We start from the raw sequence: 110,754 nt of genomic DNA on the forward strand, positions 1-110,754 counted from the left end.
CCGGCGGTTGCCGGGGCACCTGCGGCACCGGCAGCGCCCGCCGCTGAGGCTCCAGCCGTCGTCGCGGCGGCAACGCCCGACGTGCCCGAGACGGTGGCGCCAAAGCTCGAACATGCAGACGGCGCGGTCATCATCCGCAGGCACGACACGCTGTGGCGGATCTCACGGCGCGTCTACGGTCACGGTGTGCGCTTCTCGACCATTTATCTCGCCAACCAGGACCAGATCAGCGATCCCGACCGCATCTGGCCGGGGCAGGTGTTCAAGGTTCCGGAAAAGTCCAAGGAAGGCGAAGCCGCCGACCTCAAGGCGATGGGCGAGCAGGTGACACGGCGCCGGTGAAGACGCAGTAGCGGCCGAGCGCTTGATCTCCTCCCTTGAGGGGGAGATGGCCGGCAGGCCAGAGAGGGTCGCCGCGCATAGAACGCCGACCTTCTCTTTGCTGCAAACGACGTTGCGTCAGGACGTACCGACCCCCTCTGTCGCCTTCGGCGACATCTCCCCCTCGAGGGGGGAGATTAGGTCGCTCTACCCATCGGGTTAGCTTGCCACGCACCCGTTCATCGTCTATCGCCGATGAACGATGGCAGACTCGCTCACTGAACCAGACCACGCAAACTGCGCACCGCCCCAAAGCCGCGCCGTTGCCGCTCGCTTCGCCGCACTCTCGCACCCGGCGCGCATCGAGATCCTTAGACATCTCTCGGCCAGCAATTCCTGCTGCTGCCGCGAGGTGGTCGATCATCTCGATCTGGCGCAGTCCACCGTGTCCCAGCATCTGAAGATCCTGGTCGAAGCCGGGCTGGTCCGCTTCCAATCCGACCGTCAGCGCTCGCGCTACGAAGTCGACCGCGCCGCGCTCGCCGACGTTTCCGCATCGCTGACCGCACTCGTCAACTCCTGCTGCTCCGGCCGCTGACCTCTCACCCCAAAGGCAAGACAAGTGGCAGAAAAAACCGTTTCCGATAGCTCGACCTTCGGCACCTTGCGCAATCTGTGGCCCTATATGTGGCCGGCCGACCGCCCCGATCTCAGGGCACGCGTCACCTGGGCGACGCTGCTTCTGGTCGTTGCCAAGCTGACGCTGGTTGCCGGGCCCTATTTCTTCAAATGGGCGACGGATGCCCTGGCCGGCGACGCCAAATCGCCGCCGCCGCTGCCATCTTTCCTGCTGGCGCCAGTGATGCTGGTCGTCGCCTACAATGTCGTGCGGCTGGTGCAGCTTGGCTTCAACCAGCTGCGCGACGCGCTGTTTGCCCGCGTTGGCCAATATGCGGTGCGCCAGCTCGCGTTCCGCACCTTCGTTCACATGCACCAGCTGTCGCTGCGCTTTCACCTCGAGCGCCGCACCGGCGGCCTGTCGCGCATCATAGAGCGCGGCACCAAGGGCATCGAGACGATCGTGCGCTTCATCATGCTGAACACGGCGCCGACCATCCTCGAATTCGCGCTGACCACCGGCATCTTCGCCTACACCTATGGCTGGAAATATGTGGTCGTGGTGGCGGCCACGGTGTGGCTCTACGTCTGGTTCACGGTTCGCGCCAGCGACTGGCGCATTTCGATCCGCCGCGACATGAACGACAGCGACACCGACGCCAACACCAAGGCGATCGACTCGCTGCTCAACTACGAGACCGTCAAATACTTCAACAACGAGGGTATGGAGGCTGAGCGCTTCGACCGTTCGATGGCGCGCTATGAAATGGCGGCGACCAGAATATGGACCTCGCTCGGTTGGCTGAATTTCGGCCAGGGCATCATCTTCGGTCTCGGCACCGTCATCGTCATGTGCATGTCGGCGCTGGAGGTGCAGGCCGGCACGCAGACGGTCGGCGATTTCGTCTTCATCAACGCCATGCTGATGCAGCTTGCGGTGCCGCTCAATTTCATCGGCTTCATCTACCGCGAAATCCGCCAGGGGCTGACCGACATCGAGCAAATGTTCGACCTGCTCGATGTGCCGCAGGAAATCACCGACAAGCCGGATGCCAAGCCACTGGCTGTTACAGCCGGCAAGGTCGAGTTCCGCGACGTGCACTTCGCCTACGACCCCAGCCGCAAGATTCTGAAGGGCGTCTCCTTCGAGGTTCCGGCCGGCAAGACGGTGGCCATTGTCGGTCCGTCCGGCGCCGGCAAGTCGACGATTTCGCGGCTCTTGTTCCGCTTCTACGACGTCCAGGGCGGTCAGGTGCTGATCGACGGCCAGGATGTCCGTGATGTGACGCAGGCGAGCCTGCGCGGCGCCATCGGCATGGTGCCGCAGGACACCGTGCTGTTCAACGACACCATCGCCTACAACATCCGTTACGGTCGCATCGGTGCCAGCGAAGAGGATATGCAGAAAGCCGCCGAGCTTGCCCAGATCGGCCCGTTTATCGAACGGCTGCCGGAAGGTTATCGCTCGATGGTCGGTGAGCGCGGGCTAAAGCTGTCGGGCGGCGAAAAGCAGCGCGTGGCGATTGCCCGCACGATTTTGAAGGCGCCGCCGATCCTGATGCTCGACGAGGCGACCTCGGCGCTGGACAGCCACACCGAACAGGAAATCCAGGCCGCCCTCGACCTGGTCAGCAAGGGCCGCACCACCATCGTCATTGCGCATAGGTTGTCGACGGTGATCACCGCCGACGAGATCATCGTGCTCAAGGACGGCGAGATCGCCGAGCGCGGCACCCATGCCGAGCTGATGCAAAAGCATGGCCTCTACGCGTCGATGTGGGACCGCCAGCGCGAAGCGACAGAAGCCGAAGAGAGGCTTCGAGTTGCACGCGAGAGCGATGAGCTGGGTGTGGTTGTGCGCAGGCGGACTTCGGAGGTGAGCTAGGCGGCGGAGCGCCGATCTCCCCCCTTGAGGGGGAGATGTCGCCGAAGGCGACAGAGGGGGTCGCAGCGCGTGGAGCGCTAACCTTCATCGGTCGCAAGGGGGGCGCATCCAGTCGAACCGACCCCCTCTGGCCTGCCGGCCATCTCCCCCTCAAGGGGGGTGATATGCAGCGTCGTTGCCATCATCACCACCGAAAATTTCCCCTTGACCTCAACCTAAGTTGAGATCGCAAACCCGTTCCTGAGCCACCGAACCCAAGTCGTTCAAGAACGGAGACAGATTCAAATGGATAAACTTGCCGAGGCAGCCGTGTTCAGGGTCGACAAATTCGTCGTTCCTGCCGAGGCCCGTGAAGAAATCCTTCGCAAGGTCAGGGCAACGCATGAACTGCTGCGCCTGCAGCAAGGCTTCGTCCAGGATTTCGTGCTCGAGCAATTTTCGGGTCCGGGTGAGTTCAACCTGGTCACCATTGTCGAATGGGAAAACCAGGCGGCCGTCGACAATGTCGTGCCGATCGTCAAGGCGGCCCACGAGCGGGCGGGCTTCAACCCGCAGGAGACCATTGCCCGGCTGGGTGTGAAGGCCGATATCGCCAACTATCAGCGTCTGCCTGAGATGTAGGAGGGCCAGCCCGTGCCAGGTGCTGGCGCCTCGACGCTCAGCACCTGGCCGGTGCGGGCATCGCTGATCATGTTCTCGAAACCACGCCATTCGGCGGCGACGATGAACAGTGTCGTGCCATCCGGCCCGCCCAGCATGCAGGCAAAGCAGCCGCGATCGGCATCGACTGTCTGCAACACCTCGCCACCTTCGCGCACCCGCACACAGCGTTTGTTGGGAACATCCGCATACCAGGCAGTTCCTTCGGCATCGAGGCAGACGCCGTCGGGAAAGCCATCGAGATCGGCCCAGACCCGGCGGTTGGAAAGCCCGCCATCCTCCGCGATATCGAAGGCGGTCAGCCGGTTGGCATGCGACTCCGCCACGATCAGTGTCCTGTTGTCCGGCGTCACCGCCATGCCGTTGGCGAAAGCGATGTTCTCGGCCACTTGTCGAACCGAGCCGTCCGGCGTGATCAGCACGATGGTGCCGGGCCCGAAATGCTCGCCCGGTGCAGGCGCCGACCCGCCGCCATTGACATAGATGTTGCCGCGCCCGTCGACGACGATCTCGTTCCACGGGCTGTTTGACAGCGACCGAAGATCGGAATGGGTGGCCAGCGTTCCATCCGCCTCCTGCCGCAGCAACAAGCCATCCCGACCCGAGATGACCAGCAGCCGCCCGTCCGGCAGCCAGTCGATGGAATAGGGCAGGGTGGCTGGTATCTTGAGCAGGATCTCGCTGTCGCCGTCTGCATCGACGGCGACGATCTCGCCGGTGCCCCAATTGCAGAGCCACAGCCGTCCGTCATGCCAGCGCGGCGACTCCCCGAACGCGAGGCCGGCGGCAACGAGACGCGTCTGGTTCAGCATTTTGGGGTAACTCCTTGTTGGGTGCGCAATCATGGCAAGGAACCATGATCGCCGTCTCACCAAGGACGGGTGAGGGGTGGTTTTGCCGACAGCAGGTTTACTGTTTTTCGCTCAGGAAGAACGTGCCATCGGCATGGCCGTTGGCACCGCATGACAGGGGATCCGATCTGCCATCCTTGCCGGCGCCGCTCTGCTCGACGACAAGCGCATCGCCGTCGCGTCGGAAGGTAAAGACAAAACCGGTTGGGTTGTCGTTGTCGTCGGTGTCCTCAAGTCGAAGCGTATTGCGCTCCTCGACCGTGCCGTCGATCTCGCATGACCCACTTCCCGAGACTGGATTGGAAACGACCTCTTCCGAGATCTCGACCTTGCCTCCGCCAACAGCCTTGATGTCGACGCTGCCGCGCACGCTGCTCCATGTGCCGATCAAGCCGCCATCAGCCGGCTTGCGTATGCCGGACAGGAAGGTTGCGCGGTCGCGCAGGAATTCGCCGAGATCGAAAGCCTGTTGGTTCTTGGGCGAACTTTCGTTGAAACCGGCGATCTGATCGCGATAGGCGATGAAATCGCTTTGGTCGTCCCGCAGCGCCTTGCCGGCATGAGCATCGAGCCTCTTCAGCAGCGCGGCATAATTCTTCGCGACCTCGGCATCGGCCTGCGCCAGGGTCGGATCGGCGCATATGGCCTTTTCCGCCACGCTGGCGGCCTTGGCGCAATCGAAGGATGGCTTGCCTTGCGCCGCTGCGTGGTCGCTCGCTGCCAGGAATACGGTCAAAACGGCACCCATGGCTGCCAGTCGTATGGCAACAAGGTACGCTTTGCCTGTGTTTGGCATCATGGGCGGTCGGCCTTTTCGCCGCGCACTGAGCCAGCGGCGGTATGAACTCTGGCGGCAAAGCCGCCGGCAGGCAAGCACGTGACCGTTCCTGCCGGCTGCGGCCGATGCGGCCTTGCCCAATGTTGCGTTGCGGCCGCGGAGCCTTTCCGGTATTGAGGCCGGACCTGAAACAGGGACCGCCCCCAGCCCATGAGCTCCAGCCAATGAGCCTCGTCGACTCGATCAAGAATGCCTTCGTTCCGATCCATCGCGAGGGCTATCCGTTCATTGCCGCCTTTGGTGCGGGCACGCTGTTCCTCGGCTATTTCTCCTCGGTGCTGTTCTGGATCGGCCTGATCCTGACCGCCTGGTGCGTCTATTTCTTCCGTGACCCCGAGCGTGTCACCCCGGTCGATGACAGGCTGGTGGTCAGTCCCGCCGACGGCGTCATCTCGGCGGTCGGCCCGGCCGTGCCACCGCGCGAGCTCGGCCTCGGCAACACCGAAATGACCCGCATCTCGGTGTTCATGAATGTCTTCTCCTGCCATGTGAACCGTGCTCCCGTGCGCGGCCGCATCACCAAAATCGAGCACCGGCCGGGCAAGTTCCTGAATGCCGAACTCGACAAGGCAAGCTCGGAGAACGAGCGCAACGGGCTGGTCATAGACAGTCCCAACGGCATCGTTGTCGCCGTGCAGATTGCCGGCCTGGTGGCGCGCCGCATCGTCTGCTGGGCCGAGACCGGCGGCTCCATTGCCGTCGGCGAACGCTTCGGCTTGATCCGCTTCGGCTCGCGCGTCGATGTCTTCCTGCCTTCGACCGCGGTGCCGCGCGTCGCCGTCGGCCAGACGGCGGTCGGCGGCGAAACCGTGCTCGCCGAATTCGGCGGCGTCGCCGCAACCCCGCTCGTCAGGATTTCGTAAGCGGTGGGCGCGCCGTTCAAAAAGTTCGAGGCCCATGGCAGCGGCGGCCCGCGCATCCGCGAAATTCCGATGCGCATGGTGCTGCCCAATCTGGTCACCGTGCTTGCCATCTGCGCCGGCCTGTCCGGCATCCGCTTCGGCTTCGAGGGCCGTTTCGAGCCGGCCGTGGTGATGGTGCTGCTCGCCGCCTTCCTGGACGGCATAGACGGGCGCCTGGCGCGCATGTTGAAGGCGACATCCAAATTCGGCGCGCAGATGGATTCGCTGGCCGACATCGTCAATTTCGGCGTCGCGCCGGCACTGGTGCTCTACGCCTTCCTGCTCGACCGCGCCGGCTCCTTCGGCTGGATCGCAGCTCTTCTGTTCACCATCGCCTGTGGCCTGCGGCTGGCGCGCTTCAACGTGCTCGACGAAGACCATGACCGGCCGATCTGGCAGAGCGAATACTTCGTCGGCGTGCCGGCGCCGGCCGGCGCCGTGCTGGTTATGCTGCCGCTCTATCTGTCCTTCCTGCGGCTCGGTCTCGAGCCGGACCGCCTGACGGCATTCGTCGCCACCGGCTTCACTGTGCTGGTCGCTTTCCTGCTGGTCAGCCGGCTGCCGGTCTATTCCGGCAAAAGCCTGAAAGTGCCGGGCGACAAGGTGCTGCCGATCATCCTGGCGGTCGTTCTATACGTCCTGCTGTTGATGACCTATCCCTGGTACACGCTGACCGCCTCTGTCGCAGGCTATCTCATCTTCCTGCCTTTCAGCGTGCGGGCGTATTCGAAGCGCGCCAAGCGCGAGGGCGAAAAAGTGCCGCCGTCGGATATTGGGTAGTTGTTATCTCCCCCCTTGAGGGGGAGATGTCGCCGAAAGCGACAGAGGGGGTCGGTACGCCCCGGACGCGACCTCGTTTGAGCGAAGAGGACGTCGGCGCTTCACGCGAGGCGACCCCCTCTGGCCTGCCGGCGATCTCCCCCTCGAGGAGGAAGATACGCTAAGCCGCCAGGCCCAGCCCCAGCTTCTCGATCGCCAGGTTCCGCGTCGAGACATAATCCGTCTTGCCGGAACCCAGCACCGGGATCTCCTCGACCTTGACGATGTCGTTGGGCACCATCAGCTCGGCCGCCCCTGCTTTCTTGCCGAAGGCGCGCAGTTCTTCCGGATCGGCGTCGTCGGCGGTGGTGACCAGCACGATGCGCTCGCCGCGCCTCTTGTCCGGCACCGCCACCGCGGCGTGGCGCTCTTCCGGCCACAGCGACTGCACCAGCATCTCGACGGCACCCAAAGACACCATCTCGCCAGCGATCTTGGCGAAGCGTTTTGCCCGGCCGCGAATGGTGATGAAGCCTTCGCGGTCTACCGAGACGATGTCGCCGGTGTCGTGCCAGCCGTCCAGCGGCTGCAATTCGCCGGGCCGGTCAGCGGTCATGTAGCCCATCATCAAATTCGGCCCGTCGAGCCACAGGCGGCCGGCACCCTCGATACCCTGGACCGGTTCGAGCTTCATGCGCATCGCCGGCAACAACCGTCCGACCGTGCCGTCGCGACCATGGATGGCGGTGTTGACGGCGACGACCGGAGCGGCCTCCGTCAGCCCGAACCCCTCGATGATCGAGGCATCGAAGCGCTCACGATAAACGCGCCGCGTCTCCGGCTTCACCGCTTCCGCGCCGGCGACGACGAAGCGCAGGGTGGAGAAATCGCCATCCTTGGCGGTGCGGGCATAGTTGGCAAGGAAAGTGTCGGTGCCGAACATGATGGTCGGCTTCACCTTGCGGGCGATCTCCGGGATGATCTTGTAGTGCAGCGGTGACGGGTAGAGGAACAGTTTCACCCCGGTCACCAGCGGCAGGATGGTGCCGCCGGTCAGGCCGAAAGAGTGAAAAACCGGCAGTACGTTGAGCAGGATGTCGGAGGGCGAAATGGTAATGCGCGCCTCAGCCTGCATGGCGTTGGCGTGGAGATTGCGATGCGACAGCACCACGGCCTTGGGCGTGCCTTCCGAGCCTGAGGTGAACAGGATTGCGGCGGGCTTGGCCGCAGCCTGCCGCTGCAGCGGGAACCGCCAGAGCACCGCTGCTGCGAGCCTTTCCAGTGTGGTGACGCTTGCGCGCACATCCTCCAGCCACAGCATCTTGGCGCCGCCGGCCTCGACCGCGGCGATGATGTCGGCAAGCGCCGCCTTCTCGACGAACGCGCGCGAGGAAACCACTGTTCGGATGACTGCCGTGCGCACCGCGGCGGTTACGCTGGCCGGCCCTGCCGTGTAGTTGATCATCGCCGCTACCCGGCCGGCCGAGAGCAGGCCGACGAAGGACAGCACCACGCCATTGGCGTTGGGCAGCAAAACCCCGACCGCTTCGCCGGGCGCCGCCACCGCCTCGAAACGGCGGCCGAGCACGCGCGCGCCGATGAACATTTTTCGATAGCTGAGCGAGCCGCTGATCACATCCTCGATGATCGGGTGCGAGGCGCCGGTGCGATCCGCGGCATCGCGCATGGCCAGGAACAGGCCGCGATCGAGGTTGCTGCCATAAAGCCGCGCCTCGGCGATGCGGTCGAACAACGCATTTGTGTTGGAAGCCTGGTCGGGGTTGCGCGCCACCAGTTCGGCAATCGTCATTGGTTCCAGCACGCTGATCGAGAGTTTTGGGAACCAGTGGCGCGGCGCCCGGTTCTTTGGCGTCAAGGAAACCGGCAGGTCGCGCGCGCCGGTGACGAAGATCGGCACGATGCGGGCGTCGGCCTGCATGGCGATGCGGGTGACGGCGCGGAACAGGCGAAACGTCTTCACATCGGGCTCGACGTCATCGGGCAGATAGACGGCAAGCCGGCCTTTACCCTTCAGCACCCTGACCAGCCGCCGGCTGACGAAGAGATGCTCGGCGTTGAAGGCGATGGTGCGGCCAAGCTCGCGCCAAGGCTCCATCCAGGGCGAGCGCGCCGAGGCCTCGTCGAGAATGTGCAGCGTGTCGTCGGGCAGCAGCGACAGCATCAGCGCCGGCTCGAAGCGTGACTGGTGCGAGACCACATAGATCACCGGCGTCGGCGCGTTGCGGGCAATGCGGATGCGCCGGTCATCGATCCGGTAGGCGAGCTTGAACGGCACATAGAGTAGCGCCTGGGTAAAGCGCAGGTCGAGACGAAACGTCTCGATCGCGCCAATCAGCAGCCAGGCCAGCACGAGGCCTGCAAGCAGCGCCAGTGTCAGGATCATGCCGCGTCTCTCCCAACGGTCCGGTATGCGGCTCTTCGTCCGCTTCGAGAGCAGAGGGTAGCGCAATGGGGAGCAAGGTCAATGCGCGGGTGCGAGGGAGCGGTGTTCCACCTGACCTCACCAGGCAATGACCCAAACGCAGGCCTTGAAATGTTGCGACACGTGTCGTAAATAAAGCGACACGTGACGGAGAGGTAATATGGCCAGTTCCCCGCTGGGTTTTGCCGAGGCACCACATATGGAGCCGGAGTTCGAACGAATGGTCGACCTGTTTGGTGGACGGAAGGTTCTTGGATTCTCGGTAGCCAGTCCTCTTGAGGCACATGAAATGATCCTGCATGGAATTCCGGGCCAGGCGCTCGAAAGCCTCGTCAGGCATCTGATGGTCATTGATCCCGCCGATGCGTTTGAGACCGCATTCGGCATGAGCGAGCGGACATTTCAGCGGCACAAATCGGATCACTCCAAGACCCTCAGTCGGGAGCAAGGTTCCAGAACCTGGAACTTCGCCAAGCTCCTGACAAAGGCCACGTCCGTGCTCGGGACTCAGGAAGACGCGGAAAAATGGATGATCGAGTCTGCCATGGGTTTGGACAATCGCCGGCCGATCGATCTGCTGGCCACGGCGGCGGGCACTGCGCTTGTGCAGGAGTTTCTTGAGCGGCTCGACTATGGTATCTACGCGTGACGCCTTTGCCGGGCTCCCTCGGAACAGGGCAGTTGTTGGGCTGGAGGCTTGATCACAGACGCTTCAAGGCGAGCTGGGACAGTGGCGAAGGAGCCTTCAAGCTTGGGGGAAGGTGGAACAGCAAAGGGATCAGAGCCGTATATGCGTCCATCGACCCATCGACCGCCATCTTGGAGGTGGCGGTCCACAAGGGGTTTCGCACGCTGGATACTGTCCCTCACGTGCTGACGGCATTCGACATCGTCGATCCATCAGAGATTTATGTGGTCCAAACCGACGATATTCCGAACGCGAACTGGCTGCGTCCCGGCATCCCGGGCGCGGGACAGCAGCAGTTCGGCGATGGTCTGCTGGCAAAGCATCCGTTCTTTCTGATCCCCAGCGCGGTATCCCAGCACAGCTGGAACCTGGTGTTCGATCCCAACCGGGCGGCAGGCCTTTATAGCTTGCATCTCCGGGAGGATTTCGCGCTTGATACAAGGCTTCATCCTCCCGCTGGGTAGCAATCAGGCCGTGGCCTTCAGCCGCCCACTGATGAACCGGAACTCCTGGCTCTTGCCGCCATAGCCATAAGCTGCGGCCGGAACCTCGTGCACGAAGGCATAGCTCTCCTCGTGCACGCCACCGAGCAACTTACCGAAGGCCTCAAAGATCGCCTTCAGATAGGCTTCCAGCTCCAGCTTGGTGTTGGTGCCGTCGACCACCTTGATGTCGAGCCAGAAAGTATTGGCGCCATGCTCTGCCAGCGACTTGCCGCCGGCGAACCAGTGCTGCGGGTCGATATAGGTGACAGCGACGGCGGTGATCGTCGGGTCCTTGCGCAGATGGGTTGCGGTCAGGCCGGTGATTTCCTTGGCGATTGTGGCGGACAGCTTGGCGTCGGGCTTACCGGTGACGCTGATGTTGATGATGGGCATTTTTCTCTCCTTCGTTTGAGCGGCGTCTGTTTGCCGTTGGAGAGACAATGCCATCATCTTGGAATCAAAAAAATCGAATTGTTTCGAACAAAAGGTTCTGTATTATCGAATTATGCAGGCGCTCGATCCCGATCTGCTCAAAACCTTCCTTGCCTTTGTCGATGGCGGCTCGCTGGCTCAGGCTGCGTCTGCTGTCGGCCGCTCGCCCTCGGCGGTGACCGCGCAGATGCAGCGTCTGGAGGAGATCGTCGGCGAACCGCTGCTGGTGGCGCAGGGGCGCGGGCGCGGGCTGACGCCGGCCGGCGAGGATCTTGTCGGTCATGCCCGCCGCATTCTTGCCGTGCACAGCGAGGCCTGGCTGGCGCTCAAGGGCGCGCGTGCCGCTGGTCGCGTCGCCATCGGCACGACACAGGATTTCGCCGATAGCGGCCTGCCGGAGCTGCTGCGCGCCTTCGCGACCAGCCATCCGCGCGTCAGGGTCGAACTCCGCGTTGGCCGTTCGGCCGAGCTTGGCGAGGCGCTGCAGGCCGGGCAGCTCGATCTGGCCATTGTCATGCCCAAGACGCCGGCCAATGACGAAGTCGGGCTGTTCAGTGAGCCGATGCTGTGGCTGTGCTCGCAAAAAGGGCTTGCCGTGCGGGAAGAGGAATTGCCGCTGGCGCTGCTCGACCCCTATTGCGGCTTTCGCGAAGCAGCACTCGCGGCCCTCGATGCTGCCGGCCGCCGCTACCGCATTGCCGCCGGCAGCGCCAGCCTTGCCGGCTTGCGCACGGCGGTCAATGCCGGCATCGCGCTGACCTTGCGCACCGCCCGCTTTGCCCATTCAGGCATTGCCGAAGCACCGCGCGAATTCGCCCTGCCGCCGGTGCCGACAGCGCAATTCGCGATAAAACTCGGCCAGGGCGCTGAGCGGCCGGCACGCGATCTTGCCATCCTGCTCAGCGACAACCTCGCCTTGCCCGGCTTTGCCGGCTGATGTCCAAAGAAAAAGCCGACCTTTACGGTCGGCTTTGAGGAGGACGGGTCGAGGGGTTTGGGGGGACTTGGGGGGTGACCCGTCGCACATAAAACTGCCTGATCCGCATGATGGTTCCATGACTTGGAAAATAATTATTGGGTTGCCGCACTTTTTCTCGCAGCCAGCCAGTCGCGCCCCGCATGGGCGAAAACCGCGCAGAGTACTATGGCGCCGCCGATCAGGCTGGCGGCCGGCGCGATCTCGCCGAGGAACAGGAAGGCGAACAGGATCGCAAACGGCACTTCGGCGGCACCGAGAAGGCCGGACTCAGGCGCCGGGATCAGCCGCGAGCCTTCCGTCCACAGGATCGACGCCGCTGCGAACGATCCTCCGAAGGCGACGAGCAGCACGGCGTCGCGAGCAGAAATCGCCAGGGGGTCGGTGACGAACCAGCCGAGCACGAACAGCAGAAGCGCCGAGACTGCGCCCGCCCACACCACCGGCGTGTCGCGGAAGGCGCGCACCATGATCATGTAGAGCGCACTGCCGGCGGTCATCAGCAGCGCGAGCCCATCGCCAAACAGATGACCGCTGCCGAAGCCGGAGCCGACCATGATCGCTACGCCGCACAGCGAAACGGCGGCGGCGGCAAGCGTCTGCGCCCGGAACGGCTCGCGCACCAGCACGAAGGCGAGCAGCGCGGTGATGAAAGGCGCGGTGGCGTAGATGACCGCGACATTGGCGACATAGGTGAATTTGAACGCCGAGATGAAGGCGATGCTGGCCGCGGCGCCCTCGAGGGCCAGCAGCCAGCCGCGCCAGCCAAGCCGCAAGCTTTCCGGCCCGCCGGAGCGGCGCCGGCGCCACAGCACATAGAAGGTGATCAGGATCGCGCCGACAAAGCCGCGCCAGCAGGTGATGGTCAGCGGGTCGGCGTGGATCGATTTGGTCAGCACGCCGGTGAGGGCGAAGAAAGCCGCCGAGGCCGCCACCAGCATAATGCCGAGCGTACGCTCGGCAGCGGTATCTGTGGTGCCTGGGCCGTCGAGCGCTTCCGTCATCTCAGCAGCCTATCCGTCTTCTCCTGCCACCATGCTGTCAGTACGGGGGTACTCATAGCCGCTTGCGGAAATGCTCGTTGCCGATGATCAGCAGGCCGGCGCCGACGATCAACGCCGCCCCCAGAAACACCTCGCGACGCGGCACGTCGCCCCAGATCGCAAAGCCGAGCCCGAAGGCCCAGACCAATGAGGTGTATTCGAACGGCGCCACGATCGACACCGGCGCCCGCTTCATGCCTTCGAACAGCATAAATTGCGCCACGCCGCCGAGCGCGCCGACGCTGATCAAAAGCAGCAACTGGCGCCAGTCCGGCATCTGCCAGACAAACAGCGCCGGCACCGCGGAAAACACCAGGAAGTAGAAATTGTTGAGCACAAGCTGGATCAGCGTGCGCTCGGCCAGCGCCGTCTTGCGCAACAGCACCACGGCAATGCCCCACAGCACTGCCGCAGCCAGTACCAAGAGCATCGGCACGGACAAGCCGAGACGAGTGGGATCACAGGCGATGAAGACGCCGACGAAGCCGATGAACACCGCCAGCCAGCGCAACAGCGGCACCTTTTCGCCAAGCATCACCACCGACAGCACGGTGACGATGATCGGGGCGGCGTAATAGATGGTGGTGAGTTCGGCCAGCTGCAGGGAGCGGGCCGCGTTGTAGTAGCAGAGCCAGGCGCCGAGCGTGAAGGCGCTGCGCACCAGCATCGGCCGCACGATGGGCGAGCGCATTGTGTCGGCAAAGATGGGCGGTCCGCCGATTGCAGCACAGCCGATAAGCACAGCGATCGAGCGGAAGAACATGATCTGCCAGACGCTGATGCCGACGACCAGAAGCTTGATCGCGGCGTCCTGCGTCGAAAACAGGAAATAGGCGCAGCCGGTGAACAGGATGCCGGCAAGCACCCTTTCGCGGGTTTCCAGAATGGCAATATCGGCCATGCGGCGTGTCCGGCGCTGTCAAGAGGACGAAGAAGAAGCCTGCCCCAACAGGCTCCCATTGCAGGCTATACGGGCGAAAGCCTGCGGGGCGCTACGCCAGTGGCAAGCTTGCGTTGGCGCAGCCTGGCCGACAGCGTGGGCACGCCGTTCACTGTGTTGCCTGGTAGAGCTCCGAAGCGGCCTCCTTCAGGGCGCGCCGGCCGCCCGGCCTGAGATACATCATGTGGCCGCCCTCGATGACGTCGAGACGGATAGGTTTTGCCCCGCCGAGCGTCGGGATTTGGCTCACCAGATAGCGTGAGGCCAGATAGGGAGTGACCAGATCGGTGTCGCCGTTGACGATCACCACGCCGAGCCCCGGGTTGAGCGAGCGCGCCCGCTGCAGATCGTCCATCACCCCGGCATAGCCTTGCCGCGAGCCGCCATAGTCCCAGGCGTGGGTCACATCGCCATTGAGCAACCTGTAGCTGACATCGGTGCGAAAATTCAGCTCGTCGCGCGCATAACCGACAAAGGCCGAGGTCAGCGCCGGCACGCTGCGGTCGAGCACCGGATCTGGGCCGGCGCTGCGGGCGCTCTCCGGGGCGATGTCGCTGGTGGCGATGGTGCCGTCATACGGGCTGAGCACTTTTCCACTGGGGCGCTGGAATTCGCGCGCGAACAGGGCGGTCGGGATGCGGGCGAAATTGCGTTGCACGAGGTCGAGCGGCAGGCCGGTGATCTCGGCCACGCGCTGGCTGGCCAGCCGCCCACCCTGTTCCAGCCCGCCGGCCAGAGCGGTGAGGTAGTCACCCATAGCATAGTGTTCGACCTCGGCGAGCTTTTCGCGCAGCGCCTCGCCGCTGAGGCCTTCGCTGCGCAGGCGCACCGCCGCCAGCGAGGGCAGTTCCAGCGCCCAATGCAGTGGCTGGAATTCGTCGGGCAGCACCAGCGTGAACTCCAGTGCAGGCGAGATCAGCACGATGCCGTTGGGGCTCAGGCCGACATCTTCCTGCAGGGTCCTGGCGAGAAGTGCCGCGCGGAACCCGCCATAGCTTTCGCCGGCAAGGAAGAGCGGCGATCCGGTGCGGCCGTTCTGGGCGAGATAGAGCCGGATGAAAGCGCCGATCGAACTGGCGTCCTGGCTGACGCCCCAAAAATCTTTCGTGTCCTGGCCGGGGGCCTCGCGGCTGTAGCCGGTGCCGACCGGATCGACGAAGACGAGGTCGGTCATGTCGAGCCAGCTGTCGGGATTGTCGATCAGCTTTTGCGGCGGCGGCAGGAATTGGCCATCGGCGCCGGTCGCGACGACACGCGGGCCGAGTGCGCCGAGATGCAGATAGGCGGATGCCGCGCCCGGGCCGCCATTGAAGACGAAGGTGATGGGGCGAGCCTTCTCCGCGCCCGCCAGTGGCGGCAGCGTGTAGGCGACATAGAAGATTTCCGCGGTGACCTCGCCCTTGCCGGATAGCAGCGACAGCGTGCCGGCCTTTGCCTGATAGTCCAGCTTGCGCCCGGCAATGGTGATTGAATGGCTGGTCGTCTGCGGTGCCGGCAGCAGCGACAGCACGCCGCCTGCCGGTGCGGGGCGCTCGGGCGTTTCGGCGAGGACTGGCTGCGCGAAGGCTGCAAGCACCAACAGGGTAAGCGAGATCAGTTTCAGCTTGAACGGCATGATGTCTCCGCGGGAATGACTCTGCTTAGGTATGGCCGGGGCGGTCGAAGTCAAAGTAACTCTTCGTGAGGTAGCATTCCTTCAGCCCCCTCTGTCCTGCCGGACATCTCCCCCCACAGGGGTGGAGATTGGATGTCGCGACCGCCTTCGCTGATCGCCGGCGTAGAAAGCGCCATCGGCGAAGCTGCAGATCTCCCCCCTGTGGGGAGGTGGCCGGGCCAGAGGGGGGCGCTGTCTCGCCGGCATATCAGTGCTATCAAAGCGCGACGGACTCGAAAAGGAATGCAACATGGACGCCACCGCACTCAAGGCCATGCAGGCACCGATCAAGGAGGCTTATCGCGACGATTCCTCGCGAGCGCTGATCACGCTTCGCGCCAAAGGCTCCATCGACGACCAGTCGATTGCCTGCAAGGTCGAGACGGGCAGGGCGCTGGCGGTCGCCGGCCTGCATCCGGCGACCGGCGGTTCCGGGCTCGAATTGTGTTCGGGCGATATGCTTTTGGAGGCGCTGGTGGCGTGCGCCGGCGTGACGCTGAAGGCAGTGGCGACGGCGCTGGAATTCAGGCTTGGCGCAGCCACCGTCGAGGCCGAAGGCGATCTCGACTTTCGCGGCACGCTGGGCGTGGCCAAGGACGCCCCCGTGGGCTTTCGCGCCATCCGGCTGAATTTCAACCTCGACACGGATGAGCCGCAGGCGCGCATCGATTCGCTCATCAAGCTGACCGAACGCTATTGCGTGGTCTTCCAGACCATCAACAGCAAGCCGGAGCTGACGGTGAGTGCGCGCGCCTGATCTCCCCCCTTGAGGGGGAGATGTCGCCGAAGGCGACAGAGGGGGTCGGGCCGACTGGACGCGACGCCCTTTGTGCGGAAGGAGGTTGGCACTCTACGCGAGGCGACCCCCTCTGGCCTGCCGGCCATCTCCCCCTCGAGGGGGGAGATTGCGCTACTGCGCAGCAGGCTCTTCCGCGTCGCCCTCATCGGTAAACGGCGAGGCGCTCGGCACGCAGTTGACCGCCCAGCCGGCCGGCGTCGGCTGCTTCTGATATTCGGTAATCGCGTTTGTGCACTGTTCGCGGGTGTCGAAGGTGCTGGGCAGCACCACCATGCCGCCTTGCGGGCCGGCGATCACCAGGTACCAGACCAATGCTACGCTGGGAGCAGCCATGGGAATTCCTCGCTTTGCTGAGTGTCGGAGTCGGGTCGACCCTAGCAACTCCCGGCTGATGGCGAAAGCAGGGCGAGGGGGGAGGGACCTGCCGGATCATCACAGACCCGTGAACGAACCGCTCCCAGACGTCTCTCAGTTCGTCGCAAAGCAGTAGAACAGGCCGTCGCCGCCGGTGCCTTTCAGCGCCTCCTGGCTGCAGCCGCCGCGCGAGGCATGCGAGGAGTTCCAGGATTTCGCCGCCGCCGACTCATCAAGGCCGGTGCGGTCGTGATGGCCCATCATCGCCGCGCCCTCCGCGCCGCTCAAGGTCCAGTCGCCGCAGGTCTGGTCGGCGAGCTTGGTGCCGTCAGGCTTCGAGCCGGTCAATATGTCGTGCCGGTTCGGCTTGTCGCCGCGGCCATTGACCACTTGGCCCTTCTCGGTCAGCGCCGTCTGCTTGTTGATGGCGTTGGCGTCGCTGTGCAGCGAGGCGACGTCATCGGCAATCTTCTCGCCCTTGGCGTTGACCCAGGGACCCTTGCCGATACGGTCGCGCGCATCGACATTGGCGCTCGAGAGATAGGCGTGCCATTCCTTGCCGGTAACCCCAGCCGCTTCCGCCAGCGAGGCGCAATGCGCGTCGGCACCCTTGAGACCGCCGAGATCGGCGCCTTTGCCGGAACCGACGCTGGTGACGAAGAAACTCATCTTTGCGTCTTGCGCCAGCGCCACGCCGGCTGTGGCGGCAATCGCGGCGGCGGCAACGAGAAGAAGTCTACGCATGTCGGTCCTCCTGTTTCGAATGTCCTACATTCGAAGAAACGTAACTGGAGGCCTGTTTAATCCCGCTACAACCCGGTTTATTCCGGCTGCCGGTAGGCGACGAAGCGGTTGTTCTTGACCTGGAAGATCAGCCCCGTCTCTTTCATCTCGGGGCTCGCCAGCGGCACGATGCGTTTTGCCACCTCTGACGGGTGCGGCAGCGTTTCCGGATCCTCGCCGGGCGCGGCCTGCGCACGCATGGCGGTGCGGGTGGCGCCGGGGTCGACCGCATTGATGCGGAGCGGCAGGCTCTGCGTCTCATGCGCCCAGGAACGCGTCATGGCTTCCACAGCCGCCTTCGACGCCGCATAGGGCGCCCAGAAGGCGCGCGCCGAATGCGCGGCCCCGGACGACATGAGAATGGCGCGGCCGGCGTCGGACAGCCTGAGCAGCGGGTCGACCGAGCGGATCAGCCGCCAGGTCGAGGTGACATTGATGGTCATAACCTTCTCGAAGGTTTTGGCCTCGACATGGCCGATCGGCGAGATGACGCCGAGCACACCGGCATTGGCCACCAGAATGTCGAGCTTGCCCCAGCGCTCGTGAATGGCGCCGCCCAGCCGGTCGATGCCGGCCATGTCTGAGAGGTCGAGAGGCACCAACGTCGCTTCGCCCTTGCCGGTTTTCGCGCGCTCGGCCTTGATCTGGTCGTCGAGTTCTTCCAGCCCGCCGACGGTCCGGGCTACCGCAATGACATGGGCGCCAGCGGCGGCAAGTTCCTTGGCGATGAAGTAGCCGATGCCGCGCGAGGCGCCGGTAACGACCGCGACGCGGCCGGAGAGGTCGAGGGTCATGCGAGCGCTTTCAAGGATAGCAGTTGGGCTTTACGCCCCGTTGTTCGCCAGCAGCGACAGCGTGCGCACATTGTCGTGACCTTCGAAGTCGAGCAGGCGGGTCGGGTACTGGCCGGTGAAACAGGCGTCGCAGAATTGCGGCTGCTCATTGTCGCGGCTGGCTTCGCCGACGGCGCGGTAGAGCCCGTCAATGGTGAGGAAGCCGAGCGAATCGACACGGATGAACTCGGCCATTTCCTCGATCGACATGCGCGATGCCAAAAGCTTCGACTTCTCCGGCGTGTCGACGCCGTAGAAGCACGACGCGCTGGTCGGCGGCGAGGCGATGCGCATATGCACTTCCTTGGCGCCGGCGTCGCGCACCATCTGCACGATTTTCTGGCTGGTGGTGCCGCGCACGATCGAATCGTCGACCAACACCACGCGCTTGCCCTCGATCATCCGGCGGTTGGCGTTGTGCTTGAGCTTGACGCCCATATGGCGGATCGAATCGCCGGGCTGGATGAAGGTTCGGCCGACATAGTGGTTGCGGATGATACCGAGTTCGAAGGGGATGCCTGCCGCCTGGGAGAAGCCGATTGCCGCCGGCGTGCCGGAATCCGGCACCGGCACGACGATATCGGCCTCGACCGGGCTTTCCTGCGCCAATTCGGCGCCGATACGCTTGCGCACTTCGTAGACATTGCGGCCTTCGACCGAGGAGTCCGGGCGGGCGAAATAGACATATTCGAAGATGCAGAAGCGGGTCTTCTGCGGCTCGAAGGGGAACAGGCTCTCGATGCCCTTCGAGGTCACCACGACCATTTCGCCGGGCTTCAGGTCGCGCACGAAGCGGGCGCCGATAATGTCGAGCGCGCAGGTTTCGGAGGCCAGGATCCAGGCGCCGTCCAGGTCGCCGAGCACCAGCGGGCGGATGCCGAGCGGATCGCGGCAGCCGATCATCTTCTTGGAGGTCATCGCGACCAGCGAGAAAGCGCCTTCGACCTGACGCACGGCGTCGATGAAGCGCGAATTCAAATCGCGTTCCTTACTGGTGGCAACGAGATGCAGCAGCGTCTCGGTGTCGGAGGTCGACGAGAAGATCGCGCCCTGCTTCTGCAGCGCGCGCTGCACGGTCATGGCGTTGGTGAGATTGCCGTTATGGGCGACGGCAAAGCCGCCATCGGCGAGTTCGGCGAAGAAGGGCTGGATGTTGCGCATGCCGGCGCCGCCGGTCGTGGCATAGCGCGTGTGGCCGATGGCACGGTTGCCTTGCAGGCTGTCGATGACGTGCTGCTTGGTGAAGGTGTCGCCGATCAGGCCGACATGGCGTTCGACATGGAACTGCGTGCCGTCATAGGAGACGATGCCGGCCGCTTCCTGGCCGCGATGCTGCAGCGCATGCAGGCCTAGCGTTACGATGGCCGCAGCGTCCTGCCGGCCGAAAATGCCGAACACCCCGCATTCGTCGTGGAAATGATCGTCTGCTTCGGCGGAAAGCACGTCGTCCGCGTCTGCCTTCGAAACTGCCATGGGGCTCAAGCTCCGCTAAAATGGCCATATAGTGCGATAGCGCCGCGAAAGCAACGTAGTCAGGCCGGAACTGCCGGGATGGCGCCTGTCCGGCACCATCCGTCCGTATCAGTTTGCCGGCGCGGCCGGAGCCGGAGCAGCGGGCGCGGGTGCGTTATCGGCCGGAGCGTCGGTCTCGTCGTCGGGCGCCGGCGTATCGTCACCGGTTGCCGGAGCATCCGCCGCCGGTGCATCGGCCGCCGGAGGCGTCTCGGCTGCCGGCTGATTCGGATTGAGCTTCTTCAGGATGGCGTTTTCCGGATCTTCGGGCAGCAGGCTTTCCAGCTTGGCGCCGATGGTCTCGAGCAGCGGCTTCGACTTGGCGTTGGCGATCCAGGCAGGGGCCTTGGCGCCGGCCAGCCAGTTGAAGAACAGTAGCGCCACGGCGACTACGAGGACGCCGCGCGCGGCGCCATAGAGGAAGCCCAGCGTACGGTCGAGCGCGCCGATCCTGGAATCGATGATCCAGTCGGCAAGCTTCATGGTGATGACGGAAACGACGATCAGCGCGATGAGGAAGACGATGCCGGCGGATGCCGCCATGGCGATCTTGTCGCTTTCGACATAGGGCTGAACGTAAGGCAGCACCGGCTTGTAGAAGAAGAATGCCGCCGCGGCGGCAGCCGCCCAGGACACGACGGACAGGATTTCGCGTGACAGGCCGCGAACCATGGCGAGCATCGCCGAGACCAGGGTGAAGCCGACGAGAATTCCGTCCAGCAGCGTAATCGGCATGTCTTTCGCCCCACTCAGATTGTCTTTTCACGGCTCGGGCGAGCCGCGTCAATCTTCCACGTCGACACGGCTGCGCCGTGAGCCGGCTATGCGTGCGACGAGATCGGCAAGTTCGGTCGGCTGGAAAGCGCCGGCCCCGATCCCCCCGACAACCTCCTCGCTGCCCAAGGGCAGAACCGCACTTCCAAAACCCAGCTTTTCGGCCTCTTTAAGGCGCTGCTGCGCATGCGCAACCGGCCTCACTGCGCCCGACAGGCTGATTTCGCCGAAATAGACGCAATCGGCGGGAAGGGCAAGACCGGTGAGCGACGAAACCAGTGCAGCGGCAACCGCCAGATCGGCCGCCGGCTCGGAAATCCGGTAGCCGCCGGCGACGTTGAGGTAGACATCGTGGGTGCCGAAGCGCACGCCGCAATGGGCTTCGAGTACGGCAAGGATCATCGACAGCCGTGCGCCGTCCCAGCCGACGACGGCACGGCGCGGCGTGCCCAATGTGGACGGCGCCACCAGCGCCTGGATCTCGACCAGCACCGGACGTGTCCCTTCCATGCCGGCAAATACCGCGGCACCCGGCGATTTTGCGTGGCGTTCGCCGAGGAACAGCTCCGACGGATTGGCGACCTCGCGCAAGCCCTTGTCCGACATCTCGAAGACGCCGATCTCGTCGGTCGGCCCAAAACGGTTCTTCACCGTGCGCAGGATGCGGTAGTGATGGCCGCCTTCGCCTTCGAAATAGAGAACGGCGTCGACCATGTGCTCGACGACGCGCGGACCGGCGATCTGGCCTTCCTTGGTGACATGGCCGACCAGCACGATGGCAGCACCGGTGGATTTGGCGTAGCGGATCATCGCTTGCGCGGAGGCGCGCACCTGGGTGACGGTGCCGGGCGCCGAGTCGGCCATGTCGGTCCACAGCGTCTGGATGGAATCGAGGATGACGAGGTCCGGCCTTCTGCCGTCGGCTATTGTTGCCAGGATATCCTCGACATTGGTCTCGGCGGCAAGTTCGACCGGCGTGTCGGCGACGCCAAGCCGCTGCGCCCGCAGCCGGATCTGTGCGACCGCCTCCTCGCCCGAGACATAGACGATGCGGTGGCCTTTTGACGCCAATGCTGCTGCGGCCTGGGTAAGCAGCGTCGACTTGCCGATGCCGGGATCGCCGCCGACCAGCAGCGCCGAGCCGCGCACGAAACCGCCGCCGGTGGCGCGGTCGAGTTCGCCAATGCCGGAGATGATCCGCGGCGCATCCTCGATGTCACCGGACAGGCTGGTCAGCACCACGGCGCGGCCCTTGCGCGCATTGCGCGTGTTGGCCGGTCCCGAGCCGATGCCGCCCGAGGTGCCTTCCTCGACCAGCGTGTTCCACTCGCCGCAAGCATCGCATTTACCGGCCCAGCGCTGATGCACCGAGCCGCAATTCTGGCAGATGAACTGGACGCGCGATTTAGCCATCAGGCGCGGCCTGCTTCGAGCGTTGCTAGAAAGGCTGGTGGGGCACCACCCCCCTCTGGCCTGCCGGCCATCTCCCCCTCAAGGGGGGAGATCAGCAGCTTTGGTCTCGGCGCCCACCGTGCCACGTTGATAATTGGCGAAAGCCGACATGACATCCAATCTCCCCCCTTGAGGGGGAGATGTCCGGCAGGACAGAGGGGGGTGCGAAGGAATGAGGCCTTTCTCAACAGACTACTCGAACCTCTCCGCAATATGATGCTCTTCGGCGAGGTCGGAAAACCGTGTGAACTCGCCCTGGAAGGCGAGGCTGACCGAACCTGTCGGGCCGTGGCGCTGCTTGGCGACGATGACTTCGGCCTTGCCGCGCATCTCGTTCATCTCGTGTTCCCACTTGATGTATTCGTCGGTGCCGGGCTTCGGTTCGCGGTTCTTCAGATAATATTCCTCGCGGTAGACGAACATCACCACGTCGGCGTCCTGCTCGATCGAGCCGGATTCGCGAAGATCGGACAGCTGAGGGCGTTTGTCTTCGCGGCTTTCGACCTGACGCGACAGCTGCGACAGCGCGATGATCGGAACGGAGAGTTCCTTGGCCAGCGCCTTGAGGCCGGTGGTGATCTCGGTGATTTCCTGCACCCGGTTCTGCGACGATTTCGCGCTCGACCCCTGCATCAGCTGGATATAGTCGATGACGATGAGGTCGAGGCCGCGCTGACGCTTCAGCCGCCGCGCCCGCGCCGACAGCTGCGCGATCGAGATACCGCCGGTCTGGTCGATGAACAGCGGGATCTTCTGCATGGTCTGCGAGCAGGCGACCAGCTTTTCGAAATCCATCTCTGAAATCTCGCCGCGGCGAATTTTTGACGACGAAATTTCCGTCTGTTCGGAAATGATGCGGGTGGCGAGCTGCTCGGACGACATTTCCAGTGAGAAGAAGCCGACGACGCCGCCATTGGCTGCCTTGAACGAGCCGTCGGCCTGTTGCGCCGGCTCATACATCTCGGCGATGTTGAAGGCGATGTTGGTGGCTAGCGATGTCTTGCCCATGCCCGGACGGCCGGCAATGATGATCAGATCCGACGCCTGCAGGCCACCCATGCGGCGGTCGAGATCGCGCATGCCGGTGGCGAGGCCCGACAAATGGCCGTCGCGCATATAGGCGGCGTTGGCCATGTCGACGGCGGTCTTGACGGCGTCGGTGAAGCTCTCGAAGCCGCCATCGTAACGGCCGGTTTCGGCCAGTTCGAACAGCCGCCGCTCGGCATCCTCGATCTGTTCGGACGGCGCCATGTCGACCGGCGCGTCATAGGCGATGTTGACCATGTCCTCGCCGACGGTGATCAGCGCCCGGCGCGTGGCCAGATCGTAGATGGCGCGGCCATAATCGGTGGCGTTGACGACGGTGACGGCTTCGACCGCCAGACGAACCACATATTGCGCCACCGTCATGTCGCCGACCTTCTCGTCGGCCGGCAGGAAGGTTTTCAGCGTGATCGGCGTCGCCACCTTGCCCATGCGGATGAGCTCGGCCGCGACCTCGAAGATTTTCCGGTGCAGCGGCTCGTAGAAATGGCCGGCCTTGAGGAAGTCGGAGACGCGGTAGAAGGCATCGTTGTTGACGAGGATGGCGCCGAGCAACGCCTGCTCGGCCTCGATGTTGTTCGGCGCTTCACGATAAAGCGGTTGCTGCTCCGCCACGCCGAATTTTCGCGCTGCCTCTGCCATGATGTCCCCGATTTTGATCCCGGCTTCTCGATATCAGAACGAGATAAATCGGTGCTGACCTTTCTGCATCACCGCACGACCAATCAACCTCGATGCCCCGTTGTTCACAGGGGCGGCAAACCGTCCACAGAAGAGTGTTTCCGCGCCCCGATTCCGGTTGACTCAGAAAGGCGCTGACTTCTATCCGAGTCGTTGGAACAGAGCAAGAACAATCTCGGTGATTACCCGCTTCTTCCGTCCAATGTATCGCCCCAGTCCAGCCGCCGCGCTGCCTTGAACAGCTCGCCCTCGCGCTTGGTGAAAAGTGTCTCGCCGGCGCCGCCATCCGGCTGGCACAGTTTGAGCAGCACCTTGCCGGAGCCCGATTTCGGCGGCGCAATCACGCGCGGCTGACGTACAGGCGCGGCTTGCCGCGACGCCGCGACGTAGATGAATTTCTCGTCCTCCCACGGCACGTCGGCGTCCTTGGCCAGGCGGTGCCGGCGCGAGCGGGCGACGCGGCGCGAAAAATGGCACCAGTCGGGCGGCTCAAGCGGGCAGGGCGCCTCATGCGGACAAGGCGCCAGCACGTGCGCCCCGGCCTCCAGCAATTGCCTGCGCACTGCCAGGATGCGCTGCCAGCCGGCCGGTGTGCCGGGCTCGACGATCAGCAGTGTGTCGCCGGTCAACTGCCAGAGCCGGCCGACAAGCTTCGGCAGCGATGCCGGCGCGATCTCGTCCAGCACATAGGCGCAGGTGACCAGATCGGCAGGCTTGAGATCGGCAAGGTCGATGGTCACGTCGCCGGCGCGCCAGTCCATCCTGGTGGCGATGGTATCAAGGGCGAGCGACTGGCCAACCTTGCGCACCGCGGCGCTTGCTTCAACCAGAACCGCCTCTTCGAGGTCGGGCCACAGGTCTGTAGTGGCCCAAAGCACCGTGCCAGGACCGGCGCCGACATCGAGCAAGCTCGTTGGCTGGAAATCGGGCCGCGCATAGGCGAGTTCGTCGAGACCGGCCCGTACCGCCGCGTAGGTCGCCGGCAGCCGCGTCGCCAGATAGGCTTTTACCGCCATCTCTTCGGCCATGTGCAGGCGGCCGTCGCGCAATTCGGCGCGGTAGCGGTCAGACAGCGTCTTCGCCGCCTGGCGCAGCACCGCCAGCGGTATCGTTTCGAGCAGGCGCTCGACGCCTTGTCGCAGCGAGGCGGGGAGTTCCACGCTCAGGCTCCGCGTGGCGCGAGCACCGAGGCGCGGGCGAACTCGACAAGGGTGGTGGCGATGGTGGGCAGGCAGGTCATTAAAAAAGGTCTCGCGAGAACGAGACCTTTTTCAGTGTCAGAGCCGTCAATGGCAAGCGGCAATCGCAATCGAGGCGTTATTCGCGATCCGCCACCTTGCGACGGCGCGCTGGCTTGGCCGCAACGGACCTGACAGCAACGGACCTGGCAGGCACAGACCTGGCGACAGCAGGCTCGGCGGCCGCCGCCTCCTGACGATGCCCCATTTCGCGCATTTCGAGCGCCTTTTCACATTTGGCCATGTAGTCGCGCGTCATCGGCAGCGTGTCGTTCTTCTTGGCGATCTGGATCTGGAAGATCACCAGATCCTGCCAGCGGAAGGCGGCTTCCGAAGCCGCCAGATAGAACTCCCACATCCTGCAGAAGCGCTCGTCATAGATGGCCTTGGCCTTGTCCCGGTTGGCGGCAAAGCGCTGGCCCCAATGCTTCAGCGTATCGGCATAGTGCAGCCGCAGAATCTCGATGTCGGTGACTACAAGGCCCGACTTCTCGATCGCCGGCATCACCTCCGACAGCGAAGGAATGTAGCCGCCCGGAAAAATGTACTTGCGGATGAAGGCGCTGGTCGCCCACGGCACGCCGGAGCGGCCGATCGTGTGCAAGAGCATGACGCCGTCCGGCTTCAACAGCGTCGCCGACTTGTCGAAGAAAGTGCGGAAGTGGTTGACGCCGACATGCTCGAACATGCCGACCGAGACGATGCGGTCGAAGCGTTCGTTGAGTTCGCGGTAGTCCTTGAGGTCGAAATGCACGCGGTCCTGCAAGCCTTGCGCATGCGCCCGGTCGGTGGCGACGCCGTGCTGCTCGGTCGACAGCGTCACGCCTTGCACGTCGACATCGAAAGCCTTGGCGAGATAGAGGCCGAGCCCACCCCAGCCGGAGCCGATATCGAGCACGGTCTGGCCGGCCTTTAGCCTGAGCTTGGCGGCGATATGGCGTTTCTTGGCCATCTGCGCCTCGTCGAGCGTCATGTCCGGCTGTTCGAAATAGGCGCAGGAATACTGCATGTCGTCGTCTAGGAAGAGCCGGTAGAGGTCACCCGACAAATCATAGTGGCGCTGCACGTTGCGGCGCGCCCGTGATGCGGTGTTGATCTGCTGCAGGCGGCGAAAGGCGTGGCGCAGACCCTCGATGGCCTTCGACCAGGTGGCGTCGATACCGCCGCTGCCCATGTTCTGGAAGGCGATGCGCATCATACCCAGTACGCCGCCCTCGATGATGTCGAGTTCGCCGTCCATATAGGCTTCCGGCACGGCCAGCATCGGATCGAAGGTAATGGCGCGCTCGGCATGCGCGGTCTTGATGTGCATATGCACCGGCTCGCCGCTGCCGTCGCCGAAAACCACTGTCGAGCCCTTCGGCCCGGTGACTTTCAGATTGCCCGTACGCACCAGGCGGTCGAGAACGCGCTTCAACAGAATATTCATCACCAAATGTCCCCTCACGGTCAGACTGGCGGACCAATTCTGCAACAATATATAGGGGTTCGAAAAGTTCCATTTGGCACAAAAATGCCCGGGCGAGAGGCCCGGGCATTGGTCCAGAAAGGCTGGATGACGAGGAAGTGATTGGAGCGCTGCTCCCCTCGCTTCCCGATCAGGCCCCGTGCGGGATCAGGCGTTGTCTTCTTCGCCGCCTTCGAACTCGGTGTTCGGGTCGAAGAAGTTCTCCGGCCGTGCGTTGTCGTTGATGTCATCGCCATAGATGGCTTCGGCGGTGGTCAGCGTCTCGCCCTTGGCCTGGCGCTCGGCTTCGTCGGCCGTGCGGGCGATGTTGAGGCTGATGGTGACCTCGACTTCCGGATGCAGCGCAATCGCCACATTGGTGACGCCGATAGTCTTGATCGGCTGGTTGAGCTGGATCTGGTTGCGGTTGACCGAGAACCCTTCGGCGGTCAGCAGGTCGGCGATGTCGCGGGTCGACACCGAACCGTAGAGCTGGCCTGTCTCGCCGGCCGAACGCACGGCGATGAAGCTCTTGCCGTCGAGCTTTTCGGCAACCTGGCTGGCTTCCGACTTGCGCTCGAGGTTGCGCGCTTCGAGCTGCGCGCGCTGCCCTTCGAACTTCTTCTTGTTGGCTTCGTTGGCGCGCAGCGCCTTGCCCTGCGGCAAGAGGAAGTTGCGGGCAAAGCCGTCCTTGACCTTGACGGTATCGCCCATCTGGCCGAGGCGGGAAACGCGTTCGAGAAGAATCACTTGCATGGTCTTATTCCTTCGTCTGGGCACCGACCGCGGGATCGGCGCCGAATTGAATGGAACAGGTCAGGAAGCTCTGAGCGCCTTGGCGCCGGTGTCGCTGTCCTGCCTGTCGCGGCAGTTAGAGGCTTTTCACCTCAACTCGGGATTTCAATGCACGTCGCCAAGAGTGGTCCCGGTTTTGGGACAACGACATGCATCATCAAATTACCCCTGCGGCGCCCGTCGCCGTGGGAGAAGGAAGCAGGCGGCGAACCGCCTGCTCGAAAGTCTTAGCGAACCACGTAGGGCAGCAGGCCGAGGAAGCGGGCGCGCTTGATCGCCTTGGCGAGTTCGCGCTGCTTCTTCTGGCTTACGGCGGTGATGCGCGACGGCACGATCTTGCCACGCTCGGAAATGTAGCGCTGCAGAAGACGCACGTCCTTGTAGTCGATCTTGGGCGCGTTGGCGCCAGAGAACGGGCAGGTCTTGCGGCGGCGATGGAACGGGCGCCGGGTCGGGATCTGATTGATGTCGACCATTATTCTGCACCTCCTTCAACGCCTTCGCGCGGACGGCGCGGACCACGATCACCACCGGCGTCGCCAAATGAGCGCGGCGGACGATCGCCACGGTCGCCGCGGTCACGGTCGCCAAACGAGCGCGGACCACGATCACCACGGTCGCGGTCGCCGAAGCCGCCGCGTTCCGAGCGCTCTTCGCGCTTCTGCATCATGGCCGACGGGCCTTCCTCATGCGCCTCGACCTTGACGGTCAGGAAACGCAGCACGTCCTCGGACAGGCCCATCTGGCGCTCCATCTCGTTGAGCGCTGCCGGCGGGCAGTTGAGGTCCATAAGCGTGTAGTAAGCCTTCCGGTTCTTGTTGACCCGGTAGGTGAGGGACTTCAGTCCCCAGTTCTCGACCCGGCCGACGGACCCGCCATTTGCGGAGATGACGCCCTTGTACTGTTCGACAAGCGCATCGACCTGCTGCTGCGAGAGGTCCTGCCGGGCAAGGAACACATGTTCGTATAAAGCCATAGTGGTTCAGTGCCTTTCTTCGTTTCTCTCCCGGATCCTCGCGGCAAAAGCCTCTGCAACTTCTCTGACCCGCTGATCCCGAAGGGGCGGGGAAGAAAGGAGCATTTCGAGACGGTCGAGAGCGGAGACACGGGAGGCGGAAGCGCTTCTGGCTTCACACGAAGGTTTTGGGTAAAACCTCCGGCCCTCCGTTCAGCCCCCAGCAAGGACCGGCAGATTGCGGGCGTCTATATAGCAAATTGTCTGGAAGGCAAGGGTAACGCATGCTCCGGACAGCGTCCTGGCGTCGCAGGGTTGGAAAAATACCAGGCATCAACTCGTATGCGGGGTACCACCGTTGATCGTTTCGGGGAAGAAATCCGGAGCCGCCTTACGCTTGCCGAACATCATGTCGTATTGCAGCAGGCGGTAATCGTTGATCGCCGGATCAACGTCCTTCTGCCGCGCCCAGTCCGGCGTGGCCTCACCTGACGGTGTCAAAAGCAGATTGCGGTCGACGACGCGATAGCGTTCGCGCAGCGCGCCCAGGAAGCCGGTGTAGTAGGGGTGCGTGATCCCGGCCGTTGTCAGGATGTGGTAGGGCAGGAAGGCCGGGCTCACGGCGCCCATATCCTGCGCCGGACCGGTACGGTTAGACCAGATGACCAGCGGCGTCTGATGATGCTCCAGTGCCGCCGCCGGCGTCGGTTCCTTGCGCGGCGCGACATTGTCCTTCAGGTAACCGGTTTCGACATAGACGGGGCCGAGCGGCGGCAGATGGTCGCCGAAGAAGGCGATGACCGTCGGCCGGTCGCGCTTCTTCGCCCATTCGATCAGCCGCTCGAGGCCGCGATCGGCATCGGCGGAGCCTTCGGCATAGCTGAGCAGCGATTCCCGCGCCCATGTGCTGATCGGCGCCGCGACCTTGTGGGTCGGATTGTAATAGCGGTACGGCTCGTAGGGACCGTGGTTCTGCAGGCTGACGGCGAAGAAGAACACCGGCCGCTCGCTGGCGTCGGCCTCTGCGATGATCTCGTCGGTCATCGAGGCATCGGAAGCCAGCGGCCCGCGCTTTTCCAGTGGCGGCAGCGTCTCTTCCGAGCGGAAATCGTTGAAGCCGAAATCGGCATAGACGGCGCCTCTGTTCCAAAACCAGTTGGTGCCCGGGTGGATGGCGCGCGCCCGGTAGCCCTCGCTTTTCAGGAAGGTCGCCAGCGACGGCGTCGGCGTGCGCACATATTGCTGGTAGGGGATCGAGCCCGCCGGCAGGAAGGCATTGGAAAAGCCGGTCAGCGCCTCGAATTCGATGTTGGCGGTCATGCCGCCGAATTCCGGCGAGAACATATAGCCGGAACGCAGCGCCCGCACATTGGGGATCGGGTCAGGCGTGATTGTGACGCCGGGCAGCTTGGTCGGATCCCAGAAAGATTCGCTCATCACCACGATGATGTCGGGTTTCTCATCCGGTACCGAGGCCGCCACATCAGGCCTGTCGATCGCGTCGATCGCCTTGTCGGAATAGCCCGCCGGCGCCGAGACATGCGCCATCGGCACGTTGAGCGCGAAGGCCAGCGCAAACCCGTTGGAGGCGTAGTTCTCCTTCTGGTCCCACATGATCGGGATGATCTGCAGCCGGTCGCGGGTCCACGAGAAGGTGGCGTAGTCCATGATCGAGACGAAGAAGGCGAGCAGCGGCACTGCCAGCGTCAGCCGCGCCAGCCGCCCTTTGCGGCTGAGGATCGGAACCTTGCGGCGCCACAACCGCCAGCCATAGATCAGCAGCGACAGGCCGGCGACGATGCCGACCGCCATGGCGAGCGCCGTCCAGGGCCGTTCGCGCACCAGGAGCGGCATCAGTGCCATGATCTGGCGCGAATAAAGAAAATCGGTTGGGTAGAGTGGATCGCCGAGATAATGCGACTTCTGATGCCCGACAAAGGCCAGCGCCAGCGTCAGCGGCGCCACGATCATCAGGCTCTGGTGACTGCGGCCAAGCACGGCGTCCAGTCCCATCAGCACCAATGCAAAGACAATGATGGTGGTCCAGCCCGGCTTGAATGGCTGCAGGAAGAAGTCGACCGTGCCGAAGAAGTCGCCGCGCACGATCCATTCGATGGCGAACACCAGGATGGCGGAGGCAAGCAGCGTGACCAGACCGTAGCGGATGACCGGCCATCTGCGCCCCGGCAGGTAGCCGGTGGACGGATCGTCTTCCAAGAATTGTGGCGCGGGTACGGCCGCGCCCTTCCTGATCCTAGCCACGTCTCTTCCCCCGGCCCAAGCAACGCGTATTTCCACTCGCGCCACCGTTCTGTCATAGAACTGTCATGCAAAAGCTAGCGCCTGTGGCGAAAATAAGAAGAGCCAGCAAACGATTCGTGAGCGGTTTTCATCAGGTGTGATCGGCAAAAAGCCTTTGGGAACAGGGACTCGAGGTCAGCTCCGGTTCAAGCGAGAGCCGAAATGCCGCCTCCGGGCTTGACTTGACGGTCCGCCTTGCGTCACAGGCAGGAAAAATCAGCCGCTGGAGAGCGCCCAAATGGCCGTCGCATTCACCTTTCCGGGACAGGGCAGCCAGGCTGTCGGCATGGGCAAGGACCTCGCCGACGCCTTCCCCGAGGCACGCAGGGTGTTCGAGGAAGTCGATGATGCGTTGGGCGAAGAGCTGTCGAAACTGATCTGGGAAGGCCCGGAAGAGGCGCTGACCCTGACTGCCAATGCCCAGCCGGCGCTGATGGCGGTCTCGCTGGCGGCGATCCGCTCGCTGGAAGCGCGCGGCTTTTCGCTGAAGGACAAGGTTGCCTACGTTGCCGGTCATTCGCTCGGCGAATATTCCGCCCTTGCCGCGGCCGGTTTCGTTTCGGTCGCCGATGCTGCCCGGCTGCTGCGCATCCGCGGCAACGCCATGCAGGCGGCGGTGCCGGCCGGCGAGGGCGCCATGGCGGCGATCATCGGACTGGAACAGCCCGACGTCGAAGCCGCTTGCACCGAGGCCGCAACGGGATCCGGCAAAGTCTGCCAGATCGCCAACGACAATGGCGGCGGCCAGCTGGTGATCTCCGGCGCCAGGGCGGCGGTGGAACTCGCCGCGAAACTGTGCACAGAAAAGGGCGCCAAGCGGGCGCTGATGCTGCAGGTCTCCGCACCCTTCCATTCGGCGCTGATGGCGCCGGCGGCCGATGTCATGCGCGAGGCGCTGGCCGACGTGACCAAGAATGCACCGGTCGTGCCCGTCGTCTCCAACGTCACTGTAGCCCCGACCAGCGACCCCGACGAGATCGCGCGCCGCCTGGTCGAGCAGATCACCGGCCGCGTGCGCTGGCGCGAAACGGTGGAGTGGTTCGGCGCCAACGGCGTCGCCACGCTGTTTGAGATCGGCGCCGGCAAGGTGCTTTCCGGCCTGGCGCGGCGGATCAACCGCGACATCGCCACATCCGCCGTCGGCACGCCGCCAGATGTCGAGGCGGCGCTGGCCGCGCTTGCATAATCCACTGGCGATTCAACCCCTCCCGTGGGAAGGGTGTTCCCTTAAGATCAGGAGAAGAAAATGTTCGAACTGACCGGCCGCAAGGCGCTCGTCACCGGCGCATCGGGCGGCATTGGCGAGGCGATTGCCCGGGTGCTGCATGCGCAAGGCGCCATTGTCGGCCTGCACGGCACCCGCATCGAGAAACTGGAGACCCTGGCCGGCGAACTCGGCGACCGGGTAAAGCTGTTCCCGGCCAATCTAGCCGACCGTGACGAGGTCAAGGCGCTTGGCCAGAAGGCCGAAGCCGAACTCGAAGGCGTCGACATACTGGTCAACAATGCCGGCATCACCAAGGACGGCCTGTTCGTGCGCATGGCGGACGCGGATTGGGACAGCGTGCTGGAGGTGAACCTCACCGCCGTGTTCCGGCTCACCCGCGAGCTGACCCATCCGATGATGCGCCGCCGCCATGGCCGCATCATCAACATCACCTCGGTGGTCGGCGTCACCGGCAATCCTGGCCAGACCAATTATTGCGCCTCCAAGGCCGGCATGATCGGCTTTTCCAAGTCGCTGGCGCAGGAGATCGCCACCCGCAACATCACCGTCAACTGCGTCGCCCCGGGCTTTATCGAATCGGCCATGACCGACAAGCTCAACGACAAGCAGAAAGACGCGATAATGGCCGCGATCCCGACGCGCCGCATGGGCACGAGTGTTGAAGTGGCGTCGGCCGTCGCCTATCTCGCCTCCAACGAGGCAGCCTACGTCACCGGCCAGACCATCCATGTCAACGGTGGCATGGCCATGATCTGACAGGATATTGCCGGGTGATAAGAAGACATGGCCGGCTTGTGAAAAGAGACCATTTCGCCTTGGACCTCGGCCATTTTTCGTGTAATGCGGCCCGCAACCCGGCGGTTCGGGCAAAAACCGGTCCGGCATCGTTGCGTTTCCGGCAGGACCATCTTTCAGCTTGATTAGCGGCATTCTGCCCGTTAACGAAGACAGACAAACAAAAGACGAGGATGCCCCAAATGAGTGACACCGCAGAGCGCGTCAAGAAGATCGTCATCGAACATCTTGGCGTCGATGCCGACAAGGTGACGGAGCAGGCGAGCTTCATCGATGATCTGGGCGCGGACAGCCTCGACACGGTCGAACTCGTCATGGCCTTCGAAGAAGAGTTCGGCGTCGAGATTCCGGACGATGCGGCCGAGACCATCCTGACCGTCGGCGATGCCGTGAAGTACATCGACAAGGCTTCGGCCTGACACTATCCGCAGTCATCACCGGGGAGGACCTGCGATGAGGCGTGTCGTCGTCACGGGCCTTGGCCTGGTTTCGCCGTTCGGCATGGGCTTCGAGCACAGCTGGAAGGAACTTCTGACCGGCCGCAGCGCCGCCAAGCGCGTCACCGAGTTCGAAGTGGAAGATCTTGCCTGCAAGATCGCCCACGTCATTCCTCGCGGTGACGGCACCAACGGCACGCTCAATCCCGAAGCCGTGCTCGAGCCCAAGGAACTGCGCAAGATCGGCGACTTCATCCTTTACGGGATTGCGGCCGCCGACGAAGCGCTGAAGGATTCCGGCTGGGAGCCCAGCACCGAAGCCGAGCGCTGCGCCACCGGCGTCATGATCGGCTCCGGCATCGGCGGCCTCGAGGGCATCGCCGAGAACGCTATCATCCTGAAAGAGCGCGGACCGCGCCGTATCAGTCCATTCTTCATTCCCGGCAACATTATCAACCTGGTATCTGGCCAGGTATCGATCCGGCATGGGCTGAAAGGCCCCAACCACGCCGTCGTCACCGCCTGCTCGACCGGCGCGCACGCCATTGGCGATGCCGCCCGGCTGATCATCTTCGGCGATGCCGACGTGATGCTGGCCGGCGGCGCGGAATCGCCGGTGACCAGACTATCGCTTGCCGGCTTCGCTGCTTGCCGGGCACTGTCCACCGACCGCAACGACACGCCTGAGAAGGCCTCGCGTCCCTATGACCGCGACCGTGACGGCTTCGTCATGGGCGAGGGCGCCGGGGTCGTCGTGCTGGAAGAACTCGAACACGCCAAGGCGCGCGGCGCCAAGATCTATGCCGAGGTCACCGGCTACGGCCTGACCGGCGATGCCTATCACATCACTGCACCGGCCGAAGACGGCGACGGCGCCTTCCGCTGCATGACGGCGGCGCTGAACCGGGCCAAGCTGACGCCCGCCGACGTCGACTACATCAACGCGCACGGCACCTCGACCATGGCCGACACGATCGAACTCGGCGCCGTCGAGCGGCTGGTCGGCAACGCCGCCTCGAAAATCTCGATGTCGTCGACCAAGTCGTCGATCGGCCATCTCCTGGGTGCGGCGGGTGCCGCCGAGGCGATCTTTTCGATCCTCGCTATCAGAGACAACATCGCGCCAGCCACCATCAATCTTGACAACCCGGAACGCGAAACCGCGATCGATCTTGTTCCGAACACGCCACGGCATCGCCAGGTCGACGTGGCGCTGTCCAACTCCTTCGGCTTCGGCGGCACCAACGCTTCGCTGGTATTCCAGCGTTATACAGGCTGATTGCGGTATCGACCGGCGCGCCAGCGGTCTGTCGTCAATTTTGCCATATTCAAGCCTACTCTGCCGCTGGGGATTCGTCGCATCGGCCTGAAACCGAAGGCGCTTTTTTAAAAGCACGATGCGTAGGCTTGAAATGTTAGGGCACGCTGTGAGTCCAATCGGGCGCATGGTCGCTCTAAGAGATCAGATGGTAGGGCGCTAATGAACACCAATCCGGGCGGCAGCGGACAATTCGGACAAAACCAGCAGACCGGCCCGATCGTGCCGAAGACCGCGGCCGAAGCTTTGCGCCCGGAAGCCGGCACACCACCACCAAAGCGCTCGCGCGCCTCGCGCAGCCAAGTCGTCGTGTTCATGAACTTCGTCATCTCCGCGGTGATGTTGATGATCCTCGCCGCCGGCGTTTCGCTCTATTTCGGCAAGCAGGCATTCAACGAACCGGGCCCGTCGGTGGCCGGCGACACCTTCCTGGTCAAGCCGAGCACCGGCGTCCAGGATATTGCCGACCAGCTCGAACGGCGTGGGCTGATCAGCGATGCCCGCATCTTCCGCATCGCCGTGCGGGTCTATGGCAATGATTCAGCGCTGAAGGCAGGCGAATACGAGATAAAGCCGCGCGCCTCCATGCGCGACATCATGGAGCTTCTGAAGAGCGGCAAGTCGGTGATGTACTCGCTGACCATTCCCGAGGGCCTGACGGTCGAGCAGGCGCTGCAGCGCATCGCCGAGCAGGATGCGCTGACCGGCGACATGCCGGCCGCCAAGCCGGCTGAGGGCAGCCTCGCCACCGACACGCTGCGCTTTACCCGCGGCGCCACGCGCCAACAGATGGTCGACAAGCTGCTCGCCGACCAGAAGAAGCTGGTCGACGAGGTCTGGCAGCGGCGCGCGCCCGACCTGCCTCTGGCCAATGTCGACGACTTCGTCACCTTGGCCTCGATCGTCGAAAAGGAAACCGGCCGGGGCGACGAGCGCTCGCGCGTTGCCGCCGTCTTCCTCAACCGTCTGGCCAAGGGCATGCGGCTGCAATCCGATCCGACCATCATTTACGGCCTGTTCGGCGGCAAGGGCAAACCCGCCGACCGGCCGATTTATCAATCTGACATCCAGAAACAGACGCCTTACAACACCTATCTTATCAATGGCCTGCCGCCGACGCCGATCGCCAATCCCGGCCGCGCCGCGCTCGAAGCCGTCGCCAACCCGTCGAAGACCGATGATCTCTATTTCGTCGCCGACGGCACCGGCGGCCACGTCTTTGCCACCACGCTTGCCGAGCACAATGAGAACGTTGCCCGCTACCGGGCACTGCAGAAGAAGCAGGCTGAAGCCGCCGCCAAGGGCGCCAAGACTCCGGGCCAGACCGATGCGCCGGCGGATGGCGACGACAACGGTGACGCAAGTGGCGATGCCGCCGGTGACAGCGGTGATGCCGGCGATACGGGTGCCGCCCAGTAGCAGGCCGGCGCTTTCAGACGGATCGACCTTAAGCGATGCGGACAGAGGCGGACGCGCTGCTGCTTTGAACGAGTAGCGGGGTTCGAAGCGTTTTCGGTCTTGCTCGGGTGCCTCTGAATCTCGATTTCAGCCCTGCGAGATCGAAACGACAGCGGAAATCAACATCTTGCCGGTATTGCGATTCTGACATTCGCGCTGCCCGTGATATCGAACGCATGCGCAATTGTTAGAATCGGACCATCAGGGAGACACGAGCCGCATCATGAATTTGCAGAGCATGACCGGATTTGCACGCACTGTTGCCGAACATGACGGCGCCTCGATCGCCTGGGAGGTCAAGTCGGTCAACGGCAAGAGCGTCGAGGTCAGGTTGCGGCTGCCGCAAGGTTTCGAGCGGCTCGAACCGACTGTGCGGCAGACGCTGCAGAAGCGCTTTTCGCGTGGCAATTTCCAGGCGACGCTGACCGTCGGTCGCGCCGCCGGCCAGCAGGCGCAGCCAGTGGTCAACGAAGCCTTCCTCAGGGATCTGGCGGGCTTGGCCAAGCGGCTGCAGGACCAGTTCGGTGTTGGTCCGGCAACTGCCGACGGTCTGCTTTCCCTGCGCGGCGTGCTCGATATCCCTGAAACCAGCGAAACCGAGGAGGTGCGGGCAGCACTCGACGCGTCAATCCTGTCCGCGCTGGAAACGGCGCTTACAGGTCTCGAGCAGGCACGCCAGAACGAGGGCGAAGCGCTGCGTTCGCTGCTTTCCGGCCATATCGACGCCATTGAGGCGCTGACGCTTCAAGCCGAGGCCGACCCGTCGCGCGAACCGGCGGCGATCCGCGAGCGGATCGCCGAACAGGTGCGGCTGCTGATGGATGCGTCGGCCAATCTCGATGCCGGCCGGCTGCACATGGAAGCGGCGTTCCTGGCCACCAAGGCCGATATCCGTGAAGAGATCGATCGGCTGAAGACGCATGTGGCGTCGGGCAGAGCGCTGCTGGCAAATGGCGGCGCCATCGGCCGCAAGCTCGATTTTCTGGCGCAGGAATTCAACCGCGAATCGAATACGCTGTGTTCCAAGTCGAACGCCGCCACTGTCACCGCCATCGGGCTGGAACTGAAGGCGGTGGTCGACCAGTTTCGCGAACAGGTCCAGAATCTGGAGTAAACCCGAATGGGTGGCAAGAAGCCGATGGTTGCCAGGGATCTCGGATCCCGCATTCGCCGCCGCGGGCTGATGCTGGTCCTGTCGTCGCCGTCGGGCGCCGGCAAGTCGACGATCGCGCGCAACCTGCTGGAAAGCGACGGCAGCCTGGAATTATCGGTCTCGGTCACCACCAGGCCACGCCGCGGCTCGGAGATCGAGGGCGTCCACTATCACTTCCGCACCACGCGCGAGTTCGAGCGGCTGCGCGATTCCGACGCGTTGCTCGAATGGGCCGAGGTGCACGGCAATTGCTACGCGACGCCGCGCGAGCCGGCCGAACTGGCGCTGGCGCAGGGCCGTGACATGCTCTTCGACATCGACTGGCAAGGCGCCCAGCAGCTCAAGGAGAAGATGCGCGCCGACATCGTCTCGATCTTCATCCTGCCGCCGTCGATGAAGGAATTGAAGTCGCGCCTCAAGCGCCGCGCCGAGGACCAGGAGCACGTGATCGAGACCAGGCTGAAGAACGCCCGCAACGAGATCGAGCACTGGAAGGAATATGACTTTGTCATCGTCAACGACGATCTCGACCGCGCCTTCGCCGAAGTGCGTGGCATCGTGACGGCGGAAAGGCTGCGGCGCGACCGCCGGCCCGGGCTGTTCGATTTCGTCTCGGGGTTGCTGGACGAGAAGACGGAATAGGCAGCTGTCGTTCCCCGATGGCCGGCTGTCCCCATGAAGGGCGTCTTTGGCAAACGATCTGGCAATATGACGCTGTGGACATCTGTTACTGGCTGGCGATATCTTTTATGAGTTCTGCCAATGGGGTTTCCTCGCCGGCAAAGCTCTCAATCATCGCATTCAGGACGTTTTCGCGACCGAGCATATCGGCATTGAATGGGAATCCTGCATTCTCCATCAGCATTGCCAGAAAGGTAAGCTGCGTGCGGCCGTTGCCTTCGCGAAACGGGTGGACGGCATTGATTTCGGCCAAAACATGCGCGGCCCGAACGGCGAAGGCGTCGAGGTCGAGTTCGCAGAGATAATCACCGTCGGCGAGTTCGCCGAAAATTCTATGCATTTCCTGGTTGATATACTCAGGATAGCAGAACCAGTTGCCCCCCTTGCCGATGGGGATGGCGCGAACCTCTCCCGCCCATTCATAAACGTCCTGGAACAGGTGATGATCGACGCCTTGTAGTGCTCGAAATCCAGACGGCCTGCGGGGATATGTTCGTCGGCCCTGGTCAGGAAAAGTGCCAACTCGAATTCATCGAGTTGGGCCTGGTCTTTGATATTCAGCCTGTTGCGGAGAACGGTCGTGCCTGGGTAGCACAGCGGATCATGTTCAGCGGCATAGACCACCTGCCGATCCTACTTCTTGCGGGTTACTTGGTCCTTGATAAGCGCCCTGCGCTCATCCCCGCTCAGGCCGCGCTCACGGCTTTCCTTCAGAATGAAGCCCATACGTTGCGATAGCTTCAAGCCTTCAATCGCGCTGATTTTTTCGCCCCTGCCGCTGGTCAGGACAAACTGGCCATTTTGGGTCGGGCGGAGGCTTGAGGTACTCTTTTTCATATGACGACAATATCACGCTCGGCGACTCACCGGCAACTGCATGCCGCTATATGCTGCTTGTCGTCGCTGTCACACAGGATGCGATTTGGGTCCACGGCCGACTAGCGCCGCCGGTCAAACCGCGTTTGTCAGCCGCACGAATTCCTCGACGCTGAGCGTCTCCGCACGCCGGGTCGGATCGATGCCGGCGCGCGTCAGCAGTGCCTCGCCACCCAGGCTCTTCACGCTCTGCCGCAGCATTTTCCGGCGCTGGCCGAAAGCGGCTTCGGTGACGCGACCGAGTTTTTTCACGTCGGTTGACAAAGGGCTGGCGCGCGGCACCAGATGCACCACCGAGGACGTTACCTTGGGTGGCGGCGTGAACGCTTGCGGCGGCACGTCGAAGGCGATCCTCGCCTCGGTCCGCCAGCCCGCCAGCACGCCGAGCCGGCCATAAGCATCGCTGCCGGCACCGGCGACAATGCGCTCGGCCACCTCGCGCTGGAACATCAGCGTCATCGATTGATAGAAGGGTGGCCAGTCCGCCACGGTCAGCCAACGGATCAACAGCTCGGTGCCGATATTGTAGGGCAGGTTGGCGGCAATCCTCACCGGGCCGCCTTGTGACGCGGTCTTGGCAAGAGCGGCAAAATCCGTCTTCAGCGCATCGCCGCTGATCACCTCGAGCCGGCCCGGATAGTGGTTGGAGACCTCGGCCAAGGCCGCAAGGCAGCGTTCGTCGCGCTCGATGGCGACGACGCGGCGGGCACCGGCAGCGAGCAGCGCCCTGGTCAGCCCGCCGGGGCCGGGGCCGACCTCGATTACCGTACTGTCGCTAAGGTCCCCGGCGACGCGCGCGATCTTGCCGGTCAAATTGAGGTCGAGCAGGAAATTCTGGCCAAGCGCCTTCTTTGCCTGCAGTCCATGGCGCTCGATCACCTCGCGCAGCGGCGGCAGCCCGTCAATGCTCATGAATTTTGGGCTCATGATTTGGGCTCATGATTTGTGGCTCATGCAGCTGCGGGCTTTGCGCCGGTATCGGCCAGCCGGCGGGCCAGCATCAGCGCCGCGATCAGGCTGTCGGGACGTGCGATGCCCTTGCCGGCGATGTCGAAGGCTGTGCCGTGATCGGGCGAGGTGCGGATGAACGGCAGGCCAAGCGTGACGTTGACGGCCTCGTCGAAGGCCAGCGCCTTGGCCGGGATCAACGCCTGGTCATGATACATGCAGACCGCCACGTCATAGCCGGCGCGGGCGCGCGCATGAAACATCGTATCGGCCGGCAGCGGCCCGAAGGCATCGATGCCTTGCGCCCGCAACATGTCGACCGCAGGACGAATGATGCGCTCGTCCTCTGTCCCCATGGCGCCGCTTTCGCCGGCATGCGGATTGAGGCCGGCAAGCGCGAGCCTCGGCCTGGCGATGCCGAAACGGCGTGCAAGATCGCCGGCGGTGATGCGCGCGATGGCAACGATCAGCTCCGTCGTCAGCGTCTTCGGCACCTCGGCCAGCGCGATGTGGATGGTGACCGGAACGGTGCGCAATTCGGGGCCGGCGAGCAGCATCACCGGCGTCACCGTGCCGCCGGTGTGGAGCGAGGCCAGATGCGCCAGATATTCGGTGTGACCGGGAAAGCCGAAGCCGGCATCGTAAAGCGGCTTCTTCGCGATCGGGCAGGTGACGACCGCGGCCGCGTGACCGGCAAGGCAGTCGGCGACGGCGCGATCGATGGCCTCGATGATACCGGCGGCATTGGCCGGGTCGGGCCGGCCGGGATCGTCGGTGAAGTGGGCCGCCAGCGGCACCACGGGCAAGGCGTGTTGAAAGACACCAGCTGCTTGGGCCGGCACCGTCTCGGCGATTGCCACCGCCGCGCCGAGCCGGCGCGCCCGCGCGGCAATCAGCGCCGGATCGGCGAGAAGATAGAAGGGTGCGGCACCGGAACCGCGGGCGCTCTGCCACGCGGCAATGGCGATTTCCGGACCGACGCCGGATGGATCGCCGACGCTCAGCGCCAGCGGAAGCTCTGTCTCATGCACGGCTGGGCCGGTTCAGCGCGTAACGATCTTGGCTTTCGCCTTCAGCTCTTCGACATACTTGGCCGAGAGCTCGTCGGCGTTCTTGTCGCCGCTGCCTTCGCTCTGGAACACCATCTGGGCCGCCTTGTCGTCGGAAACCTCTCGCGACGAGCAGATGCCGATGAATTCAATGCCGCGATCGGTCTCGCGCACGGCCGTGGCGCCGCCCAGCTTGGTGGCCTTGATCTGCTCGGCCCAGTCCGGCGGCAGTTGCGGCGCCAGCAATCGGGGGAGGTCGCGAACGGTGACGTCGATCAGACCCTTGGCGAATTCACGCGTGGTGTTGCAGCCATTGAAGCGGGCGCGCATGGCTTCAGCCTCGCGCTTGCGTTTGGCGAGTGTGGCACTGCGTTCGGCCTTCGGCACCACGAAGATCACCTGCTGCAGCATGTACTCGGTGGCGCTTGGCTTGGCGCCGCCTTTTTCGAGCATGCGCTTGACCAGATCCTGTTCGCTCACCTCCCCGCCGCCGCCGCTGTAGCGTGCGCTCAGCGCCTGGTTCCACGCCATCTGGGAGCGGATGAATTCCTTGAAATGCTCCTTGGTCACGCCGGACTGCGCCATGACACCGTCGAGCTGCTTGAGCTGCATCTTGTTGCTCGAGGCAAAGCGCTGATAGGCAGCCTCTACCTGGGCGTCGGAGATGCGGATGCCGAGACGCCTGGCCTCCGCCATACGCAGCGTCTGGTCGATCATTTCCTGACCCGCGTCACCCTTCTTGCGCTGCAGTTTCAGGAAGGCAGCCCGGTGCGCGATGTCGCCGGTGGTGATCGGCATGTTGTTGACGACATACTTGATTTCACTGGCGAAGGCCGGCGGTACTATCATGGTGACGGAGACCGAGGTCGCCGCCAACAGGAGCGCGAATCCTGCCGAAAACAGGTATTTCCTCATCGAAAGCATCCAATTCTAGCCCGGTTTTGGCCGATTCCAGCCCGATATTGGGGAAATCCGTGCCCGCTTTATGCGGCAAAACGATGTCGTCAGCCGGCTCTACTGGATGGAGTCGATCGAGCTTTGGGACGAGCCGAAATCGCCGAGCGTGCGGAACGACAGGTTGAAGCCGACATTCTGCGACACTTCCTTGGTGTTGATGTCGCGTGATTCCGAGTACGTCATCAGGTAGGTGAAGCAGGAATCATTGTAGGCAAAGCCGACGCCGTCCTTGACCAGCACGCTTTGTTGCAGGTCGTAGGTGCCGGTGCCGAAGACGCGCCAGTTTTCGGCCAGGTGTGTCGAGGCGCCGAGCGTGACTTCGTGGCGGTCGGTGGTGAAACCATAGAGCGGCTGCGCCTGGATGAAGGCGTATTTGGCGCTCAGCGAAACCGGCAGCCCGGAATAGGCGGCCTTCACCTCGGCACGGCGAACTTCGAAGGTCTGCTCGTCGAAGCGGCCGCTGAGCGAACCGGAGAAGCCGCTCGGGCTGCTGAAGCCGACAAGGCCGACATAGTCGGAGGTTGAAGTCTCCAGGCCGGAATCGGCGCCCGCATTGACCAGATCCGGTGAATCGAACGAGTTGCGCCCGCCCAGCTGGTAGGATTGGCCAAAGATGGCGTTGGTGCCCCAGCCATTGTCATAGGCGCCCGAATAGCGGAACCCGACATTGGCGCGGCTGCCGCCTTCGACGCGGTCGTAGCCGGAGAACTTGTCGCGCTCGAACAGCGTCGTGGCATCGAAGACGAAGCTCTGTGCGTCCTCGTTGGGAACGGCGAGCCCGCCGACATACTGCTCGTTCGGGCGCATGAAGACCTGCGCCATCGGCTCGACGATATGGCTGGAGCCGGCCATCGAAAACAGCACCGGCCAGCGCATTTCAAGTCCGGCGGTCGCCATGTACCGGGCGAAGGAGGACCGCATGTCGTCGGAGGCACCGACATTCGTTGCCATCTGGTTTACCGCAGTCAGCGAAGCCGAAGAAGCGTTGAGATAGTCGACGTCGCCCTGCAGAGCCAGAAGGGGCGTCAACTGCAATCCGCCGTCCGTGGTGAAGGTACGCTTCCATTCGGCCTCGGCGGTGAGGCGACCGGAGTCGCCCTCGATGCCGCGCACGCGCTGGACGCCTGAGCCCGGCACATAGGGGGTAAAATAGGCCTGATCGAGATCGTCGCGGCGGATGATGCGCGCATTGACGTTGAACGACAGCTGGCCGCCGGCCACCGACATGTCGGGGATGTAGGCATAATCGAGCGACGGCAACACCCAGGGCTGCTTGTCGCTGCGCGATGCGACGTTGCCGTCCGGTGTGTTCTCCTGAACCTGGAAGCGCATGGCGCGCACATCGAAATAGTTGCGGTCGTTTAGGCCGGTCAGGTAGACCGACGATTGATGCACGGCGTCGTTGTAGCCTTCGATCGTATAGGTACGCGAAAAATTCTTGTCGGTCTGAAGCAGGATATCCCAGCCGAAGTCCCAGCGCGGATTGATGGCGAACTGGCCCTTGGTGCCCATCATGCCGCGGAACTTGTTCGGATCGCCTGCTGGCCCCGAATTGACATTGTAGCCGCCGGGGAAAGCCGCGAAATCACGGAAAGCGCCAGGGTCCTGCTGGTTGATTCCGGCAAGCTTCAGCGTGTATTGGCCATTGTTGAAGCGCTGGCGCCACTCGGCCTCGCCGAGGAAACCCTGCTTGGTGTAGCCGCTGCCGGTAACGGTGAGGTCGTAGGTCGGCGACAAAGCGAAGTAGTAGGGGACTTTGACGCCGACGCCGAGACGATTGTTGTAGCCGATGCTGGGGATCAGGAAGCCACTTTTGCGCTTGACCGTCGGGTCGGCGATCTCGAACGCCGGCAGATAAGCCAGCGGGAAACCGAAGAATTCGAAATTCGCGTTCTCGAAGCGAACCGTTTTCTTTTCGCCGTTCCAGATGATCTTCCTGGCTTTGATCCGCCAGGTCGGCGCCTTGTCCGGCTTGTCTTCGCAAGGCTCGCAGGCCGTATAGACGCCGTTGTGGAACGTTGTCAGCACGCCGCCCATGCGCTCGGCGCTTTCGGCGGCGAAATAGGCTTTTTCGGGCGTTTCGACGCGCAGCGCATTGACGAAACCGTCAGCGAAATCGTCGGTAATATCGATATGCTGCGAGTTGATCTTGGTGCCGTCGCTGTTGACGATCTCCACATTGCCGCTGGCAACCAGCCGCTTGGTGTTTCGATCATAGACGACGCGCTGGGCGACGAGCTTGTTGCCGCCATAGTCGATCTGGACGCCGCCGATGGCGGTGACCGTCTGGTTGTCATTGTTATAGACGAGCGTGTCGGCCGCCAGCAGCATCTGGGAGCCGGAGGGAACCTTCGTTGCCACGTCGGTGACGTCCTGCGCCAGCGCAGGGGCCGTCAGCACGCCACAGGCGAGCAGGCATGCCAAGGCGCTCGCCGAATAGAGGCGCGCCAAACCGGCCTGCCTATGGCTGCGCAAAGCCGCCTCCCTCACTAGCCGTCTTCCTTGTATAGCAGGAATGTCACCCCAAAGAACATAGCCACGACAACCGGAACCCATGCAGCCACGGCTGTGGGCACGAATCCCGCCACGCCGAATGCCTTGACCAATACCGAAACGACATAAAGCAGAAAGCCGGCGAGGACGCCACCCAGAATCATCGTTGCCGACTGCCCCATCCTCGCAAATCGCATTGAAACTGTTGCCGCAATCAGCGTCATGGCCACAAGCAGGAACGGTAACGCCACCAGCGAATCGAACTGCATGGCGAAGGCATTTGCCTTGAGGCCGAAGGAGCGGGCAACCTCAATCTTGCCGGGAAGGTCGTAAAACGGGATGGTTTCGGGGCGCGCCAGCCGTTCCTGCACGAATTCCGGCTTGAGGTTGGTCGGCAACTGGTCGGTCGTTTCGGAACGGATGTTGCCGTCCTTGAACACCTTGACGTCCTGCAATTCCCAGTAGCCGTCGCGCAGAAAGGCCCGCGCCGCGTCCTTGCGCTCGACGATATTGCCCTGCGGATCGAGGACGAAGAACACGGTGTCGGCCATTTCCAGGCCCTGGTTCAGGATGGCGCGGGCGCCGATGATGGTATCGCCGGAGTTGGTTTTCTGGCGGATCCACGGCGTGGCATCGGCCGCCACCGCGTTCGAATTGCCGGATCGCAGCTGGTTTTCCATCTGCTCCGACCATGAGAAGCCATGCGCGGCGATCGGATTGAGCACGCCGACCGACAATATGCCGAATAACAGCGCACCGATGCAGCAGGGCAACAGAAACTGCCAGGCCGACACTCCGGCCGAGCGCGCAATCACCAGCTCGTATTTTCGGTTGAGCGACACCAGCGTCGCCATCGCCGAGAACAGGCCGACGAACGGCACCGTCTGCAGCATGATCATCGGCATCCTCAGCGCCGAGATCGCGACCGCCGTGCCGTAGGTGAAGCCCGGCAGGCCGGTGATGCGGCCGGACAGCTCGGTGAAGTCGATCAGGAACACCAGCGCCAGAAGGCCGATGAAGAACCAGATCGTGATCGACACGTAGCGAAAGAAGAAGTAGCGGCCCAGGGTCCAGCCCATCGTCAGGCTCCCTGGCCGGATGTGTAGCGCCGATTGAGGCGCAGCTTGAGCGCCGTCCAGCCATCGCTGACGCGGCCGGCGAAATTCGTCATCCAGTCGGCCCAACTGCCGGGCAGTTCCATGCTTCGCGAGGTGACGATGAACCAGATGGCGACCGCCGAGGCGATGACCGGCACGCCATAGACCATATAGGCGTATTGCGGGATCTTGTCGGCCTTGCCGGCGGCAAAGAAGCCCAGCCAGCGCACGAACAGCGCAATGGCGATGGCTGTGATCAGCGGGTGGATGCGCGCCTCGCGGTGTGAGCGCGCATCGCCTGCCACGGCCAGCGCGATCAGCGCGAACACCAGCGAATAGGACCATTCGGAAAAGCGCTGGTCGAGCTCGGCCTTGTAGGCGCCGGGCCTGCGCTGGAAGATCTTGTCGTTCGGATCCGGGTTGAGCAGGTATTGCGTCGTTCGGTCCTTGGGCAGGAGCATGATATCGTTCGCCGCCGACATGAAGGCGGAAAGGTCGAAGGCGTAGGACGTGAAGCGGATGACCGACAGGTCGCCGGTCAGCGTCTTGCGATGAATGACGCCGTCATTCATCATCAGCACCTTCTCGTCACCCTTTTCGACGACGCTGCCGCTCTTGGCATAATAGATCAGATTGGCGCCTTCCTCGCGCGAATCGGCCACGAAGATGCCGCCGAGCCGGTTGTCCGGCAGCCGCTCGCCTATCTGCAGGAACAGCCCGTCGTCGATCTTGCGGAACGTGCCTTCCTGGATGATCAGCGACAAGAGATCGGCGCGCGAGGATGCGATCAGCTGGCGGTTCTTCTGCCTGGCATAGGGTTCGACGCCATTGTCGACCGCGAAGGAAAAGACGCTGGCCGCCAGCGCGATCAGCAGGACCGGCCGCACAATCGTCCAGCGCGAGGCGCCGGCGGCGTTGATGACGGCCAATTCCGAATCGGAGTTCATGACGCTGAGCGTCTGGGCCACCGCCACCACCAGGGCGAATGGCACCACGATCGGGATGATGGTGGGGATGATGAGGCCCGCGACCTCGAAAAAGGTGAGCGCCGATTGGCCACTGTCGGTGACCAGGTCGATGCGGGCAAGCACCTGCGTCGTCCAGACAATGGCCAGCGTCCAGATCAGCGCAGCGAGAAACACCGCCAGTGCGCGACGCATGATGTAGCGTTCAACGACCTTCATGTAAGGCTTTTCTCGATTTGCCGAACGGCATCATGCCCGCCGACAAGGTAGTCGTCCGGCTGCGGCTGTACAACTGGGTGCGTTTGGCCATTTGTTTCAGGCGGTTCGATCCGATTCTCCGTCCCACATCGCCCGTCCCGCAGGCCGGAGTGTCGGCGGCAATGGATAAGAAAGGGAGAACATCAATGGTTAACAACAGGTTGCGGCAGGAAAGCGGGGCCGTGCCGCGACGAATCGTTATCGATTCCGCTGCGCATATGAGCCCTGATTCTGGCAAAGTCTTGCCAAACCAAGGAAAACGACCAAATGTCGCGCATCTTCCCTGAGAATGCATTTTTCCTGAAAATCTGAGCCGTTTCCCGAAAGCAGGACCTGATGACTTTGAGACCATTGATCGCCTTCGCCAAATTTGCCGCACCCAAAAAGGGCAGCATCTTCGTGCTGGCGGCCGACGATGGTGGCCTTGGCGAACCGGCAAAGGCCTGCGACCCCTCAGGAACGCTGGCGCGGGCGTTTCCGGTGGCGGAGTTTTCCGGAAAATTCGCCGGTGTCGTCGAAGTGCTGGCGCCGCAGGGAACATCGCTCGACCGACTGGTGGCGGTCGGCGCCGGCAAGGTCGCCGGCCTCGATGACTTTGCCTGGCTGAAGCTTGGCGGCACCATCGCCGCGTCCCTGCGCAAGGCAGCGGAGGTGGCCGTCATCCTCGATGTGCCGGGCGCAAAGATTGGCGGCAGGCAAGCGGCGAACCTTGCCGCCGGCATCATTCTGCGCAGCTACTCCTTCGACAAATACAAGACCAGGAAAGACAAGGACGATGCCGAGCCGAAGAAACCGGTCAAGGTGACCATCCACACCGCCGATCCTGCCGCGGCGAAAAAGGCCTTCGCCGACGAGGTTGCGGTCATCGACGGCGTGCTTCTGGCGCGCGACCTTGTCAACGAACCGGCCAATACGCTCGGCCCGATCGAATTCGCCGCCCGCGCCAAGGAACTGGAAGCGCTCGGCGTCGAGGTCGAGATCCTCACCGAAAAGGACATGAAGAAGCTCGGCATGGGCTCGCTCCTCGGTGTCGCGCAAGGCTCGCCACGCGGCGCCCGGATGGCTGTCATGCAATGGAAGGGCGGCAAGGCCAAGGACGCACCGGTCGCCTTCGTCGGCAAGGGCGTCACCTTCGACACCGGCGGCAATTCGATGAAACCGGCTTCCGGCATGGAGGACATGAAGGGCGACATGGGCGGCGCCGCGGCCGTCATCGGGCTCATTCAGGCGCTAGCCACGCGCAAGGCCAAGGCCAATGTCGTCGGCATCGTCGGGCTGGTGGAAAATGCCGTCGACGGCCATGCCCAGCGCCCCGGCGACATCGTCACCTCGATGTCGGGTCAGACCATCGAGGTGCTCAACACCGACGCCGAAGGACGCCTCGTTCTGGCCGACGCGCTGTGGTATTGCAACGACCGCTTCCAGCCGAAATTCATGGTCAATCTGGCGACGCTGACCGGCGCCATCATGGTCGCGCTCGGCCAGCATTATGCCGGCTTGTTCTCCAACAATGACGAACTGTCGGACAGGTTGACGGCGGCCGGCCAGGCGACGCAGGAGCGGCTGTGGCGCATGCCGCTTGGGCCCGAATACGACAAGCTGATCGATTCCAAGAATGCCGACATGAAGAACATCGGCGGCCGCTATGGTGGCGCCATCATCGCCGCGCAGTTCCTGCAGCGGTTCGTCAAGGAAACGCCGTGGGCGCATCTCGACATCGCCGGCACCGCGATGGGCTCGCCGCCGAGCGAGATCAACCAGTCTTGGGGCTCGGGTTTCGGCGTCAGGCTGCTCGACCGGCTGGTGCGCGACAATTACGAGGGATAAGGCAGGGAATGGCCGATGTCCTGTTCTACCACCTGACCGAATCGACGCTGGAGGATGCGCTGCCGGGCCTGCTCGAGCGCAGCATCGATCGCGGCTGGCGAGCCGTGGTGCAGACCGGCACCGAAGAGCGGCGCGACGCGCTCGACCAGCATCTGTGGACGTTCAGGGACGATTCGTTCCTCGCGCACGCGACCGACCGTGAAGCCCATCCGGCCGAACAGCCAATCCTTCTCACCACAAGCGACGCCAACCCCAACCAGGCGCAGATACGCTTCCTCGTCGATGGCGCCGCACCCGCGGATCTCGCCGGCTATGAACGCGCCGTGTTCCTTTTCGACGGTCACGACACGGCCCAGGTAGAAGGTGCGCGGATGCATTGGAAGGTGCTGAAGGAGGCTGGCCACGCGGTCACCTACTGGCAGCAGATGCCGGACCGGCGCTGGGAGCGCAAGGCGTAAGCGCTTTGCCGGCGCGTCTTGAAAACGACGCTGTTATCGCCGAACGATCCGATCTAAGGATTGCGAAAAGCGCAACTCAAGCGGCGGGCTGAGAATGCGGATCAGGATCATCGGAACGGGGCGGGCCGTGCCGGCTCGATGCGTGACGTCGCGCGCCCTCGATGCGCGGCTGGGGTTTGGCGATGGACATTTCGAGGCCGCGACCGGCATCATCGAACGCTATGTCTGCGAGGCCGAATCGCAGGTCGACCTTGCTTGTGCCGCAGCCCGTCTGGCGCTTGCCGATGCCGAACTTGAGGCAGGCAGTGTCGATCTGGTCATCGGCGGTTGCGGCGTGCCTTACCAGCCGTTGCCGTCGACGGCGCCGCTGGTCATGCAGCGCCTCGGCCTTGCCGATGGGTCGGCGGCCGCTTTCGACGTCAACAGCACCTGCCTCGGCTTCCTCACAGCCTTCGAGACCGCGTCGCGCCTGATCGAGGCCGGGCAATGCCGGACGGCGCTGGTGTTCTCGTCTGAAATCGCCTCGCGCGCGCTGCCGTGGCAGGGCCAGCCGGAAATTGCGGCCCTCTTCGGCGATGGCGCGGCGGCCGCCGTGCTGCAACAGGCAGCCCCTGCCGAGGGTCGAGTCGCGGCCAACCTGATGCGCACCTACCCTTCCGCCTATGAGGCCTGCAGCATCGGCTCCGGTGGCACCCGGTTCGACTTTCATCGTGAGCCTGAGGAATTCGCCCGCCACAGCCTGTTCCACATGGAGGGTAAGGAACTGTTTCGCGTCACGTCACGCCATTTCAACGGCTTTGTAGCGGAGTTGCTCGATCGCGCCGGCTGGCGGCACGACGATGTCGACCTCGTCGTGCCGCATCAGGCGAGCCCTTTGGCGCTCGCCCACATGGCGCGCCAGACCGGCTTCGCCAGGGAAAAGCTGGTCGACATCGCGGCGCGCTACGGCAATCAGATCGCCGCTTCCATCCCCTTTGCGCTCGACGTCGCGCGCCGCGAACAACGCATTGTGCCCGGCGCCAAAGTGCTGTTCCTCGGCACCTCGGCCGGCGTGTCGTTCGGCGGCATGGCGCTGGAAGCATGACCGTGGGACGCGTCCTCGTCACCGGCGCCAGCGGCTTCCTCGGCGCGCATGTCATGGCGCGGCTGGCTGCACTGGGCACACCGGCGCTGGGTCTTGGCAGGGACGCCAAACGCTGCGCGGCGCTCGAAGCCGCTGGTCATCGGGTCGTTCGGCTCGATTTGTCTCAACCATTCGATGCAGCTGCCGCGCGCGCTCTCGACGGCGTCGATGCGATCATCCACTGCGCGGCACTTTCCGCGCCCTTCGGCAGGTTGGCGGATTTCCAGACGGCAAATGTCACAGCTACCCGCAACCTCAGCGATTTCGCGCGCGGGCAAGGCGTGCGCCGCTTCGTCCATATCTCCAGCCCGACGGTCTGTTTCGCCTATCGCGACCAGCTCGGAGTTCCCGAGAATGCGGCCTTGCCCCCTCCGGTCAATCACTATGCCCGCACCAAGCGGCAGGCCGAGGAGATCGTGCTGGCGGCGCCTGAGATCAGCCCGGTGGTGCTGCGGCCGCGCGGCCTCTACGGTCCCGGCGATCGCACGCTGCTGCCGCGTCTGCTGCAGGTGGCACGGCAGCGCCCGCTGCCGCTGTTTCGCGACGGCAAGGCGCGCATCGATCTCACTTATATAGAGGATGTCGTCGATGCGGTGCTTGCCGCGCTGTCCGCCGGGAGCGCTGCCGAGGGACAGATATTCAACATCTCCGGCGGCGAAGTGGTGCCGGTCCGCCGCATTGCCGAGGCGGCCTGCGCCCGCGCCGGCGTGCAGCCGCGCTGGCGCAGAATGCCGCTCTGGCCCGCCATGCTGACGGCCGGGATAGCGGAGGCGGTAGCGAATATATTGCCCGGCCGCCCGGAACCGCCGGTGACGCGCTACGGTCTTGGCCTGTTCGCCTATGCGCAGAGCCTCGATCTTTCCAAGGCAGGCCGCATCCTCGGCTGGGCGCCGAAAGTGTCGTTCGAGGAAGGGCTCGATCGCACATTCGGCAAGGCGATGGAAAGCAGGAGGGCAGCGTGAAGATCGTCTTCGCCAACAGCGCCTCTGTCAGCGCAGCCGAGCGCCTGATCCTGCGCGGCGGCAGCTGGGCGAAGGTCAGGCTACGTGTCCGCTACGGCCTGATCATGCATCCACAGGCCGGCCCCGTACTGATCGATACCGGCTACACGCCGCATGTGACACAAGGCAGCGAGCGCAGCACGGCGCTGCGTCTTTACAGTGCGATCCTCCGGCCCCAGCTCAACGAAGCCGAGCAGCCGCTCGCGGTACTGGCGCGCTTCGGCCTCTCGCCGCAGGACGTCCGCACCGTCATTGTCACGCATTTCCATGCCGACCACATGTCGGGCCTGTCGCTGTTTCCCAACGCTCGGCTTATCGCCAATGACACCGCCTGGGCGCGGGCGAAGGCCAAGACTTCCCTGCAGAATCTGCGCCATGGCGTCTTCAAGGAACTGTTCCCGTCTGACTTCGAGGCCCGACTCGACGGGCTGTCGTCGAAGCGGCGGATCGAACCTCGCGGCGGCGTGCCAGGCGGCGCCGATCTGTTCGGCGACGGCAGCGTCGTCGCAGTCGATCTGCCCGGCCATGCCGATGGCCAGTTCGGCCTTTTGTTCCCCAATCTGGAGCGGCCGCTGCTCTACGCCGTCGATGCGCAATGGCTGATCAGAGCATTGGTGGAAAACCGAACTCCCGGTCTGCCTGCAACCCTGCTGGCCGAGGATGCCGCCGCGATCGAGCCGACCAGCGTAATGTTGCGTCGGTTTCTGGCGACCGGCGGCGAGGTTGTTCTTTGTCATGATCCGGCGGTGACGGCCTACGATGTGGCCGGAGAGAGCGCGTGAACGGGCCGGCCGAAGCGATCCGCTCGTTTGCGCTGACGCAATGGGTTTCGCGCAAAAGCCGCGAGAGTTTCGAGCGCTGGCAGGCGCAAGCCTTGCGCCGCTTTCTCGACCGCGACCTGCCGCGCGCGCCGTTCTACGGCAAGGCGCCGCGTCTTCTCGGCGACCTGCCGGTGACCGACAAGGCGACGGTGATGGGCAATTTCGAGCGCTTCAACATTCATGGCGTCTCGGCCGCCGAGGCCTGGAAGGCGCAGGCCGGCGATAGCCGCATTGGCGAGCTGACTGTCGGCTCCAGCACCGGCACGTCGGGCAATCGTGGCCTGTTCGTCATTTCCGAGGCGGAAAAATACCGCTGGCTGGGCACCATCCTGGCCAAAGCCGTGCCCGATCTGCTCTGGCGCCGGCAGCGCGTTGCGGTGATCCTGCCGCAAAACACCGGGCTCTACGATAGCGCGCGCAAATCGCGGCGTATCGACCTGCGCTTCTTCGACCTGACGCGCGGTCCGGAGAGCTGGCGCGGCGCTCTCGAAGATTTCGCGCCGACGGTGATCATCGCGCCACCGAAGATACTGCGGCACTTCGCGGCCGAGGGCTTTCGGCTCAAGCCGCAGCGTGTCTTCAGCGCCGCCGAAACGCTCGACCCGGTTGACCGGCCGGTCATCGAGGCATTCTTTGGTGGTCAGGTCGACCAGATCTACATGGCGACCGAAGGGCTGTTCGCCGTCACCTGCCGCCAGGGCGGGCTGCATCTGGCCGAGGATTCGGTGTTCTTCGAGTTCGAACCGGCCGGCGACGGCCTGGTCATGCCGCTGATCACCGCCTTTCGCCGCCGGACCCAGATCATGGCGCGCTACCGGATGAACGACTTGCTGCGGCTGTCCGAAAAGCCATGCCGCTGCGGCTCGCCGCTGCGCACGCTGGACGAGATCGTCGGCCGCATGGACGACGCTTTCCGGCTCGCCTCGCCCCACGGGCAGCTCCTCGTCACGCCCGACATACTACGCAATGCGGTGCTCAAGGCCGACCGGCGCATCGACGATTTCCGCCTGGTCCAGACCGCTGAAGATGCAATCGAACTCAGCCTGGCCCCCGGGCTTGCCGACGAAGCCGCCACCGCCGCCCATCAGTCCGTGCGAAATTTGCTGGCGGCGCGCCAGGCGACAGCTTCGGTCAGCCTTGTTCGCAGGGACCTGCCGTTGGAGACCGGCCGCAAACTGCGTCGGGTCGAATGCCACCTGGGAGCGGCATCATGAACCGGCTCGCTATGTTGCCACTCGATCAGACGAACCGGGTAGAAAACAACCCGCGTGAGGTCGAAGCCTTCGTTCAGCTTTTCAACGAGGTGCCGGTGCGCGACCTCGTGCGCAATCTGACAGTGGCTGTCGAAACCTTCGAGATCGCCGGCCACTCCTTTCCGCTGACGCTGAACGACAGAAGCGAAGCGCCGAACTGCTACATCTGCTGCCCGTCCAGCGCCTATATCGACTATGCCATCGTCGAGACCCGCAATTTCGTCTCCTCGCCCTTGCTGCAAAAAACGATGCGGATGCTGATCGGCCTGTGCGCGCCGCTGGTCAGGATGAGCGGCCTTGACCATCAGGTTCAGGTCAACAACTGGCTCTATTCGACCAATCCGGTGCCGCTGCTCGATCGCAACGCGGTCGCGGCGATGCGCGACGATCTCACCGCGCGTTTTCCAGATCGCGCTGTTTTCATCCGCTCCCTGAACGAGATCGCCGATCCCTCGACAATCGCAGCGCTGAAGGCGGAGGGTTTTCGAATGCTGGCGGCGCGGCAGATCTACATCTTCGCAGGCGACGGTTCGGCCATGACCAACGACATGAAGCGCGACCGCAAGCGGCTGCCCACGACGCCTTTCGAGCAGGTCGGCAATGGCGACTTCACCGAGGCCGACTATGCGCGCGCCGAAGCGCTCTACCGGATGCTCTATCTCGACAAATACACGCCGCTCAACCCGCACTACACCGCCCGCTATATCGGCGAGACGCACCGTCGCGGCATCCTGCAACTGGCAGGCCTGCGTCGTCCCGGCGGTGAACTGGTCGCCGTCGCCGCTTTGTCTCAGAACGGCAGGACACTGACGCAGCCCATCGTCGGCTACGACACCGGCCTCCCGGTGAGCGAAGGCCTTTACCGCATGATGATGGCGCTGGCGCAGGATCATGCGATGGCGCACAGCCTGTTCTTCAACATGAGCGCCGGTGCCGCCGCCTTCAAACGCTTGCGCGGCGCCGTGGCGACGGTGGAATACAACGCCGTCTATGCTGCCCATCTGCCGCGCCGCCAACGCATGGCGGTGCGGATCATGGAATTTGTGCTCGCGAAGATCGGCATTCCCCTGCTCAGGAGATTTGAACTTTGAGCGACACCCGGCAGCAGAAAGACAAAGACTATTGGCAGGCGGNGATGCGGTCTGCCGACATCAAAGCCAAGCCGAAGCGCATCCTGTTCGACGGCGCGCCACTGGTGCTGTTCCGCTCGGCGAAAGGCATTGCCGCCCTCTTCGACCGCTGCGCTCACCGCCTGGTCGAACTCTCGACCGGCAAGGTCGTCGGTGGCGAGATCGAATGTCCCTATCATGGCTGGCGCTACAATGGGGAAGGGCGCTGCACCGCCATTCCCGGCCATGTCGGCGACGTCCCGCATTACCGTATCCGCCGCTACAGCGCGATCGAGCGCGACGGCGTCGTCTTCGTCTCGGCAGGCACGCCTGAGGGCGAGCCCTATCTCCATTGCATGCAAGGCAAGGATGTCGTCGTGAAGCGGGTGCGAAGCTCGGCGCGATCGACGGTGCTCGACGCCGCCGAGAACATTCTCGACGCCACTCACACCCACTTCACCCACAAGGGTGTCCTGCGCGGCCTGACCGCAAAGCGCCATCTCGTGCGCGTCGAGGTGACCGGCGGCAAGGGCTGGGTCGAAAGCTGCTACACCGGCGAGGACCGCCAACAGGGGCTGGTCAGCCGGCTGCTGGAAGGCGAGCGCGCCAAGACCATCGGCCGCTACCGCCATCCCGGCATCGTCGAACTCGAATATTGGGGCAAGGGCGGCTTGGCGCTGGCGACCACTTTCCATTTGCGTCAGGCGGACGAACGGACCGTCGAAGGCGTCGGCTGGCTGATCGGCCCGCGACAGGGCCTGTTCGGCGAACTCAAGGCGCTTGCTTTCCGGCCGCTCTTTGCCTTTGCCCTGCAGCAGGATCGCCGTGTGCTGAAATCGGCCAGCGACAACGCCCGTATATCGCCGCAGGTTCAGCCGGCGACCGGCCCGCTGGATTTCCTGCGCCGCGACATAGCGGCGATCATCGACGGCAAGATGCCACCGGCGGCGGCAGAGCCGCGGGTGCACCAAATCGAGTTGTAATCTAAAGTTCACGGCACTTGATTCCAGTTCTGCTGTAAATTATAGTTCACGGATGATCGAAGTTCGATCCACTGACGAATTCCGAAAATGGCTCAGGGGGCTCACGGACATTCGCGCCGTAAAGAAGATCACCCAACGGATTGTCCGCGTCCAGGCTGGGCTGTTGGGAGACGCCAAGTTCTTCGATGGCATAGGAGAATTGCGCGTAGATTACGGTCCGGGATACCGCGTGTACTTCGTCCGGCGCGGCAACACGGTCATTATCCTGCTCTGCGGCGGTGACAAAGGCTCGCAGGACAGGGACATCGGAAAAGCCAGGAAAATGGCAAAGGAAGTTTGATATGACCCTCAGAACCACACCATTCGACGCCGCCGAATATCTTGATGATGCTGAGTCTCAAGCCGAACTGCTCGCTGATGCGTTCGAGACCGGGGACGCGACTTATATTGCGCACGCCCTCGGCATTGTCGCGCGCGCCCGCGGCATGACAAGCATAGCGAAGGACGCCGGCGTGACCCGAGAGGCACTCTACAAGGCGCTGAGCGAAAAGGGCGATCCGCGCCTCAGTACATTGCTGGGCGTAACCAAGGCGCTTGGCCTGCAATTGTCCGCAAAGCCAGTTAATCCCGTTTAGGCAACCTTAGCAGGACTTACGCACTCAGCTGAAAACGGGAAGTTCCGCTTCAACTCGACTAGTCCTGCTCCGGCCCGTTCCACTCGATATCGCGCGTCGACGCGGCCTGAAGGCTGATGCGCTGGCTGATCGCCGTCCCGGCGATCTCGGCCAGAGTGCGCCATTGCGCCCGCTTCGGCGCGGGGTCGCCCGGCCAGGCGAGCAACTCATCAGACTCGCGCATCGCCTGACGGAAGCGGCCGAGACCACCGGAGCGCAGTGCCGCCGGCAGCCCGTAGATCCACATCGCCAGCCGCACCGTCTGCGGCGCCGTCACGTCGGGCTTCACCTCGGCGCCATCCTCCAGGATAGCGTCGGCGAAGCGCCGCGGATTGCGAAAGAAGTGCAGGCCGCTCACGGCGCGCGGATTGCACTCCAGTGGCAGCACCGTGCCGTTATTCTCGCGCATCAGGTCGAAGGAGATCTGGCCGGTCCAGCCGGCGCCGGCGACGAAGGTTTCGACGAAGCGCCGGGCAGCCGCATCCCCGACTGGCTCGAAACAGATGCCGGCGCCCTTGCCGGCGCGATAGAGCGAACTGTAGAGCGCCAGCGCTTTGAGTTCACCGTCGATCGCCACCGCATAGGCGCTGATCTCTTCACCGGCGATGTAGCGCTGCGCCACCCAAGGAGCGGCGGGCGAGGGGCGGACGGCGTCGAGTTCGTCCGGCGATGGCCGCAGCAGTACGTCACGGGCAAAACGTGACCACACAGATTTGAACACCAATTCGCGCGATTGGCCACGAACGCCGTCGAGATCGGCCTCGCTTTGCAGCAGTATCGTTTCCGGCACGTCGAGCCCAAGGCTCTGCGCCAGCCGGATGAAGGCATGCTTGTCGTGAACGCGGGCGAGCATCGCCATCTCGGGTGCGAAGAGGCGGGCCGGCATGGCGCGGTGCTGCCAGAGACGACCGAGATAAAAGACTTCCTCGCAGGTCGGGATAACGAGTTCGATGCCTTCCGCGCGGACAAGCGCTTCGACCGCCTTGGCATAGGCGTCGGCGGCAAAGCGCGGCGGCGGCAGGCGATGGTAGGCGGCGCAGGCCGTGCTCGCTGCGGCGATCGGCCGGGCCGGGCTGTCGGCCAGGATCACCCGGCGACCGGCGCCATGCAGCAGCCGCGCCAGGTGCAGCGCCACCGGCGCGCGGGCACCGGTGATCAGCACGGTGCTATTGGGCATGAGCCACCGGCATCGGTTGGAAAAGACGAGTCGATGCTTCTGCGGAAGGCTTCATTCGCCATAAGTGCCACATGGCTTGCGTGCCGCCAACGGACTCCACAAAGGTGGCTCCGCTGCGTCAGCCATCGCTTTTTGGCCTTCAGGGCGTTATTGGCAATCTGTCGAACACCCGGATCTCCTCAATGCGCTTTCTGTTTGTCCTGATACTGCTTGCCGGCGCCGCCATTGGCTTCGTGTATCCCTGGGCCATGAGCAATTTCTCCGGCCACGAGATCGGCGCCTGGCGCGTCTACGACCAGGGACGGTTTAGGCCTGTGACGGTGACGCTGAAAGCTGGCGACGCGCCGGTCAGAGTGCTGGTCGACCTGAGGGCAAAGGCCGAGCGCATTGTCTCGCAGCAGCGCACCGTGCTGACGCTGACTGCCGCCACAGCCGGGCGCACGGTGCTTGCCTCGACGCTGCAATTCAACCACGCCGACAATCCGCGCCAGGTCAGCCCGCAACTGCCCGACAAGATCTTTCGCGACGAGGCCGGCGTGATCGAAACCGTCAGTCCCGGCGCCTATCTCTTCACCGCCGGCCCGGGCGACGCCGACGATATCCCGATACGCGCAGTGGATCTGATACTGCGCTCCGGCGCCGGTGAGATCGATCGACGCGCACGGCCGGTTGGCTATGGGCTGATGGCCGTCGGCCTGATCGGCTTCCTGCTTACTCTGGCTTTCGGCGGTCGCCGGCCGGAGAACCCGAACTCGAAGCCGCCACCGCCGCGTTGGGGCAGAGGCTCCTCGACATGAGCGCGGCATGAACTACCGTCACGCCTATCACGCCGGCAATTTCGCCGACGTCGTCAAGCATGTCGTGCTCAGCCTTCTGCTCGACTATCTGAAGCAGAAGGACAAAGCGTTCCGTGTCGTCGACACTCATGCCGGCATTGGCCGCTACGATCTTTCGTCGGCGGAAGCGCAAAAGACCGGCGAATGGCAAGGCGGCATCGGCCGCCTCATCCACGCCCCGATCGAAAAATCGGCGGCTGCGCTGCTTGCCCCCTATCTTGAAGCGGTGCGTTCGCTCAATCCCGATGGCGGGGTGAAGAAATATCCGGGCTCGCCATTGATCGCCAGGCACCTCATGCGAAAGCAGGACCGGTTGTCGGCGATCGAACTGCACGGCGCAGATGCCGCCAGGCTGAAGACGCTGTTTGCCGGCGATTTCCAGACAAGGGTGATCGAACTCGACGGCTGGCTGGCGCTTGGCGCGCATCTGCCGCCAAAGGAAAAGCGCGGCCTGGTGCTGATCGATCCGCCGTTCGAGGAAGCCGGCGAATTCGACCGCCTGGTCGACGGCATGCAGAAAGCGCACAGGCGCTGGCCGGGTGGCATCTACGCGCTGTGGTATCCGATCAAGGATCGCAAAGCGATCATCGCCTTCCGCAAGGCGCTCAAGCAATCCGGCGTCCCAAAGTTGCTCGACATCGAGTTCGAGATCCGGCCGGCATCGCGTGAACCAAGCCTCGACGGCAGCGGCATGGTGGTGGTCAACCCGCCCTTCACGCTGGAGCGCGAACTGCGCATCGTGCTGCCGGTCCTGCACAGATTGCTGGCGGTCGAAAAGCCGGCGCACTGGTCGCTGGAATGGCTGGCCGGGGAGTAGCGACGCTTCGCAGCGGGCGACGCCCGCGGCAAAGACACAAAGTCGCTAGAGGTTTTGACGGTGGCGCCATCCGCGAATGCTCAGCTGTGTTCAACGAACCGAAACCATGGAGATGCACATCTAATCGGCTCGGCGTTGACGCTAATCCCAGAATCAGATACATAGATATCTAATTATTAGATTTCGAATCTAATGCCAAGATCGACAGAAGAGGAACTGGTCAACGCGATAGGCTTCGCGATGTCGCGCTGGCAGGATGCCGTCGAAACGTTCTATGGGACCGTCGCCGAAATCTATGTGCTGAGCGCTGCCGAGCGCCGCTGTCTCGGTGCGATCAATCACGGCCGGCGGGGCCGGCAAACCTCGTAGCGAGGGAGACAAATCTCACGCCGGCGGCGGTCACGACGTTGATCGACCGGCTGGAAAAGCGCGGCTTCGTCAGCCGTCAGCCGGATCCCGATGACAGGCGCAAGGTCATGGTCGCGGCGGGCAAGAAGACCGAGGAACTCGTCCGGCGCTGCTACCATCCGATCCTCGAGGCGGGCGCCGCATTGCTGGAGAATATTCGGCGGCCGAGATGCAGTTTTTGCTCGGCTTATCAAGAGGTCGAAGCGATGCAGAAGGCGCAGACCGAGAGGGTGCGCGGCAAAGCAAAACCGGTGCGTTGAGAGAAGGCATCGGAGGATGGTCCGGCGAAACGCCGGTCCGGTTTCAAGTGTGTACTGTCAAGGAGACCCTATGCCCCGCATGATCTTCGTCAACCTGCCCGTCGCCGATCTCGCTGCGTCGATGGCATTCTACAAAGCCCTCGGCTTCGACAACAACCCGCACTTCACCGACGACACCGCAGCCTGCATGGTGCTGAGCGAAACGATCAACGTCATGCTGCTCACCCACGCCAAATGGCGTCAGTTCACCGATCGCCCCATCCCGCCGGCCACCTCGAGCGAGGTCATGCTTGCCGTGTCCTGCGACAGCCGCGCGGCGGTCGATGCGATGAACGAGGCGGCGGCGAAAAATGGCGGCGCCGCCGACATTAACGCCCAACAGGATTATGGCTTCATGTACAATCGCAGCCTGGCAAGGCTGAACCGGGTTTCGGCGGCCCGCCGGCCATGGGCAGGCCGCTTTTCCTAATGGGCAAGGCGAGCTTTTTCGAAGGTCAGGACGTGGTTTCGCAGCTTCGCACCGGCAAAACCGGTTGCGGAGCGGGAAACCATCGTCAGGGCGACCGCTTGACCGCGCGCCGCCGAATCCGCAAAGTGGGCGCAGTCGACCTTTGAGAGGCTGCCATGACTCGCTTTGCCAAATCCGCTGTTGCTGCCCTGATTTCGCTTTGCACGCCGCTGGCCGCACCCTTTGGCCAGCCAGCGCAGGCCGCCGATCTTTCCGTCTATTCCGACGAGGACAGCGGCGTTTGCGGCGAGGCCTGGGTGCTAAGCAAAATCTCCAGCCGCTTCTCCTACCAGGTGCATCACGTGCCGCATCTGCCGGATGTTTCGATCACCGATTTCCAACGCATCCACCAGCATCGCTATCTCCCGGCCAGCGAAGAATGGCCAATCGGCCGCCGCTATTGCGGCGCCACCGTCAGCCTTTCCGACGGCCGCGCCCGCACCATCTGGTACTTGATCGAGGAAGGCCAGGGTTTTGCCTCGATCGGCGACAATGTCGAATTCTGCGTCTCGGGCTTCGACCGCTGGATGGTCTACAACGGCCGCTGCCGCGTCCTGCGCTAAGGTCGGATAAGAACCGCCGTTGCACCTGCCATCTCCTGCAAGGGGGAGATCTGATGTCGCTCCGGTTTCGCCAATCTCCGAACTGCTGCCGCTGCCTCACATCGCCTTCCCACCAGATACGTAAGCGCAGATCAGCTCGACCAACTGCTTCTGCAGTTCCGGCGCGTCGAGCATGTCTCGCCGCGCGGCATTGTGGATGACGCCCTCGACCGCTGAGGACAGCACCCGGGCCACGGTCTCATTGTCCTTTCTGCGCCTGCGATATTGCGCCACCGCCGCCGTGTAGTGATCCAGATAGCGCGACTGGAACGAGGCATGGGCGGCGCGTGAGCCGCGATCGCCCGGCGCCTCGTCGAGCAGCACCTGATGCAGCGTCGGATGGATGCTGTGCGCATCGATCATGCCGCGCACCAGCTCCTGCGCGAATCGCTTGAGCGGCTTGTCGCCTTCTGCTGATTCGGCGATCACCGACAGCACCTGATCGAAATGTCGCCGGCGAATTGCTTCGACCAGCGACAGCTTGTCGGGAAAATATTGATAGAGCGAGCCGATGCTGACGCCGGCCGCATCGGCCACCTTGTTGGTGGTGAAGCCGGCCCAGCCGAGCGCGCTCAGAACATGAGCACCGGCTTCGATGAGCGCCTCGACCGTCGCTCTCGAACGCGCCTGGCGCGGCTGCTTGCGCATGCGTGAGCGCGGCTTTGCAATGCGAGTAGACATGTCTGCTCCAGCAGCCAAGAATATAGATAACATACTCACATTTTTTGCAAAGGATATAGACCATGGACGCGCTGGATTTGCTCCGCAACCTCTTCGTTTATCAAGCCTGGGCGAATGGTGAATTGCTGGAGAAGCTTGCGGGCCTCGACCAGCAGGAGCATATCGATCAGCGCCACACGGCGACCCGTCTCATCAACCACAACCTTGTCGTATCGAAGATATTCGCCGCGCATCTTTCCGGCACGCGTCATGGCTATGCGTCCGACAACACCGAGGACACACCGGCACTCGATGAATTGAGCGCTGATGTCGCTGCGATGGATCGTTGGTATCTCGACTATATCGAAGCCGTCTCGCCAAAGCTCATGTCAGAGTCTGTGCCTTTCACCTTCACCGACGGCGACAGGGCGATGATGTCACGCCAGGAAATGCTGACACATGTCGTCACGCATGGCGGCTATCACCGCGGCGAGATCGGGCGGATCCTGATGCAGATCGGAATTGCGCCGCCGTGGGATACGTTTGCCGTCCACCTCCACCACGCCGAGCCTTCGCGCCGGCTGCAGGTGCGCGAGCGGGTTGGCGCTTAGGGGCCTGCACCCCTTGGCTTCCAAGGGATCGCGGCTTCCTGGGAGGAGGATTCCCCGATCTTCGTTTCCCATTTCCGTTAGGCATCTCTTGCGCCGAAGCTGGCGATCCCCCTTCTCGTCTGGGAGACGTCCGACACACAACAGGCTGTCCTTCAAGTGCTGTCTTTCCTGGCTTTCATCCAACCACTTTCGATATACGAGTAAAAAGCTCGCGTCTAGTTTAGTGCTGTTCCTGCAACCGTTGGGATGAAGCAAGATCAGCCTCTGCTGTGCGATGATTGTTGCCATCTGATAGGCCGCCGATGACCGCGTGAGATCGACGGCGTTGCAAGAGAATGTGAGCTTGACGAGAAGATCGTGTGAGTCGCGATATCAGAGATTTCTCTCGCAATAGTTCGCTGCGAAGCGGGAAGATTCTTTGCCGATTTCTGTGCCGATCATTGCGATCATGCTCTCAGCGTAACCGAAACTTAATCTGCGAAATTCTATGTAATGCTTCGCTGGCTAGATACGCACGAGTCAGATATGCATTAGCTCGCCGGGTCACTCACGGCCATCGGCACAAACGCAAGGGGCATCGCATGGCAAAGATCACGACGAAGGCGCCGGCGGCGAAAGCGCCGGCAAAGAAAGCGGCACCGAAAGCTGCCGCGAAACCTGCAGCAGTAAAGAAGGCAGCACCGAAGGCAGCGGCAAAGCCGGCTGCCAAGGCAGCGGCAAAGCCGGCAGCTAAGGCAGTAGCAAAACCCGCCGCCAAGGCAGCAGCGAAACCCGCCGCCAAGAAGCCGGCCGCCAAGGCTGTGGCGAAGCCTGCTGCGAAGGCAGCAGCCAAGCCCGCCGCCAAGAAGCCGGCAGCCAAGGCAGCGGCAAAACCCGCCGCCAAGGCTCCGATGAAGGCCGCCGCCGCCAAGTCGACGGCCGCTGTGAAGAAGGCTGCACCGGCCAAAAAGCCAGCCGCCAAGAAGAAGTAACAGCGGTCCATCTCAAAGCTCCCGGGAACTTTGCCGACTGGCAGATTCCCGGGAGCTTTTTTGTTGTGATTTAGGTCTTGTTTTGATGCATGTCGTTCTCTCGAAATTGACGCCACTTCTGTAAGACATGCATGGCGATTTCATTGTCGGCGGATTGGCCGCCTGGTTTTGCCCTTCTGGCAGTTGCTCCCTCAGGGAAGATCGGCCAACACTAAGGCGGTCGCATTCGATGGGGTTCAGGCGACACGCTCTAGACCTTTGTTTTACGCGCGTCGTTCTCAAGACCGGAATCGCATTTTTGAGCGACATGCACTGGCCGTCCGAAAACAGGGAACCGATCATGCCGAAGCTGCTCTACGCGTCCTCATCCCCCTACAGTTCCAAGGTGCGCATGGCAGCACTCCATGCCGGCATTGCCGTCGAGCTCGTGCCGGTCAAGACCGAGGACAAGCCTGCTGAACTGATGTCAGCCAATCCTCTCGGCAAGATTCCGGTGCTGGTGCTCGACGACGGCCGCTCGATCCACGACAGCCGCGCGATCACTCAGCATCTCAACCGCGCTTCGAAGAGCCTGTTGTTGCCGCGCAATGCCGACAAGCGCCTCGAGGCCGAAGTGCTGGAGGCGCTGGCCGACGGCATATGCGACTGCGCGCTGTCGATGGTCTATGAGCGGCGCACGCGTCCGGAGGAGATGGTCTATCAACCCTGGCTCGATCGCCAGTGGACCAAGATCACCGCCGCACTCGATTTCCTCAACGCCAATCCGCCGAAGCTGCCGAAGAAGATCACGCTTGGCCAGCTGGCGTTGCGTGCCTGCCTCGGCTACCTCTCTCTGCGCTTCGCCGGCAAATGGGAAAAGGGCCGCGGCCGCCTGACCCGCTGGGCAGCGCGTTTCGATGAGAAGTTTCCGGGGCTGAAGGTGGCTGTGCCGGCCTGACGGGCGAAACAAAAAAAGCCGGGCGCGAGGCCCGGCTTTCTTGTGTCGTGGCTTGAACGACAGTTAGAACTTCATACCGACGCCGAAGGTGACGCGGTTGTCGCTCTCTTTGACCTTGGTGCCGACACTGTCGAAGCTCTTGGAACCGAAGTCGGTGTAGCGGTACTCGACACGGCCGAACACATTGTCGGTGATCTTGATGTCGGTGCCGACGCCGGCCGTCCAGCCGAGCATGGTGTTGCTGTCGCTGTCGCCGGGGACCGAGACCTTCTGGTTCTTCAGGGCGCCGCCGCCGGTGCCGTAGAGCAGGATTTCCGGGGTCACGGCGTAACCCAGACGGGCGCGCAGCGAGCCTTCGAAGCCGCCCTTGGAATTGACGCCGCCGCTGTCACCCTTGACGCCGTTGTAGCCGAGATCGGCTTCAGCACCGTACACGAAGTTTTCCTGCTGCCACTGGTAGCCGCCGAAAACGCCGCCGACAAAGCCCTTGGTCTTGATGTCGGGGCCGCCGTCCTGGACTTTGGCATGACCGCTGAAGCCGTAGCCGGCGCTGAGACCGGCATACGGGCCGGCCCAGGAAGCGACGGGGAGCTCGGCGATCGGGGCTGGCGCCGGGGGCTCTTCCGAGACGACATCGGCAGCAAAAGCGGTACCGCTGAGGGCGAAGAGCCCGAGCGCAACCGCGAGCGGCGCGAATTTGAGATTGGTTTGCATTGTTGTTTACTCCTTAAGCCACAAGACACGTAGGCTTGTTTGTCCTGAGCGCCATCAACCCGTCCGGGGGGTGAAACGGATCTGGCACTCAACGGTTCCGAATGTCGTGTCAAAATGCGGCGGCAGCGAACCTGAAAATGGGTCATTCCCCGGCACGAATGAGGCCGAAGCTTGACGTTGCATCTTCGCAACAGCGAAATGTCAGTACGCAGGCGATGCTGCACTGCACTCGGCTTGGTGCAACGGGTTCAGCGTCCTATATTGCGGTCCTGCCGACCCGAATCCGGGGCGGTGCCGGCGGCGAAAAAGCCGTTTCGCCACATTCCTGCCCCAGGTGGAAACGGCATTTAACCCCTGGACGCGTCACAATGTGCCGCCAGCCGAATTGAGGCGCAGATTGAGGATTGACAGATGATCGAAGCCGCCGGAACGGCGCTGGTGACGGGCGGGGGGAAGCGGATCGGCAAGGCGATCGTCGAGGATCTGGCCGCGCACGGTTTTGCCGTCGCCGTCCACGCCAACCGCTCGACCGCCGAGGCCGACGCGCTGGCTGCGAACATCAGGGACGGAGGCGGCCGCGCCGGCGTGGTAGCCGCCGATCTGACCGACATGGATGCGGTTGGCGATCTCGTCGGCCGCGCCGCGGCAGCGCTCGGCCCGGTCACGCTTCTTGTCAACAATGCGTCGCTGTTCGTCGACGATAGCGTCGAGGACTTCGACTGGGCGGCATGGGACCTTCACTTCGCCATCCATGTGAAGACGCCGGCGCTGTTGGCGCAAAACTTCGCCCGCGCCTTGCCGCAAGGGCAGGAGGGGCTGATCGTCAACATCATCGACCAGCGCGTCTGGCGGCCGACGCCGCGCTATTTCTCCTATGCGCTGTCGAAGTCGGCCCTGTGGACGCAGACCGAAATGCTGGCACAGGCGCTCGGTCCGCGCATCCGCGTCAACGCCATCGGTCCCGGTCCGGCGCTGAAGAATGCCCGCCAGGACGATGATGATTTCCAAAAGCAGGTCGATGGCCTGATTCTGAAGCGCGGCCCGCAATTGGCCGAATTCGGCGCCACCATCCGCTATCTCTGGGAGGCGCGCTCGGTGACCGGCCAGATGATCGCGCTCGACGGCGGCCAGCATCTTGCATGGCAGACGCCGGATGTGACAGGCATGGTGGAATGAGTCCCGCAGACCAGAAACACAAGACGCGCGCCGGCGCCGCCGACGATATGCCGCCCGACATCGAGCTTGAGGATGAAGCGGTCGAGGAGATCGTCGAGCCCGAGGCCACCGGGCCCGATGTCGCCTTCACAGCGATAGACTGGGCGCCGCATGCCGGCGACGCCGACGGCATGGTCGGCGCGGAGGTCATCCAGACATTGGTCAAGCGGCTGCCCAATGCGCCCGGCGTCTACCGCATGATGAACGCTGCCGGCGACGTGCTTTATGTCGGCAAGGCGCGCAGCCTGAAGAAGCGGGTGACCAACTACGCGCAAGGCCGGTTCCACACCGCCCGCATCGGCCGCATGGTGCGCGAGACATCGACGATGGAGTTCGTCGTCACCCGCACCGAAATCGAAGCGCTGCTGCTCGAGGCCAATCTCATCAAGCGCTTGCGGCCGCGTTTCAATGTGCTGATGCGGGACGACAAGTCGTTCCCTTACATCCTGTTGACCGGCGATCACGTCTCGCCCGGCATCTACAAGCATCGCGGTGCGCGCTCGCGCAAGGGGGACTATTTCGGACCTTTTGCGTCGGCCGGCGCGGTCGGGCGCACCATCAATTCGCTGCAGCGCGCCTTCCTGCTCAGGAGCTGCACCAACTCCTTTTACGAAAACCGCACCCGGCCGTGCCTGCTCTACCAGATCAAGCGCTGTGCCGGTCCATGTACCGGGGAGATCTCGCATAGCGACTATGCCGAGCTGGTCAGCGAGGCGAAGGATTTTCTGTCGGGCCGCAGCCAGAAGGTGAAGACCGAAATCTCTGCCGCCATGCAGCAGGCCTCGCAGGAGCTCGATTTCGAGCGCGCCGCCATTTATCGCGACCGGTTGGCTGCACTGTCCCATGTGCAGAGCCATCAGGGCATCAACCCGGCCACGGTCGACGAGGCCGATGTCTTTGCCATCCATCAGGAGGGCGGCCAGGTCTGTATCCAGGTGTTTTTCTTCCGCACCGGCCAGAACTGGGGCAACCGCGCCTATTTCCCCAAGGCCGACCCGGCACTGGAGGGGGCGGAAGTGCTGGGCTCGTTCCTGGCGCAGTTCTATGACGACAAGCCGACGCCACGGAACATTCTGCTGTCGCGAGGTGTCCAGGATCAGGAACTGTTGGCCGAAGCGCTGTCCACCCGCGCCGGCCGTAAAGTGTCGATCTCGGTGCCGCAGCGCGGCGAGAAGAAGGATTTGACCGACAACGCGCTGCAGAATGCCCGCGAGGCGCTCGGCCGCCGCCTGGCCGAAACCTCCACGCAAGGCCGGCTGCTCGCCGGCTTTGCCGAGACCTTCGGCCTGCCGAAGCCGCCGGTGCGCATCGAGGTCTACGACAATTCGCACATTATGGGCACCAACGCCGTTGGCGCCATGGTCGTCGCCGGGCCGGAAGGGTTTGTGAAGAACCAGTACCGCAAATTCAACATCCGCTCGACCGAGATCACGCCCGGTGACGATTTCGGCATGATGCGCGAGGTGATGGAACGGCGCTTTTCGCGGCTGCTGAAGGAACATGGCGATGTCGTTCCCGACGACGCGGCAGCCGGTGGAGCAGGCGACGACATCGAGGAAGACATCTCCGGCAGCTTCCCGGCCTGGCCGGACGTCATCCTGATCGATGGCGGCCAGGGCCAGATGAGCGCGGTGCGCAAGATCCTCGCCGACCTCGGCATCGAGGATCGCGTGGCGGCCATCGGCATCGCCAAGGGCCAGGACCGCGATGCCGGCCGCGAGCGTTTCTTCGTCAGAGGCAGGGACTCGTTTTCGCTGCCCGTCCGCGATCCCGTGCTCTATTTCGTCCAGCGGCTGCGCGACGAGGTGCATCGCTTCGCCATCGGTTCGCACCGCGCGCGGCGCAAGAAGGAATTGGTCAAGAGCCCGCTCGACGAGATCGCCGGCATCGGTCCCGGCCGCAAGCGCGCGCTGCTGCTGGCCTTCGGCACTGCGAAGGCGGTCAGCCGCGCGGCAGTCGAGGATCTGGTCAAGGTCGACGGTATTTCAGAGCAGGTCGCCAAGCTCGTCTACAATCATTTCCATGAGAGCTGAGCGCCGGTGACGCCGCTGTCCCGATCAAATGGCAGCAGCCGTTCTTTTCTCGCAGGCCACTCGAATCCCGGCAATCGCGCGCTATTTTCGTCTGGCCAATCGAATCTCGCCTGTTGACCCCCTACATCCGGTTCTGATTTGAGTACGCAGGCAGAAAGAGTCCCTGAGATATGGCCAAGCGCGCGTTCAACCTGCCTAACATGCTTACCTATGCCCGCATCGTCGCGGTGCCGCTGGTGGTGCTGTGCTTTTTTCTCGAGGGGCATCTGAAATCGAGCGACTTCGCCCGCTGGTCGGCGTTGATCATCTTCCTGCTGGCTTCGATCACCGACTATCTCGACGGCTATCTGGCGCGCGCCTGGCAGCAGACGTCCAACATCGGCAAGATGCTGGATCCGATCGCCGATAAACTGCTAGTCGCCACCTGCCTGCTGCTGCTCGCCGCCGACACCGACCGCCATGCCGGCATCGCAGGCTGGTCGTTGTGGGCGGCAATCATCATCCTGTGCCGCGAAATCCTGGTTTCGGGGCTGCGCGAATATTTGGCGGCATTGAAAGTCTCGGTGCCGGTGACGCAGCTCGCCAAATGGAAGACCGCCATCCAGATGGTCGCCATCGCCTTCCTGCTGGCCGGGCCTGCCGGCGACAAGATCTTCCCGCTGACCACGCAGACCGGACTGGTGCTGCTGTGGATCGCAGCCCTCGTCACGCTCTACACCGGCTACGACTATTTCCGCGCCGGCCTCAAGCACATCATGGACGAGTGAGATGATCACCCGGCTCATTTATTTCGCCTGGGTGCGCGAACGGATCGGCAAGCCGGAAGAGGATGTCGAACTGCCCGCCGGTATCGAGACGGTGGCCGACCTCCTGCGCTGGCTGAAATCGCGTGGCGAGGAATATGAGCACGCGCTGCAATATCCTGATGTGATCCGCGTCGCCATCAACCAGGAACATGTCGAGCATCGCGAGAAGATAGCCGGCGCGCGCGAGATCGCGCTGTTTCCGCCGATGACCGGGGGCTGACACCATGTCCGGCGCGCCGACGGTGCGCATCCAGCGCGACGATTTCGACGTTGCCGCCGAGATCGCGAAACTGACCGGGGGTCGCGCCGACATCGGCGCCGTGGTGTCCTTCTCAGGACTTTGCCGCGACGAGCAGGGCCAGCTGTCGGCGCTGGAACTCGAGCACTATCCAGGCATGGCCGAGGCCGAAATCAGCCGGATCGCCGGCGAGGCGCTTCAGCGCTGGCCGTTGCAAGGCCTGACCGTCATCCATCGCCACGGCAAGATCGCACCGGGCGAAAACATCGTGCTGGTGGTGGCGGCGTCCTCGCACCGGCAGGCGGCGTTCGAAGCGGCCAATTTCCTGATGGATTTCCTGAAATCGCGTGCACCCTTCTGGAAGAAGGAGCACCGCGTGGACGGCACCGATGGCGGCTGGGTCGAGGCCAAGGACGCCGACGACCAGGCTGCGGCGCGCTGGAAGGCGCGGCCCGAATAAATCTCGGCGCAGCCATGTATTGACCGCATTCCCTTGGCCAAATCGCATCGGCAAAAAGGGAGCAAGGGCATGCTGGACAGGATCGCCGAATTCTTCGTCTTCGGTTTTGTGCCGCTGGTTATCGGCGTTCTGGCCGTTCCCGAGCCTTCCGTCGCCGCCGAGAAAACCCTGAAGGGCGAGGTGATGTATCGCGAGCGCATCGCGCTGCCGCCCAACGCCGTGCTGTCGGTTCAACTTGCCGATGTATCGCTGGCCGATGCGCCGGCCGCCATTGTCGGCGAGCGCAAGGTAGCGCCGGCCGGCCAGGTGCCGATCAAGTTCGAGATCAGCTTCGATCCAACGGTGATCCGGCCCAACATGACCTATGCGCTGCAGGCGCGCATCATCGCCGACGACAAGCTGCTGTTCGTCACGGACTCGCGCTATCAGGTCGATCCGCTCAGCGAGGCGCCGCAGGCCATTGTGCTGAAAATGGTGGCGCCGAGCGACAAGCCGACCTCGGCCTCGCTGTTCGGCCAGAGCTGGCTAGTCGAATATATCGACGGTATCGGCGTGATTTCGGAGCCGCAGGCGACGTTCCGGGGCAGCGAAGCCGGCAAGGCGGGCGGCAGCGGCCCGTGCAACGCCTATTTCGCCACCGCCAAGGTCGATGGCGAGACCATCGTCATCAGCGACATCGGCTCGACCTACAAGGCCTGCGCGCCGGAGATCATGGCCGAGGAAAAGGCGCTGTTCGAGGCGCTCGCCAAGGCGGCGTCATACCGTGTCGATGGCGGCAAGCTGATCATCGCCGACAAGGACGGCCACGATATCTTGCGCTTCAACGCAGCGAGCTAAGAATCAAGACTGCGGCGGCGGGGGCGCCGGCGTCAGGCCGAACCGGCGCATCAGGTCCATCAGCCTGGTGCGGTCTGGCGGGCCGCCAGTGCTGAAGATGGCGAAGGCCTCGCGAAAATATTCCGGGCCGATCGCCGCCGGTGTCACCACGCACAGCACCTTGGCGGTCGCGGCGGTGTCGTTGTCGAAGCGATGGACCGCGCCGCGCGGAATGCACAGCGCCTGCCTAGGCCCGATATCGTGCCGGTGTCCGTCGACGGTCAGCATCAGCACGCCTTCGATCCCGTACATCGTCTCTTCATAGTGATCGTGGCTGTGCGCCGGGGCGGGCAGGCGCTGCGAGCCGGCGACCGTCAGTTCGAAGGCGGCGATGCTGCCGTTCGACTGGTCGCCGGTAAGCAGGAAGCGCACGGCAAGGCCGCCATGGCTGATTGTCTCGTCGGCCGGATTGACGCTGATCTGGCTAGCTCTGTCTAGCATTTCACCCTCCCATGTGGTAAATCGGATTTACCGAAATGAGTAAACTCAATTTACCCGAGTGTCAATGCCATTATCCAGGGAAGAACCGCCAAAGAAGCCACCGCTGATCGGTGCACTGCTGCGCGTTCCGGCCATGGCCATTCACCGCAAGCTGATCAGGGATCTCAGGGCGTCGGGTTTCGAGGACCTCAGCCCGCCGCATATGGCGGTGATCCAATATCCCGGCCCGGATGGCCTTCGGCCGAGCGCGCTCGCCGAGCGCGCCGCGATGAGCAAGCAGGCCATGAATCAACTGCTGAAGACGCTGGAAGCGATGGGTTATATCACTCGCTCGGCGGGACCCGATGAGAGCGGCGGGACCGTCGTCCACTTCACCGACCGCGGGCGCGCCGCATACCAGAAGATGGCCGACATCCTGCTCGACGTCGAGCGGGAATGGGCGCAGGAGCTTGGGCAGAAGCGCTTCACCGAGCTGAAAACGCTGCTCGGCGACCTCTGGGACACGCCGCTGATCCGCTAAGGGAGCGGGCCAAAAACAGAAAGCCGGGGTTTTGCCCCGGCTTTCATAGTCAAACCTGTCTATCGGCTCAGCCGACGATCTCGGTGTCCGAGAACCAGTACTTGATCTCTTCAGCAGCGGTTTCCGGCGCGTCGGAGCCGTGCACGGAATTCTCGCCGATCGACAGCGCGTGGACCTTGCGGATGGTTCCTTCGGCGGCGTTGGCCGGGTTGGTCGCGCCCATCACTTCGCGGTTCCTGGCAATGGCGTTTTCGCCTTCCAGAACTTGCACGATGGTCGGCGCCGACGACATGAATTCCACCAGTTCGCCGAAGAACGGACGATCCTTGTGGACGGCGTAAAAGCCTTCGGCCTCGCGGCGGCTCATCCACACGCGACGCGAGGCGACGACGCGCAGGCCGGCCTCTTCCAGCATCCTGGTGATGGCGCCGGTAAGATTGCGCCGGGTCGCGTCCGGCTTGATCATGGAAAAGGTGCGTTCGAGCGCCATGGGGTCGTCCTTGTCTTGAGATGGAAAGTCTTGAGATCGGAATGTGGAGTGGCGGGCTCTATACAAGCCGCCCGGCCCATTGCCAAGGGGACGCGCCCCGGCAGCGTTATTCGGCCGCGACCGCCCGCATGGCTGTTCGCAACGCTCTGGTCAAAGGCAAGGCTTGCGGGAAAATGGTGATTGCGCAGGCACGCACGGTTTCGAAAGGAAATCAGCGGAACGGAAAGACATCGGACCATGTTTGACGGGACGCGCTGGCCTACCACCAGCCTATTGATTATCGGCATTTTTGCTGCCGTGGGCCTTGTTCTGCTGCTCTTTCTGGGTCGCCGCACAGATACGAACTTCGGCTTCGGCCCCGAATGGCAATGCACGCCGATGCCGAAGGGCGACCCGATCTGCGTGAAGCTGGTCGGCAAAGACGGCGCGAAGTGACTGTCAGTATCACTACCGCCTGATAACAACGGGCGGCCGCCGGCGCTCCCAGCCCTCGCGCTCCAGCGTCGGCATCTCATGCTCCTCGCTGGGATAGCCGAGGCAGAAATAGCCGATCAGCGTCCACTCAGGCGGCGTGTCGAGAATCTCGGCCATCTCGGCCGCATCGAGGATCGACACCCAACCCATGCCGATGCCTTCCGCCCGCGCCGCCAACCACAGCGTGTGCACCGCCATGACGGCCGAATAGTCGATGGTTGCCGGCATCGTCATGCGGCCGAGCCCATGGCCTTGTTGCGTTGTCCTATCGGCGAAAACCGCGAACTGGCAGGGCGCTTCACTGAGACCGGCGAGCTTCAGCCGGGCATAGAGCGCGGCGCGCTCGCCCGAAAAGCATGCCAGCGCCTCGGCATTGCAGCGCTCGAAACAGTCTCTCACCGCGCCCCGCCGCTCGGCGCTGTCGACCACCACGAAGCGCCACGGCTGGCTGAGACCGACGGACGGCGCGATGCTGGCAAGCTCCAGCAGCCGCTCCAGCGTACCCTCGGGCAAAGCCGTCCGCTCGAAGCGCCGCACATCCCGGCGCCAGCGCAGCAGCGTGACCAGCCCGGCGCGAAAAATCATCGGTGAAATCGGGGGGTGGTGGCATGGCGATCAGGAGACTTGTGTGAGGAATAGGCAGTAGGCAGTAGGCAGTACAGCGCTCGGACCCTATTGCCTACTGCCTAAGCTGCTGCCGCCGCCTCCTTCCAGCAATGCGGGCTGAACGGACGGGTCGCGTCGTGTCCGACGAGTTCATTGAACAGAATGGTCATTGGCGGCTGCGCCCTCGCGGTCTAATTAGTCGCCTGCGGCTGAAGCGGAACTCGTCGGCGGGAAAAAGATGAAACAGCATTTCATGATGTTCGCGGCCTACAATCAATGGGCCAATGGCCGCATCTACGATGCCGTCGCCGCACTTGAGGAAGAAGAGTTCAACCGCGATGTCGGCGCATTTTTCGGCTCGATGATGGGCACGCTCAACCATCTGCTGGCCACCGACCGCATCTGGATGAAACGCTTCACCGGCGAGGGCGACGCGCCGGCAAAACTCGACGCCATCCTGCACCGCGCGTTGCCTGGCTTGAAGCTGGCGCGTGAGGCCGAGGACAGGCGGATCGTCGACTGGGTCGGCGGTTTGACCGAAAAGGCTTTGTCCGGCCGCTTCTCCTACATGACCGTTTCCGACATGCGCACCGTCTCGCAGCGGCTGGCGCCGGCGCTGGGACACGTCTTCAACCACCAGACCCATCACCGCGGCCAGGCGCACGCCATCCTGACCATTCTCGGCCGGCCTTCGGTGCAGCTCGACCTAGCCTTTTTTCAACGCACCGACGAAGGCCGCGCCTACGCCTGATCTCCTGACCGCGCTTCCCGTTTAAACGCACGGGAGCGTTACCGGTACATTTGCGCCGACCATCCATCCCCGACGCCAGCTCTGAATTCCAGCCGGGTTGTGAAGACCCTGTCGGCACAACGCTGCCCGGTGACGGGGCCAGGTGGCTGGGCTGTCGGTGGCCCGCCTTTTGTGGGCCTTCGGCTCCAGGCCGCCGCAGCCACAACCCGCTCCAACTCCGGTGGAATTTCTGTTTAGAGAATTAAACAAAGTTTAAATGTTGAAGCAAAAACATATTTTTTTTTAGCAGACCAGTGCACGCCTTGAGAACTACAATCCTTATTCTTGGAAAAAATAAAGAAACTATAAGGAAGACTCGTGCGTAGCTGTGAGTGCATAAGCATATGTCTGCTTTGATTTGCTGGCATGTTGCAGTGCACAAAGCAGAACGGCAACAAGGAGAGTGTCATGGTTAATATCACTCGGAAAATCGCTAGAACACTGGCGGCGGGTGCAATTATCGTTATTTTTGCCGCTCCCGCGAATGCAGGCGGCGGAATTGGCGTCGGTGTCGGCGCATCTATCGGCGGTGCTGGCGGTATCAATGCTGGTGTTGGCGCTTCGATCGGCGGTAGCGGCGGGGTCAAGGCCGGTGCTGGCGCCTCGGTCGGCGGCAGCGGCGGGATCAAGGCGGGTGCTGGCGCAACAGTCGGCGGCAATAGCGGCGTTACTGCGGGCCTCGGCGCCTCAGTCGGCGGTAGCAGCGGCATCAAGGCCGGCGCTGGCGCGACGGTCGGCGGAGCCGGTGGCATCAAGGCCGGTGTTGGGGCCACGGTCGGCGGCAGCGGAGGTATCAAGGCCGGTGTCGGCGTCAACGTCGGCAGCGGCATCAACGTCGGCGTCGGCGTCGGCATTGGCGGAACGCCGGGCACGCCCGGTACGCCCGGTACCCCCGGCACTCCAGGAACTCCTGGAACACCAGGCACCCCTGGGACACCCGGTGTCGTCGCCAGCATGTCGAACAGCCAGCTGACACGTATGAAGAAGCGCTGCGTCGATGTGCTCGCCAGCGAGGGCACCTACGACAGCGATCTGCGGCAGCTATGCCTTATGATCTCGCGTCGCTGAGACAGGTTTCGCCGGGAGTGTCGAACCAGCCGTGAGGCTTTACGGCACTCTCCTACCGCATGGCCCAGACTTCCCGAGGGACATGCGCTGACGAGAAGCCTCCGGCCAGTCGGAAAGCCCGCCGCGCAAGTGGCGGGCTTTTTGTCGCCATTCATATCAAGGCAATCGATTGCGCCTTTCGGTTGCCGGAGCGTTTTATCGTTTAACGGAAACGGTGAAACGCGCTATCCCTTTGTCTTGGCAATTCCGAAGGGAAAGCGCTACGCACTTTTCCCGGGAAAGTCGCTCACGCTTTTCCTGGAATTGTTCTGGTTAACCACATTCGAATTGCGGGTAGAATTTTAGGGTTTCATTTGTGTTCCCGCTGCAAAATGGCGAACACAGTGGGAGAAATGGCATGCGGGTCGATCTTTCGCCCACGAGCTTGGGCAGGGTCATAGCAGTCACGGTTGTCGGCACGGCGATCTGTATCGCGGCGGCCTTCCTTGTCGATTCCTACAATTTTCCGTCGCTGTCGCCCGAAGCGTTGCGCTGGGCGCAGCTCACCGACCTGTTGCTGCCGCTCGTGCTGGGTGGATCGTTCTTCTCTTTCCTGATGTACAAGATGCGCCAGCTGGCGATCGCCCAGAAGAATCTGAGCATCGTCGCGGCGACCGACAGCCTGACCGCGGTGTTCAACCGCGGCGCGTTTTCGATGCTGGTCGAGGCCTATCTCGAACAGGCGCGCAGCCAGGCCGTCGTCGATGCCGGCGCCCTGCTGATCGTCGACGCCGATCATTTCAAGACCATCAACGATCGATTGGGCCACGATTGCGGCGATCAGGCGCTCAAGCTGATTGCGCAGACGATCAAGGCCCAGCTGCGCGGCGCCGACATCGTCGGGCGCATCGGCGGCGAGGAGTTCGCCATCTTCCTGCCTGGCGCCGACCCGTCGCAGTCCTGGCTGGTTGCCGAGGGGATCCGGCGGCGCATCCGCGAGGTCGAGTTTGCCCCGGATGGACGGCCCTGTCCCCTCTCGGTGAGCATCGGCGGCGTCGCCTTCAGCGGACCCACCACCTATGCCGACATGTTCCTGACGGCCGACCGGCACCTCTACAAGGCCAAGTCCAACGGCCGCGACCAGGTCAGTTTCGAAACGACCGGGCCGCGCGGCCTGCTGGCCGGTGATCCGACCTTGCATTGAGGGCTGGGACCGGTGCGCCGACAGCTCGGCGTAGCGCCTTAGGGCAATTCCAAGAAAAATGTGTGTTCCCAGGAAAGCGCTTAGCGCTTTCTTTCGGAATTGCGTCAGAACAAGAGATAGAGTGTTTCGCCGTTTCCCTAAACGATGAAACGCTCTAGCGGCTTGGGCGCGTTATCAACAACCTGTGCATAGAGATAAGCATTTACAGATCAGGCGAGGCGTCTACTATCTGAAGCGGGGGATGATTCAGAGAGAATTACCGAACGCTTATACCTTTTTGTCGATATTTTCGCTGTTGGGACTTGTTTTTGTGTTTTGGCCATCCATGCGCGTTATATTCGATATAGATGGTGAGCTCTCAGGTGGCAAATTTGGCTCTTATAGCTGAGGTGGTCACCGAGCGTGGGCGTGGTTGGAGGCAGGATGGTATTTTCGGCAAGTAATTTTCTTTTCTTCTTCCTGCCTATCGCACTTGCCATAGCTCTTTTTGCCAAGCCCTCTGCCTTTCGGCCAAGCCTGCTCGTTCTGAGCCTGGCATTCTACTACTGGTCGTCAGGGTCCTATGTAATCATACTCATCGCGGATGTAGTCATCGCCTATTTCGGCGCGCTGGCTGTCGACCTTTGCAAAAGCGCGAGATTGAGAAATGCAGTTGTCGGGGCGGCAATCGTGCTGCTGGTCGGCATTCTCGTGTTCTTCAAATATCTCGATTTCATAGCGGTGAACCTTGACCTCACTTCAGGCAGCAATCTGTCGGCGACATTCGCCGGCATAATCCTCCCGATCGGCATATCCTTTTTTACCTTTCAGGCATTGTCTTACCTGATCGACGTCTACCGTCGTGAAATTCCTGCAGAGCGCAATGTCGTGCTCTTCAGTACGTACTTCACATTTTTTCCGCACCTGATTGCCGGCCCGATTGTGCGGTTCCGGGACGTCGTGGATGATTTTCGAGCGCCGAGAATATCTCTCGAGAACTTCTCCACTGGGGCCACCCGCTTCGCTCACGGCCTCATGAAAAAGGTGATCATAGCCGATGGTATTGCGCCGATCCCCGATGCCATTTTCGCCGCACCCCACGACACCATAGGTTTTGCCACGGCATGGCTGGCGGCCGCGACCTACGGCATCCAGTTGTATTTCGACTTCTCCGGCTATTCCGACATGGCCATCGGGCTTGCCCGCATGTTCGGCATCCGCTTTGCGGAAAATTTTGAGAGACCCTACGCCAGCCGTTCGATCACCGAATTCTGGCGACGCTGGCACATCTCGCTTTCAAGCTGGTTTCGCGACTATCTCTACATCCCGCTGGGGGGAAGCCGGCATGGCAGGATCGCGACCTATCGAAACCTGTTGATCGTCTTCGCGGTAACCGGCCTCTGGCATGGCGCCTCCTGGACGTTTTTCTGCTGGGGTATGTTCCACGGGCTTTTCATCCTGGTCGAGCGCGTGGCCACCGGCACCTGGCCGAAAGTGCTGGAGAAGGGGTGGCTGCGATATGCCTATTTCCTGCCGGTCGTGACGCTGAGCTGGCCGCTGTTCCGCGCGACGTCGCTTGAACAGGCAATGTCTTTGTGGAAGGCGATGGCTTCGCCCGTCGCCGCTGGTGCATTCAGCCTCGATGCGGCTGCGCCGATAGCCACGACCAGCCTGATCGCCCTTGTGGCCGGTGCGGCAATTTACGTTTTGCCCGGCCGGCTTTCGTTCGGCCAGTTGCTGACAAGCGAGACCAGAGGCGATAAGCTGTATGTCGCCGGCGCCTGCTACACGGTTGTTGCCCTGATGGTATGTCAGGTGTTGGCGCTGAGCGGTGGCTACACTCCGTTCCTGTATTTCCAATTCTGATGAAAACAGCCAGAAAAATATGCAGCGCAATAGTCACCGCAGCCTTCGTGGTCATCATCGCGTCGCCGCTGTTGGTGCTGGCTGTTCGCGGCGCCGTTGAACCTTATGGCCGAATACCGTTCACCGCATTTCCGCCGGTAGAAGCTCTGTCCACCAGTTCGAGCGGTGCGTTCGAACAACTGGCTTCAGCTCTTCTTGAACGCTCGCAACTGAAGAAAACGGCCATTACCGTTCGAAACACCGCCTTGCTGAGAATTGTGCGCCAGTATGACCATAACAATGTAGCCAGCGGAAAGGACGGCTGGCTGTTCTGGAAGGACGACTGGTTCGGGGGGGAATGTCAAAAGCAATATGATGTGGAAATGGCCGTGTCCCGCATTGGCGCCATGCTTGATGTCGCCAAGGCCTCGGGAATTGATATGTATTTTGCAATAGCGCCCGATAAATCCACACTTTATCCGGAATTTCTGGACCCTCATTTCAAAAAGATCTGGGGCTGCAAACAGCAAAGTGCCGAACTTTTGCGATCGGCGATTAGGGTCGAGGCGCCCCAGATCGTCGATCACCTTACCGCGCTGCGGAGCGAAAAGGGCAATCCCGCCGGCAACATTCTGTATGGCAAGGCGGACACCCACTGGACCAACTTTGGTGCGGCCATAGCCTTCCGCCAATTGCTCGCGGCGATGTTTCGGGACACCAGGGCGATGTCGCCACCTGCACTAACCGGAAAATTGGCCCAGCCTCCAGCCGATATGGAAACGACAATGCTGCTGGTTGGCAATGGCTACCCGGAAAGCGAGATCGACATTCCTGCGGAAAAAAAGGCACTGGCTTCAGTCGCAGAATTCGACCAGGCGAAGTCCACCCTCGTTTTGCACGATTCGTTCTACAATAAAGTAATCGGGTTGACGGACCCGTTCCGGCACGGCGCCGAATTGAATTTCGATGCCGATCCCCAAGAGATCACCAAAGCGGTGCAGGCCAGCGACCGCTTGGTGGTAAGCCGCGTCGAGCGAGCGGTCGTCAATTCTGTGTTGAACTTTCCTCTTTCTTGGCCGAACACGCTGGGCAAGGCCCTCGTCGCACGTGATGAACTGGCGGCCAGGGAATGCAGGGATTTTGCACCCGCATCCGGTTCGCCGAGGCTCCAAGCTATGGCTGCGGACGCAAACGGTTATCTCACCACCGCCCCCGATCCCCAAATGGTCGCCACCGTGCCCGTCTCTGGCGGCGTTGGAAAGATCCCCTGCATACGACTGCGGTTGACATTGAAAGTCCCCGATACATTCGAAATCTTTTTTTCACCCCACTCCGGCCAGGACGGAGCTTTTGTGGCTGGTCGCTCGATTCAAGTGCCGCTCGACGTTGGCGACCACACGATTGCGCTGGTTCTTCCCGACTATCTGGCTGGGCGTTCCATTCGTATCGACCCAGGCGATTCCGGCCAGCAAACGACCCTCAGGGATGTAGAGTTTGGCTGGCGCGCCGCTCATGATGAGGCGGCCAAATGAAGCCAGCAAACACTCGTGAAACAGAATAGCGAAAGGGTGACATGGCAACCTTAGCTGTTGGAGAATTCGAAGCGACGGCGAAGCGATTTGCGGAGGCCTATGGGGTAAGCCCAGCGCTTCACTCCGAAGATCTGATGTTGGCGCATTTCCTGAAATTGAACGCCGAAACCGGTCTGCAATTCTACTTCAAGGGCGGCCTGGCTGACGCGGAACAACTGATGCGGACAATCGGGAGCCTCGGCGCCGATTCGAGCAATCCGAGGGTTCTCGAATTCGCCGCCGGCTATGGGCGGGTCACCCGCCATCTACGGAAATTATGCGACCTGACGGTCAGTGATATCCATCCTGAAGCGGTGGAGTTCGTGAGAAAACATTTCGGATGCCCGGCCTTCCTGTCGTCGAAAGATCCTGAGCACCTCGATATCCCCGGACAGTTCGATGTCATCGCCGTAATTTCGCTTTTTTCCCATCTTCCGGATCGCACTTTTGGCAGATGGCTTTCGGCGCTCTACTCGCTGCTGGCGCCAGGCGGTTATCTGATCTTCACGACCATCGGCGAATCCGCCCGCGCCATCAATCCGCATATCCCGACACCTGGCCCTGATGGCATCGCATTCGAGGCTGAATCGGAACAAATTGACCTTGACAAGCAGGATTACGGCAGTTCGACCGTTCATCCGCAATATGTCGGCTTTCAGATCGGCCGGCTGCCGGGATCGCGGTTGATATCCTACGAAGCCGGCGCATGGTGGAAATACCAGGACCAATACATCGTGCAAAAATCCGCCTAGAGGCAACGACGACTGGAAGTTGCTTTTGTCGCTCAATCCAAAAACAAAGACGAAGAGCCATGGCTGAATATCATTTTGTTGAGAACTATGAGCGCCACGTTGCCGATCTTCTGGCGAAATACCCGCTTGACGAGGCGATGAGCCTCGCTGTTGGAGGCAACTACGAAGGCATCGGCAAGATTGCCGCGGATGTTCTGGCCTATGCCGGCATTCGAGATGGAGATGCCGTGTTCGACTTTGGCTGTGGCAGCGGAAGAGTGGCTCACGCCCTGGCCAAGAGGGTTAATATCAGCCGCTATCTGGGAACCGATATCGTCCAATCCATGCTCGACTACGCGAAAACCAAAACACCCAAGCACTTCGAATATAGACTGCACCGGCAATTGAGCTTTCCGTGCGGCGATGGTGAATTTGACGTGGTGTACGCCTTCAGCGTTTTCACGCATCTATTGCAGACAGAATGCTATACGTATCTTTTGGAAGTATCCCGCGCGCTGAAGCCGGGTGGCACGGCGGTCATATCGTTTCTTGAACTGGCTGAGCCCACTCAATGGCCGGTCTTTGAAGGATCGCTGGGGGTGTACTACCTCAACACATTCATCGAGCGTAACCAGTGGGAAGTGTGGGCCGGACACGCCAACCTGTCGATCAAGGAGTTCGTCGATGGCCCGAAAGCGCCATGGGGTGGAGCTTCTCTTGGGCAATCGGTCATGATCATGAAAAAACCTTGACGGGCCGGTCGCGCCCTAACAAGATTTTGTTCTTCAAACCCTTACTACCCGCGGGCCGAGCCCGCGGCTAGGCGACGCGCTTTAAACGCCGGCGCCCGAATGCTGTGCGTCCCTTTTCGAGGCGAATGGATCGCGACGGGAAGGATCGGCGCATCAGACAGAAAGTCGACGATCTTTTTCATCGTCGCCTGGGAGAAGGCGTCGTTCCAGTCGGTCGGCCAATCGAAGCGCGAGCCTTGCAGCCGCTTATCGTATTGATCGACGCGCGAGATGGCGTCCTTGAGCCCGGCGACAACGCCCTCCAGCGTCGGCTCCACAGCGATCAGGTTGGTCGAGATATCCCGCAGGCTCTTAGCCGTCTTGTTCTCGAACGTGTTGGTCACGGTCCACATACCGGCCGAAGCCATTTCCAGCGGCACCAGGCTGGGATGCGGCGTCAGCATCAGCGAGAGGCCGACATCATGGTGCGGTAGCCGTTCGGTATAGGTCTGCAAATCGGTCTTCGGCAGCATCTCCATGACCACATTTTTCGCCAGCCTGATCTTGCTGGCGCCGCCGATCGAGCCCATCCCGTAGCACTTCCACTTGTCTGCGTCGAAACCCGGGGAACGGGCCAGCTCGGCAAGCGCCATTATGCCGAGTTCGAACATATTGCGCGCGGCATGTGCTTCCGGGCGGGCGTAGAAAAGAATCCGCCGCTCGCGATCGCGCATGTCGTCTATCGACGGTTTGAATTTTTGGATGGCGTTGCGGAACACAGCGTGGTTTTCCTTCGCACCCGGTTGCGAGAACACGCCGATCTTGTTCAGCTTGAAAAAGTCGCGCAGCAAGGGTGTCGAGAAAAGCTGGAACTGCGGGAAGCGGTAGGATTGCTGGAACAGTGCGGCAATCGTGTTCATGGGTAGGAAATAGGGTTCATATTCCTGGACCATGAACATGAAACGGTCCTGTCCCAGTTTCCGGCTGGCGTGGTGCGCGACATGGGCCGCCCAGCCATTGGTGGCAATGAAGCGATCATTGGGATTAACGAACAATTCGTCATCGCGATCATACCGATGTTCGATTTCGATCTCGTCAAACAATTGTTCGACGCCGGGATAACCTTTGATGCGCTCGCGAGCGAGCGCCATGTCCAGTTCCGTATGTTCCAACGTCACGATCCGGACGAGAAAACCTTCCCGACGCAGGCGCAGCGCCAGGCTGAACATGCCGATATAGCCTCCGAAAATATATTTGAAATCGATCGTTGCCAGGAGGATGTTGACGCGCTTTGGCTCGCGCTTCGACACCCGCAGCGTCAACGGCTGGATATTGTGAATAATCCAGCTGGCATTTGTATCCGCGACGCTCGGTATCCCTCCGGAGGCCGCAGCTTTTGGCAGAGCGTCGGATCCCGTGGCGATCTTGCGGACATACTGCAAATATTTGGCTTTCTTCAACCGATAGGCAAGATTTCTTGCCCTGACACCTAAGGCCGCGTTCATCATCTGTCCTTCGACGTTCAATGTCGAACGGCGCCGTAGCGCGGCTGAAAACCTCAGAAGGATCACTTCGGCCAAGCTGGTGGTCAGGCGCGACATGCGGTTGACTATCTTGCCCAGCCTTCCCGGCATCCCGGGGTTTCGCAACCGAAGCGTCTCGGCGAATATGGCCTTTTCCAGCGTCCCCACAAAATCTCTGCGTGCCTGGTGCAGCAAAGCTCGACCTGCCTCAACCAAGGCACGCTTGTTTCCGACGCCTTTCAGGAGAAACCCTATTGAATGGGAAACGCCGGCGTAGGGCACGACGACTTGCCCCACCACGTTGGCTCCATGCTGATGATAATCGTACAGAGGCTCGTGGGTGTAGGAAATCCCGCCCGCAACCTGGGCAGTAAGTGCAATCCACTGATCGTGGTAGGCATCCACCAGCCTTTGCGGAAACGGCAGTATCCGGTCGAGAATGTCGCTGCGAAATAGGCTGGCGGCGCCACTCACGCTATTGCCGAGGAATAGCGAAAGAAAATCCGTATATTCGTTTTTGCGATGGCTCCAATACGTGTCGGAGACGACCTCATCGGCGGCCACGATACGACAGTCGCTGAATGCGAGTTTCTTGTTCTCCGGCAAAGCCTGGACGAGCTTGGTTAGTTTGTCCGCACGCCAACGATCATCCTGATCTGCCAGCGCGACGAACTCTGCACCGACCGGTACCAGCGAAAGGCACTCTTCGAAATTCTTGTAGAAACCCTTCCGTTCCCTGTTTCTAACGTAAATAAATCGTTTATCATTCTCTACCAAATCAAGAATATCGCGACGGGAAGAGGAATTTGAGCTGTCATCAGTGATGATGCAGATCCAGTTCTTGTGGTCTTGACCGATGATTGACGCGATCTGTTGCTCCAGAAGTTCCTGTGGCGGATTGTATGCCGCCATGCAGATGGCAATCTTGGGACCAGTGGCCGGCCATTTCACCTTCACCGGTCGCCGGTTGGTCCCAGGTTGGAGCCTGAAGGCGGCAAGAGACTGCTCGATCATGTCTCCGGATTTAAGCTCGGCAAGAAGTCGCAGTTCGCGGGTCTCCGGTTCCGCAATCTCCTCGATCGGCAATATGGTGGTGAATTCGGAGAACAGGCTGCCGCCAGTTGAATCCTGCGCGGGATAGAAGCAGTGCACGACATCGGGCCGAGCCCAGGAATGGTTCTTGATTTCATGCTGCCTGGTTCCGTCCAGGACATAGAGCCGTCTGATCGCGTTGCCGGGACAGAAAGCCCAGCCCTGCAGGTACAGCGCAAGCCCCTTGCCGACGTGAAATGAGCGGCTCGAAGGAACGTCGAGTGCGCACATAAGCTTGGGAAGCTGGCTTGCTTTCTCTTTTGTGAGCGTTTCGTCAATCAGCGCTTTGGAAGATGGTGCATTGACCTTCTCGACGGCGGGATTTTTGCGGAAGTCAAAAAACTGCTGGATACCGAATTGTCCAACCGTCGCGAACAGAGCGCCAATGTTGGGTTTATTCCACCGGTGACTCGGCCTGTTCGACAATACATCTCGTGTATTCACCAAGATTTCACCCATCTGTATGCTGATATTATTTCTTAACTTAGCCCCGTGACATGCTTTTTGCAAAAAATAGCGCATCACTTCCCACTCTGCCAAGTAGGTTAGCCGTCAGAGCTTCATTCCACAATATGCATTCAAAGATTATCGGCATGTTTTGTTTCCTACTTTTAGTAGAACCGCGATATCATCTTAGAAATATAAGAATCTTACAGATATCGTGTCATGCTTATAGAAAAATCATATTTTACGATTGCAGGGCGAGATGTCGAATCTGCTCATTGATTCCAATTCATCACGAAATTTCGCCTGCTAACCTAAAAATATCGTTTTTTGCGGAAGTAGCCGTGCGGAGCAGCTAAGTGCCACGGCACCTTGCTTTGCCGGTCGGCCGGCCCGAATGCCAGGAACAGTTCGTGGCTCTCGCACTGTCTAAACTCGCGGAAACAGTTAGCTTCCGGGCTTTTGACATCAGCCTGTGGAGCGATGAAAGGAGTGAATCGACAATCTTAAGAGAGATGATAGGTTAATCAAGAAATGCCCGCAATATGCCAAAGAAAATATCGTTTTTTCTGGGTGAGATATGAATCTTCGCTCGAAATCACTTTCAATACAAGCGTTAAGAGGGATCGCTGCAACTTTAGTTGTTTTTTTGCATATTTGTACGGTCTCATCATTTGGCAAGAACCAATGGGGAGCTACGGCCTACAACTTTTTCTTGCATTTCGGAGCGTTCGGGGTCGACATTTTTTTCGTCGTCAGTGGCGTAATCATCGCAGGTCTCCTGCAGCAGGAGAACGCGGGTCACCCTTTTTATTCCCTGCAATTCCTTATGCGGCGCTTTGTCAGGATCTATCCGATCTATTGGCTTTCCCTCGGCGCGACAATCGTCGTGCTGCTCAGCAGCGGGGGTCTCTATCCCGTCGATTTTTCACAATTGACGCCGAAAACCCTCGGCTTGGTGACGACGAATTTTCTGCATCCGGTCAGTTGGACGCTTTGCTTCGAAATTCAATTTTACCTTGTCGCGGGTTTGGCCATGCTGTTCGGTCGAAGGTCGGGAGCGGTGATCGCTGTCTGGGGCGTAGCCCATATTGTGGCTGTGACTGCAGCAGAGCGCGGCTGGGGTCATGGATTGTATTTTGCCGCCCCTATCACAGTGGAGTTCCTGCCGGGATTGCTGATCGGTTATGTCGCGAGCCGCCGATCGCTGCCATTTCCGAGAGTCTGCATAGTTCTGGGCTGTGTCATTGTGGCTGTAGCCGGTTATTACGCTGGGCCGATGCTCGGGACCACGACCGGCCTGCTTCGCCTCGCCATCTATGGAACGGCTGCGTCGCTGATCGTATGGGGCGCGCTGTCATTGGAGGGCGCCGGCTCGCGCCCAGCCAAGTGGGTCACATTTCTGGGCGATATTTCATACTCGACCTATATGTGGCATTGGCCGACCATGATCGCAGTGTCGCTGTTGTTCGGTGCCTGGTTGAGCCATTCAGCGGGTGTCCTCTCCTACATCGTTACCACAGGCGTTTGTGTCCTGATGGTAAGCTGGGCAAGCTATCGATGGATCGAGCGCCCGTCCACGCGGTGGGCAGGCGGGCTGTTCAAAAGGCCGCCGCGATCCGGGCAGATGGCGGCAAGCTCTCCAGTCGCCGCAGTGCCGCTGCCTGCGCTGTCGGAACGGTTGGCGATTCGCCAAACCTGAGACTTGGTTTGGCCAGGCATGCGGCCCCTGCCGGCAAATGGCAGCAATCCGTGGCCAGCCGCGATTCGTTCATCCCTTGGCATTAATCTCTGGCGAGCCGATCTTCGGCCGCAACGGCCTTTGAAATGGCTGCTGGCGTCACCGCGATTTCATCACTGGCATCGTGCCAATGAGCGCGAAGCCTGGGACAAGAATTTCGCCGGGCAGCTGCCCTTTGCTCGACATGCTGGGAGGCACATTGTTCATGCCCGACAGGATGCCGCAGAATACGGCACCGATGACCCGGTTCCCTCGCTCTATCATCGGCAGCTTGCCTATCCCTTTGTCGGCGATCAACTCTTTGTCGGCAACACCGAACAGACCGCCCCGTCGGCAAGGCTGGCACAGGCCTCGCCGACGTCTGCCGGCAAGTCCGAGTGATCTTTTTGCTGGGCAGGCCCGGTCCCGGCCGTCTCAGACGGCGTAGCCGCCATAACCATGTGCGACCGGCTTGACCGAGACGGCCGGCTGGACCGCGGGCCAGAGGATGCCTGCCGTGACTGCAAAGGTGATCAGGGCATCGCGTGCGGCCTCGGTCGAGATTTCGCCGGCGCGCGCCGCCTCGCAAGCCCTCACGGCCGCGCCATAGCTCAGGCGCCGGCGTGACGGCGGAAATTCGGTCAGGAAATCATGCATCTCGAACAGCGAGGCGAGCATGCGTTTGTGGCCGGCGCCAACGCTAACGGCAACCGGGGTGAAGAACATCGCGTCGTGCATTCTGGCCTCTCTGGATGGGCGGAAGGCGGCGGTCGCCGCTCTCCGATCGCGGGTTGGACGCCAGAAAACGCGGCTGGCGGCCCGCGNTGGATGGGCGGAAGGCGGCGGTCGCCGCTCTCCGATCGCGGGTTGGACGCCAGAAAACGCGGCTGGCGGCCCGCGGTTCCCTGAGAGATGCCATGACAGGCCGATTTGCTTCTTGAGGTCGCTCCCCGGCCGGCATCCGCGGTTGCGGCGGCTTCTATTTCCACATGTCGCGCATGCGGGCGCCGAGGTCGACGCGGACTTCAGGTCTGTGGCGCGGATCGTCCTTTGCGTGGACGCTCGCCCAAGAGGTCTGCTCGAAGGCGCCGAGGATCGAGGCCGGGATGAAACGGGTTCGCGAGGCATAGACGTGGCGGTCGCCGCGCGCTGCCTGGCCGTGAGTGAAGAAGCGCTGCGGCGTCACCAGATGCAGGCCGTCCTTGGCCCGCGTCATCGCGACGTAAAGCAGCCGGCGCTCCTCCTCGATGTCTTCCTTGGTGCCGACGCCGAGATCGGCCGGGATGCAGCCATCGACGGTGTTGAGCACGAAGACGTTCTTCCATTCCTGGCCCTTGGCCGAATGGATGGTCGACAGGATCAGATAGTCCTCGTCGCGGTGCGGCGGCCCGGCCTGGTCGCTGGTCGCATCCGGTGGATCCAGCGTAAGCTCGGTCAGGAAGCGCTCGCGCGAAGCATAGCCGGAACCGATCTGCTCGAGCTGCATGAGGTCGGCCCGCCGCGTCGTCGCATCCTCGTGGATGCGCTCAAGATGCGGCTCGTACCACAGCCTGACCTGTTCGAGATCGGCCGGCCATTTCCCCGACCGGGCGCGCAGGCCGGAATAAAGCGCAACGAAGGCTGGCCAGTCCTCAGCCGCGCGTTGCGGCGGCCGGTAGCGGGCCAGCCCCATTTCCTCGTCGAGCGATGTCGCCATGGTCTCGACGATGGTGCTCGCCGCCGAAGGGCCGATGCCGGGCAGGAGCTGCAGCACGCGGAAGCCGGCGACGCGGTCGCGCGGGTTCTCGGCAAAACGCAGCACCGAAAGCACATCCTTGACATGGGCGGCGTCGAGGAATTTCAGCCCGCCGAACTTGACGAAGGGGATGTTGCGGCGCGTCAATTCGATCTCCAGCGGGCCGCTGTGGTGCGAGGCGCGAAACAGCACCGCCTGCGATTTCAGCACCGTGCCGGCCTCGCGCTCGGCAAGGATGGCCTGGCAGACATAGTTCGCCTGCTCCGCCTCGTCGCGCACGCTGACCAGTTTCGGCCTTTGCGAGGATTTGCGCTCCGACCAGAGCTTCTTGGTGAAGCGCTCCGATGCCTCCGAGATGACTGCATTGGCTGCCGCCAAAATGGTCTCGGTCGAGCGGTAGTTGCGCTCCAGCATGATGACATCGGCGGCTCGCGCGAATTGTTGCGGGAAATCGAGGATGTTGCGCACTTCCGCGGCGCGAAACGAATAGATCGACTGCGCGTCGTCGCCCACCACCGTCAGTCCGGCGCCGTCCGGCTTCAGCGCCGAAAGGATCGAGGCCTGCAGCCGGTTGGTGTCCTGGTATTCGTCGACCAGCACATAGTCGAAACGCGAGCCGAGATGCGCCGCGATCTCCGGCTCGGCGGCCATCTGCGCCCAGTAGAGCAGGAGGTCGTCGTAATCGAGCACGTTCTGCGCCTGCTTGGCTTCGACATATCGGGCGAACAGCGCCTTCAGTTGTTCGGTCCAGCCGGCACACCAGGGAAAGGCCGAACCCAGCACCTCGCCGAGCGGCGCTTGCGCGTTTACTGCGCGCGAATAAATCGCCAGGCAGGTGCCCTTGGTCGGAAACCGGCTTTCGGTCTTCGAGAATCCAAGCTCATGCCGGGCAAGATTCATCAGGTCGGCGGAATCCTCGCGGTCATGGATGGTAAAGGCGGGGTCGAGGCCGATCGTCAGCGCATAGTCACGCAGCAGCCTGGCGCCGATGCCGTGAAACGTGCCGGCCCAGGCCAGCGCATCGGCGATGACGGACGCGTCTCGGCCCAGCACCTCGCCGGCGATGCGTTCGACCCGCCTAGCCATTTCGGTGGCGGCGCGGCGCGAGAATGTCATAAGCAGAATGCGTCTGGGATCAGCCCCCTTGACGATCAGATGCGCAACCCTGTGGGCGAGCGTGTTGGTCTTGCCGGAGCCGGCGCCGGCGATCACCAGCAGCGGCCCGGCGATCTGGCCGTCGCCATGTTCGACGGCGAGCCGCTGCTCGGCGTTGAGCTTCGCCAGATAGGCGGGCTGCAAGGACGAATCATTGATGGCGATGGTCATCGCCTATCAAGCATCGTTTCCGCTTTGTTCGCAACGGGCGGAAGTCGCCCTTACCGCCGTGGCGCGACACCCGTTGCCGCCGACTGGCGCCGCAAGGCGGCGCGTTCGTCGCCAGGCACCGGCAACGGATCGAAATTGTCGGGCACGTCCTTGATGATCTCCTTGGCGATGCGATAGGTCGCGTAAGCGAAAAGGCCGGTAATGAGCAGACGGATCATGGCGCGATCTCCTTTGGGCAACCAACCTCAGAGCCGCCGTTTGGTTCCAGCCGACGCGGCGTCGTTTGCGAGCGTGCAACCAAAGCCGAACCACCTCGTTGCCTTACGAAGGAGAGGGCAGACCTAGGAGGTCGCCATGAAGAGGCTTCTGATTCTGCTAGCCGCCAGCTTGGCGCTCGCCGCCTGCGACGGCGACATCCAGCCAACCAAAGCCCCGGTGCTCGATCAAACTCCGCAGACGGATTCGGCGCCAAAGCCGGCGGCCAGCGGCGATCAGCCGGCGCAATGATCGTTTTCCGGCGGGAGACGAGAAATGGCTTTCAGGAGAAGAAGGCCGGCGCCGCTTGGGAGGTGAGCTGATAGCGCCGGCCAGGCGGATATCAGGTCCGCCGCAACAACCGAAGATAGCTGAGTCTCTCGCCTGCGTCATGAGGTGGCAGTTTTCGTGCCGGTTCTGCTCGTGCCGTCTGCGCAAAACCAGCTGAAACGGCCGCAAATCCCGCAAGGCCGCGGAAAGAATCCGACCTCAGGCCATCGCCTGCCGCAGCACCGGGCCGCCGGCAATCCCGGCGTCCAACTGGCACTGCGTCAGCGCCGCCTCGGCCATTATCCACTGCTTGAACAGTTCCACCTTGCGCGTGTAGGGCGCGGTGACCGGGCAGACGAAATACCAGCCGGCGGTGTTGGGGTGATGCACGGCAAACGGCGCCACCAGCCTATCTGCGCGGATCTCGCTCGCCATATAGGCGCGGTTGGCGACTGCAAAGCCCATGCCGGCATTGGCCGCCTCATAGGACATCATGCAGGAATCGAAATAGATGCTCTTGGTCTCGCCGAGCACGGAACTCGCGCCGGCAAAACCCAGCCACGACTGCCAGTTCTGCGTGCAGGTGTCGGAATGCAGCAGCGTGAAATGCCTGAGGTCGTCGGGCGTCACCTTTGACGGCGGCCTGTCGCCGAGAACCTCGTGGAACAGCTTCCTGCTGCACACCGGCGTCAAATCCTCCTTGAACAGCAGGTCTGCCTTGAGGTCGGGAAAGCTGCCGTCGCCATAGCGGATCTCGAGGTCGAACTCGGAGGTGGCGAACTCATTGGTGGCGTAGGAGGTCGAGACCCGCATTTCGATTTCGGGATATTGCCGCTGGAACAGCGGCAGGCGGGCAAACAGCCAGCGCGCCGCGAACGTCGGCAGCACCGAAATCTTCAGCACATGTGCCTGCGACTGTCCGGTCGCCTCCATGCTGGCCGCCACGATGCGCTCCAGCGCCTCGCGAACGCGCGACACATAGGTCTCGCCCTCGGGCGTCAGCGACACCGCATTGCCGCCGCGCTGGAAGATCTTGAAGCGCAGCTGTTCCTCGAGGCTTTTGACGCGCTGGCTGACGGCGGAAGCAGTAATAAACTGCTCTTCGCCCGCGCGCGTGAAGTTACGGTGCCGGGCGGCACTTTCGACAATCTTCAGCGAATTGAGGTTGACCTGACTGAGCAGACGCACGCGTTTCGACCTTAAGCTGGGCTTACACTAGCACCAGCATTCCTAATTTTACAGGGGTGGGGAAATTAATCGACAGTTTACCAAGTGATGCCCCCATCCTGGAGAAGTAGAATGAACGCCCATACCATACCTGAACTGCGCTACGCGATGAGCCGAGAAGCCATTATCGGTCATGAGACGGCCTGGAAAGTGTCGGGTTTCGGCGTTGCGCAGTATCTGCATGGCTACGACCCGGCGCTGCTGGCGGCGATCGAAGAGGCGGCGTTGAAGCTCAAGGCCAGCCACGCCGTGCACAAGCACCTCGACCTTACCTTCATCACCGGCGCCGACCGTTTTATCCCGGAGATCAAGGAGTTGCTGCATGACAAGCTGCGCCTGGAACGTCTGTCCGACATGATGGGCACCAAGCTCGAGCCCTATCCGCTGTCGATCGTCGGCTCGACCGTCACTTTCATGAATCCCAAGGACGGCGCCGTCGATTGGCATTGCGACGGTGTCCCGGTCACCGAACTCATTCCGCTGTCGATCAGCAATCCGCTGGTCGGCGGCCATCTCGAAATCTACTGCGACGATTCCGAGACCGGCCGCGCCATCCTTGAATCCGGCCGCGAGATTCCGCGCAACCAGGTCATGCGCATCGACCACAAGATGAACTACGCCACGCTCGGCCAGTTTCTCGGTGTGCTGCACCGCACCGCGCCGATACAGCTCGGCTCGCGCGTCACGCTGGTCCTCAACCAGCGCTCTGTGGCCAAGCCCTACGTCGACGACAATCGCATGTTCTATCTCGCAGCCGACAATGATCAAGATCGCGAATGGGTCAACGAGCTCGCCGAAGACGTCTGGACGAACCAGCTGCCGGCCTATCGCCGCTTCGAGGAAGAACGTCCGGTTGCGGCGGCGGCCGATGCGCCGGTCCCGGGCGGGTCAAGGGATTCATGGTAGCCAGAGCATAGAAGTGGACGCCGGTTTGGTCGTCGGTAACATCATGGTCGGCGATAAGGACAAGGCACCGTCGCGCCGATTCCGGGATGGATCCGGCTCGCCATCGGCCCTGGTCTTCGCCGCCGGCGCGGTCGCCCTGTGGTCGACCAACGCGCTGGTCGGCAAATCCCTGCTGGCCAGCCATCCAGTGTCGCTCGTGCAGTTGCTGCAATTTTGTGGAGCGGCTCTGGTGTTCGCCGTCATCCATCTGGCGAGCCGGAAGGGGGACACGCAAGACGCAGCCTTTTCCAAGGGTGCTGACGGCACCCTGGCGCCGGTCGCGGTCGGCTTTATTGGCCTGGTCGGCACCATGGTGCTGCAATACATCGCCTTTGCCTCCATGCCGGTGATCGAGGCCAATCTCGTCGCCTACACCTGGCCGCTGATGGTCGCGGCGGCGGTCATCGTGCTGGGCAAGCGGCAACGCCCCGTGCTGCTGGGGTTGACTGCCGTGCTCGGCTTTGTCGGCGTGGCGCTGGTGATCTCGGGTGGTCGCGGCCAGCCTTTTCTCCAAGGCAGCATCGTCGGCTATCTCGCTGCCTTCGGCTCGGCGCTGTGCATGGCCTTCTATTCGATTGCGGTCGCCCGCCTGGCCACACCGTCGGAGCGTTTGCTTTTGCCTTCGGCGTTGGTCGGCGTCGGCCTGACCTTGCTGTGGTGTATTCACGACGGCGCTGCCTGGCCATCCAGCGAGCACCTCCTGCTTGGCCTCTATCTCGGTGCCGGCCCGATGGGGCTGGGATATTATTTCTGGTCGCGCGCCTTGAAGCTTGAAGGCGGCGGCAAGGTTGCGGTCATCGCCTATCTGACGCCGATCGCATCGACGCTGCTGCTGACACTTTCGGGCGAAAGGCTGACGCTGACCGCGATAGCCGGTGCGGTCCTCGTCATCGGCAGCTGTATTGCGGTGGGCATAGAACGCTCGGAGGCTGAACATGCTTGACGACGATGAACGCCTCGCCAGACAGGAAGCATTCTGGCTGCTCAAGGAGTTCGGCGCCGAGGCGCCGCTCTACGCCGCCATGAAGGCCGAAAAGGCGATAGAGCAAAAAGATTTCGGCCGGTGCGCCCGCTGGAAGCGCATTCTGGACATACTGGCCGACTCTAAACCTGCGGCGTCCGTGCAGTTGAAATCTGCTGGCGCGAAGTCGGCCGTTTCCAAGTATTAGATTTTCTAATTTGCAACGTTGCAACCTGTTGTGGAAACATCCTCCTGTTCCGATTCTTGATCGTTTATTGAGACTTAGCGACCCGTTGGGGGGTGCAGCTAGGTCGATACATCAAGAGAAGTCTTAAAAAAAGCCGGCAACTTCATGACCGGCGGGAGAAACAGAATTGCACACCATCGACAGCAAGACCGCTATTGAACTGACTGCTGACATCGTCTCGGCCTATGTCGGCAACAATCCTCTCCCTGCGTCCGGCCTGCCGGATCTGATCGCCAGCGTCAGCGCATCGGTGCGCAAGCTGGGCAGCATTGCCGCCGTGGAAAGCCCCGCGCTGAACCCCGCTGTCAATCCGAAGCGGTCGGTGTTTCCCGACCACATCGTCTGTCTGGAAGATGGCAAGAAATTCAAGTCGCTGAAACGCCACCTGATGACCGACCATGGTCTCAGCCCGGAGGAATATCGTGGCAAATGGGGCTTGCCGTCGGACTATCCGATGGTGGCGCCGAACTACTCCGCGACCCGTTCGGCACTGGCCAAGTCCTCGGGCCTCGGCCGCAAGCCGGCCGTTCCGGCCGCCGCGGCCAAGGTGACGAAGCGCAAACCCAAAGCCTGAACCAGGCAGCCTCTGAAAAGTCGGTCTGCTGTTTGCAATGGACGGCGCGCTTAAGGCGCGCCGTTTTCATGCCTTATGCCCCCGCCGGCGCCCAGGCCCTTGCGAAGCGCCGCCCTCCCGTGCAAAAGCCCCGGCATGCTTATCATCAACGATCTTTCGCTCCGCATGGCCGGACGCTTGCTTCTCGATCATGCCTCGCTGACCTTGCCGGCCGGCACAAAGGCCGGCCTCGTCGGCCGCAACGGCACCGGCAAGACGACGCTGTTCAAGGCCATCACCGGCGACTTTCCCTCCGAGACCGGCTCGATAAGCCTGCCCAAGAACACCCGCATCGGCCAGGTGGCGCAGGAAGCGCCCGGCACCGAGGAGCCGCTGATCGAGATCGTGCTCAAGGCCGATCTCGAGCGCACCGCATTGCTCGAGGAGGAAAAGACCGCCACCGACGCGCACCGCATTGCCGACATCCATATGCGGCTGGCGGATATCGATGCGCATTCGGCGGAATCCCGCGCGGCCACCATCCTCGCCGGCCTTGGCTTCGACGACGCCGCGCAGCGCCGCCCGGCCTCGTCCTTCTCCGGCGGCTGGCGCATGCGTGTGGCGCTCGCCGCGGTGCTGTTTGCCGAGCCCGACCTTCTGCTGCTCGACGAGCCGACCAACTATCTCGATCTCGAAGGCACGCTTTGGTTGGAAAACTACGTGTCGAAATATCCGCACACCGTGCTTCTGATCTCGCACGATCGCGACCTGCTCAACCGCGCCGTCAATTCCATCGTTCATCTCGACCAGAAGAAGCTGACCTTCTGGCGCGGCGGCTACGACCAGTTCGAGCGCCAGTACACCGAGCAGAAGGAATTGCAGGAGAAGGGCCGCGTCAAGCAGGAAGCCGCGCGCAAACACATGGAGTCCTTCGTCGAACGCTTCCGCGCCAAGGCTTCGAAGGCGAGACAGGCGCAGTCGCGCATCAAGGCGCTGGAGAAGATGAAGCCGATTGCCGCGATCGTGAACGACACGGTGCGGCCGTTCTCTTTCCCCGAACCGGTGAAAACGGTGGCGTCGCCGATCATTGCCTTGAACAACGTCAATGTCGGCTACACCGAGGGCCAGCCGATCCTCAAGAAGATGACGTTGCGCATCGATGCCGACGACCGCATCGCCCTGCTCGGCGCCAACGGCAACGGCAAGTCGACCTTCGCCAAGCTTCTGTCGGGCCGGTTGAAGCAGGAGAGCGGCACCATGACGGTGGCGCCGGGCCTGAAAGTGGCGATCTTCGCCCAGCACCAACTCGACGACCTACGCCCGGATGAAAACGCCTATGAGCATGTCCGCCGGCTGATGCCGGAAGCGCCGGAATCCAAGGTGCGCGGCCGCGTCGCCCAGTTCGGTCTGACCACCGAAAAGATGAACACCGCCGCCAAGGACCTGTCCGGCGGCGAGAAGGCGCGCCTGCTCATGGGCCTGTCGGCCTTCGAGGGTCCAAACCTGTTCATCCTCGACGAACCGACCAACCATTTGGACATCGACAGCCGCGAGTCCTTGATCCATGCGCTGAACGAGTTTCCCGGCGCCGTCATCCTGATCTCGCATGACCGGCATCTGCTGGAAGCGACCGCCGACCGCCTGTGGCTGGTCAAGGATGGTGCGGTCAACCCGTATGACGGCGACCTAGAGGACTACAAGACGCTCGTCACCGGCGTGTCCGGCGATCGACGCGGCAAGCGCGAGGCCGAGAAGGCATCAAAGGCCGATCGCCGCCGCGATGCCGCGGCGCGCCGCGCCGCCTTCGAGCCGCTGGCCAAGGAAATCCGCGCCACCGAAGCGCTGATGGACCGCATCCGCAAACGCATCGACCTGATCGAGGATGAACTCGCCAATCCGGCGGTGTACGAAAAGGATCCGTCGACCGCGACCCGGCTCGCCAAGGAGCGCTCGCAGCTGGCACAGCAGTTGGCTGGCCACGAGGAAAAGTGGCTGACCATGTCGGCCGAGTACGAGGAAGGCACGGCGGAGTGATTTACCCTCCCCCTTGTGGGGAGGGTCGATCCGCGAAGCGGAGCGGGGTGGGGGTCCGCGCCGCACCCCACCCCGTCGCTGCGCGCCGACCCTCCCCATCAAGGGGAGGGTAAGATCTGGCCCTACACGCCGCCCGCGAAACCCGCTAAAAACGCCGCATGAACCAGCACGCCAAGGTCAGAATCGGCCACTCCGCCTGTCCGCATGATTGCCCTTCGACCTGCGCGCTCGAGGTCGAACTGCTCGATGGCAACCGCATCGGCCGTGTCCATGGCGCCAAGTCCAATACGTATACGGCTGGTGTGGTCTGCGCCAAGGTCGCGCGCTATGCCGACCGTGTCCACCATCCCGACCGGCTGCTGAAGCCGCTTGTTCGCGCCGACGCCAAGGGCGCCGGCATCTGGAAAGAATCCAGCTGGGAAGCGGCACTCGACCTCGTCGCCGAGAAATTCATCGCGGCCGAGGAAAAATACGGCTCCGAGACCGTCTGGCCTTATTTCTATGCCGGCACGATGGGGCTGGTGCAGCGCGACGGCATCGACCGGCTGCGCCATGCGAAAAAATACTCCGGCTTCTTCGGCTCGATCTGCACCAATCTGGCCTGGACCGGCTGGATGATGGGAGCGGGCGCCTTGCGTGGTCCCGATCCGCGCGAGATGGCGAAGTCCGACTGCGTGGTGATCTGGGGCACCAATGCCGTGGTCACGCAGGTCAATGTCATGACCCACGCCATCAAGGCGCGGAAGGAGCGTGGCGCCAGGATCGTCGTCATCGATGTCTACGAGAACGCGACGATGAAGCAGGCCGATATAGGCCTTGTGCTGAAGCCCGGCACCGATGGCGCGCTGGCCTGCGCGGTCATGCATGTGCTGTTCAGGGAAGGCATGGCCGACCGCGCCTATCTCGAAAGATACACCGACGATCCGAAGGGGCTGGAAGCGCATCTGGAGACGCGCACGCCGGAATGGGCTTCCGCCATCACCGGTCTTGCCGTCACCGAGATCGAGGCTTTCGCACGCCTCGTCGGCACGACGAGGAAAACCTATTTCCGCCTCGGCTATGGCTTTGCCCGCCAGCGCAATGGCTCGGTCAACATGCACGCGGCATCCTGCATCGCCGCCGTCACCGGCGCCTGGCAATATGAGGGTGGCGGTGCCTTCCATTCCAATTCCGGCATCTTCAAGCTCAACCAGGATGTGCTGGAAGGCGCCGCGATGCGCGATCCCAATATTCGCCATCTCGACCAGTCGCGTATCGGCCCGGTGCTGACCGGTGCAGCGGACGCGCTTTACGGTGGCCCGCCGGTGACGGCGATGCTGATCCAGAACACCAACCCGGTGAATGTCGCGCCCGAGCAGCGGCTGGTGAAGCAGGGTTTCCTGCGTGACGACCTGTTCACCTGCGTGCACGAGCAGTTCATGACCGACACGGCAAAGCTCGCCGATGTCGTTTTGCCGGCAACGATGTTTCTCGAGCATGACGACGTCTACAAGGGCGGTGGCAACCAGCACATCACGCTCGGCCCCAAGCTGGTCGAACCGCCGGAAGGGCCGCGCACCAACCATTTCGTCATCGAGCAATTGGCGCAGCGTCTCGGCGTCGCAGACCGGCCGGGCTTTGGCCTGACCGAGCAGCAGCATATCGACATCATCCTCGGCAAGCGCGGGCTGGGCTCCTTCGCCAGCCTCAAGGAAGACAAATGGGTCGACCTGCAGCCGGATTTCGAGGCGGCGCATTTCATCGATGGTTTCGGCCATGCCGACAAGAAATTTCACTTCCGCGCCAACTGGAGCGGGCAGGCGGCGCCCAACCGGCCGCCGAAAAGCATGGGCCTGTTCGGGCCGGTGGCGGAACTCCCCGAATTCCCCGACCATGTCGACCTGATCGAGGTCGCGAATGCCGAGCATCCGTTCCGGCTGACGACATCACCGGCGCGCAATTTTCTCAATTCGACATTCGCCGAGACACCGGTGTCGAGAGCCAAGGAAGGCCGGCCGGAACTCCTGTTGCATCCGGACGACGCTGCCGCGCTTGGCTTGGACGACGGCGACCGTATCGAGGTCGGCAACCGGCGCGGCGAGGTGGTGCTGCACGCAAAGCTGTTCGATGGCATCAAGCGCGGCGTGGTGATCGCCGAGGGCATCTGGCCAAACAGCGCCCATGAGCGTGGCGAAGGCATCAATGTGCTCACCGGCGCCGACGCACCAGCGCCCTATGGCGGTGCGGCCTTCCACGACAACAAGGTCTGGCTGCGGCCGGCGGGCTAAAGCAATTCCAGGAAAAGTGTGAGCGGTTTCCGTCCGGAATTGCGTAAAAGAGACTGGCTATCCCGGCAGAGGCACCGTCAGCCCCACCTTGACACGGTCCATGGCAACGAAGGTGCGGAATTTTCGGACATTCTTGCTGTCGAAGAACAGTCTGCGCGTCAGCGCTTCATAGGCGCCCATGTCGGCCGCGGTGATGACTAGGATGAAGTCGGCCTCGCCGGTGACGTAGTAGCATTGCTGCACTTCGGGCTCTGCCGAGAATTGCCGCTTGGCCGCGTCGATCAGGTCCGAGCGTTCGCTCTCCAGTTCCACTTCGACGAAGATGGTGATGGGATGGCCGACCGCCGCCGGGTCGACCACGGCGACATTGCCCGCAATGACGCCGGACTGTTCCATGCGCTTGATGCGCCGCTGCACCGCCGGCGCCGACAGGTTGACGGCTTCGCCGATCAGCCGCTGCGGCGTCGTGTTGTCCCGCTGCAGGATGGCAAGGATGGCGAGGTCGAAACTGTCGAGCGAAGGCGATCGAGGCAAAGCGCTATCCTGGCGAAACAAACTTGCATTTCGAAGCGCCAATAACAGCGCTATTTGCGCCCCGGCTGCAATATGATTTCGTCACACCCAAAGGAGGCCACCCGTGTTCCTGCTCAACAGCAATGCCTTGCACCGCCGGCCGCTCGATCCGGTCGATGCCGAAACGCTGGGGAATGCCGGTGCCGATACGGTCGAGCGCTTTCTTGCCCATCGCGACAATCACCTCGCAACTCCGTTGCATGCATTGCCGACGCTGGCCGGCGAACTCGGCCTCGGCGCCGTCCACATCAAGGATGAAGGCTTTCGCCTCGGTCTCGGCAGTTTCAAGGCGCTCGGCGGCGCCTATGCCGTTTTTCGACTGGTGCTGGAGGAGGCGAGCCGATCGCTTCATCGGCCCGTTGACGTGGCCGATCTCAACCGGTTCGACGTCCGGGCGGTCGCTGCCGGCATGACGGTTGCCTGCGCCACCGACGGCAATCATGGCCGCTCGGTCGCGCAAGGTGCACAGTTGGTTGGCGCGAAAGCGGCAATCTTCGTTCACGCCGGCGTCAGCGAGGCGCGCATTGCAGCAATAGCCCGCTATGGCGCCGAGATGATCCGCGTCGACGGCAATTATGACGACTCGGTCAGGCAGGCCGCCGAGGTTTCAGCGGAGCAAGGCTGGACCGTGGTGTCCGACACCTCCTGGCCGGGCTACGAGCGCATCCCCGGTCTGGTCATGCAGGGCTATACGGCGATCGTGCGCGAAGCGTTGGGCCAGTTGCCGCAGCCGCCGACCCATGTCTTCGTGCAGGCCGGTGTCGGCGGTATTGCCGCCGCCCTGGCCGGCCATCTCGCCATCGTGCTCGGTGACGCCAGGCCGACCTTCATCGTCGTCGAGCCGGCCCGCGCCGCCTGCGTTGTCGCAGCCGCCCGGGCGGGCCACGTGGTCAAGGTCGCACACGATCAGCCGACGGTGATGGCGATGCTCGAATGCTACGAGGCCTCGCAAGTTGCCTGGCGCGTTCTGGCGCGGGTTGCCGATGCCTTCATGACAGTGGATGAGGAGGAGGCGGTCGCGGTGATGCGGTGGCTGGCACGGCCGGCTGGCAATGATCCAGTGATCGTCGCCGGCGAAAGCGGCGGCGTCGGTCTGGCCGGGCTGATCCGGGCGGTGGCCGACCACAAGGCCGCGCTCGGGCTCGACGACAAATCCCGCGTGCTGCTGATCAACACCGAAGGCGCCACAGACCCGCATCGCTATACCGAGCTGGTCGGGCAGAGCCCCGCCGATGTGCTGGCCGGCAAGCTGAAGGCCGAGGCATAGCCATGATCGGGATCGATGCACAGCGTCTGCTTGGCCGCATCCGGGAACTCGGCGCCGTTGGCCGCGACAGTGAGGATAGGCTGATCCGGCTCGCCGCCTCCGACACAGACAGACAGGGCCGTGACCTCTTTGTCGGCTGGCCCAGGCAGGCCGGGCTGGAAGTCGCCATCGACCGGGTCGGTAATATCTTCGGCATCTGGCAAAGCCCCGACAATGCCGGGCAGGCGCCGCTGCTCATCGGTTCGCATATCGACACCGTTATCGATGCCGGCATCTATGATGGCTGCTACGGCGTGCTGGCCGGGCTGGAGGTGATCGAGACGCTGCAGGCTTCGGGCTTTTCGCCGTCGCGCCCGGTCGCGGTCGCCGCTTTCACCAATGAGGAAGGCGTGCGCTACACGCCTGACATGATGGGCTCGCTATGCCATGCCGGTGGCGTCAGCGCCGAGGCCGTGCTGGCCGCCATCGGCACGCATGGCAGCGTGCTCGGCCAGGAGCTCGCCCGCATCGGCTATGCCGGCGACCGCGAACCCGGCTTCCTCAAGCCGCATGCCTATCTCGAACTTTATATCGAGCAAGGGCCGGTGCTGGAGCGTGAAGGCGTGCCGATCGGCGCGGTCGAGAATTTGCAAGGCATTTCCTGGCAGCGCATCACCGTCGACGGCGCCGCCAACCATGCCGGCACCACGCCGATGTCGATGCGCAGCGACGCCGGCCACGCCGCCGCCCGCATCATCACCTTCCTGCACGATCGGGCCAGGGCTTCAAATGGGCCAACCGTGGCCACGGTCGGCACGATGCGCTTCGAACCCAACGCCATCAACGTCATTCCCGCGCGCGCCGTCTTCACCATCGACCTGCGCGATCCCGACGAACAGCGCCTGCAGGCGCATGAGGCGGCCCTTGCTGCCTATCTCGAGGAGCTTGAGGTTTCGGAGAACGTATCGATCTCGGTCGAGCGGCTCGCCCGCTTCGAACCGGTGCTGTTCGACATCGGCATCGTCGAACTGATCGAGGCGGCCGCGAAGAACCGCGGTCTCGGCGTCAGGCGCATGACATCGGGCGCCGGCCATGACGCGCAGATGATGGCCCGCCTCGCGCCGGCGGCAATGATCTTCGTGCCGAGCGCCGGTGGCATCAGCCACAATTCGCGCGAACACACTGAAGATGCCGAGCTTGTCGCCGGCGCCAACATCCTGCTTGATGTCGCCAGTGAGCTTGCAAAAGAGGTCGGGGAGAAAAATGGCTGAACTCGATCGTGATGCGCTGAAGCGGGAGATGACGGGCTGGCGGCGCGATTTGCACGCGCACCCCGAGTTCGGTTTCGAGGAAAAGCGCACCGCTGGCTTTGTCGCCGCGAAGCTGCGCGAATTCGGGCTGGACGACGTTGCAGAGGGGGTCGGCGGCACCGGCATCGTCGGCACGTTGAAGCGCGGCAGCGGCAACCGGGCGATTGCGCTCAGGGCCGACATGGATGCGCTGCGGATCACCGAGCAGTCCGCGACAGCCTATGGCTCGCAGAACCCCGGCATCATGCATGCCTGCGGCCATGACGGCCACACCACCATGCTGCTCGGCGCGGCAAAGCTGCTCGCCGCCGAGGGCGGTTTCGACGGCACCGTGCGTTTCGTTTTCCAGCCGGCCGAGGAGTGGGGCAAGGGCGCGCTGGCAATGCTCGATGACGGGCTGCTGCAGCGCTTCCCCTTCGACGAGATCTTTGGCCTGCACAACATGCCGGGCCTGCCCATTGGACATTTCGAGACCCGTGCCGGCCCGTTCATGTCGGCGGAGGACAATTTCGAGATCGTGCTCAAGGGGATCGGCGGCCATGCGGCGCGGCCACATTCCGGGAACGAGACGCTGGTCGCCGCCTGCGCGCTGGTCACCAATCTGCAGACCATCGTCTCGCGCCGGCTGAGCCCGGCCGACATTTCGGTGGTTTCGGTGACCGAACTGATCACCGACGGCACCCGCAACGCATTGCCCGGCCTCGCCCGCATCCTCGGTGACGCCCGCAGTTTTCGTCCCGAGGTCAGCGCCGAGATCGAGCGCCAGATGCGGGTCATCACAGCGGGTACCGCCGCCGCCTACAATGTCACCGCCGACGTGACCTATAGCAGGGAATTCGTGCCGCTGCAGAACGATGCCGACCTGGTGGACGCGGCCTTTGTCGCCGCAAGGCGCGTGCTGGCCTATGGCGCCGCCAGCATCGCGGCGGAGCCGATGACCGCCTCGGAGGATTTCGCCCGCTTCCTCGATCACGTACCGGGCTGCTTCGTCTTTCTCGGCAATGGCGAGACCTCGCCGCCGCTGCACAATTCCAGCTACGACTTCAACGATGACGGGCTGTTGCACGGCACGGATTTCCATATCGCGATCGTCAGGCAAAGACTGGGCGGCGCGATCGGGAAGTGACGCCTGATCGCCTTCGCAACTGGCCCAAGCGGCACTGCTATCGCCAGCCAGATGCCGGGTTTAGGGAGATTGCCTGTTGCCGGAGATCGCACGCCGATGACCAGGGTTTCGCTTCTGGGAATACCGCATGACGAGAACTCGTCCTATCTCAAGGGCGCGGCTGCAGCGCCGGCCCTGATCCGGCGCGAACTCAAAAGCGACGCGCACAGCTCGTGGAGCGAAACCGGCTTCGATGTGGCGGACAGTTTCGTCGACCACGGCGACATCGACTTTTCAGGCGCCGGCGATCCGTGGGAGCGAATCGAGGCCGAGGTCGGCCGCGCGCTGGATGCCGGCCACCCGTTGATCAGCCTCGGCGGCGATCATGCCATCGCCTGGCCGGTGCTGCGTGCCGTGCGCCGCCGCCATGCCAGGCTAACGATCGTCCAGATCGACGCCCATCCCGACATCTACGATGCCTATCAGGGCAACAGGCGGTCCCACACCTCGTCCTTCGCGCGCATCCTGGAGGAGGGGCTGGCTGACCGGCTGATCCAGATCGGCTTGCGCACCCTCAATGATGAGCTTCGTGACCAGCTCAAGCGCTTCGGCGTCGAAATGATCGAGGCGCGGCATTTCAGCGAGGATCTGCAGCTCGATCTCAAGACGCCGGTCTATCTCTCGATCGATCTCGACGGCCTCGACCCGGCTTGTGCGCCCGGCGTGTCGCACCGCGAACCCGGTGGTCTTACAACCCGGCAAGTGATCAACCTGATCCAGCGGATCGACCAGCCCATCGTCGGCGCCGATGTCGTCGAATACAATGCAAGCCAGGACGTCTCCAATCTCACCGCGCTGGTTGCCGCCAAGCTGGTCAAGGAGATCGCCGGCATGATGCTCAAGACGCATGGCGCCGGCTGAATCAATCTGGCAGGGCGGCATGGTAGATCATTGTTGCGACTCGCATTTCCAGTGAAAGCCGCCATGCCGCATCCATTGAAAATAGCCATAGCCGGTGCGCTCGGCCGCATGGGCAGGGAGATGGCGCTGGCCGTCGAGACCGATCCCAGGCTGGCGCTCGTCGCCCGCTTTCACAGGCCGGGCAGCATCGGTGAGGGGCTGGTCGAGCGCGACGAAGCACTGGCGCTTGCGGATGTCGTCATCGATTTCACCACGCCTGCGGCCTCCGTCGATCTTGCACAAGCTTGCGCGGCCCGCGGCGGCCCGGCGCTGGTCATCGGCTCGACCGGCTTCGAGCCGGCCGATCTCGCCGCCATCGCTACTGCTTCGAACTCCGTCGCCATCGTTCGCTCCGGCAGCTACTCGCTCGGGCTCAGCATGCTGACCGGGCTGGTCGAGCAGGCGGCGCGAGCACTTGGTCCCGACACCGACATCGAAATCCTGGAAGCGCATCACCGCATGAAGGTCGACGCACCGTCGGGCACGGCGCTGATACTGGGCGAGGCGGCCGCTCGCGGACATGGCGTCAGGCTGGACGATGTGGCGAAACGCATCCGCGACGGCGTTACAGGTCCACGCCCTGCCGGCGAGATCGGCTTTGCCGTGCTGCGCGGCGGCAGCATCGTCGGCGAGCACAGCGTGAGCTTGCTGGCCGAGGGCGAGACGCTCACGCTTTCCCATTCGGCCGCCGACCGCTCGATGTTCGCGCGCGGCGCCATTGCGGCAGCACGCTGGGTCGCCGTCCGGCCGCCCCGCGAATACGACATGCGCGACGTACTGGGCTTCACGACCTTTTGAGATGCAAGCGTAACGCAACGAGGGGCGTTGCGAGGTCGGAGCCGTATAGAGAATAGAATATAGCAACAACTACGCCATTTCGCGCCTTCCTAGACCGAACCGAACGGTTCGGTTCGCACATTTTTGTGATTGGCAATGGCAGCAACGCACACCCATTTCGGGGTGGTCCGAGCGACGCGAATTCCTCCCAAGGCACGCCACTTGACGGACAGAACTGAAAAATCTGGATTACCTGAAATGACCAAGATCGCACTTACCGCTGCTGCCATCCTCCTTGCCACCGGCACCGCTTTCGCAGGCAGCGACCACTACGGCTCCGACAGCGTCAACCAGCCTGCTGTAACAGCGCCCGCCGGCAACATCGATCACAATTATACCGCCTCGATCCGCAAGCCGGCCAGCCTCGGCGATTTCACGATCAAGGGCGACTCGAACCAGCCGGAATCCGGCCAGGGCATCTGGGGTCGTTGATTTTCTGAGAAATCTACGACCACAAAGAGCGGTGGGCCCGGCCCACCGCTCTTGTTTTTATGCAATCGACTCGGGGCCGCAAAGATCTTGAATCAATCCGCCAGCAATTGGTCCTATCTCCTTGTTTGACCGTGGTCTTTTCAAAACACGGTTTGCGGCTGTCACCTGCGGCTAGCCCGTTAGGCAGCTTGGTCTAGCTTAGATCCTTCGGCTTGATGCAATGCGTCAACCGGGCCGCGCCGAAGCCGAGATCCGCCCAGTCGCCGTCGATGACAAAGCGGGCAAGGGCGCCGGTCGGGAATTTCTCTTCAAGTTTCCTGAGAGCAGCCACACCCGATCGCGGACCGGCGAGCCGGCGGGCAAAGTCCTCCAGGCCGGGATTATGGCCGAGCACCAGGAGACAGCTAGCCGATGCGACTGCCTGCTGCAGCTCGGCCAGAATGTCGCCAGCCGTGGCTTCGAAAAGCGCCTCGGCGAACTCCACCGTTACGCTCGCCGACAGTTCCGCCGAGACCAGCCGCCATGTCTCGCGCGTACGCAGCGCCGGCGACACCAGCGCCAGGTCAGGCAGCCAACTGCGCCGGGCCAGTTCGCGCCCCATCAGCGGCGCCGTCTTCAGCCCGCGCGGCCCGAGCGGCCGGTCGAAATCAGCAAGCGCCGGGTCGTCCCAGCTCGACTTGGCGTGGCGCAGCAGGAGCAATTGTCTCGGTGTCGCCATGTCGGCCTACGGCGTGATCCGCGCCAGATGTTCGAGATCGCGTTCTTCGCGCAGCGGGTCGGGCGCCATCACCACGGAAGTTCCGTTTTCGGCATCGTCGGCGAAATGCGCCAGCACGGTGCGGCCGCCTTCCATGTGCGCCTTGCCGTCGGCGACCAGCCCGAGTGCCAGCGCATAAAGCCGGTGCTCGGCCTTCAGCACTCTGGCGGCCAGCGTGTCTTCGTTGTCGCCGACCATCACCGGCACCGCTGCCTGCGCGATGATCGGGCCGTCATCCATCTCTGATGTGACGAAATGCACCGTGCAGCCATGAATGCGAATGCCGGCGCGCAGGGCGCGCGCATGCGTATCGAGCCCTTTGAAGGCCGGCAGCAGGGCAGGGTGGATGTTGAGCATGCGCCCTTGCCACTTCTCGACCAGGCCGCGGGAGAGAATGCGCAGATAGCCGGCCAGCGCCACGATCTCGGCATTGAACGCAATCAGCGCGGCGTCGATCGCCGCATCATGGGCTTCCTTGCTGGCATGGTCGGCGCGCACGATGACCTTGGTCGGGATACCGCGCGCGGCCGCGATGCCGAGGCCGGCGGCGTTGGCCCGGTCGGAAATGACGCCAACGATCTCGGCGGGATAGGCCGGGTCGCTCGCCGCCGCGATTAGCGCCGTCATGTTCGAGCCGCGTCCCGAGATCAAAACAACCGTGCGTTTCCTGCTCATAGGCCGATCGAGCCCCGATAGATAACGCCGGCGTCGCGGCGCGGCACGATGCGGCCGATCGGCGTCACCGTCTCGCCGGCCTCCTGCAGCACGGCTGCGACCTGTGCGGCCTGGCCGGAGGCGACGACGAGGATCATGCCGATACCGCAGTTGAAGGTGCGCATCATCTCCTCCGGCGCCACGCCGCCAGTCTTCGCCAGCCAGGAAAACACCTGCGGCACAGCGATGGCATTGAGATCGAGCTCTGCGGAAAAGTCCTTTGGCAGGACGCGCGGGATGTTTTCGGGGAAACCGCCGCCGGTGATGTGGGCCAGCGCCTTGATGCCGTGCGTGCCACGGATCGCTTTGAGGACCGACTTCACATAGATGCGGGTCGGCTCGAGCAGCGCCTCTGCCAGCGTCGCCTCATCGTTGAACGGCGCCGGATCGCCCCAGGCAAGACCGCTGACGCCAACGATGCGGCGCACCAGCGAAAAGCCATTCGAATGCAGGCCCGAGGAAGCCAGGCCAAGCAGCACGTCGCCTTCGACGATATCGTCGGTCGGCAGCAACTGGCCGCGTTCGGCAGCACCGACGGCGAAACCGGCCAGGTCGTAATCCTTGTCGTGATACATGCCGGGCATTTCGGCCGTCTCGCCGCCGATCAGCGCGCAGCCGGCCTGTCGGCAGCCGATTGCTATGCCGCCGACGATTGCCGCCCCCTGGTCGGGGTCGAGCTTGCCGGTGGCGAAATAGTCGAGGAAGAACAGTGGCTCGGCGCCCTGCACGACGATGTCGTTGACGCACATGGCGACGAGGTCGATGCCGATCGTGTCGTGCTTGCCGGCATCGATGGCGATCTTCAGCTTGGTGCCGACGCCGTCATTGGCGGCAACCAGCACCGGATCCGTGAAACCCGCCGCCTTGAGGTCGAACAGGCCGCCAAAACCGCCGATCTCGCCATCGGCGCCCGGCCGGCGCGTCGCGCGCACCAGCGGCTTGATCTTCTCGACCATGAGGTTGCCGGCATCGATGTCGACGCCCGCCTCGGCATAGGTGAGCCCGTTCTTGCGCTTGGCCCGGTCGCCCTTGCTCATCGTCGGCGCATCCCTGTTTCCCTCGGCGGCTCTTCGCATGAATGGTTTCGGGGGGCAAGGATGACGACAGGATACCGGGCTTTTGCCCAAGATAAATACGTGGACAGTCGCCCCTTCACCGCTGGTCCTTGCAGCCACAATCCATCTCCATCATCTATCTGCAGAACAAGGATGGCGGGACATGCCTTTGACCATTCCCAACCTCATCACCATCCTGCGCTTCGTGCTGGTTCCGGCCGTCGTACTGGCGATGCTGAATATGCGCTGGGACTGGGCCTTTGCCGGCTTTCTCGTCGCCGGCATTTCCGACGGCGTTGACGGCTTCATCGCCCGCCGTTTCAACCAGCATTCGAAACTCGGCGCCTATCTCGATCCAATGGCCGACAAGGTGCTTCTGGTCTCGGTGTTCGTGGTCATGGGCTTCATCGGGCAATTGCCGCTGTGGCTGGTGGTGACCATGGTGTCACGCGATGCGCTGATCATCTGCGCCGTGCTTTTGTCCACGGTCATGGCGCATCCGGTCGAGATGAAGCCGCTCTATGTGTCGAAAGGCCAACACCGCCGCCCAGATCGTGCTGGCGCCGTGGTGCTGGGCGAACTTGCCCTTGGCCTCCACCTCGACCCGCTGAGGCCTGCGCTCATATTGCTGTCCGGGGTCTTGACCGTGGCTTCGGCCGCGGCCTATCTCGTGGCTTGGCTGAGGCATATGAGCGGCTATGGCGAAGGCTCCACCCCGGGTAGTTGACAAGAATGCCGCGACTGCAGCGCTGGCAGAGGCGGCTGCGTCCCTGGCGTTTCGCCGCCAGATTTTCTTCTGGCTGGGCACGGCAATCTTCCTGGCGCTGTTCCTCTACATTTTTTCCAGCATCCTGTTGCCGTTCGTTGCCGGCATGGTGCTGGCCTATTTCCTCGACCCGGTCGCCGACCGGCTGCAACGCCTCGGCCTCTCCCGGCTGATGGCGACGGTGGTCATCCTGATCGCCTTCATCGTCCTTTTGGTGCTGGCCTTCGTCATCCTGGTTCCGGTTCTGGCCACGCAGATGGCCGATTTCGCCAGCAAGCTGCCGGAATATCTGACCCGGCTGCAGTCGCTGATCACCAGCTTCGATCCGAAATGGCTGGAGCAGAAATTCGGCGTCAATGCCAATGGCCTGCGCGACGGGCTGAATTCGCTGCTCACTTCCGGTTTCGGCCTGCTGAGCACCGTCTTCACCTCGATCTGGAGTTCCGGCGTTGCTCTGGTGTCGGTGGTCAGCCTGTTCGTGGTCACTCCGGTTGTCGCTTTCTACATGCTGCTCGACTGGGATCGCATGGTGGCGGTCGTCGACAGCTGGGTGCCGCGCGATTATGTCGGGACGGTCAGGGCGATCTCCAGGGACATCAACACCGCGACCGCCGGCTTCGTGCGCGGCCAGGGCACGCTGTGCCTGGTGCTCGGCGGCATGTATGCCACCGGCCTGACGCTGACCGGGCTGAATTTCGCCATCCTCATCGGCCTCTTCGCCGGGCTGATCTCGTTCATCCCTTATGTCGGCTCGCTGACCGGACTGGTCCTGGCCGTCGGCGTCGCCTTCGTCCAGTTCTGGCCGGACTGGACCATGATCGTTGCTGTCGCCGTGGTGTTCTTCATCGGCCAGTTCATCGAAGGCAACATCCTGCAGCCCAGATTGGTCGGAAAAAGCGTCGGCCTGCACCCGGTCTGGCTGATGTTTGCGCTGTTCGCTTTCGGCGCCCTGTTCGGCTTCGTCGGCCTTTTGATCGCCGTTCCTGCTTCGGCGGCGGTTGCCGTGCTGGTGCGGTTTGCCATTGCCCGCTATCTCGAATCGCCGCTCTACAAGGGACACTCCACCGAGCCCGTCCCGCCGCTGCCCGCCGCTCGCGGCGGCGGGCACCGGTCGCCGCGCGGCTGAACGTGACGGATCATAAGACCGAACCGCCGCGCCAACTGCCGCTCGACCTTGGCCACGGCACCGGCTACTCGCGCGACGAACTGGTGGTGTCGGCCACCAACCGCGAGGCGGCAGCCCTTGTCGATCGCTGGCCGGACTGGCCGTCGCCGGTGATCGTGCTCGCTGGCCCGGCCGGTTCCGGCAAGACACATCTGGGCTCGATCTGGCAGGCGCGGGCCAACGCTGTGGCGGTCGATGCCCAGCGCATCGGCAATGCCATCACCGGGCTTGGCGGCAGGCCCGCGCTGATCGACGATGTCGACAAGACAGCCATCGACGAGGCGGGCCTGTTCCATCTCATCAATGAAGTGCGCGGCGCCGGGGCCACCTTGCTGTTGACGGCGCGGCGCTTCCCCGCCGCCTGGAGGGTGACGTTGCCCGATCTTGCCTCGCGGCTGAAGGCGGCGGCAACCGTCGAGATCCATGAGCCGGACGATTTGCTTCTGGCCGGTGTCATCGCCAAACTCTTCGCCGACCGCCAGGTCGAGGTCGAGCCGCATGTCGTGCAATATCTGGTGCGCCGCATCGAGCGCTCGCTGGCCACCGCCATGCGCGTGGTCGAACGCCTCGACCGCACGGCGCTCGAGCGCAAGACGCCGATCACCAGGGCGCTCGCCGCCGAGATCGTCAGCGCCATGGATGAAGGGCAGGGCGAGTTCGAGGTTTAGGCAGTGGAAGGAGAAGACTCCGCTCCTGTCCCATTTCGAGAAGAAACCTCTGGCATCCATCTTGCAACACTGCGTTTGCCGGCTGACCCCGGTCCTGATCGCGTTCCTGATCGGGTTGTAGGCTCGCCGGGAGTGATGATTGGGGTTCTCGCCCGGCGAGCTTACCTTCAGATAGAATCGCCGCAAGGCCTACGATTGCGCGCCAGCTGTCATTCAGACTTCACCAAGCCGCAAGATCTCATCGTCCTGCATTGAAATGGACCATTAGATGGTCTACTTTTTGGATATGGACCAGAGCATGGTCCATAAAGGAGCGGTCAATGCAGGTATCCGTTACAGACGCCAAGGGGCAGCTCACCGAACTGGTGCGTCGTGCCGAGGCTGGGGATGAAATTATCCTGACCCGCCATGGTCATGCAGCCGTGCGCCTTGTTCCCGTGAAGGCTGCCCCTGACAGGAAAGGCCGCCGGGCATTGCTGGAGGCAATGCGAGCATCCGGCGCTGCCAAGGCAAAGGCCGGGTCGGATGCCGCGCGGAGCCAGGATTTCCTCTATGGCGCTGATGGCCTGCCCGAATGATCGTGGTCGATACCTCGGCCCTGATGGCGATCGTTCTTGCCGAACCTCAATCCAGTGCCTGCATTGCGGCGCTGGAAGCCGAAGACGATATTTTGATCTCGGCTGGCACAGTGGCCGAGGCGCTGATCGTGGCGGATAGGCGCAATGTCGGTGAGGAAATGGCCGGCCTGATCGACGGGCTCGGCTTCGAGGTCACGGCGGTGACACCAGCCTCTGGCCGACGCATAGCCGAGGCGTATGGGCGATGGGGCAAGGGTATTCATCCGGCCGGGCTCAATTTCGGCGATTGCTTTGCCTATGAAGTGGCAAAGGATCGAGCCTGCCGCTTACTCTATGTTGGCGACGATTTTTCGAAGACCGATATCGAGAGCGCTGTATAGAGCTACGTTTATGCCCACAACGCCGCCAGATACCGGACCAGCAGATAGACCACCGTATGCGCTGCCACGTAGCACGCGGCAACGACGACAAAGAACAGCACGCTGGCGGGCCACGAGCGGGGAGGGCCTTGCCTCTTGCTCGGCCGGTTGTTCCAGATCCACAGGGCCGCACAGATAATGGCCCAGACGACGACGAACGGAACCGTGATGCCGATGTAAGCGAAGTAGGCAGGGCCAATCAGCGAAAGCCATGCCTCGAGACCAAGCATCCAGAATCTCCCCTTGCCCGGAGTCTAATGCATGTCGCTCAAAAGTGGTCCCGGTTTTGAGAGAACGACATGCATCAAAACAAAAATCAAAGCGCGTCGCCTGGATACGTTTCAGCGCGACGCGCTTTTAGACCGGCGATAGAAGTGGAAGCGAGGGGATTATCCCTGCGTCGATTTTTAGCCAAACCCGCCGAAGGGATGCTGTTCGATGACACGGGCGCCTGATGCATGTCGCTCAAGTGGCCCCGGTTTTGAGAGAACCGCATGCATCAAACATGCATCAAACAAGACCTCAAGCGCGTCGCGTGAGTCCGTTCAAATGAGACGCGCTTTAGGTCAGATTGGTGCTCCGGTCGCCAAACTCGGCCGTAGCAGGTCTAAAGCGATCGGATCAGCCGCAGACCCTGACCTCTTCGACGACCCTGTGGTGATGGCGCCAGTGCCTGACCAGTTCGATATGGCAGCGGTGATGGCGATGGTGGCGCCGCCATTGGCCATCCTGGTTGTCGCTGTAGTCGTCGCCATAGTCGTCGCTATAGTCTTTGTGGCGCTGGTGATGGCGAAGAATCTGTATATCGCCATCGTCGGACGAATATTGATCGTCGTCATCGGACTGGATAGTCAGACTGGCGGCTTGCGCCGGTGCGATCAAAGCCGCCGTTCCGGCGAACGCGATCATCGAGGCGATGAGAAGGGTTTTCATTGTTTGCTCCTTGGGTTGAACATACACAACTCTCGGAGCGAACTGGTGTTCCAATGTAGGGTCCGATCGGCGAGCGGCTGCTGCTTGGGCAATGCGTGCCGCCATGCGCTACCGGCGAGGCAGCCATTGGCGACCTTGGGAGTGACCTTGGGCAAGGACTGGCTTTGTGGGAAAAAATGGTCGGAGTGGAGAGATTCGAACTCCCGACCCTCTGGTCCCAAACCAGATGCGCTACCAGGCTGCGCTACACTCCGAGGCCCTGCGGCGTATACGGTTCCGGACCCTGTCGCGCAACCCCTAAAACATCAAACGGGGCTTGGCGGTCTGCGCTCCCGCGCAATCCTGGCTGCGATCGCCTTGGCCTGGATGCGAGCATTGGCGAAGCAGCCGCGGATGCTTGGCCGCATGCCGGTGAACCACAGGCCCGGCAGTTTCGGGTCGCTGTCGGCGCCGTTGAACAGCGGCACGCCCTTTTGGTCGAGCACGCCGAGCCTGCCCAGCATGGCCTCGAGCCCGGTGCGGTAGCCGGTCGCGGCGATGACGATATCGGGCTGGATCGTCGCGCCATCGTCGAAAACGACCGTGTCGCCGGTAAATTCCCGCACGGTTGGCAGCACGATGATCCTGCGGTCCTTGATGGCATCGACGGCGCCG

118 protein-coding genes and 1 tRNA gene (1 of these 119 only partly in view) are annotated in these 110,754 nt (G+C 62.8%); 71 read left to right on the plus strand and 48 right to left on the minus strand.

What is annotated here, in order from left to right; translation table 11 throughout:
* From X730_RS0134140 to X730_RS144305, 4 genes are all read left to right on the plus strand, one after another.
* Positions 1–342 (plus strand): LysM peptidoglycan-binding domain-containing protein (locus X730_RS0134140; RefSeq protein ID WP_031197139.1); only part of this gene is annotated, 342 nt, incomplete at its 5' end.
* 241 nt (positions 343–583) lie between these two features.
* Entirely contained in the window at positions 584–919 is a 336-nt protein-coding gene (locus X730_RS144315; protein WP_023826913.1) for a metalloregulator ArsR/SmtB family transcription factor, read from the plus strand.
* Between the two features lie 24 nt (positions 920–943).
* The gene (locus X730_RS144310; RefSeq protein WP_023826914.1) at positions 944–2,824 is read left to right on the plus strand and encodes an ABC transporter ATP-binding protein/permease; all 1,881 of its coding nucleotides are present in this window, start codon (positions 944–946) and stop codon (positions 2,822–2,824) included.
* Positions 2,825–3,109: 285 nt separating this feature from the next.
* Positions 3,110–3,445 carry an antibiotic biosynthesis monooxygenase gene (locus tag X730_RS144305; RefSeq protein WP_023685667.1) on the plus strand — a complete coding sequence of 112 codons (336 nt, stop codon included), beginning with the start codon at positions 3,110–3,112 and terminating at the stop codon, positions 3,443–3,445.
* On the opposite strand, the gene X730_RS144300 is transcribed toward X730_RS144305, so the two are convergent.
* Positions 3,424–4,296: an SMP-30/gluconolactonase/LRE family protein gene (locus X730_RS144300; protein ID WP_031197140.1), complete on the minus strand. Its 873-nt coding sequence runs from the start codon at positions 4,294–4,296 to the stop codon at positions 3,424–3,426. The two genes, X730_RS144305 and X730_RS144300, sit on opposite strands and share 22 nt — an antisense overlap.
* Positions 4,297–4,393: 97 nt before the next feature.
* Entirely contained in the window at positions 4,394–5,083 is a 690-nt protein-coding gene (locus X730_RS1000000165410; protein ID WP_050588142.1) for a lysozyme inhibitor LprI family protein, read from the minus strand.
* Positions 5,084–5,253: 170 nt separating this feature from the next.
* Here X730_RS1000000165410 and X730_RS144295 point away from each other — a divergent pair, with 170 nt between their 5' ends.
* Positions 5,254–6,036, plus strand: a complete 783-nt coding sequence (locus X730_RS144295; RefSeq protein WP_280799849.1) for a phosphatidylserine decarboxylase — start codon at positions 5,254–5,256, stop codon at positions 6,034–6,036.
* A 3-nt stretch (positions 6,037–6,039) separates the two neighbouring features.
* The gene (gene pssA / locus X730_RS144290) at positions 6,040–6,855 is read left to right on the plus strand and encodes a CDP-diacylglycerol--serine O-phosphatidyltransferase (RefSeq protein WP_023672701.1); all 816 of its coding nucleotides are present in this window, start codon (positions 6,040–6,042) and stop codon (positions 6,853–6,855) included.
* Between the two features lie 160 nt (positions 6,856–7,015).
* Here the strand turns inward: pssA and X730_RS144285 are convergent, their stop codons facing one another.
* Complete coding sequence (locus tag X730_RS144285) at positions 7,016–9,238, minus strand: AMP-binding protein (RefSeq protein WP_023826917.1); 2,223 nt, start codon at positions 9,236–9,238, stop codon at positions 7,016–7,018.
* Between the two features lie 199 nt (positions 9,239–9,437).
* Between X730_RS144285 and X730_RS144280 the strand changes: the two genes are divergently transcribed.
* Both X730_RS144280 and X730_RS144275 read left to right on the plus strand, forming a co-directional pair.
* Positions 9,438–9,926 carry an antitoxin Xre/MbcA/ParS toxin-binding domain-containing protein gene (locus tag X730_RS144280; RefSeq protein WP_023695606.1) on the plus strand — a complete coding sequence of 163 codons (489 nt, stop codon included), beginning with the start codon at positions 9,438–9,440 and terminating at the stop codon, positions 9,924–9,926.
* Positions 9,923–10,429, plus strand: a complete 507-nt coding sequence (locus X730_RS144275; protein WP_023689127.1) for an RES domain-containing protein — start codon at positions 9,923–9,925, stop codon at positions 10,427–10,429. Before X730_RS144280 ends, X730_RS144275 begins: the two co-directional genes overlap by 4 nt.
* Positions 10,430–10,432: 3 nt before the next feature.
* Here the strand turns inward: X730_RS144275 and X730_RS144270 are convergent, their stop codons facing one another.
* Positions 10,433–10,843 (minus strand): 4-oxalocrotonate tautomerase family protein, encoded by a 411-nt coding sequence (locus tag X730_RS144270; protein WP_023693979.1) that lies wholly within the window; start codon positions 10,841–10,843, stop codon positions 10,433–10,435.
* Positions 10,844–10,955: 112 nt separating this feature from the next.
* On the opposite strand from X730_RS144270, the gene X730_RS144265 reads away from it, so the two are divergent.
* Positions 10,956–11,819, plus strand: a complete 864-nt coding sequence (locus tag X730_RS144265) for a LysR substrate-binding domain-containing protein (protein ID WP_023695604.1) — start codon at positions 10,956–10,958, stop codon at positions 11,817–11,819.
* A 134-nt stretch (positions 11,820–11,953) separates the two neighbouring features.
* On the opposite strand, the gene X730_RS144260 is transcribed toward X730_RS144265, so the two are convergent.
* The 3 genes from X730_RS144260 to X730_RS144250 form a co-directional block, all read right to left on the minus strand.
* Positions 11,954–12,862 carry a DMT family transporter gene (locus tag X730_RS144260; protein WP_023685676.1) on the minus strand — a complete coding sequence of 303 codons (909 nt, stop codon included), beginning with the start codon at positions 12,860–12,862 and terminating at the stop codon, positions 11,954–11,956.
* A gap of 52 nt (positions 12,863–12,914) precedes the next feature.
* On the minus strand, positions 12,915–13,802 hold the full coding sequence (locus X730_RS144255; RefSeq protein ID WP_023826918.1) for a DMT family transporter: 888 nt from the start codon (positions 13,800–13,802) through the stop codon (positions 12,915–12,917).
* A 148-nt stretch (positions 13,803–13,950) separates the two neighbouring features.
* On the minus strand, positions 13,951–15,456 hold the full coding sequence (locus X730_RS144250; protein ID WP_023826919.1) for an alpha/beta hydrolase: 1,506 nt from the start codon (positions 15,454–15,456) through the stop codon (positions 13,951–13,953).
* A gap of 289 nt (positions 15,457–15,745) precedes the next feature.
* Here X730_RS144250 and X730_RS144245 point away from each other — a divergent pair, with 289 nt between their 5' ends.
* Positions 15,746–16,252, plus strand: a complete 507-nt coding sequence (locus X730_RS144245) for an OsmC family protein (protein ID WP_023672710.1) — start codon at positions 15,746–15,748, stop codon at positions 16,250–16,252.
* A gap of 153 nt (positions 16,253–16,405) precedes the next feature.
* On the opposite strand, the gene X730_RS144240 is transcribed toward X730_RS144245, so the two are convergent.
* From X730_RS144240 to X730_RS144180, 13 genes are all read right to left on the minus strand, one after another.
* Positions 16,406–16,627, minus strand: a complete 222-nt coding sequence (locus X730_RS144240) for a hypothetical protein (RefSeq protein WP_023689120.1) — start codon at positions 16,625–16,627, stop codon at positions 16,406–16,408.
* 135 nt (positions 16,628–16,762) lie between these two features.
* Positions 16,763–17,392 (minus strand): hypothetical protein, encoded by a 630-nt coding sequence (locus X730_RS144235; protein ID WP_023672712.1) that lies wholly within the window; start codon positions 17,390–17,392, stop codon positions 16,763–16,765.
* 77 nt (positions 17,393–17,469) lie between these two features.
* Positions 17,470–18,225: an SDR family NAD(P)-dependent oxidoreductase gene (locus X730_RS144230; protein ID WP_023672713.1), complete on the minus strand. Its 756-nt coding sequence runs from the start codon at positions 18,223–18,225 to the stop codon at positions 17,470–17,472.
* 30 nt (positions 18,226–18,255) lie between these two features.
* Positions 18,256–19,737: an amidophosphoribosyltransferase gene (gene purF / locus X730_RS144225; RefSeq protein WP_023672714.1), complete on the minus strand. Its 1,482-nt coding sequence runs from the start codon at positions 19,735–19,737 to the stop codon at positions 18,256–18,258.
* A gap of 108 nt (positions 19,738–19,845) precedes the next feature.
* Positions 19,846–20,511, minus strand: coding sequence for a CvpA family protein (locus tag X730_RS144220; protein ID WP_023672715.1), 666 nt, complete (start codon positions 20,509–20,511; stop codon positions 19,846–19,848).
* Between the two features lie 48 nt (positions 20,512–20,559).
* Positions 20,560–21,963, minus strand: coding sequence for a DNA repair protein RadA (radA, locus tag X730_RS144215; protein WP_023672716.1), 1,404 nt, complete (start codon positions 21,961–21,963; stop codon positions 20,560–20,562).
* A gap of 231 nt (positions 21,964–22,194) precedes the next feature.
* Positions 22,195–23,688 (minus strand): replicative DNA helicase, encoded by a 1,494-nt coding sequence (locus tag X730_RS144210; protein ID WP_023731144.1) that lies wholly within the window; start codon positions 23,686–23,688, stop codon positions 22,195–22,197.
* Between the two features lie 221 nt (positions 23,689–23,909).
* Complete coding sequence (locus X730_RS144205; RefSeq protein ID WP_023705362.1) at positions 23,910–24,887, minus strand: small ribosomal subunit Rsm22 family protein; 978 nt, start codon at positions 24,885–24,887, stop codon at positions 23,910–23,912.
* A gap of 157 nt (positions 24,888–25,044) precedes the next feature.
* Positions 25,045–26,394, minus strand: coding sequence for a cyclopropane-fatty-acyl-phospholipid synthase family protein (locus X730_RS144200; protein WP_023672720.1), 1,350 nt, complete (start codon positions 26,392–26,394; stop codon positions 25,045–25,047).
* Between the two features lie 186 nt (positions 26,395–26,580).
* Entirely contained in the window at positions 26,581–27,168 is a 588-nt protein-coding gene (rplI, locus tag X730_RS144195; RefSeq protein ID WP_023672721.1) for a 50S ribosomal protein L9, read from the minus strand.
* 266 nt (positions 27,169–27,434) lie between these two features.
* A complete protein-coding gene (gene rpsR, locus X730_RS144190) occupies positions 27,435–27,683 on the minus strand; it encodes a 30S ribosomal protein S18 (protein WP_006203718.1) in 249 nt (82 codons plus the stop codon).
* Positions 27,683–28,183: a 30S ribosomal protein S6 gene (rpsF, locus tag X730_RS144185; protein WP_023672722.1), complete on the minus strand. Its 501-nt coding sequence runs from the start codon at positions 28,181–28,183 to the stop codon at positions 27,683–27,685. Before rpsF ends, rpsR begins: the two co-directional genes overlap by 1 nt.
* 312 nt (positions 28,184–28,495) lie before the next feature.
* Positions 28,496–30,424, minus strand: coding sequence for an LTA synthase family protein (locus X730_RS144180; RefSeq protein WP_023826920.1), 1,929 nt, complete (start codon positions 30,422–30,424; stop codon positions 28,496–28,498).
* Positions 30,425–30,701: 277 nt separating this feature from the next.
* Here X730_RS144180 and fabD point away from each other — a divergent pair, with 277 nt between their 5' ends.
* The 7 genes from fabD (at position 30,702) to gmk (ending at position 37,494) form a co-directional block, all read left to right on the plus strand.
* The gene (gene fabD / locus X730_RS144175; protein ID WP_023685685.1) at positions 30,702–31,649 is read left to right on the plus strand and encodes an ACP S-malonyltransferase; all 948 of its coding nucleotides are present in this window, start codon (positions 30,702–30,704) and stop codon (positions 31,647–31,649) included.
* A gap of 60 nt (positions 31,650–31,709) precedes the next feature.
* Positions 31,710–32,447, plus strand: coding sequence for a 3-oxoacyl-[acyl-carrier-protein] reductase (fabG, locus tag X730_RS144170; protein ID WP_023685686.1), 738 nt, complete (start codon positions 31,710–31,712; stop codon positions 32,445–32,447).
* A 221-nt stretch (positions 32,448–32,668) separates the two neighbouring features.
* A complete protein-coding gene (locus X730_RS144165) occupies positions 32,669–32,905 on the plus strand; it encodes an acyl carrier protein (protein WP_006203723.1) in 237 nt (78 codons plus the stop codon).
* A 34-nt stretch (positions 32,906–32,939) separates the two neighbouring features.
* Positions 32,940–34,202, plus strand: coding sequence for a beta-ketoacyl-ACP synthase II (fabF, locus tag X730_RS144160; protein WP_023685687.1), 1,263 nt, complete (start codon positions 32,940–32,942; stop codon positions 34,200–34,202).
* Positions 34,203–34,403: 201 nt separating this feature from the next.
* Entirely contained in the window at positions 34,404–35,660 is a 1,257-nt protein-coding gene (gene mltG, locus X730_RS144155) for an endolytic transglycosylase MltG (protein ID WP_023826921.1), read from the plus strand.
* Between the two features lie 262 nt (positions 35,661–35,922).
* Positions 35,923–36,813 (plus strand): YicC/YloC family endoribonuclease, encoded by an 891-nt coding sequence (locus X730_RS144150; protein ID WP_023685689.1) that lies wholly within the window; start codon positions 35,923–35,925, stop codon positions 36,811–36,813.
* 24 nt (positions 36,814–36,837) lie between these two features.
* Positions 36,838–37,494, plus strand: coding sequence for a guanylate kinase (gene gmk / locus X730_RS144145; protein ID WP_023689111.1), 657 nt, complete (start codon positions 36,838–36,840; stop codon positions 37,492–37,494).
* Between the two features lie 85 nt (positions 37,495–37,579).
* Here the strand turns inward: gmk and X730_RS01000000164650 are convergent, their stop codons facing one another.
* The 9 genes from X730_RS01000000164650 to X730_RS1000000167620 all read right to left on the minus strand — a co-directional run bounded on the left by X730_RS01000000164650 (position 37,580) and on the right by X730_RS1000000167620 (position 46,471).
* The gene (locus X730_RS01000000164650) at positions 37,580–38,062 is read right to left on the minus strand and encodes a Fic family protein (RefSeq protein WP_348633128.1); all 483 of its coding nucleotides are present in this window, start codon (positions 38,060–38,062) and stop codon (positions 37,580–37,582) included.
* Positions 38,063–38,166: 104 nt separating this feature from the next.
* Complete coding sequence (locus X730_RS144140) at positions 38,167–38,370, minus strand: hypothetical protein (protein ID WP_023754730.1); 204 nt, start codon at positions 38,368–38,370, stop codon at positions 38,167–38,169.
* A gap of 114 nt (positions 38,371–38,484) precedes the next feature.
* Positions 38,485–39,321, minus strand: a complete 837-nt coding sequence (gene rsmA / locus X730_RS144135) for a 16S rRNA (adenine(1518)-N(6)/adenine(1519)-N(6))-dimethyltransferase RsmA (protein WP_023826922.1) — start codon at positions 39,319–39,321, stop codon at positions 38,485–38,487.
* 38 nt (positions 39,322–39,359) lie between these two features.
* A complete protein-coding gene (gene pdxA, locus X730_RS144130; RefSeq protein ID WP_031197143.1) occupies positions 39,360–40,388 on the minus strand; it encodes a 4-hydroxythreonine-4-phosphate dehydrogenase PdxA in 1,029 nt (342 codons plus the stop codon).
* 12 nt (positions 40,389–40,400) lie between these two features.
* A complete protein-coding gene (locus tag X730_RS144125; RefSeq protein ID WP_023826924.1) occupies positions 40,401–41,330 on the minus strand; it encodes a peptidylprolyl isomerase in 930 nt (309 codons plus the stop codon).
* Between the two features lie 90 nt (positions 41,331–41,420).
* Complete coding sequence (locus X730_RS144120) at positions 41,421–43,853, minus strand: LPS-assembly protein LptD (protein ID WP_023754727.1); 2,433 nt, start codon at positions 43,851–43,853, stop codon at positions 41,421–41,423.
* Positions 43,853–44,935, minus strand: a complete 1,083-nt coding sequence (gene lptG / locus X730_RS144115; RefSeq protein WP_023695591.1) for an LPS export ABC transporter permease LptG — start codon at positions 44,933–44,935, stop codon at positions 43,853–43,855. The genes X730_RS144120 and lptG overlap by 1 nt, the downstream gene beginning before the upstream one ends.
* A gap of 2 nt (positions 44,936–44,937) precedes the next feature.
* The gene (gene lptF / locus X730_RS144110) at positions 44,938–46,137 is read right to left on the minus strand and encodes an LPS export ABC transporter permease LptF (protein ID WP_023672737.1); all 1,200 of its coding nucleotides are present in this window, start codon (positions 46,135–46,137) and stop codon (positions 44,938–44,940) included.
* On the minus strand, positions 46,124–46,471 hold the full coding sequence (locus tag X730_RS1000000167620; RefSeq protein WP_155922481.1) for a hypothetical protein: 348 nt from the start codon (positions 46,469–46,471) through the stop codon (positions 46,124–46,126). Before X730_RS1000000167620 ends, lptF begins: the two co-directional genes overlap by 14 nt.
* Positions 46,472–46,512: 41 nt before the next feature.
* Here X730_RS1000000167620 and X730_RS144105 point away from each other — a divergent pair, with 41 nt between their 5' ends.
* The 10 genes from X730_RS144105 to X730_RS144060 all read left to right on the plus strand — a co-directional run bounded on the left by X730_RS144105 (position 46,513) and on the right by X730_RS144060 (position 55,386).
* A complete protein-coding gene (locus X730_RS144105) occupies positions 46,513–48,003 on the plus strand; it encodes a leucyl aminopeptidase (RefSeq protein WP_023826925.1) in 1,491 nt (496 codons plus the stop codon).
* Positions 48,004–48,011: 8 nt separating this feature from the next.
* Complete coding sequence (locus X730_RS144100; RefSeq protein ID WP_023826926.1) at positions 48,012–48,461, plus strand: DNA polymerase III subunit chi; 450 nt, start codon at positions 48,012–48,014, stop codon at positions 48,459–48,461.
* Between the two features lie 142 nt (positions 48,462–48,603).
* Entirely contained in the window at positions 48,604–49,545 is a 942-nt protein-coding gene (locus X730_RS144095; RefSeq protein ID WP_245261395.1) for a 3-oxoacyl-[acyl-carrier-protein] synthase III C-terminal domain-containing protein, read from the plus strand.
* Complete coding sequence (locus tag X730_RS144090; protein WP_031197144.1) at positions 49,542–50,546, plus strand: NAD(P)-dependent oxidoreductase; 1,005 nt, start codon at positions 49,542–49,544, stop codon at positions 50,544–50,546. Before X730_RS144095 ends, X730_RS144090 begins: the two co-directional genes overlap by 4 nt.
* Positions 50,543–51,367, plus strand: coding sequence for an MBL fold metallo-hydrolase (locus X730_RS144085; protein ID WP_023826928.1), 825 nt, complete (start codon positions 50,543–50,545; stop codon positions 51,365–51,367). Before X730_RS144090 ends, X730_RS144085 begins: the two co-directional genes overlap by 4 nt.
* Complete coding sequence (locus tag X730_RS144080) at positions 51,364–52,620, plus strand: F390 synthetase-related protein (protein ID WP_023826929.1); 1,257 nt, start codon at positions 51,364–51,366, stop codon at positions 52,618–52,620. The genes X730_RS144085 and X730_RS144080 overlap by 4 nt, the downstream gene beginning before the upstream one ends.
* Complete coding sequence (locus X730_RS144075; RefSeq protein ID WP_023826930.1) at positions 52,617–53,750, plus strand: GNAT family N-acetyltransferase; 1,134 nt, start codon at positions 52,617–52,619, stop codon at positions 53,748–53,750. Before X730_RS144080 ends, X730_RS144075 begins: the two co-directional genes overlap by 4 nt.
* Positions 53,747–54,751 (plus strand): Rieske (2Fe-2S) protein, encoded by a 1,005-nt coding sequence (locus tag X730_RS144070; RefSeq protein ID WP_023826931.1) that lies wholly within the window; start codon positions 53,747–53,749, stop codon positions 54,749–54,751. The genes X730_RS144075 and X730_RS144070 overlap by 4 nt, the downstream gene beginning before the upstream one ends.
* A 52-nt stretch (positions 54,752–54,803) precedes the next feature.
* Positions 54,804–55,091 carry a type II toxin-antitoxin system RelE/ParE family toxin gene (locus tag X730_RS144065; RefSeq protein WP_023672746.1) on the plus strand — a complete coding sequence of 96 codons (288 nt, stop codon included), beginning with the start codon at positions 54,804–54,806 and terminating at the stop codon, positions 55,089–55,091.
* Between the two features lies 1 nt (position 55,092).
* Positions 55,093–55,386 carry an addiction module antidote protein gene (locus X730_RS144060; protein WP_023672747.1) on the plus strand — a complete coding sequence of 98 codons (294 nt, stop codon included), beginning with the start codon at positions 55,093–55,095 and terminating at the stop codon, positions 55,384–55,386.
* A 58-nt stretch (positions 55,387–55,444) separates the two neighbouring features.
* Here the strand turns inward: X730_RS144060 and X730_RS144055 are convergent, their stop codons facing one another.
* Entirely contained in the window at positions 55,445–56,602 is a 1,158-nt protein-coding gene (locus X730_RS144055; protein ID WP_031197145.1) for a hypothetical protein, read from the minus strand.
* Positions 56,603–56,784: 182 nt separating this feature from the next.
* Between X730_RS144055 and X730_RS144050 the strand changes: the two genes are divergently transcribed.
* The 6 genes from X730_RS144050 (at position 56,785) to X730_RS144035 (ending at position 59,994) form a co-directional block, all read left to right on the plus strand.
* Positions 56,785–57,399: a hypothetical protein gene (locus tag X730_RS144050; protein WP_023711922.1), complete on the plus strand. Its 615-nt coding sequence runs from the start codon at positions 56,785–56,787 to the stop codon at positions 57,397–57,399.
* A 7-nt stretch (positions 57,400–57,406) separates the two neighbouring features.
* Complete coding sequence (locus X730_RS144045) at positions 57,407–58,255, plus strand: 23S rRNA (adenine(2030)-N(6))-methyltransferase RlmJ (protein WP_023684716.1); 849 nt, start codon at positions 57,407–57,409, stop codon at positions 58,253–58,255.
* Positions 58,256–58,447: 192 nt separating this feature from the next.
* Complete coding sequence (locus tag X730_RS1000000168205) at positions 58,448–58,624, plus strand: hypothetical protein (RefSeq protein ID WP_023819167.1); 177 nt, start codon at positions 58,448–58,450, stop codon at positions 58,622–58,624.
* Complete coding sequence (locus X730_RS1000000166480) at positions 58,576–58,923, plus strand: MarR family transcriptional regulator (protein ID WP_196813743.1); 348 nt, start codon at positions 58,576–58,578, stop codon at positions 58,921–58,923. Before X730_RS1000000168205 ends, X730_RS1000000166480 begins: the two co-directional genes overlap by 49 nt.
* 70 nt (positions 58,924–58,993) lie before the next feature.
* On the plus strand, positions 58,994–59,392 hold the full coding sequence (locus tag X730_RS144040) for a glyoxalase (RefSeq protein WP_023731121.1): 399 nt from the start codon (positions 58,994–58,996) through the stop codon (positions 59,390–59,392).
* Between the two features lie 155 nt (positions 59,393–59,547).
* Positions 59,548–59,994: a hypothetical protein gene (locus X730_RS144035; protein ID WP_023711921.1), complete on the plus strand. Its 447-nt coding sequence runs from the start codon at positions 59,548–59,550 to the stop codon at positions 59,992–59,994.
* Between the two features lie 96 nt (positions 59,995–60,090).
* Here X730_RS144035 and X730_RS144030 read toward each other — a convergent pair whose 3' ends face one another.
* Positions 60,091–60,681 carry a TetR/AcrR family transcriptional regulator gene (locus X730_RS144030; RefSeq protein ID WP_023673456.1) on the minus strand — a complete coding sequence of 197 codons (591 nt, stop codon included), beginning with the start codon at positions 60,679–60,681 and terminating at the stop codon, positions 60,091–60,093.
* A gap of 95 nt (positions 60,682–60,776) precedes the next feature.
* On the opposite strand from X730_RS144030, the gene X730_RS144025 reads away from it, so the two are divergent.
* The 3 genes from X730_RS144025 to X730_RS144015 all read left to right on the plus strand — a co-directional run bounded on the left by X730_RS144025 (position 60,777) and on the right by X730_RS144015 (position 63,212).
* Entirely contained in the window at positions 60,777–61,304 is a 528-nt protein-coding gene (locus X730_RS144025) for a DinB family protein (protein ID WP_023711920.1), read from the plus strand.
* Positions 61,305–61,885: 581 nt separating this feature from the next.
* Positions 61,886–62,275 carry a hypothetical protein gene (locus X730_RS144020; RefSeq protein ID WP_023711919.1) on the plus strand — a complete coding sequence of 130 codons (390 nt, stop codon included), beginning with the start codon at positions 61,886–61,888 and terminating at the stop codon, positions 62,273–62,275.
* A 340-nt stretch (positions 62,276–62,615) separates the two neighbouring features.
* Entirely contained in the window at positions 62,616–63,212 is a 597-nt protein-coding gene (locus X730_RS144015; RefSeq protein WP_023689091.1) for a glutathione S-transferase family protein, read from the plus strand.
* 63 nt (positions 63,213–63,275) lie between these two features.
* Here the strand turns inward: X730_RS144015 and X730_RS144010 are convergent, their stop codons facing one another.
* Positions 63,276–63,926, minus strand: coding sequence for an outer membrane protein (locus X730_RS144010; protein WP_023673452.1), 651 nt, complete (start codon positions 63,924–63,926; stop codon positions 63,276–63,278).
* Positions 63,927–64,337: 411 nt separating this feature from the next.
* On the opposite strand from X730_RS144010, the gene X730_RS144005 reads away from it, so the two are divergent.
* The 6 genes from X730_RS144005 (at position 64,338) to X730_RS143980 (ending at position 69,515) form a co-directional block, all read left to right on the plus strand.
* The gene (locus X730_RS144005) at positions 64,338–65,102 is read left to right on the plus strand and encodes an SDR family oxidoreductase (RefSeq protein ID WP_023826933.1); all 765 of its coding nucleotides are present in this window, start codon (positions 64,338–64,340) and stop codon (positions 65,100–65,102) included.
* The gene (uvrC, locus tag X730_RS144000) at positions 65,099–67,174 is read left to right on the plus strand and encodes an excinuclease ABC subunit UvrC (RefSeq protein WP_023689090.1); all 2,076 of its coding nucleotides are present in this window, start codon (positions 65,099–65,101) and stop codon (positions 67,172–67,174) included. The genes X730_RS144005 and uvrC overlap by 4 nt, the downstream gene beginning before the upstream one ends.
* 170 nt (positions 67,175–67,344) lie before the next feature.
* Positions 67,345–67,941 (plus strand): CDP-diacylglycerol--glycerol-3-phosphate 3-phosphatidyltransferase, encoded by a 597-nt coding sequence (gene pgsA, locus X730_RS143995; RefSeq protein ID WP_023673449.1) that lies wholly within the window; start codon positions 67,345–67,347, stop codon positions 67,939–67,941.
* Between the two features lies 1 nt (position 67,942).
* Entirely contained in the window at positions 67,943–68,200 is a 258-nt protein-coding gene (gene moaD, locus X730_RS143990; RefSeq protein WP_023673448.1) for a molybdopterin converting factor subunit 1, read from the plus strand.
* A gap of 4 nt (positions 68,201–68,204) precedes the next feature.
* Positions 68,205–68,678: a molybdenum cofactor biosynthesis protein MoaE gene (locus X730_RS143985; protein WP_023673447.1), complete on the plus strand. Its 474-nt coding sequence runs from the start codon at positions 68,205–68,207 to the stop codon at positions 68,676–68,678.
* Positions 68,679–68,747: 69 nt separating this feature from the next.
* Positions 68,748–69,515: a YbaY family lipoprotein gene (locus X730_RS143980; protein WP_023826934.1), complete on the plus strand. Its 768-nt coding sequence runs from the start codon at positions 68,748–68,750 to the stop codon at positions 69,513–69,515.
* Positions 69,516–69,518: 3 nt separating this feature from the next.
* Here the strand turns inward: X730_RS143980 and X730_RS143975 are convergent, their stop codons facing one another.
* Complete coding sequence (locus tag X730_RS143975; protein ID WP_023826935.1) at positions 69,519–69,995, minus strand: cupin domain-containing protein; 477 nt, start codon at positions 69,993–69,995, stop codon at positions 69,519–69,521.
* A 64-nt stretch (positions 69,996–70,059) separates the two neighbouring features.
* Between X730_RS143975 and X730_RS143970 the strand changes: the two genes are divergently transcribed.
* The gene (locus X730_RS143970) at positions 70,060–70,515 is read left to right on the plus strand and encodes a MarR family transcriptional regulator (RefSeq protein ID WP_023826936.1); all 456 of its coding nucleotides are present in this window, start codon (positions 70,060–70,062) and stop codon (positions 70,513–70,515) included.
* A 67-nt stretch (positions 70,516–70,582) separates the two neighbouring features.
* On the opposite strand, the gene ndk is transcribed toward X730_RS143970, so the two are convergent.
* The gene (gene ndk, locus X730_RS143965; RefSeq protein WP_023684731.1) at positions 70,583–71,005 is read right to left on the minus strand and encodes a nucleoside-diphosphate kinase; all 423 of its coding nucleotides are present in this window, start codon (positions 71,003–71,005) and stop codon (positions 70,583–70,585) included.
* Between the two features lie 237 nt (positions 71,006–71,242).
* Between ndk and X730_RS1000000167625 the strand changes: the two genes are divergently transcribed.
* Positions 71,243–71,440, plus strand: coding sequence for a hypothetical protein (locus tag X730_RS1000000167625; RefSeq protein WP_023814921.1), 198 nt, complete (start codon positions 71,243–71,245; stop codon positions 71,438–71,440).
* A 12-nt stretch (positions 71,441–71,452) separates the two neighbouring features.
* Here X730_RS1000000167625 and bluB read toward each other — a convergent pair whose 3' ends face one another.
* The gene (gene bluB, locus X730_RS143960; protein ID WP_023826937.1) at positions 71,453–72,064 is read right to left on the minus strand and encodes a 5,6-dimethylbenzimidazole synthase; all 612 of its coding nucleotides are present in this window, start codon (positions 72,062–72,064) and stop codon (positions 71,453–71,455) included.
* A 259-nt stretch (positions 72,065–72,323) separates the two neighbouring features.
* Between bluB and X730_RS143955 the strand changes: the two genes are divergently transcribed.
* The 7 genes from X730_RS143955 to X730_RS143925 all read left to right on the plus strand — a co-directional run bounded on the left by X730_RS143955 (position 72,324) and on the right by X730_RS143925 (position 80,004).
* Positions 72,324–72,836 (plus strand): DinB family protein, encoded by a 513-nt coding sequence (locus tag X730_RS143955; protein WP_023684734.1) that lies wholly within the window; start codon positions 72,324–72,326, stop codon positions 72,834–72,836.
* Positions 72,837–73,283: 447 nt separating this feature from the next.
* Positions 73,284–73,943, plus strand: coding sequence for a hypothetical protein (locus X730_RS143950; protein ID WP_023826938.1), 660 nt, complete (start codon positions 73,284–73,286; stop codon positions 73,941–73,943).
* 397 nt (positions 73,944–74,340) lie between these two features.
* A complete protein-coding gene (locus X730_RS143945; protein ID WP_023711912.1) occupies positions 74,341–75,126 on the plus strand; it encodes a GGDEF domain-containing protein in 786 nt (261 codons plus the stop codon).
* Between the two features lie 423 nt (positions 75,127–75,549).
* On the plus strand, positions 75,550–76,971 hold the full coding sequence (locus X730_RS143940) for an MBOAT family protein (RefSeq protein WP_023826939.1): 1,422 nt from the start codon (positions 75,550–75,552) through the stop codon (positions 76,969–76,971).
* Positions 76,971–78,482 (plus strand): hypothetical protein, encoded by a 1,512-nt coding sequence (locus X730_RS143935; RefSeq protein WP_023826940.1) that lies wholly within the window; start codon positions 76,971–76,973, stop codon positions 78,480–78,482. The genes X730_RS143940 and X730_RS143935 overlap by 1 nt, the downstream gene beginning before the upstream one ends.
* 41 nt (positions 78,483–78,523) lie before the next feature.
* Positions 78,524–79,273 carry a class I SAM-dependent methyltransferase gene (locus tag X730_RS143930; protein ID WP_031203073.1) on the plus strand — a complete coding sequence of 250 codons (750 nt, stop codon included), beginning with the start codon at positions 78,524–78,526 and terminating at the stop codon, positions 79,271–79,273.
* Between the two features lie 59 nt (positions 79,274–79,332).
* Positions 79,333–80,004: a class I SAM-dependent methyltransferase gene (locus X730_RS143925; protein WP_023754709.1), complete on the plus strand. Its 672-nt coding sequence runs from the start codon at positions 79,333–79,335 to the stop codon at positions 80,002–80,004.
* 44 nt (positions 80,005–80,048) lie between these two features.
* Here the strand turns inward: X730_RS143925 and X730_RS143920 are convergent, their stop codons facing one another.
* On the minus strand, positions 80,049–83,138 hold the full coding sequence (locus X730_RS143920) for a glycosyltransferase (RefSeq protein ID WP_155922482.1): 3,090 nt from the start codon (positions 83,136–83,138) through the stop codon (positions 80,049–80,051).
* 484 nt (positions 83,139–83,622) lie between these two features.
* Between X730_RS143920 and X730_RS143915 the strand changes: the two genes are divergently transcribed.
* Both X730_RS143915 and X730_RS1000000168210 read left to right on the plus strand, forming a co-directional pair.
* Positions 83,623–84,744 carry an acyltransferase gene (locus X730_RS143915; RefSeq protein ID WP_081731615.1) on the plus strand — a complete coding sequence of 374 codons (1,122 nt, stop codon included), beginning with the start codon at positions 83,623–83,625 and terminating at the stop codon, positions 84,742–84,744.
* Positions 84,745–84,762: 18 nt separating this feature from the next.
* Complete coding sequence (locus X730_RS1000000168210; RefSeq protein WP_196813848.1) at positions 84,763–85,164, plus strand: hypothetical protein; 402 nt, start codon at positions 84,763–84,765, stop codon at positions 85,162–85,164.
* Between the two features lie 33 nt (positions 85,165–85,197).
* Here X730_RS1000000168210 and X730_RS143905 read toward each other — a convergent pair whose 3' ends face one another.
* From X730_RS143905 to X730_RS1000000168215, 3 genes are all read right to left on the minus strand, one after another.
* Entirely contained in the window at positions 85,198–85,500 is a 303-nt protein-coding gene (locus tag X730_RS143905) for a DUF982 domain-containing protein (RefSeq protein ID WP_023670262.1), read from the minus strand.
* 241 nt (positions 85,501–85,741) lie between these two features.
* Entirely contained in the window at positions 85,742–87,823 is a 2,082-nt protein-coding gene (locus X730_RS143900) for an ATP-dependent helicase (protein ID WP_023826942.1), read from the minus strand.
* A gap of 50 nt (positions 87,824–87,873) precedes the next feature.
* Positions 87,874–88,041: a hypothetical protein gene (locus X730_RS1000000168215; protein ID WP_023684745.1), complete on the minus strand. Its 168-nt coding sequence runs from the start codon at positions 88,039–88,041 to the stop codon at positions 87,874–87,876.
* A 136-nt stretch (positions 88,042–88,177) separates the two neighbouring features.
* On the opposite strand from X730_RS1000000168215, the gene X730_RS1000000168220 reads away from it, so the two are divergent.
* Positions 88,178–88,330 (plus strand): hypothetical protein, encoded by a 153-nt coding sequence (locus X730_RS1000000168220; protein WP_023693936.1) that lies wholly within the window; start codon positions 88,178–88,180, stop codon positions 88,328–88,330.
* A 237-nt stretch (positions 88,331–88,567) separates the two neighbouring features.
* Here X730_RS1000000168220 and X730_RS143895 read toward each other — a convergent pair whose 3' ends face one another.
* Positions 88,568–89,536 (minus strand): LysR substrate-binding domain-containing protein, encoded by a 969-nt coding sequence (locus tag X730_RS143895; RefSeq protein WP_023733891.1) that lies wholly within the window; start codon positions 89,534–89,536, stop codon positions 88,568–88,570.
* 111 nt (positions 89,537–89,647) lie between these two features.
* Between X730_RS143895 and X730_RS1000000168225 the strand changes: the two genes are divergently transcribed.
* From X730_RS1000000168225 to X730_RS143865, 6 genes are all read left to right on the plus strand, one after another.
* Positions 89,648–90,481 (plus strand): hypothetical protein, encoded by an 834-nt coding sequence (locus tag X730_RS1000000168225; protein ID WP_023826943.1) that lies wholly within the window; start codon positions 89,648–89,650, stop codon positions 90,479–90,481.
* A 13-nt stretch (positions 90,482–90,494) separates the two neighbouring features.
* The gene (locus X730_RS143885) at positions 90,495–91,463 is read left to right on the plus strand and encodes a DMT family transporter (RefSeq protein ID WP_245261396.1); all 969 of its coding nucleotides are present in this window, start codon (positions 90,495–90,497) and stop codon (positions 91,461–91,463) included.
* Positions 91,456–91,689: a hypothetical protein gene (locus X730_RS143880; protein WP_023684750.1), complete on the plus strand. Its 234-nt coding sequence runs from the start codon at positions 91,456–91,458 to the stop codon at positions 91,687–91,689. The genes X730_RS143885 and X730_RS143880 overlap by 8 nt, the downstream gene beginning before the upstream one ends.
* A 166-nt stretch (positions 91,690–91,855) precedes the next feature.
* Entirely contained in the window at positions 91,856–92,302 is a 447-nt protein-coding gene (locus tag X730_RS143875) for a MucR family transcriptional regulator (RefSeq protein ID WP_023670270.1), read from the plus strand.
* Between the two features lie 135 nt (positions 92,303–92,437).
* The gene (locus tag X730_RS143870) at positions 92,438–94,315 is read left to right on the plus strand and encodes an ABC-F family ATP-binding cassette domain-containing protein (RefSeq protein WP_023705325.1); all 1,878 of its coding nucleotides are present in this window, start codon (positions 92,438–92,440) and stop codon (positions 94,313–94,315) included.
* Between the two features lie 158 nt (positions 94,316–94,473).
* Entirely contained in the window at positions 94,474–96,582 is a 2,109-nt protein-coding gene (locus X730_RS143865) for a molybdopterin oxidoreductase family protein (RefSeq protein WP_023826944.1), read from the plus strand.
* A 57-nt stretch (positions 96,583–96,639) separates the two neighbouring features.
* Here the strand turns inward: X730_RS143865 and X730_RS143860 are convergent, their stop codons facing one another.
* Entirely contained in the window at positions 96,640–97,116 is a 477-nt protein-coding gene (locus X730_RS143860) for an Lrp/AsnC family transcriptional regulator (protein ID WP_023689068.1), read from the minus strand.
* A 103-nt stretch (positions 97,117–97,219) separates the two neighbouring features.
* On the opposite strand from X730_RS143860, the gene X730_RS143855 reads away from it, so the two are divergent.
* The 6 genes from X730_RS143855 to X730_RS143830 all read left to right on the plus strand — a co-directional run bounded on the left by X730_RS143855 (position 97,220) and on the right by X730_RS143830 (position 103,045).
* Positions 97,220–98,422: a diaminopropionate ammonia-lyase gene (locus X730_RS143855; protein ID WP_023826945.1), complete on the plus strand. Its 1,203-nt coding sequence runs from the start codon at positions 97,220–97,222 to the stop codon at positions 98,420–98,422.
* Positions 98,423–98,424: 2 nt separating this feature from the next.
* A complete protein-coding gene (locus tag X730_RS143850; RefSeq protein ID WP_031197147.1) occupies positions 98,425–99,672 on the plus strand; it encodes a Zn-dependent hydrolase in 1,248 nt (415 codons plus the stop codon).
* Positions 99,665–100,837: an amidohydrolase gene (locus X730_RS143845; protein WP_023743827.1), complete on the plus strand. Its 1,173-nt coding sequence runs from the start codon at positions 99,665–99,667 to the stop codon at positions 100,835–100,837. Before X730_RS143850 ends, X730_RS143845 begins: the two co-directional genes overlap by 8 nt.
* A gap of 96 nt (positions 100,838–100,933) precedes the next feature.
* Entirely contained in the window at positions 100,934–101,737 is an 804-nt protein-coding gene (gene speB, locus X730_RS143840) for an agmatinase (protein WP_023689064.1), read from the plus strand.
* 63 nt (positions 101,738–101,800) lie between these two features.
* Positions 101,801–102,574 carry a 4-hydroxy-tetrahydrodipicolinate reductase gene (gene dapB, locus X730_RS143835; protein WP_023689063.1) on the plus strand — a complete coding sequence of 258 codons (774 nt, stop codon included), beginning with the start codon at positions 101,801–101,803 and terminating at the stop codon, positions 102,572–102,574.
* A gap of 237 nt (positions 102,575–102,811) precedes the next feature.
* Positions 102,812–103,045: a DUF680 domain-containing protein gene (locus X730_RS143830; RefSeq protein ID WP_023689062.1), complete on the plus strand. Its 234-nt coding sequence runs from the start codon at positions 102,812–102,814 to the stop codon at positions 103,043–103,045.
* A 193-nt stretch (positions 103,046–103,238) separates the two neighbouring features.
* Here the strand turns inward: X730_RS143830 and X730_RS143825 are convergent, their stop codons facing one another.
* From X730_RS143825 to purM, 3 genes are read right to left on the minus strand one after another with little or no spacing between them, the layout of a single operon-like run.
* Positions 103,239–103,763 carry a histidine phosphatase family protein gene (locus X730_RS143825; RefSeq protein ID WP_023705321.1) on the minus strand — a complete coding sequence of 175 codons (525 nt, stop codon included), beginning with the start codon at positions 103,761–103,763 and terminating at the stop codon, positions 103,239–103,241.
* 6 nt (positions 103,764–103,769) lie between these two features.
* Positions 103,770–104,477 carry a phosphoribosylglycinamide formyltransferase gene (gene purN / locus X730_RS143820; RefSeq protein ID WP_023689060.1) on the minus strand — a complete coding sequence of 236 codons (708 nt, stop codon included), beginning with the start codon at positions 104,475–104,477 and terminating at the stop codon, positions 103,770–103,772.
* The gene (purM, locus tag X730_RS143815) at positions 104,474–105,553 is read right to left on the minus strand and encodes a phosphoribosylformylglycinamidine cyclo-ligase (RefSeq protein ID WP_023826947.1); all 1,080 of its coding nucleotides are present in this window, start codon (positions 105,551–105,553) and stop codon (positions 104,474–104,476) included. Before purM ends, purN begins: the two co-directional genes overlap by 4 nt.
* 187 nt (positions 105,554–105,740) lie before the next feature.
* Between purM and X730_RS143810 the strand changes: the two genes are divergently transcribed.
* The 5 genes from X730_RS143810 (at position 105,741) to X730_RS143790 (ending at position 109,128) form a co-directional block, all read left to right on the plus strand.
* Positions 105,741–106,298, plus strand: a complete 558-nt coding sequence (locus X730_RS143810) for a CDP-alcohol phosphatidyltransferase family protein (protein ID WP_023826957.1) — start codon at positions 105,741–105,743, stop codon at positions 106,296–106,298.
* The gene (locus X730_RS143805; protein WP_023705318.1) at positions 106,270–107,463 is read left to right on the plus strand and encodes an AI-2E family transporter; all 1,194 of its coding nucleotides are present in this window, start codon (positions 106,270–106,272) and stop codon (positions 107,461–107,463) included. The genes X730_RS143810 and X730_RS143805 overlap by 29 nt, the downstream gene beginning before the upstream one ends.
* 2 nt (positions 107,464–107,465) lie before the next feature.
* Positions 107,466–108,170, plus strand: a complete 705-nt coding sequence (gene hdaA / locus X730_RS143800; protein ID WP_023711890.1) for a DnaA regulatory inactivator HdaA — start codon at positions 107,466–107,468, stop codon at positions 108,168–108,170.
* A 320-nt stretch (positions 108,171–108,490) separates the two neighbouring features.
* Positions 108,491–108,748 (plus strand): type II toxin-antitoxin system prevent-host-death family antitoxin, encoded by a 258-nt coding sequence (locus tag X730_RS143795; RefSeq protein WP_023711889.1) that lies wholly within the window; start codon positions 108,491–108,493, stop codon positions 108,746–108,748.
* Positions 108,745–109,128 (plus strand): type II toxin-antitoxin system VapC family toxin, encoded by a 384-nt coding sequence (locus tag X730_RS143790; protein ID WP_023826948.1) that lies wholly within the window; start codon positions 108,745–108,747, stop codon positions 109,126–109,128. Before X730_RS143795 ends, X730_RS143790 begins: the two co-directional genes overlap by 4 nt.
* 8 nt (positions 109,129–109,136) lie before the next feature.
* On the opposite strand, the gene X730_RS143785 is transcribed toward X730_RS143790, so the two are convergent.
* From X730_RS143785 to X730_RS143770, 4 genes are all read right to left on the minus strand, one after another.
* Positions 109,137–109,397 carry a hypothetical protein gene (locus tag X730_RS143785; protein WP_023701878.1) on the minus strand — a complete coding sequence of 87 codons (261 nt, stop codon included), beginning with the start codon at positions 109,395–109,397 and terminating at the stop codon, positions 109,137–109,139.
* A 391-nt stretch (positions 109,398–109,788) separates the two neighbouring features.
* Positions 109,789–110,100 carry a hypothetical protein gene (locus X730_RS143780; protein WP_023689055.1) on the minus strand — a complete coding sequence of 104 codons (312 nt, stop codon included), beginning with the start codon at positions 110,098–110,100 and terminating at the stop codon, positions 109,789–109,791.
* Positions 110,101–110,277: 177 nt separating this feature from the next.
* Positions 110,278–110,354: transfer RNA gene (locus tag X730_RS143775), tRNA-Pro, on the minus strand.
* A gap of 51 nt (positions 110,355–110,405) precedes the next feature.
* A protein-coding gene (locus X730_RS143770) for an NAD(P)/FAD-dependent oxidoreductase (protein WP_023826949.1) crosses the window boundary here: on the minus strand, positions 110,406–110,754 show its 3' portion. The gene runs 836 nt beyond the window's last position; 349 of the gene's 1,185 nt are visible here — the last part of the coding sequence; its start codon lies off the right edge, out of view — the gene reads right to left on this strand; the stop codon is at positions 110,406–110,408.

The organism is Mesorhizobium sp. L103C131B0 (assembly GCF_000502275.1).
Lineage (GTDB): Bacteria > Pseudomonadota > Alphaproteobacteria > Rhizobiales > Rhizobiaceae > Mesorhizobium.

Bases quoted from the DNA above. Each gene is read 5' to 3' on its own strand.
- X730_RS144315 (WP_023826913.1), top strand. From the start codon at position 584: ATGGCAGACTCGCTCACTGAACCAGACCACGCAAACTGCGCACCGCCC.
- X730_RS144305 (WP_023685667.1), top strand. From the start codon at position 3,110: ATGGATAAACTTGCCGAGGCAGCCGTGTTCAGGGTCGACAAATTCGTC.
- X730_RS144300 (WP_031197140.1), bottom strand. From the start codon at position 4,296: ATGCTGAACCAGACGCGTCTCGTTGCCGCCGGCCTCGCGTTCGGGGAG.
- X730_RS1000000165410 (WP_050588142.1), bottom strand. From the start codon at position 5,083: ATGGGTGCCGTTTTGACCGTATTCCTGGCAGCGAGCGACCACGCAGCG.
- X730_RS144295 (WP_280799849.1), top strand. From the start codon at position 5,254: ATGTTGCGTTGCGGCCGCGGAGCCTTTCCGGTATTGAGGCCGGACCTG.
- X730_RS144285 (WP_023826917.1), bottom strand. From the start codon at position 9,238: ATGATCCTGACACTGGCGCTGCTTGCAGGCCTCGTGCTGGCCTGGCTG.
- X730_RS144280 (WP_023695606.1), top strand. From the start codon at position 9,438: ATGGCCAGTTCCCCGCTGGGTTTTGCCGAGGCACCACATATGGAGCCG.
- X730_RS144270 (WP_023693979.1), bottom strand. From the start codon at position 10,843: ATGCCCATCATCAACATCAGCGTCACCGGTAAGCCCGACGCCAAGCTG.
- X730_RS144265 (WP_023695604.1), top strand. From the start codon at position 10,956: ATGCAGGCGCTCGATCCCGATCTGCTCAAAACCTTCCTTGCCTTTGTC.
- X730_RS144260 (WP_023685676.1), bottom strand. From the start codon at position 12,862: ATGACGGAAGCGCTCGACGGCCCAGGCACCACAGATACCGCTGCCGAG.
- X730_RS144255 (WP_023826918.1), bottom strand. From the start codon at position 13,802: ATGGCCGATATTGCCATTCTGGAAACCCGCGAAAGGGTGCTTGCCGGC.
- X730_RS144250 (WP_023826919.1), bottom strand. From the start codon at position 15,456: ATGCCGTTCAAGCTGAAACTGATCTCGCTTACCCTGTTGGTGCTTGCA.
- X730_RS144245 (WP_023672710.1), top strand. From the start codon at position 15,746: ATGGACGCCACCGCACTCAAGGCCATGCAGGCACCGATCAAGGAGGCT.
- X730_RS144240 (WP_023689120.1), bottom strand. From the start codon at position 16,627: ATGGCTGCTCCCAGCGTAGCATTGGTCTGGTACCTGGTGATCGCCGGC.
- X730_RS144235 (WP_023672712.1), bottom strand. From the start codon at position 17,392: ATGCGTAGACTTCTTCTCGTTGCCGCCGCCGCGATTGCCGCCACAGCC.
- X730_RS144230 (WP_023672713.1), bottom strand. From the start codon at position 18,225: ATGACCCTCGACCTCTCCGGCCGCGTCGCGGTCGTTACCGGCGCCTCG.
- purF (WP_023672714.1), bottom strand. From the start codon at position 19,737: ATGGCAGTTTCGAAGGCAGACGCGGACGACGTGCTTTCCGCCGAAGCA.
- X730_RS144220 (WP_023672715.1), bottom strand. From the start codon at position 20,511: ATGCCGATTACGCTGCTGGACGGAATTCTCGTCGGCTTCACCCTGGTC.
- radA (WP_023672716.1), bottom strand. From the start codon at position 21,963: ATGGCTAAATCGCGCGTCCAGTTCATCTGCCAGAATTGCGGCTCGGTG.
- X730_RS144210 (WP_023731144.1), bottom strand. From the start codon at position 23,688: ATGGCAGAGGCAGCGCGAAAATTCGGCGTGGCGGAGCAGCAACCGCTT.
- X730_RS144200 (WP_023672720.1), bottom strand. From the start codon at position 26,394: ATGAATATTCTGTTGAAGCGCGTTCTCGACCGCCTGGTGCGTACGGGC.
- rplI (WP_023672721.1), bottom strand. From the start codon at position 27,168: ATGCAAGTGATTCTTCTCGAACGCGTTTCCCGCCTCGGCCAGATGGGC.
- rpsR (WP_006203718.1), bottom strand. From the start codon at position 27,683: ATGGTCGACATCAATCAGATCCCGACCCGGCGCCCGTTCCATCGCCGC.
- rpsF (WP_023672722.1), bottom strand. From the start codon at position 28,183: ATGGCTTTATACGAACATGTGTTCCTTGCCCGGCAGGACCTCTCGCAG.
- fabD (WP_023685685.1), top strand. From the start codon at position 30,702: ATGGCCGTCGCATTCACCTTTCCGGGACAGGGCAGCCAGGCTGTCGGC.
- fabG (WP_023685686.1), top strand. From the start codon at position 31,710: ATGTTCGAACTGACCGGCCGCAAGGCGCTCGTCACCGGCGCATCGGGC.
- X730_RS144165 (WP_006203723.1), top strand. From the start codon at position 32,669: ATGAGTGACACCGCAGAGCGCGTCAAGAAGATCGTCATCGAACATCTT.
- fabF (WP_023685687.1), top strand. From the start codon at position 32,940: ATGAGGCGTGTCGTCGTCACGGGCCTTGGCCTGGTTTCGCCGTTCGGC.
- mltG (WP_023826921.1), top strand. From the start codon at position 34,404: ATGAACACCAATCCGGGCGGCAGCGGACAATTCGGACAAAACCAGCAG.
- X730_RS144150 (WP_023685689.1), top strand. From the start codon at position 35,923: ATGAATTTGCAGAGCATGACCGGATTTGCACGCACTGTTGCCGAACAT.
- gmk (WP_023689111.1), top strand. From the start codon at position 36,838: ATGGTTGCCAGGGATCTCGGATCCCGCATTCGCCGCCGCGGGCTGATG.
- X730_RS144140 (WP_023754730.1), bottom strand. From the start codon at position 38,370: ATGAAAAAGAGTACCTCAAGCCTCCGCCCGACCCAAAATGGCCAGTTT.
- rsmA (WP_023826922.1), bottom strand. From the start codon at position 39,321: ATGAGCATTGACGGGCTGCCGCCGCTGCGCGAGGTGATCGAGCGCCAT.
- X730_RS144125 (WP_023826924.1), bottom strand. From the start codon at position 41,330: ATGCTTTCGATGAGGAAATACCTGTTTTCGGCAGGATTCGCGCTCCTG.
- lptG (WP_023695591.1), bottom strand. From the start codon at position 44,935: ATGGGCTGGACCCTGGGCCGCTACTTCTTCTTTCGCTACGTGTCGATC.
- lptF (WP_023672737.1), bottom strand. From the start codon at position 46,137: ATGAAGGTCGTTGAACGCTACATCATGCGTCGCGCACTGGCGGTGTTT.
- X730_RS1000000167620 (WP_155922481.1), bottom strand. From the start codon at position 46,471: ATGCATTCTCAGGGAAGATGCGCGACATTTGGTCGTTTTCCTTGGTTT.
- X730_RS144105 (WP_023826925.1), top strand. From the start codon at position 46,513: ATGACTTTGAGACCATTGATCGCCTTCGCCAAATTTGCCGCACCCAAA.
- X730_RS144100 (WP_023826926.1), top strand. From the start codon at position 48,012: ATGGCCGATGTCCTGTTCTACCACCTGACCGAATCGACGCTGGAGGAT.
- X730_RS144090 (WP_031197144.1), top strand. From the start codon at position 49,542: ATGACCGTGGGACGCGTCCTCGTCACCGGCGCCAGCGGCTTCCTCGGC.
- X730_RS144075 (WP_023826930.1), top strand. From the start codon at position 52,617: ATGAACCGGCTCGCTATGTTGCCACTCGATCAGACGAACCGGGTAGAA.
- X730_RS144065 (WP_023672746.1), top strand. From the start codon at position 54,804: ATGATCGAAGTTCGATCCACTGACGAATTCCGAAAATGGCTCAGGGGG.
- X730_RS144060 (WP_023672747.1), top strand. From the start codon at position 55,093: ATGACCCTCAGAACCACACCATTCGACGCCGCCGAATATCTTGATGAT.
- X730_RS144055 (WP_031197145.1), bottom strand. From the start codon at position 56,602: ATGCCCAATAGCACCGTGCTGATCACCGGTGCCCGCGCGCCGGTGGCG.
- X730_RS144050 (WP_023711922.1), top strand. From the start codon at position 56,785: ATGCGCTTTCTGTTTGTCCTGATACTGCTTGCCGGCGCCGCCATTGGC.
- X730_RS144045 (WP_023684716.1), top strand. From the start codon at position 57,407: ATGAACTACCGTCACGCCTATCACGCCGGCAATTTCGCCGACGTCGTC.
- X730_RS1000000168205 (WP_023819167.1), top strand. From the start codon at position 58,448: ATGCCAAGATCGACAGAAGAGGAACTGGTCAACGCGATAGGCTTCGCG.
- X730_RS144040 (WP_023731121.1), top strand. From the start codon at position 58,994: ATGCCCCGCATGATCTTCGTCAACCTGCCCGTCGCCGATCTCGCTGCG.
- X730_RS144035 (WP_023711921.1), top strand. From the start codon at position 59,548: ATGACTCGCTTTGCCAAATCCGCTGTTGCTGCCCTGATTTCGCTTTGC.
- X730_RS144030 (WP_023673456.1), bottom strand. From the start codon at position 60,681: ATGCGCAAGCAGCCGCGCCAGGCGCGTTCGAGAGCGACGGTCGAGGCG.
- X730_RS144025 (WP_023711920.1), top strand. From the start codon at position 60,777: ATGGACGCGCTGGATTTGCTCCGCAACCTCTTCGTTTATCAAGCCTGG.
- X730_RS144020 (WP_023711919.1), top strand. From the start codon at position 61,886: ATGGCAAAGATCACGACGAAGGCGCCGGCGGCGAAAGCGCCGGCAAAG.
- X730_RS144015 (WP_023689091.1), top strand. From the start codon at position 62,616: ATGCCGAAGCTGCTCTACGCGTCCTCATCCCCCTACAGTTCCAAGGTG.
- X730_RS144010 (WP_023673452.1), bottom strand. From the start codon at position 63,926: ATGCAAACCAATCTCAAATTCGCGCCGCTCGCGGTTGCGCTCGGGCTC.
- X730_RS144005 (WP_023826933.1), top strand. From the start codon at position 64,338: ATGATCGAAGCCGCCGGAACGGCGCTGGTGACGGGCGGGGGGAAGCGG.
- uvrC (WP_023689090.1), top strand. From the start codon at position 65,099: ATGAGTCCCGCAGACCAGAAACACAAGACGCGCGCCGGCGCCGCCGAC.
- pgsA (WP_023673449.1), top strand. From the start codon at position 67,345: ATGGCCAAGCGCGCGTTCAACCTGCCTAACATGCTTACCTATGCCCGC.
- moaD (WP_023673448.1), top strand. From the start codon at position 67,943: ATGATCACCCGGCTCATTTATTTCGCCTGGGTGCGCGAACGGATCGGC.
- X730_RS143985 (WP_023673447.1), top strand. From the start codon at position 68,205: ATGTCCGGCGCGCCGACGGTGCGCATCCAGCGCGACGATTTCGACGTT.
- X730_RS143980 (WP_023826934.1), top strand. From the start codon at position 68,748: ATGCTGGACAGGATCGCCGAATTCTTCGTCTTCGGTTTTGTGCCGCTG.
- X730_RS143975 (WP_023826935.1), bottom strand. From the start codon at position 69,995: ATGCTAGACAGAGCTAGCCAGATCAGCGTCAATCCGGCCGACGAGACA.
- X730_RS143970 (WP_023826936.1), top strand. From the start codon at position 70,060: ATGCCATTATCCAGGGAAGAACCGCCAAAGAAGCCACCGCTGATCGGT.
- ndk (WP_023684731.1), bottom strand. From the start codon at position 71,005: ATGGCGCTCGAACGCACCTTTTCCATGATCAAGCCGGACGCGACCCGG.
- X730_RS1000000167625 (WP_023814921.1), top strand. From the start codon at position 71,243: ATGTTTGACGGGACGCGCTGGCCTACCACCAGCCTATTGATTATCGGC.
- bluB (WP_023826937.1), bottom strand. From the start codon at position 72,064: ATGATTTTTCGCGCCGGGCTGGTCACGCTGCTGCGCTGGCGCCGGGAT.
- X730_RS143955 (WP_023684734.1), top strand. From the start codon at position 72,324: ATGAAACAGCATTTCATGATGTTCGCGGCCTACAATCAATGGGCCAAT.
- X730_RS143950 (WP_023826938.1), top strand. From the start codon at position 73,284: ATGGTTAATATCACTCGGAAAATCGCTAGAACACTGGCGGCGGGTGCA.
- X730_RS143945 (WP_023711912.1), top strand. From the start codon at position 74,341: ATGCGGGTCGATCTTTCGCCCACGAGCTTGGGCAGGGTCATAGCAGTC.
- X730_RS143940 (WP_023826939.1), top strand. From the start codon at position 75,550: ATGGTATTTTCGGCAAGTAATTTTCTTTTCTTCTTCCTGCCTATCGCA.
- X730_RS143935 (WP_023826940.1), top strand. From the start codon at position 76,971: ATGAAAACAGCCAGAAAAATATGCAGCGCAATAGTCACCGCAGCCTTC.
- X730_RS143930 (WP_031203073.1), top strand. From the start codon at position 78,524: ATGGCAACCTTAGCTGTTGGAGAATTCGAAGCGACGGCGAAGCGATTT.
- X730_RS143925 (WP_023754709.1), top strand. From the start codon at position 79,333: ATGGCTGAATATCATTTTGTTGAGAACTATGAGCGCCACGTTGCCGAT.
- X730_RS143915 (WP_081731615.1), top strand. From the start codon at position 83,623: ATGAATCTTCGCTCGAAATCACTTTCAATACAAGCGTTAAGAGGGATC.
- X730_RS1000000168210 (WP_196813848.1), top strand. From the start codon at position 84,763: ATGCGGCCCCTGCCGGCAAATGGCAGCAATCCGTGGCCAGCCGCGATT.
- X730_RS143905 (WP_023670262.1), bottom strand. From the start codon at position 85,500: ATGCACGACGCGATGTTCTTCACCCCGGTTGCCGTTAGCGTTGGCGCC.
- X730_RS143900 (WP_023826942.1), bottom strand. From the start codon at position 87,823: ATGACCATCGCCATCAATGATTCGTCCTTGCAGCCCGCCTATCTGGCG.
- X730_RS1000000168215 (WP_023684745.1), bottom strand. From the start codon at position 88,041: ATGATCCGTCTGCTCATTACCGGCCTTTTCGCTTACGCGACCTATCGC.
- X730_RS1000000168220 (WP_023693936.1), top strand. From the start codon at position 88,178: ATGAAGAGGCTTCTGATTCTGCTAGCCGCCAGCTTGGCGCTCGCCGCC.
- X730_RS1000000168225 (WP_023826943.1), top strand. From the start codon at position 89,648: ATGAACGCCCATACCATACCTGAACTGCGCTACGCGATGAGCCGAGAA.
- X730_RS143880 (WP_023684750.1), top strand. From the start codon at position 91,456: ATGCTTGACGACGATGAACGCCTCGCCAGACAGGAAGCATTCTGGCTG.
- X730_RS143870 (WP_023705325.1), top strand. From the start codon at position 92,438: ATGCTTATCATCAACGATCTTTCGCTCCGCATGGCCGGACGCTTGCTT.
- X730_RS143865 (WP_023826944.1), top strand. From the start codon at position 94,474: ATGAACCAGCACGCCAAGGTCAGAATCGGCCACTCCGCCTGTCCGCAT.
- X730_RS143850 (WP_031197147.1), top strand. From the start codon at position 98,425: ATGATCGGGATCGATGCACAGCGTCTGCTTGGCCGCATCCGGGAACTC.
- X730_RS143845 (WP_023743827.1), top strand. From the start codon at position 99,665: ATGGCTGAACTCGATCGTGATGCGCTGAAGCGGGAGATGACGGGCTGG.
- speB (WP_023689064.1), top strand. From the start codon at position 100,934: ATGACCAGGGTTTCGCTTCTGGGAATACCGCATGACGAGAACTCGTCC.
- dapB (WP_023689063.1), top strand. From the start codon at position 101,801: ATGCCGCATCCATTGAAAATAGCCATAGCCGGTGCGCTCGGCCGCATG.
- X730_RS143830 (WP_023689062.1), top strand. From the start codon at position 102,812: ATGACCAAGATCGCACTTACCGCTGCTGCCATCCTCCTTGCCACCGGC.
- X730_RS143825 (WP_023705321.1), bottom strand. From the start codon at position 103,763: ATGGCGACACCGAGACAATTGCTCCTGCTGCGCCACGCCAAGTCGAGC.
- purN (WP_023689060.1), bottom strand. From the start codon at position 104,477: ATGAGCAGGAAACGCACGGTTGTTTTGATCTCGGGACGCGGCTCGAAC.
- purM (WP_023826947.1), bottom strand. From the start codon at position 105,553: ATGAGCAAGGGCGACCGGGCCAAGCGCAAGAACGGGCTCACCTATGCC.
- X730_RS143805 (WP_023705318.1), top strand. From the start codon at position 106,270: ATGGCGAAGGCTCCACCCCGGGTAGTTGACAAGAATGCCGCGACTGCA.
- X730_RS143795 (WP_023711889.1), top strand. From the start codon at position 108,491: ATGCAGGTATCCGTTACAGACGCCAAGGGGCAGCTCACCGAACTGGTG.
- X730_RS143790 (WP_023826948.1), top strand. From the start codon at position 108,745: ATGATCGTGGTCGATACCTCGGCCCTGATGGCGATCGTTCTTGCCGAA.
- X730_RS143785 (WP_023701878.1), bottom strand. From the start codon at position 109,397: ATGCTTGGTCTCGAGGCATGGCTTTCGCTGATTGGCCCTGCCTACTTC.
- X730_RS143780 (WP_023689055.1), bottom strand. From the start codon at position 110,100: ATGAAAACCCTTCTCATCGCCTCGATGATCGCGTTCGCCGGAACGGCG.